Origin of the sequence: Maridesulfovibrio sp. (genome assembly GCF_965230075.1) — a bacterium.
In the GTDB taxonomy this organism is placed as follows: domain Bacteria; phylum Desulfobacterota; class Desulfovibrionia; order Desulfovibrionales; family Desulfovibrionaceae; genus Maridesulfovibrio.
On sequence record NZ_OZ245945.1, the window covers coordinates 3,885,172 to 4,000,514 of the forward strand.

At 48.8% G+C, this 115,343-nt stretch carries 104 protein-coding genes and 1 other RNA gene (1 of these 105 running past the window's edge); 33 read left to right on the forward strand and 72 right to left on the reverse strand.

Annotated elements, in window-relative coordinates; all coding sequences use genetic code 11:
- The 6 genes from ACO05Z_RS17565 to ACO05Z_RS17590 form a co-directional block, all read right to left on the reverse strand.
- Window positions 1–430: the 5' portion of a 30S ribosomal protein S1 gene (locus tag ACO05Z_RS17565; protein ID WP_319777994.1), read on the reverse strand. The gene continues 1,316 nt to the left of window position 1, outside the view; 430 of the gene's 1,746 nt are visible here — the first part of the coding sequence; the start codon lies at window positions 428–430; the stop codon falls past the left edge of the window.
- Window positions 431–790: 360 nt separating this feature from the next.
- Window positions 791–1,456 carry a phosphate signaling complex protein PhoU gene (gene phoU / locus ACO05Z_RS17570; RefSeq protein ID WP_421903481.1) on the reverse strand — a complete coding sequence of 222 codons (666 nt, stop codon included), beginning with the start codon at window positions 1,454–1,456 and terminating at the stop codon, window positions 791–793.
- A gap of 57 nt (window positions 1,457–1,513) precedes the next feature.
- A complete protein-coding gene (gene pstB, locus ACO05Z_RS17575; RefSeq protein ID WP_421903482.1) occupies window positions 1,514–2,275 on the reverse strand; it encodes a phosphate ABC transporter ATP-binding protein PstB in 762 nt (253 codons plus the stop codon).
- A 282-nt stretch (window positions 2,276–2,557) separates the two neighbouring features.
- Window positions 2,558–3,292 (reverse strand): AMIN domain-containing protein, encoded by a 735-nt coding sequence (locus tag ACO05Z_RS17580; RefSeq protein ID WP_421903483.1) that lies wholly within the window; start codon window positions 3,290–3,292, stop codon window positions 2,558–2,560.
- Window positions 3,293–3,422: 130 nt separating this feature from the next.
- A complete protein-coding gene (locus ACO05Z_RS17585; protein WP_421903484.1) occupies window positions 3,423–4,205 on the reverse strand; it encodes a substrate-binding periplasmic protein in 783 nt (260 codons plus the stop codon).
- Between the two features lie 255 nt (window positions 4,206–4,460).
- Window positions 4,461–6,941 carry a glycogen/starch/alpha-glucan phosphorylase gene (locus tag ACO05Z_RS17590; protein WP_421903485.1) on the reverse strand — a complete coding sequence of 827 codons (2,481 nt, stop codon included), beginning with the start codon at window positions 6,939–6,941 and terminating at the stop codon, window positions 4,461–4,463.
- 475 nt (window positions 6,942–7,416) lie between these two features.
- Between ACO05Z_RS17590 and ACO05Z_RS17595 the strand changes: the two genes are divergently transcribed.
- Entirely contained in the window at window positions 7,417–7,812 is a 396-nt protein-coding gene (locus ACO05Z_RS17595; protein WP_421903486.1) for a MucR family transcriptional regulator, read from the forward strand.
- 86 nt (window positions 7,813–7,898) lie between these two features.
- Here ACO05Z_RS17595 and ACO05Z_RS17600 read toward each other — a convergent pair whose 3' ends face one another.
- The 4 genes from ACO05Z_RS17600 to ald all read right to left on the reverse strand — a co-directional run bounded on the left by ACO05Z_RS17600 (window position 7,899) and on the right by ald (window position 12,232).
- The gene (locus ACO05Z_RS17600; RefSeq protein ID WP_421903487.1) at window positions 7,899–8,651 is read right to left on the reverse strand and encodes an OmpA/MotB family protein; all 753 of its coding nucleotides are present in this window, start codon (window positions 8,649–8,651) and stop codon (window positions 7,899–7,901) included.
- 79 nt (window positions 8,652–8,730) lie between these two features.
- Window positions 8,731–9,099, reverse strand: coding sequence for a response regulator (locus ACO05Z_RS17605; RefSeq protein ID WP_421903488.1), 369 nt, complete (start codon window positions 9,097–9,099; stop codon window positions 8,731–8,733).
- A 2-nt stretch (window positions 9,100–9,101) separates the two neighbouring features.
- Window positions 9,102–10,910 (reverse strand): PAS domain S-box protein, encoded by a 1,809-nt coding sequence (locus ACO05Z_RS17610; RefSeq protein WP_421903489.1) that lies wholly within the window; start codon window positions 10,908–10,910, stop codon window positions 9,102–9,104.
- 215 nt (window positions 10,911–11,125) lie between these two features.
- Window positions 11,126–12,232, reverse strand: coding sequence for an alanine dehydrogenase (ald, locus tag ACO05Z_RS17615; RefSeq protein ID WP_421903490.1), 1,107 nt, complete (start codon window positions 12,230–12,232; stop codon window positions 11,126–11,128).
- 197 nt (window positions 12,233–12,429) lie between these two features.
- On the opposite strand from ald, the gene ACO05Z_RS17620 reads away from it, so the two are divergent.
- Entirely contained in the window at window positions 12,430–13,515 is a 1,086-nt protein-coding gene (locus ACO05Z_RS17620) for a response regulator (protein WP_421903491.1), read from the forward strand.
- 102 nt (window positions 13,516–13,617) lie between these two features.
- Here ACO05Z_RS17620 and ACO05Z_RS17625 read toward each other — a convergent pair whose 3' ends face one another.
- Together ACO05Z_RS17625 and ACO05Z_RS17630 are read right to left on the reverse strand one after the other, a co-directional pair.
- Window positions 13,618–14,145 carry a rhodanese-like domain-containing protein gene (locus ACO05Z_RS17625; RefSeq protein WP_421903492.1) on the reverse strand — a complete coding sequence of 176 codons (528 nt, stop codon included), beginning with the start codon at window positions 14,143–14,145 and terminating at the stop codon, window positions 13,618–13,620.
- A gap of 27 nt (window positions 14,146–14,172) precedes the next feature.
- On the reverse strand, window positions 14,173–14,643 hold the full coding sequence (locus ACO05Z_RS17630) for a MauE/DoxX family redox-associated membrane protein (protein WP_421903493.1): 471 nt from the start codon (window positions 14,641–14,643) through the stop codon (window positions 14,173–14,175).
- A gap of 205 nt (window positions 14,644–14,848) precedes the next feature.
- On the opposite strand from ACO05Z_RS17630, the gene ACO05Z_RS17635 reads away from it, so the two are divergent.
- The 4 genes from ACO05Z_RS17635 to ACO05Z_RS17650 all read left to right on the forward strand — a co-directional run bounded on the left by ACO05Z_RS17635 (window position 14,849) and on the right by ACO05Z_RS17650 (window position 18,790).
- Entirely contained in the window at window positions 14,849–16,390 is a 1,542-nt protein-coding gene (locus tag ACO05Z_RS17635; RefSeq protein ID WP_421903494.1) for a DEAD/DEAH box helicase, read from the forward strand.
- Between the two features lie 12 nt (window positions 16,391–16,402).
- Window positions 16,403–17,593: a pyridoxal phosphate-dependent aminotransferase gene (locus ACO05Z_RS17640; protein WP_421903495.1), complete on the forward strand. Its 1,191-nt coding sequence runs from the start codon at window positions 16,403–16,405 to the stop codon at window positions 17,591–17,593.
- 192 nt (window positions 17,594–17,785) lie between these two features.
- Entirely contained in the window at window positions 17,786–18,337 is a 552-nt protein-coding gene (locus tag ACO05Z_RS17645; protein WP_421903496.1) for a TetR/AcrR family transcriptional regulator, read from the forward strand.
- A 12-nt stretch (window positions 18,338–18,349) separates the two neighbouring features.
- A complete protein-coding gene (locus ACO05Z_RS17650; RefSeq protein WP_421903497.1) occupies window positions 18,350–18,790 on the forward strand; it encodes a C-GCAxxG-C-C family protein in 441 nt (146 codons plus the stop codon).
- Between the two features lie 69 nt (window positions 18,791–18,859).
- Here the strand turns inward: ACO05Z_RS17650 and ACO05Z_RS17655 are convergent, their stop codons facing one another.
- On the reverse strand, window positions 18,860–19,741 hold the full coding sequence (locus ACO05Z_RS17655) for a DUF6268 family outer membrane beta-barrel protein (protein ID WP_421903498.1): 882 nt from the start codon (window positions 19,739–19,741) through the stop codon (window positions 18,860–18,862).
- Window positions 19,742–19,876: 135 nt separating this feature from the next.
- Complete coding sequence (locus ACO05Z_RS17660; RefSeq protein WP_421903499.1) at window positions 19,877–21,034, reverse strand: MFS transporter; 1,158 nt, start codon at window positions 21,032–21,034, stop codon at window positions 19,877–19,879.
- A gap of 110 nt (window positions 21,035–21,144) precedes the next feature.
- Between ACO05Z_RS17660 and ACO05Z_RS17665 the strand changes: the two genes are divergently transcribed.
- The gene (locus tag ACO05Z_RS17665; protein ID WP_421903500.1) at window positions 21,145–21,861 is read left to right on the forward strand and encodes a M48 family metallopeptidase; all 717 of its coding nucleotides are present in this window, start codon (window positions 21,145–21,147) and stop codon (window positions 21,859–21,861) included.
- 8 nt (window positions 21,862–21,869) lie between these two features.
- On the opposite strand, the gene ACO05Z_RS17670 is transcribed toward ACO05Z_RS17665, so the two are convergent.
- Window positions 21,870–24,683, reverse strand: a complete 2,814-nt coding sequence (locus ACO05Z_RS17670) for a FecR domain-containing protein (protein ID WP_421903501.1) — start codon at window positions 24,681–24,683, stop codon at window positions 21,870–21,872.
- 307 nt (window positions 24,684–24,990) lie between these two features.
- On the opposite strand from ACO05Z_RS17670, the gene ACO05Z_RS17675 reads away from it, so the two are divergent.
- From ACO05Z_RS17675 to ACO05Z_RS17695, 5 genes are all read left to right on the forward strand, one after another.
- On the forward strand, window positions 24,991–25,326 hold the full coding sequence (locus ACO05Z_RS17675; protein WP_421903502.1) for an STAS domain-containing protein: 336 nt from the start codon (window positions 24,991–24,993) through the stop codon (window positions 25,324–25,326).
- 10 nt (window positions 25,327–25,336) lie between these two features.
- Window positions 25,337–26,113, forward strand: a complete 777-nt coding sequence (locus ACO05Z_RS17680) for a DsbA family protein (protein WP_421903503.1) — start codon at window positions 25,337–25,339, stop codon at window positions 26,111–26,113.
- 141 nt (window positions 26,114–26,254) lie between these two features.
- Window positions 26,255–26,767 carry a chemotaxis protein CheD gene (locus ACO05Z_RS17685; protein WP_421903504.1) on the forward strand — a complete coding sequence of 171 codons (513 nt, stop codon included), beginning with the start codon at window positions 26,255–26,257 and terminating at the stop codon, window positions 26,765–26,767.
- A gap of 34 nt (window positions 26,768–26,801) precedes the next feature.
- On the forward strand, window positions 26,802–27,599 hold the full coding sequence (gene budA, locus ACO05Z_RS17690) for an acetolactate decarboxylase (RefSeq protein WP_421903505.1): 798 nt from the start codon (window positions 26,802–26,804) through the stop codon (window positions 27,597–27,599).
- 61 nt (window positions 27,600–27,660) lie between these two features.
- On the forward strand, window positions 27,661–27,975 hold the full coding sequence (locus ACO05Z_RS17695; protein WP_421903506.1) for an Hpt domain-containing protein: 315 nt from the start codon (window positions 27,661–27,663) through the stop codon (window positions 27,973–27,975).
- A 41-nt stretch (window positions 27,976–28,016) separates the two neighbouring features.
- Here ACO05Z_RS17695 and uvrA read toward each other — a convergent pair whose 3' ends face one another.
- Complete coding sequence (uvrA, locus tag ACO05Z_RS17700; RefSeq protein WP_421903507.1) at window positions 28,017–30,764, reverse strand: excinuclease ABC subunit UvrA; 2,748 nt, start codon at window positions 30,762–30,764, stop codon at window positions 28,017–28,019.
- A gap of 289 nt (window positions 30,765–31,053) precedes the next feature.
- Entirely contained in the window at window positions 31,054–31,884 is an 831-nt protein-coding gene (locus ACO05Z_RS17705) for an HD-GYP domain-containing protein (RefSeq protein ID WP_421903508.1), read from the reverse strand.
- 196 nt (window positions 31,885–32,080) lie between these two features.
- Here ACO05Z_RS17705 and ACO05Z_RS17710 point away from each other — a divergent pair, with 196 nt between their 5' ends.
- Complete coding sequence (locus ACO05Z_RS17710; RefSeq protein ID WP_421903509.1) at window positions 32,081–33,271, forward strand: iron-containing alcohol dehydrogenase; 1,191 nt, start codon at window positions 32,081–32,083, stop codon at window positions 33,269–33,271.
- A 125-nt stretch (window positions 33,272–33,396) separates the two neighbouring features.
- Window positions 33,397–34,026, forward strand: coding sequence for a hypothetical protein (locus ACO05Z_RS17715; protein ID WP_421903510.1), 630 nt, complete (start codon window positions 33,397–33,399; stop codon window positions 34,024–34,026).
- Between the two features lie 72 nt (window positions 34,027–34,098).
- Here the strand turns inward: ACO05Z_RS17715 and folD are convergent, their stop codons facing one another.
- From folD to ACO05Z_RS17730, 3 genes are all read right to left on the reverse strand, one after another.
- On the reverse strand, window positions 34,099–34,959 hold the full coding sequence (folD, locus tag ACO05Z_RS17720) for a bifunctional methylenetetrahydrofolate dehydrogenase/methenyltetrahydrofolate cyclohydrolase FolD (protein ID WP_421903511.1): 861 nt from the start codon (window positions 34,957–34,959) through the stop codon (window positions 34,099–34,101).
- Window positions 34,960–35,138: 179 nt separating this feature from the next.
- Complete coding sequence (gene eno / locus ACO05Z_RS17725) at window positions 35,139–36,431, reverse strand: phosphopyruvate hydratase (RefSeq protein WP_421903512.1); 1,293 nt, start codon at window positions 36,429–36,431, stop codon at window positions 35,139–35,141.
- Between the two features lie 82 nt (window positions 36,432–36,513).
- On the reverse strand, window positions 36,514–37,299 hold the full coding sequence (locus tag ACO05Z_RS17730) for a type III pantothenate kinase (protein ID WP_421903513.1): 786 nt from the start codon (window positions 37,297–37,299) through the stop codon (window positions 36,514–36,516).
- Window positions 37,300–37,669: 370 nt separating this feature from the next.
- On the opposite strand from ACO05Z_RS17730, the gene ACO05Z_RS17735 reads away from it, so the two are divergent.
- From ACO05Z_RS17735 to ACO05Z_RS17750, 4 genes are all read left to right on the forward strand, one after another.
- Entirely contained in the window at window positions 37,670–38,284 is a 615-nt protein-coding gene (locus tag ACO05Z_RS17735; RefSeq protein WP_421903514.1) for a MerR family transcriptional regulator, read from the forward strand.
- Window positions 38,285–38,490: 206 nt separating this feature from the next.
- A complete protein-coding gene (htpG, locus tag ACO05Z_RS17740) occupies window positions 38,491–40,389 on the forward strand; it encodes a molecular chaperone HtpG (protein ID WP_421903515.1) in 1,899 nt (632 codons plus the stop codon).
- A 173-nt stretch (window positions 40,390–40,562) separates the two neighbouring features.
- Window positions 40,563–40,928 carry an Hpt domain-containing protein gene (locus ACO05Z_RS17745; protein WP_421903516.1) on the forward strand — a complete coding sequence of 122 codons (366 nt, stop codon included), beginning with the start codon at window positions 40,563–40,565 and terminating at the stop codon, window positions 40,926–40,928.
- A gap of 96 nt (window positions 40,929–41,024) precedes the next feature.
- Window positions 41,025–41,390 carry a response regulator transcription factor gene (locus ACO05Z_RS17750; protein WP_421903517.1) on the forward strand — a complete coding sequence of 122 codons (366 nt, stop codon included), beginning with the start codon at window positions 41,025–41,027 and terminating at the stop codon, window positions 41,388–41,390.
- Window positions 41,391–41,411: 21 nt separating this feature from the next.
- Here ACO05Z_RS17750 and ACO05Z_RS17755 read toward each other — a convergent pair whose 3' ends face one another.
- The 7 genes from ACO05Z_RS17755 to ACO05Z_RS17785 form a co-directional block, all read right to left on the reverse strand.
- A complete protein-coding gene (locus ACO05Z_RS17755; protein WP_421903518.1) occupies window positions 41,412–42,038 on the reverse strand; it encodes a LysE family translocator in 627 nt (208 codons plus the stop codon).
- Window positions 42,039–42,118: 80 nt separating this feature from the next.
- A complete protein-coding gene (gene purE, locus ACO05Z_RS17760; protein ID WP_421903519.1) occupies window positions 42,119–42,610 on the reverse strand; it encodes a 5-(carboxyamino)imidazole ribonucleotide mutase in 492 nt (163 codons plus the stop codon).
- The gene (gene purD / locus ACO05Z_RS17765; protein ID WP_421903520.1) at window positions 42,607–43,878 is read right to left on the reverse strand and encodes a phosphoribosylamine--glycine ligase; all 1,272 of its coding nucleotides are present in this window, start codon (window positions 43,876–43,878) and stop codon (window positions 42,607–42,609) included. The genes purE and purD overlap by 4 nt, the downstream gene beginning before the upstream one ends.
- Before the next feature lie 133 nt (window positions 43,879–44,011).
- On the reverse strand, window positions 44,012–45,688 hold the full coding sequence (locus ACO05Z_RS17770; RefSeq protein WP_421903521.1) for a methyl-accepting chemotaxis protein: 1,677 nt from the start codon (window positions 45,686–45,688) through the stop codon (window positions 44,012–44,014).
- 56 nt (window positions 45,689–45,744) lie between these two features.
- Window positions 45,745–48,282 carry an ACT domain-containing protein gene (locus tag ACO05Z_RS17775; protein ID WP_421903522.1) on the reverse strand — a complete coding sequence of 846 codons (2,538 nt, stop codon included), beginning with the start codon at window positions 48,280–48,282 and terminating at the stop codon, window positions 45,745–45,747.
- Entirely contained in the window at window positions 48,283–48,621 is a 339-nt protein-coding gene (locus ACO05Z_RS17780) for a P-II family nitrogen regulator (protein ID WP_136675007.1), read from the reverse strand.
- A gap of 27 nt (window positions 48,622–48,648) precedes the next feature.
- The gene (locus ACO05Z_RS17785) at window positions 48,649–49,851 is read right to left on the reverse strand and encodes an ammonium transporter (RefSeq protein ID WP_421903523.1); all 1,203 of its coding nucleotides are present in this window, start codon (window positions 49,849–49,851) and stop codon (window positions 48,649–48,651) included.
- A gap of 106 nt (window positions 49,852–49,957) precedes the next feature.
- Here ACO05Z_RS17785 and ACO05Z_RS17790 point away from each other — a divergent pair, with 106 nt between their 5' ends.
- Window positions 49,958–50,224: a hypothetical protein gene (locus ACO05Z_RS17790; RefSeq protein ID WP_421903524.1), complete on the forward strand. Its 267-nt coding sequence runs from the start codon at window positions 49,958–49,960 to the stop codon at window positions 50,222–50,224.
- Between the two features lie 83 nt (window positions 50,225–50,307).
- The gene (locus ACO05Z_RS17795; RefSeq protein WP_421903525.1) at window positions 50,308–51,243 is read left to right on the forward strand and encodes a metal ABC transporter solute-binding protein, Zn/Mn family; all 936 of its coding nucleotides are present in this window, start codon (window positions 50,308–50,310) and stop codon (window positions 51,241–51,243) included.
- Between the two features lie 78 nt (window positions 51,244–51,321).
- On the opposite strand, the gene ACO05Z_RS17800 is transcribed toward ACO05Z_RS17795, so the two are convergent.
- Window positions 51,322–51,555 carry a hypothetical protein gene (locus tag ACO05Z_RS17800; RefSeq protein WP_421903526.1) on the reverse strand — a complete coding sequence of 78 codons (234 nt, stop codon included), beginning with the start codon at window positions 51,553–51,555 and terminating at the stop codon, window positions 51,322–51,324.
- A gap of 321 nt (window positions 51,556–51,876) precedes the next feature.
- Between ACO05Z_RS17800 and ACO05Z_RS17805 the strand changes: the two genes are divergently transcribed.
- The 3 genes from ACO05Z_RS17805 to ACO05Z_RS17815 all read left to right on the forward strand — a co-directional run bounded on the left by ACO05Z_RS17805 (window position 51,877) and on the right by ACO05Z_RS17815 (window position 56,585).
- Window positions 51,877–53,436, forward strand: coding sequence for a sigma-54-dependent Fis family transcriptional regulator (locus ACO05Z_RS17805; protein WP_421903527.1), 1,560 nt, complete (start codon window positions 51,877–51,879; stop codon window positions 53,434–53,436).
- A gap of 152 nt (window positions 53,437–53,588) precedes the next feature.
- Window positions 53,589–55,253, forward strand: a complete 1,665-nt coding sequence (locus ACO05Z_RS17810) for a hydantoinase/oxoprolinase family protein (RefSeq protein ID WP_421903528.1) — start codon at window positions 53,589–53,591, stop codon at window positions 55,251–55,253.
- A 12-nt stretch (window positions 55,254–55,265) separates the two neighbouring features.
- Entirely contained in the window at window positions 55,266–56,585 is a 1,320-nt protein-coding gene (locus tag ACO05Z_RS17815) for a histone deacetylase (RefSeq protein ID WP_421903529.1), read from the forward strand.
- 207 nt (window positions 56,586–56,792) lie between these two features.
- Here ACO05Z_RS17815 and ACO05Z_RS17820 read toward each other — a convergent pair whose 3' ends face one another.
- The 23 genes from ACO05Z_RS17820 to ACO05Z_RS17930 all read right to left on the reverse strand — a co-directional run bounded on the left by ACO05Z_RS17820 (window position 56,793) and on the right by ACO05Z_RS17930 (window position 78,614).
- Entirely contained in the window at window positions 56,793–58,376 is a 1,584-nt protein-coding gene (locus ACO05Z_RS17820) for a methyl-accepting chemotaxis protein (protein WP_421903530.1), read from the reverse strand.
- A 372-nt stretch (window positions 58,377–58,748) separates the two neighbouring features.
- Entirely contained in the window at window positions 58,749–59,633 is an 885-nt protein-coding gene (locus ACO05Z_RS17825) for a 4-hydroxybenzoate octaprenyltransferase (protein WP_421903531.1), read from the reverse strand.
- Window positions 59,634–59,670: 37 nt separating this feature from the next.
- Window positions 59,671–60,114, reverse strand: coding sequence for a DMT family transporter (locus ACO05Z_RS17830; RefSeq protein ID WP_421903532.1), 444 nt, complete (start codon window positions 60,112–60,114; stop codon window positions 59,671–59,673).
- A 127-nt stretch (window positions 60,115–60,241) separates the two neighbouring features.
- Window positions 60,242–61,510 (reverse strand): tyrosine--tRNA ligase, encoded by a 1,269-nt coding sequence (gene tyrS / locus ACO05Z_RS17835; protein ID WP_421903533.1) that lies wholly within the window; start codon window positions 61,508–61,510, stop codon window positions 60,242–60,244.
- Window positions 61,511–61,684: 174 nt separating this feature from the next.
- Complete coding sequence (locus tag ACO05Z_RS17840; protein WP_421903534.1) at window positions 61,685–62,473, reverse strand: TIGR00282 family metallophosphoesterase; 789 nt, start codon at window positions 62,471–62,473, stop codon at window positions 61,685–61,687.
- A gap of 132 nt (window positions 62,474–62,605) precedes the next feature.
- Window positions 62,606–64,162 (reverse strand): ribonuclease Y, encoded by a 1,557-nt coding sequence (gene rny / locus ACO05Z_RS17845; RefSeq protein WP_421903535.1) that lies wholly within the window; start codon window positions 64,160–64,162, stop codon window positions 62,606–62,608.
- 192 nt (window positions 64,163–64,354) lie between these two features.
- A non-coding RNA gene (gene ssrS / locus ACO05Z_RS17850) (6S RNA) lies at window positions 64,355–64,537 on the reverse strand.
- A 38-nt stretch (window positions 64,538–64,575) separates the two neighbouring features.
- Entirely contained in the window at window positions 64,576–64,824 is a 249-nt protein-coding gene (locus tag ACO05Z_RS17855) for a cell division protein ZapA (RefSeq protein ID WP_421903536.1), read from the reverse strand.
- A gap of 81 nt (window positions 64,825–64,905) precedes the next feature.
- Window positions 64,906–65,082, reverse strand: a complete 177-nt coding sequence (locus ACO05Z_RS17860; RefSeq protein ID WP_169052128.1) for a hypothetical protein — start codon at window positions 65,080–65,082, stop codon at window positions 64,906–64,908.
- A 31-nt stretch (window positions 65,083–65,113) separates the two neighbouring features.
- Window positions 65,114–66,496: a bifunctional UDP-N-acetylglucosamine diphosphorylase/glucosamine-1-phosphate N-acetyltransferase GlmU gene (gene glmU / locus ACO05Z_RS17865; protein WP_421903537.1), complete on the reverse strand. Its 1,383-nt coding sequence runs from the start codon at window positions 66,494–66,496 to the stop codon at window positions 65,114–65,116.
- A 203-nt stretch (window positions 66,497–66,699) separates the two neighbouring features.
- Window positions 66,700–67,128 carry a F0F1 ATP synthase subunit epsilon gene (locus tag ACO05Z_RS17870; RefSeq protein ID WP_421903538.1) on the reverse strand — a complete coding sequence of 143 codons (429 nt, stop codon included), beginning with the start codon at window positions 67,126–67,128 and terminating at the stop codon, window positions 66,700–66,702.
- 14 nt (window positions 67,129–67,142) lie between these two features.
- Window positions 67,143–68,546, reverse strand: coding sequence for a F0F1 ATP synthase subunit beta (gene atpD, locus ACO05Z_RS17875; protein WP_421903539.1), 1,404 nt, complete (start codon window positions 68,544–68,546; stop codon window positions 67,143–67,145).
- A 17-nt stretch (window positions 68,547–68,563) separates the two neighbouring features.
- Entirely contained in the window at window positions 68,564–69,442 is an 879-nt protein-coding gene (locus ACO05Z_RS17880; RefSeq protein ID WP_421903540.1) for a F0F1 ATP synthase subunit gamma, read from the reverse strand.
- A gap of 15 nt (window positions 69,443–69,457) precedes the next feature.
- The gene (gene atpA, locus ACO05Z_RS17885) at window positions 69,458–70,966 is read right to left on the reverse strand and encodes a F0F1 ATP synthase subunit alpha (RefSeq protein WP_015853320.1); all 1,509 of its coding nucleotides are present in this window, start codon (window positions 70,964–70,966) and stop codon (window positions 69,458–69,460) included.
- 4 nt (window positions 70,967–70,970) lie between these two features.
- Window positions 70,971–71,522 carry a F0F1 ATP synthase subunit delta gene (locus tag ACO05Z_RS17890; protein ID WP_421903541.1) on the reverse strand — a complete coding sequence of 184 codons (552 nt, stop codon included), beginning with the start codon at window positions 71,520–71,522 and terminating at the stop codon, window positions 70,971–70,973.
- A complete protein-coding gene (gene atpF / locus ACO05Z_RS17895; protein ID WP_421904196.1) occupies window positions 71,522–72,076 on the reverse strand; it encodes a F0F1 ATP synthase subunit B in 555 nt (184 codons plus the stop codon). The genes ACO05Z_RS17890 and atpF overlap by 1 nt, the downstream gene beginning before the upstream one ends.
- Window positions 72,077–72,121: 45 nt before the next feature.
- A complete protein-coding gene (locus ACO05Z_RS17900) occupies window positions 72,122–72,538 on the reverse strand; it encodes an ATP synthase F0 subunit B (RefSeq protein ID WP_421903542.1) in 417 nt (138 codons plus the stop codon).
- Between the two features lie 142 nt (window positions 72,539–72,680).
- Window positions 72,681–73,049: a bactofilin family protein gene (locus ACO05Z_RS17905; protein WP_421903543.1), complete on the reverse strand. Its 369-nt coding sequence runs from the start codon at window positions 73,047–73,049 to the stop codon at window positions 72,681–72,683.
- 50 nt (window positions 73,050–73,099) lie between these two features.
- A complete protein-coding gene (gene rodA / locus ACO05Z_RS17910) occupies window positions 73,100–74,215 on the reverse strand; it encodes a rod shape-determining protein RodA (protein WP_421903544.1) in 1,116 nt (371 codons plus the stop codon).
- Window positions 74,215–76,011 (reverse strand): penicillin-binding protein 2, encoded by a 1,797-nt coding sequence (gene mrdA, locus ACO05Z_RS17915; protein WP_421903545.1) that lies wholly within the window; start codon window positions 76,009–76,011, stop codon window positions 74,215–74,217. The genes rodA and mrdA overlap by 1 nt, the downstream gene beginning before the upstream one ends.
- Window positions 75,998–76,459, reverse strand: a complete 462-nt coding sequence (locus tag ACO05Z_RS17920) for a hypothetical protein (protein WP_421903546.1) — start codon at window positions 76,457–76,459, stop codon at window positions 75,998–76,000. Before ACO05Z_RS17920 ends, mrdA begins: the two co-directional genes overlap by 14 nt.
- 3 nt (window positions 76,460–76,462) lie before the next feature.
- Window positions 76,463–77,353 carry a rod shape-determining protein MreC gene (mreC, locus tag ACO05Z_RS17925; RefSeq protein ID WP_421903547.1) on the reverse strand — a complete coding sequence of 297 codons (891 nt, stop codon included), beginning with the start codon at window positions 77,351–77,353 and terminating at the stop codon, window positions 76,463–76,465.
- A gap of 220 nt (window positions 77,354–77,573) precedes the next feature.
- Window positions 77,574–78,614 (reverse strand): rod shape-determining protein, encoded by a 1,041-nt coding sequence (locus ACO05Z_RS17930; protein ID WP_015853329.1) that lies wholly within the window; start codon window positions 78,612–78,614, stop codon window positions 77,574–77,576.
- 232 nt (window positions 78,615–78,846) lie between these two features.
- On the opposite strand from ACO05Z_RS17930, the gene ACO05Z_RS17935 reads away from it, so the two are divergent.
- Window positions 78,847–79,830, forward strand: coding sequence for a TIGR01212 family radical SAM protein (locus ACO05Z_RS17935; RefSeq protein WP_421903549.1), 984 nt, complete (start codon window positions 78,847–78,849; stop codon window positions 79,828–79,830).
- Between the two features lie 114 nt (window positions 79,831–79,944).
- Here the strand turns inward: ACO05Z_RS17935 and ACO05Z_RS17940 are convergent, their stop codons facing one another.
- The 6 genes from ACO05Z_RS17940 to ACO05Z_RS17965 all read right to left on the reverse strand — a co-directional run bounded on the left by ACO05Z_RS17940 (window position 79,945) and on the right by ACO05Z_RS17965 (window position 87,926).
- Window positions 79,945–81,132, reverse strand: a complete 1,188-nt coding sequence (locus tag ACO05Z_RS17940; RefSeq protein ID WP_421903550.1) for a glycosyltransferase family 4 protein — start codon at window positions 81,130–81,132, stop codon at window positions 79,945–79,947.
- A 31-nt stretch (window positions 81,133–81,163) separates the two neighbouring features.
- On the reverse strand, window positions 81,164–82,477 hold the full coding sequence (locus ACO05Z_RS17945; protein WP_421903552.1) for a nucleotide sugar dehydrogenase: 1,314 nt from the start codon (window positions 82,475–82,477) through the stop codon (window positions 81,164–81,166).
- A 10-nt stretch (window positions 82,478–82,487) separates the two neighbouring features.
- Window positions 82,488–84,479 (reverse strand): alginate lyase family protein, encoded by a 1,992-nt coding sequence (locus ACO05Z_RS17950; RefSeq protein WP_421903553.1) that lies wholly within the window; start codon window positions 84,477–84,479, stop codon window positions 82,488–82,490.
- Window positions 84,480–84,643: 164 nt separating this feature from the next.
- Window positions 84,644–85,492, reverse strand: coding sequence for a phosphate ABC transporter permease PstA (gene pstA / locus ACO05Z_RS17955; protein WP_421904197.1), 849 nt, complete (start codon window positions 85,490–85,492; stop codon window positions 84,644–84,646).
- A gap of 132 nt (window positions 85,493–85,624) precedes the next feature.
- Complete coding sequence (gene pstC, locus ACO05Z_RS17960) at window positions 85,625–86,491, reverse strand: phosphate ABC transporter permease subunit PstC (protein ID WP_421904198.1); 867 nt, start codon at window positions 86,489–86,491, stop codon at window positions 85,625–85,627.
- Between the two features lie 616 nt (window positions 86,492–87,107).
- Window positions 87,108–87,926 (reverse strand): PstS family phosphate ABC transporter substrate-binding protein, encoded by an 819-nt coding sequence (locus ACO05Z_RS17965; protein ID WP_421903554.1) that lies wholly within the window; start codon window positions 87,924–87,926, stop codon window positions 87,108–87,110.
- A 310-nt stretch (window positions 87,927–88,236) separates the two neighbouring features.
- Between ACO05Z_RS17965 and ACO05Z_RS17970 the strand changes: the two genes are divergently transcribed.
- The 5 genes from ACO05Z_RS17970 to ACO05Z_RS17990 all read left to right on the forward strand — a co-directional run bounded on the left by ACO05Z_RS17970 (window position 88,237) and on the right by ACO05Z_RS17990 (window position 92,432).
- A complete protein-coding gene (locus ACO05Z_RS17970; protein ID WP_421903555.1) occupies window positions 88,237–89,589 on the forward strand; it encodes a protoporphyrinogen/coproporphyrinogen oxidase in 1,353 nt (450 codons plus the stop codon).
- A gap of 4 nt (window positions 89,590–89,593) precedes the next feature.
- On the forward strand, window positions 89,594–90,670 hold the full coding sequence (locus ACO05Z_RS17975) for a M24 family metallopeptidase (RefSeq protein WP_421903556.1): 1,077 nt from the start codon (window positions 89,594–89,596) through the stop codon (window positions 90,668–90,670).
- A gap of 109 nt (window positions 90,671–90,779) precedes the next feature.
- Window positions 90,780–91,061: a DUF4911 domain-containing protein gene (locus ACO05Z_RS17980; RefSeq protein WP_421903557.1), complete on the forward strand. Its 282-nt coding sequence runs from the start codon at window positions 90,780–90,782 to the stop codon at window positions 91,059–91,061.
- A 159-nt stretch (window positions 91,062–91,220) separates the two neighbouring features.
- Window positions 91,221–91,826: a TetR/AcrR family transcriptional regulator gene (locus tag ACO05Z_RS17985; protein ID WP_421903558.1), complete on the forward strand. Its 606-nt coding sequence runs from the start codon at window positions 91,221–91,223 to the stop codon at window positions 91,824–91,826.
- 123 nt (window positions 91,827–91,949) lie between these two features.
- Window positions 91,950–92,432 carry a methyltransferase family protein gene (locus ACO05Z_RS17990; RefSeq protein ID WP_421903559.1) on the forward strand — a complete coding sequence of 161 codons (483 nt, stop codon included), beginning with the start codon at window positions 91,950–91,952 and terminating at the stop codon, window positions 92,430–92,432.
- 93 nt (window positions 92,433–92,525) lie between these two features.
- On the opposite strand, the gene ACO05Z_RS17995 is transcribed toward ACO05Z_RS17990, so the two are convergent.
- Complete coding sequence (locus ACO05Z_RS17995; RefSeq protein WP_421903560.1) at window positions 92,526–93,293, reverse strand: class I SAM-dependent methyltransferase; 768 nt, start codon at window positions 93,291–93,293, stop codon at window positions 92,526–92,528.
- Between the two features lie 133 nt (window positions 93,294–93,426).
- On the reverse strand, window positions 93,427–94,953 hold the full coding sequence (locus ACO05Z_RS18000) for a YifB family Mg chelatase-like AAA ATPase (RefSeq protein WP_421903561.1): 1,527 nt from the start codon (window positions 94,951–94,953) through the stop codon (window positions 93,427–93,429).
- A 206-nt stretch (window positions 94,954–95,159) separates the two neighbouring features.
- Between ACO05Z_RS18000 and ACO05Z_RS18005 the strand changes: the two genes are divergently transcribed.
- Window positions 95,160–97,205: a B12-binding domain-containing radical SAM protein gene (locus ACO05Z_RS18005; RefSeq protein WP_421903562.1), complete on the forward strand. Its 2,046-nt coding sequence runs from the start codon at window positions 95,160–95,162 to the stop codon at window positions 97,203–97,205.
- A gap of 44 nt (window positions 97,206–97,249) precedes the next feature.
- Here the strand turns inward: ACO05Z_RS18005 and ACO05Z_RS18010 are convergent, their stop codons facing one another.
- The 5 genes from ACO05Z_RS18010 to ACO05Z_RS18030 form a co-directional block, all read right to left on the reverse strand.
- A complete protein-coding gene (locus tag ACO05Z_RS18010) occupies window positions 97,250–97,684 on the reverse strand; it encodes a BLUF domain-containing protein (RefSeq protein ID WP_421903563.1) in 435 nt (144 codons plus the stop codon).
- 140 nt (window positions 97,685–97,824) lie between these two features.
- Complete coding sequence (locus tag ACO05Z_RS18015) at window positions 97,825–98,400, reverse strand: flavin reductase family protein (RefSeq protein ID WP_421903564.1); 576 nt, start codon at window positions 98,398–98,400, stop codon at window positions 97,825–97,827.
- Between the two features lie 63 nt (window positions 98,401–98,463).
- A complete protein-coding gene (locus ACO05Z_RS18020; RefSeq protein WP_421903565.1) occupies window positions 98,464–98,904 on the reverse strand; it encodes a MarR family winged helix-turn-helix transcriptional regulator in 441 nt (146 codons plus the stop codon).
- Between the two features lie 47 nt (window positions 98,905–98,951).
- Window positions 98,952–99,383 carry a bacteriohemerythrin gene (locus ACO05Z_RS18025; protein WP_421903566.1) on the reverse strand — a complete coding sequence of 144 codons (432 nt, stop codon included), beginning with the start codon at window positions 99,381–99,383 and terminating at the stop codon, window positions 98,952–98,954.
- Between the two features lie 90 nt (window positions 99,384–99,473).
- A complete protein-coding gene (locus tag ACO05Z_RS18030; RefSeq protein WP_421903567.1) occupies window positions 99,474–102,134 on the reverse strand; it encodes a cobyric acid synthase in 2,661 nt (886 codons plus the stop codon).
- 158 nt (window positions 102,135–102,292) lie between these two features.
- Here ACO05Z_RS18030 and ACO05Z_RS18035 point away from each other — a divergent pair, with 158 nt between their 5' ends.
- A complete protein-coding gene (locus ACO05Z_RS18035) occupies window positions 102,293–102,661 on the forward strand; it encodes a cupin domain-containing protein (RefSeq protein WP_421903568.1) in 369 nt (122 codons plus the stop codon).
- Here ACO05Z_RS18035 and ACO05Z_RS18040 read toward each other — a convergent pair.
- The 7 genes from ACO05Z_RS18040 to ACO05Z_RS18070 form a co-directional block, all read right to left on the reverse strand.
- Window positions 102,633–103,625, reverse strand: a complete 993-nt coding sequence (locus ACO05Z_RS18040; protein ID WP_421903569.1) for a hypothetical protein — start codon at window positions 103,623–103,625, stop codon at window positions 102,633–102,635. The two genes, ACO05Z_RS18035 and ACO05Z_RS18040, sit on opposite strands and share 29 nt — an antisense overlap.
- Before the next feature lie 120 nt (window positions 103,626–103,745).
- Window positions 103,746–104,618 carry a radical SAM/SPASM domain-containing protein gene (locus ACO05Z_RS18045; RefSeq protein ID WP_421903570.1) on the reverse strand — a complete coding sequence of 291 codons (873 nt, stop codon included), beginning with the start codon at window positions 104,616–104,618 and terminating at the stop codon, window positions 103,746–103,748.
- 66 nt (window positions 104,619–104,684) lie between these two features.
- Entirely contained in the window at window positions 104,685–105,779 is a 1,095-nt protein-coding gene (locus ACO05Z_RS18050) for a tetratricopeptide repeat protein (protein ID WP_421903571.1), read from the reverse strand.
- 96 nt (window positions 105,780–105,875) lie between these two features.
- The gene (locus ACO05Z_RS18055; protein ID WP_421903572.1) at window positions 105,876–108,173 is read right to left on the reverse strand and encodes an ATP-binding protein; all 2,298 of its coding nucleotides are present in this window, start codon (window positions 108,171–108,173) and stop codon (window positions 105,876–105,878) included.
- 143 nt (window positions 108,174–108,316) lie between these two features.
- Complete coding sequence (gene lepB / locus ACO05Z_RS18060) at window positions 108,317–108,919, reverse strand: signal peptidase I (protein ID WP_421903573.1); 603 nt, start codon at window positions 108,917–108,919, stop codon at window positions 108,317–108,319.
- A gap of 73 nt (window positions 108,920–108,992) precedes the next feature.
- Window positions 108,993–110,798 carry a translation elongation factor 4 gene (gene lepA / locus ACO05Z_RS18065; RefSeq protein ID WP_421903574.1) on the reverse strand — a complete coding sequence of 602 codons (1,806 nt, stop codon included), beginning with the start codon at window positions 110,796–110,798 and terminating at the stop codon, window positions 108,993–108,995.
- A gap of 413 nt (window positions 110,799–111,211) precedes the next feature.
- Complete coding sequence (locus ACO05Z_RS18070) at window positions 111,212–111,631, reverse strand: hypothetical protein (protein WP_421903575.1); 420 nt, start codon at window positions 111,629–111,631, stop codon at window positions 111,212–111,214.
- Between the two features lie 408 nt (window positions 111,632–112,039).
- Between ACO05Z_RS18070 and ACO05Z_RS18075 the strand changes: the two genes are divergently transcribed.
- Together ACO05Z_RS18075 and gltA are read left to right on the forward strand one after the other, a co-directional pair.
- A complete protein-coding gene (locus ACO05Z_RS18075) occupies window positions 112,040–112,885 on the forward strand; it encodes a sulfide/dihydroorotate dehydrogenase-like FAD/NAD-binding protein (RefSeq protein ID WP_421903576.1) in 846 nt (281 codons plus the stop codon).
- Complete coding sequence (gene gltA / locus ACO05Z_RS18080) at window positions 112,875–114,290, forward strand: NADPH-dependent glutamate synthase (protein ID WP_421903577.1); 1,416 nt, start codon at window positions 112,875–112,877, stop codon at window positions 114,288–114,290. Before ACO05Z_RS18075 ends, gltA begins: the two co-directional genes overlap by 11 nt.
- A gap of 111 nt (window positions 114,291–114,401) precedes the next feature.
- On the opposite strand, the gene ACO05Z_RS18085 is transcribed toward gltA, so the two are convergent.
- Complete coding sequence (locus ACO05Z_RS18085; RefSeq protein ID WP_421903578.1) at window positions 114,402–115,088, reverse strand: methyltransferase domain-containing protein; 687 nt, start codon at window positions 115,086–115,088, stop codon at window positions 114,402–114,404.
- Window positions 115,089–115,343: the final 255 nt, after the last annotated feature.

Consider the following 115,343-nt stretch of genomic DNA (forward strand, 5'->3'; position numbering starts at 1 on the left):
GCAGAAAGGCTTCCACGCCACCGAGATCAACGGTGTAACCACCTTTGATGCGGCGGATGATTCTGCCTTCGACAACGCCTTCTTTTTCCTGCACTTCTTCGAGTTTATCGAAGAGCTGCATGCGCTTGGCTTTGTCGCGGGAAAGGTGAATGGTGCCTTCGTTTTCGTTTTTGTTAGCAACAAAAACGTCTACTTTGTCACCGACTGCAACAGTCATTTCACCATCAGCATCCAGAAATTCAGATACTGCAATCTGGCCTTCAGATTTGAAGTTAACGTCGATAAGAACGAAGTCTTTGTCTACTTTAACTACTTCACCGGAAACGATGCTTCCTTCGTCCAGATTTCCGAAATCGGCATTAAGGTAATCTTCAAGGGCAGCCTCGAAGTCCATTTCCATTTCGGCGTTCATGTTTTCATTGTTTTCCATGGGTTACCTCCAACAACGATGTCCTCGGACAAAATTTTGGCATATATATTATGGGAGAAGCGCATTGGAATCAACCTGCTCACGCGTTCCGAGGCAGCCGATGCCCAGATTGTCCGTTGACCCATGAGGGCCACACTTCATCCCTAATGCCCGTTACGGGATAATTCCCAGCGGGTATAAACCCTTCTGAGATTAAGAGAACTGCTTCTATCCTAAAAAAGGACTTATGTAAACCTAATTCAACAGGCTCCCGGCGCCTGAAATCGTTTGCACTCAAAGCTTAACACAAAAAAAGAGCCGGAATAAATCCGGCTCTTTTCTTGCTTAAAATCTTTTGCCAACCAAAATCGGATTACTCTGCTAACCTTTGCATTGGTGCTTTATATTTACACCTTTGGTGATAAAGATCACAGATTCGGCAATGTTAGTGGCCTGATCCGCTATGCGCTCAAGGTGATTGGCGGCCATAATCAGATGCACGCCTCGCTCGACAATTCTAGTCTCAGAGACCATATTTTCGATGAGTCCTTTAAGAATTCTCACACTGAGGCCGTCTGCTTCATTGTCCATACCGCAGACCTCCGCAGCCAGATCAGCATCCTCATCCGCAAAAGCCTTAACCGCCTTATTGACCATGTCTCCGGCAATGGCACACATCTGGTCCAACTGCTGGTTGAAAGGCAGGGGCGAGCGTGTACTCAGAAAGACAGCACGGTGTGCAAGGTTGACCGCCTGATCGCCGACCCGCTCAAGGTTACTACTGATACGCATGGAACCGACGATAAAACGCAAGTCTCTGGCCATGGGCTGGTCAAGAGCCAGCAGACTCAGGTTGTGCTCATCAAGCTCACACTCAAGTTCGTTGATCTTGATGTCATTCATTATAACATCTTCTGCCAGCTCGGCATTACACTCAGCCAGAGCCTTCATTGAATTGTGCATGGCAGCCTCAGCCATGCTGGACATTCTCAGGACCTGAACTTTCAGGTCATCCATTTTCTTTATAAAGTGAGCACGTTGCTCCATAAAAACACACTCCTCAGTACCCTGAGAACAGGGCCTCAACTACAATTTGAAATCGACTTAACCAAAACGACCGGTGATGTAATCTTCAGTCTGCTTATTCTTGGGTTTAGTGAACATGGTTTCGGTCTTGCCGGTCTCAATAAGGCGGCCCATATAGAAAAAAGCGGTCTGGTCTGAAACACGTGCCGCCTGCTGCATGGAGTGGGTAACAATGATGATGGTGAAGTTCTTCTTGAGTTCGTGGATCAGGTCCTCAATCTTCTGGGTTGCAATGGGGTCCAGAGCAGAAGCAGGTTCATCCATAAGCAGAACCTCAGGCTCAACAGCCAAAGCGCGGGCAATGCAGAGACGCTGCTGCTGACCACCGGAAAGTCCGAGTGCGGAAGAATGGAGACGATCTTTAACCTCATCCCAAAGTGCACCACCCTTGAGACTCTCTTCAACCTTATGGGCAATAAATTCTTTATCCTGAATGCCGTTTACACGCAGTCCGTAAGCAACGTTCTCGAAAATGGACTTGGGAAAAGGGTTGGGTTTCTGAAAAACCATACCGACACGCCTTCTCAGGGTAACGACATCAAGACCCTGAGCATAAATATCTTCCTCATCCAGAGTCAGGTCGCCGTCAACACGGGTTCCGGGAATAAGGTCATTCATTCTGTTCAGGCAGCGCAGAAAAGTACTCTTACCGCAACCGGAAGGCCCGATAAGCGCGGTAACCCTGTTTTCCTCAAAATCCATGGAAATATCTTCAAGAGCCTTGAAGTCACCATAATAAAAGTCCAGATTTTTAGAAGCGATTTTAACAGCTTGCCCCATTACATTGTCTCCATAAAATTATATAAAAATAAAATCGGATCAGGCTCAACCGATCCCTGATCTTACTTGATACGCACCGAATAGTGGTCAGCCTGCATCAGCTGACAACAATTAACTATCCGGCACGGGTTACAGAGCAATGACCCGGCTGTTACGTTTATGTTACGCGAGATCAGACAAGACAAAACCATTAAAATACAAACTCTTAATGTAAAATAAAAACAAAAACGCCTTGCAAAAAATTATTTGCAAGGCGTTAAAAAAAAACAATGTAAACCTAAATCAAAACCCTAGATCAAAAGAGACACCTTTATCATGTTTGCGTACTCCCGGCCTGATTTTGGCGGGGACACCCTTTTCATCAAGGTAAACAACCATTCGGATTTTATCCGGATGTTCACCGAGGACAATTTTCTGAACCGGACAATCCTTCAAACGGTATAGTGATTTGGCCTTATTCTGCCACTTCCCATAAATATCAAGTACCAGCCTGCGCGGTTTTGCAAGATTAAACCAGCGCACTCTTCCTGCTTCTGCAGAAAGGGCAACCTCCACTGAAGCCCTCTCAGATTTGCAGGAGAAACTTACTTTTGTGACAGATCCTTTGGATACGGAAGATTTAGCGACCTTCTTGGCAGCGCTTTTCTGCTCCACCGGTTTAGATTCAGCAGGCTTCGGTTTCACTGCAGGCTTTTCAGCAGCGGGCGCAACATCCTCTTTCTTTTTCTCAAGCTGCACCGTCTGGTTTACAGCATTCTCCTGTCCACTGATATCTGCCTCGTTCAACCCTTCAGCTGCATCAGGTTCTGCTGATTTTGCAGATCCAAGAGGAAGGACCAGCTTACTGACCTCACGACGAACAACAGGGCCTTCACCCTCCTCCTGCGGCTGCTCAATTTCTACTTTTTTAGCAAAAAAAGCATCAAAAAAGCCCGTGTGGAACAGAGCCGTACAAACTCCTACCAACAATAAAAGAACTACCAACAGGGCTGTAAAAGGACGAAATTTCATTTTCATTATCTGCAATCCATTTTTGTATTCATTTCAGGAGCGATAATATAAGAGAATTTCCCACTTAAGGCAAAACTGCCCTCACCCCGCAAACGGCAAGAGCTGAAGGAGCAAAAGCGAATCATCTGTGGAACTTTTACTGTTGCACCAGAGGAGTCTTTGAGTCGAAATGTATTACACGGCGCCAATCAGCACCAAAATACTTACGGGCCAGATCATCCACCTCACCATCATCAATCATTTCCTGTAAAGCATCCCTTAATTTATGCGGAACAGATCCTCGTATGGGCTGGAATGGGAAATTATCCGGGGAGAGCGGTTTGTCCGAGCAGTAGTCAGGATTTACTTCCTCTTGGCAATATTTGGAGTTACGTGAAAAATTGGAAAACAATGGCGAAGAAATTTCAGGGGTACAGATATGCAGGCGTACCCCCACTTCACTCATGGAATCAAGGTGGTTATCACGCATATATTCTTTGACTGCAGTTGTGCTGAGCAAAAAAAAGAACGGACGGCCCATTTTGAGCATCTGCACTGCATTTTCGACGGTAATCTTCTTTACCTCTGTAAAATTAACGTCATATTTTCTCGCCCTTTCAGGCTTGGAACTACCAAGCTCTACAACCCAAAACAAATTATGCCTCTTGATCTCACCCAGTTCTTTAATCGGAGGAATTCCTGCCGAGGTCAAACCATAATGCTGTTTATGGTAATGGAGGCCATTGGGTATATAAAACAAAAATTCCGACCGCTTTTCCCTAAACAAAGCGGAAGCATACAGATCAGCACGCCCTTCCCTCAGCATCCTGTAGAGACGTTTTTTAGGCCTGCGCACAATATTCAGCTTGAAACCGATTTTTTCTGCAGCCCGGGTCATCAAATCATTGTAAAGCCCGGAAGAATCTGGAGCCACCTCCATAAACGGAGGCTTACCGATATCCTTATACACAAGCGTGAGAGTTTGATTCGATTCTGAAAAGGCAGAAACCGGAATCAACATAAGGAATGATAATATCAACACAAGCCTAAACATCAGACAAATCCCGACCAAAAATTTCAACTGAATCACATAATCAAAGAGAGACTACTAAACTACACATACTTGTAACAAAAAAACAACCGCCTATTGACCGAAACAGGCGGTTGTTATTGAACAATCACTAAGGTTGAAATGTTATTCTTTAATCTTCATGGGCCTTACTCCCCAAATGTTACGGGCATAATCCATAATGGACCGGTCGCTGGAAAAATACCCTGATCCGGCCGTATTGAGAATTGAGCTGCGCAGCCAGCCTTTACGGTCCTGCCACAATTCATCAACCCTGTCCTGTGCATCGACATAATCACGGTAATCCGCAAGAACCATGTACTGATCTCCACCGTCAAACAGGGCGTTAAGGATCGGCTGAAATAGCTCCCGGTCCCCTTCAGAGAAAGTGCCGTCGCCAATATAGTGCAGGGCCTCAGCCAGCTCCTGATCAGCAGAAGCTATTTCCGAGGGATTATATCCGCTATGCCTGCGCGCTACCACTTCATCGGCATCCATACCGAAAATAAACATATGCTCGCGGCCGACTTCTTCCATTATCTCAATATTGGCTCCATCAAGGGTACCGATGGTCAGGGCGCCATTCAGGGCGAACTTCATATTCCCTGTTCCTGAAGCCTCGGTTCCTGCAAGGGAAATCTGTTCCGAAAGGTCAGTGGCCGGAATAATCCGCTCAGCCTGTGAGACCCGGTAATTGGGCATAAAAGCTATACGCAACTTATGATTTACTGCAGAGTCGGAGTTAACCACCGCGCCCACGGAATTGATCAACCGAATGATGCGCTTGGCAATAAAATACCCCGGAGCGGCCTTACCGGCAAAAATCTTCAGCCTGGGAACCACAACACTGTTGGGGTCTTTTTTCAAACGGCAGTAAAGAGTAATGGCATGGAGCACATTGAGCAGTTGCCGCTTGTACTCATGGATACGTTTGACATGGACATCATACATCCAGTCCGCAGGCAGATAGAGCCCGTACTCATTGCGCGCATACTCCACCAGACGCTGCTTTTCCTTGAGCTTGCATTCATACCAGCGTTCCTGAAATTCAGGATCATCAGCCAACGGCTCAAGTTTTCGCAACTGTGCAAGATCAGTGACCCACTCTTCACCTATCTTTTCACTGATAAGATCAGACAAGGGTTCGTTGCACTGGCGCAGCCACCTGCGCGGAGTAATTCCGTTGGTGACCGAGGTAAAACGACCCGGAAACATCTCCACAAAATCCTGAAAGATGCTCTTCTTGATCAATTCCCCATGCAGGGCAGAAACACCATTCACAATAAAGCTGCCCACAACCGCCAGCCAGGCCATACGCACCTGCGGGAATTCACCATCTTCAATAATGGACATACGTTTAAGCCTGTCCTCATCACCGGGAAAACGGCTCTTTACGTCCTCCATGAAACGGCGGTTAATCTCGAAAATGATAGATACATGGCGGGGTAAAACCTTGCGCATCATGTCCAGCGGCCACGTTTCAAGAGCCTCCGGCATGACCGTATGGTTGGTGTAGGCGAAAGTCCGGCGACAGATTCGCCACGCCACGTCCCAGTTCAGCATATGTTCATCAATAAGGATACGCATAAGCTCCGGAATAGCGATCGCCGGATGGGTTTCATTAAGCTGGACCACAGCCCGGTTGGGCAGCTCGGAAAAATCAAGCTTAAGCTTCATGAAACGGCGCATCATATCCTGAATAGTGGCCGAGACAAAGAAGTACTGCTGCACAAGACGCAACTCACGCCCTTCACTAAGCCTGTCATTGGGATAAAGGACCTTCGAAATAGTCTGGGACCGGACCGCATCCTCCATGGAACGGATGTAGTCGCCGCTGTTAAACAGATCGAAATTAAAGCGTCTTGCAGGCTGAGCCTCCCAAAGGCGCATGTTTATAACATTTCCATTCCTGTAACCGGGGATCAGCATGTCCACGGGTACGGCCATGACCTTTGCACTGTCCGCCCAGCGATGACGAACAGAACCGTCTTCATGGGTGTACTGCTCTTCACGTCCGTAAAGGCGGACAGTGAACATAAAACCTTTGCGGTTGAATTCCCATGGGTTACCACTGTGCAACCAGTCATCAGGGGCCTCAACCTGCTCCCCGTTTTCAATGGCCTGCTTGAAAATACCGTACTCATATCTGATTCCGTACCCGTAACCGGGGATTCCCAGACTGGCCATGGAATCAAGGAAACATGAAGCAAGCCTGCCAAGCCCTCCGTTACCCAGTCCGGCATCAGCTTCCGCGCTTTCGGCTTCATCAAGGGTTGCGCCAAACTTTTCCAGTACCTCGGCTACTTCCTTTTCCACCCCAAGACTGATGGTATTGCTGGCCAGTGACTTACCGGTCAAAAATTCAAGAGACAGATAGTAAACACTTTTAGCTCTCTGGCTGTAATAGGAACGCTGGGTTTTAATCCAGTTTCCCACCAGCCGATCGCGCAAGGTATAGGCAAGAGCTTGATAAAGTGAAAATAGATCAGTGCGCCCATAATCACGCCCCAAATTTGACAGATGATGCCGGCATACACAGTTCACAAGTGAATCAACATCCATTCCTCCGATTTCTTCCAAGAACTCAGCAATATCCTTTTTAGGCATAAAGACCTCTCTATCTACTCGAAATTGAAAGCTTTAAACACACGCCTATAGAAACTTAACGCCTACGGCACCTCAAAAAAATCAATCCTACACAGTTCTTATACATCAACTACCCAAAAAAAGTAACGCAAACATGTGTTTTAGATTGCAACAAAAAGTTACATCCCGGGACATAGATACCCGCTGTCATTATTTGAACCTTAAACAGCAACATAAATCATACTAAATTCGGCAAGTTACTATACTGCATAGTTCAGCAGTCTAAAAAAGTAGAAAGTTTTTTAACATTCTACTTCACCTTTATATCCATATAGTGCTATTCATAGTTAGTCTTAGTTGATTAAATTTTAAGAATGGGTAGCAGCGTCAACCCAAAGCTTCTACACCAAGCACAACACGCTCCTACATCAACAGACTAAAAAATAATTAATACATAAATTATACGGCAACCGTAAAACATGGAAAGGGAGAGAATATGGAAGACCATCTTAAAGAAGCTCTTGAAATAGTAAAAGCACAGGCCAGCGTGAGAACCATGACTGAAGAAGAAATAACTTCCATGGTACAGAAGCTTGCTGCAGGAATTAAAAAGATTAGCGAAGGCATGCTCGACAACGGCTCTCCTGAACCGACTCCCCCGGTAGACCCCAAAAAGGCCATCAGGGAAAAAAGCATTATCTGCCTTGAATCAGGTAAATCCTTCAAGGTCCTTACCAAAAGGCATCTGGCTAAATACGGTCTCACTCCTGATGAATATCGCGAAAAATGGGGTTACGCCAAGAAGACCCCTCTGGTCTGTAAGTCCCTGCAACGGGAACGGCGCAAGAAAATGAAAGAAATGAAACTCTGGGAAAAGCGCAAGAAGCAATAAAACAACTCAGAATTTTCAGCAGAAAATAAAATGCCCGCTGTCTTTTAATAAAGACAGCGGGCATTTTCGATGCAACAATATAAATTTTACCAATTTTCAGAAGGCGGCTGGTAATAAAACTCAACCCTGCGGTTAATAGCCCTGTTCCGGTTTGAGGTATTTGGAACCAAAGGCTTAGTCCCGGCGTAACCAACTGCTTTGACTCGCTTGGACGAAATTCCGGATCTTTTGAGGATATAACGCAGGCAGGAGGCAGCCCGGGCCGCTGAAAGCTCCCAGTTTGAACTGTAAATATTATTCTTGGTGGCCCGGTCGTCAGTATGGCCGCGCACCACGAGATTGAAATCTTTCTTTTTCATAATGCTGGCCACCTTATCCAGCAATCTGGTGGCCTTGGGATTAATCTGAGCGGTTCCGGGCTTAAAAATAGCGCGGCTGGGAACCCTGACCAGAACTCCCTGCTGGTCAGTATTTACCGCCATCAGCTTCTGCAACTTACCGGCAGAGATAAAAGCCCTGATATCGACCTCAAGGGCCTGCATCTCTTTTTTTGCTTTTGCGCTTACGGAAGATGCAGAGTGAGGACTTTTGGAAAAGGCCATATGCTTTCCGGATTTATCCTGACTCTGCATACCAAAGGCATCGCGCATGGACCCTTTCAAGGTCTCAAAGTTGGCAACATCCTGGTTGGCGAATGAAAGCAGCAAAACAAAAAAGCACAACAAAAGGGTAACCATATCCGCAAATGTGGCCATCCACGGCGGCAAACCTTCTTCCGGCGGCGGTTCCGCCTTAGCTTTCGCTACTACGTATATTATCTCTTCTTTTTTACGGGGCACTAAAATACACTCCGGGCAAAACCGTTCGATTCAAATACCAGATAACGGCTACCCGCCCATATTGCAAATCCAAAGTCAGCTAACCAAGCATACGCCTGATTTCACTAACCATAACCTCGCAAGTCGGCAGCGGCTTAAGAAAAATGGAATTTGAGACACTGGACACCTCAGCCAGATCAACAGGAATGCTGAACTCCGGGGAGCCTGTATAGATGATAAACTTGAGTCCCGACCATTTCTTACGGGCCTCATTAATAAAGTCAGTACCATTCATACCGGGAAGCCGCAAATCAACTACGACAAGGTCAACCTGCTGCTTTTCAAGAAAATTCAAGGCTTCCTCAGAACTGCCGACCTCATAAACATCAAATTCTTCATCTTCAAGGCTTATTGCAAGACTTTCCCTGACATGAACATCATCGTCCAGAACAAGTATTGAATGTGACATACTTATGCCTCCCGCCCTGAAATGGGTATCTTGATTCCAAACCGGGTCCAACTGCCCGGTACTGAATTTACTTTCATAAGACCATTATGCTGGTCGGTTATGATGAAATATGAAACAGACAGTCCCAATCCGGTTCCACGCCCCACCCTTTTGGTAGAATAAAATGGCTCAAACACCCTTTTGCGAACGTCCTCACTCATTCCCGGACCATTGTCTTCAACTTCAATGACGGCCATCTGCCCATCTTTTTTTAATCTTAAAATAAAACGGGGACTATCTTCAACATATTCCTTCTCCATCATCGCCTGCGCTCCATTTTTCAACAGATTAAGAAACACCTGCTGAATCTCATTCTCTTCGCAAACAACATTTGAAAGCTCAGGACTATACTCTTTGATTATTTCAATTTTCCTGAAATCATACTCTTTCTTCAGGTCATAATCATTTGCCGCAAGATCGATAGTGTTATTCATTAATTCTGCTAGATTGCACTCGCCGAACTTCCGTTCACTCTTGCGGCTGAAACGGAGCATGTTGCTGACAATAGTTGCAGCCCGGTTGCATGACTCGGAAATTCCATGCAACATCTTCGGGACGTCCCTTCTGGAAAGGTATTCCCGCAGATTTTCCAGATCCACATCACATTCGCTGGCTGTCTTGCGGTTCTTTTCCAGATCTTTATATATACGGTTAAGAATATTCTGGGAATTACCGACAATGGCGGCAAGAGGATTATTTATTTCATGGGCCATGCCAGCGGCCAGCCCGCCCACGGACATCATCTTTTCGGTCTGGATCATCATCTGTTCCAGATTACAACGCTCAGTGACATCATCTATCTGGATAACCGCACCATCTACACCGTTGGCAATAAGCGGAAAAATAGTAACATCCTCATAGCAAATACCACTTTCACCCTGCCGAGTCTTACGTTCCTCGCTACAAGGCTGGCGCGTCCTGATGGTTTCTCTGATCTTGTCCATCTCCGTTGCCATACGAGGAAACACGGATACAAGGGATTTTCCTTGAGCGTCTCCAGCAGAAATTCCTGTCACCTTTTCCGCTGTCATATTCCACTGGGTAACATGTCCTTCAGCATCTACCCCCACAAGAATGGATGGCATGGAATCAATTATATTGGACAGGTAGTTACGTAACCGACGCAGCTCCTCTCGCTGACGGTAATCTTCTGAGACATCCCTGAACACAAGAACTGTCCCTGCCATTTCCCCCTGTTCATCAAAGACCGGAGCTGCGGAATCTGCAATCTGAACTTCTTCTCCGGAACGAGATATGAGTGCGGTATGGTTTGCCAACCCGACCACGCCTTTTGACTTCAAAACTATTTCAACAGGACTTACACAAGGGTGTCTAGTGACTGCGTTAATTATTTTAAAAACCTCGGCAAGGGGCCGTCCTGCGGCCTCTTCAACACTCCAGCCAGTAAGCTGCTGAGCAACTGGATTCATGCGGGTTACCACTCCATTTCCGTCAGTGGCTATAACCGCATCCCCGATAGAATTGAATATGGTCCTTAGTTTCCTCTCGTTCTCCCGAGTCAGTTGTTCTGAACGTGCAACCCGTCCATACATGAAAGAAACCACAGCACCACTAACCAAAAGCGAACTGACCAACATAGCCCGCATATACATTTCATGAATGTCATCAACGGGTAATAGAAAGTAACCAAACAAACGGCCAGCTTCATTAAACCAAACAAATTCGATAAATGAATCAACTATCCACAACAAAGCCGAGATTAGCCCAAAGGTAAGCAGCATCTTTCTGCCTGCATATATATAACTGCGCATAAACTCACCCCAATTCGGCTTTAGAAAAACAGCTCAATAACGGACCAATTAACCGTTATGGTTTGTTGAACAGAACCCTCTCCGCAGCAGAAGCGGTCAGGCAGCACTAACGATAACCCATACTATTCTTTTTTTCAGCAACAAAAAAGGCGGAAGCAACTGCTTCCGCCTTTTAGAATATGATTCAATAAATCCAACAATTTTAGAGTTCAGACTTAAGAAAGAGCCTCGTCGGGAGTAACTGACTCAATGCCGAAAGCCTCACCCACAGCAGCATAAGTAAGTTTGCCTTTCATGGTATTCAGGCCAAGCTTGAGGGAGTTGTTTTCACGCAAGGCATCAAGCCCTTTGTCAGCAAGCTGCAGGGCATAAGGCAGAGTCTGGTTAACAAGGGCAAAAGTAGAGGTGCGGGGAACAGCGCCGGGCATGTTCGCAACACCATAATGGACCACACCGTCCACAACATAGGTAGGATCAGTATGGGTAGTAGGCTTGATGGTTTCAACACAGCCACCCTGATCAACAGCAACATCGACAATTACAGCACCTTCCTTCATAGTGGAAAGCATGCCTCTGGTAACAAGATTGGGAGCCTTGGCACCGGGAATGAGCACCGCACCGATGACCAGATCAGCCTCGGCAATAGCCGCGCGGATATTGGGTTCGGTGGAAGTCACAGTGGTTATCCGACCATTGAAAACATCATCCAGATATTGCAGACGGGCGTGGTTGACGTCAAAAATAGTTACATTAGCGCCCATGCCGGCGGCAATCTTGGCGGCATTGGTACCGACCACTCCGCCACCGATGACCATGACCTTCGCGGGAGCAACACCGGGAACACCGCCCATGAGTACACCCCGGCCGCCCTTGGTCTTTTCAAGGTGTAAAGCGCCTTCCTGTGCGGCAAGACGTCCGGCAACCTCACTCATGGGAGTAAGCAGAGGCAGGGAACCGTCAGGCAGCTGTACGGTTTCATAAGCAACCCCGGTGGTCCCGGATTCAAGCAGAACTTTGGTCAGCGGTTCATCCGCAGCAAGATGCAGGTAGGTAAACAGCAGGAGGTCTTCGCGAAGATATTTGTATTCGGAAGCAATGGGCTCTTTAACCTTGATAACCATTTCTGTGGCCCAAGCATCATCTACAGAACCCATTTTGGCTCCTGAAGATATGTACTCTTCATCGGAAAGCCCGGAACCGAGACCGGCCCCTTTTTCAACTACAACGGAATGACCGCGACGAACGAGTGTTTCAACCGCACCGGGGGTCATTGAGACCCTGTTCTCCATGGTTTTAACTTCTTTAGGAATACCAATAAGCATGTCATCAACTCCTGCTGCTAAAAGTTGTAGATTTAAAATGATGCAACAATCTAACGCAACAGCAACTTTCTTAGCAACGGATAATTTCGAATAAAGTACATAATATTTTACGACACAAAGACTTTTTTTCTGCTTTAAGTTATCTTAAAGAAACGCAACACTCGATCAACTCGTTGACACGCAAAGGATTCAACCAAATGCCTGTTTGCCCGAACAATATACCAACCATTCTCATAGTGGATGATGAGCCTTTCAACCTGGAATTCCTTGAATTGGTACTGAAACAACAGGGCTACAACATCATTACTGCTACAAACGGACGCAGAGGAAGAGCCATTGCCGAGCAGGAACAACCGGACATGATCCTGCTGGATATCATGATGCCTGAAGAAAACGGCTTTGAATGTGCATCAGTGCTCCGCATCTCGACGGAAACATCTGAAATACCGATCATTTTTCTCAGTGCCCTTGATGATGACAACAACACCTCCAAAGGATTCGACGCCGGAGCAGTGGATTTCATCGTTAAACCATTTGCATACAAAGACGTCATCCAACGCATCAGGCTGCATCTGAAACTCACCGCCTGCGACAGGCAACTTAAAAGCCAATGCCCAGCGTCATCCAGACAAAAAACGGTTGAAACCGACTTCCCTGCAAAAGGCTCAAGATCTTTTTTTCCGAATCATCCCCGAAATTCAGAGGTGTTCATCCATGAAAGCGTGATCCTGACTGATAAAAGTGAGAGCCACCTGCTGCTGAACAGCTCGCAGCAGTGCCCCGGACAACTGCCTGCAACAATCAAGGAACTGCTGGCCGAAAACAGCGGGCCTTTGTTCAAACCTTCCGAAACCCTGCGCAACATAGGACTCAGTCTCAAAAGTCAAATCGTTAACGACAATGAAATTTCAGCTGCTTACATCCATCTTGACCGGGAAGATGAATCACTCACCGTGGTCAATGCCGGCGCACTCCCGGTAGTTCTCCTGCGCCGGGAAAAAGCCCCGCAACTCATCGAAAGGCAAAGCGGCAATCTGGGCAGCCTCGGCATGGGACTGCCGCCCTGCTCCACTTACGACATTAAGAAAGGAGACCGCATATTCATGTTCAGCCGAGAAATGCTAAATTCCTACGCCCGCGAAGGTGACGCCATCAATGAACTGCTGGAAGCCTGCCATCTTTCATCAGGCGTTGATTTAGAAACGGCCTGCCAAGCTGCAGGTGAGATGCTCCAGCGTAACGGTGAACAACCGGATGGCATTTTGGTGGGAATTGAAGGGTAAAAGACAGACGGCTAAGAAAGTGCCCGCTGCAAGGCACAAGAAAGCCCCGGCACACAACGCACCGGGGCTAGGAGAGAGGACTGGGTTATCCCCAGCCTGAAATTATTTTACAGAACCGACAGGGTACTTTGCGCCTTTCCAAGCGAAAATGCCCCCGGGGTATCTTTTTACATTGGTGTAGCCGAGCTTCTTGGCCCATGCTGCACCGTTGTGGCTGCGTGTGCATTTTACGAAACCGCAGTAGATAACGATGAGTTTATCTTTGTCAGGTCCGAGCATCTCAATGTACTGCTCTTTGGTCTTACCATCAGTTTCCTTTACGTCCCACTCAACCATGTCGGGGATGGGGAAGAGGAACTGCTTAGCGCCGGGAACGTGCTCTTTCTTGTAGCTGGCTTCATAGGGCATGGTATCGATGATGATCATGTCCTCTTTCTTATCCATCAGAGCTTTCAGTTCGGGGGTGGTGATAATATCGTAATCACCGCGCTGTACTTCCTTGAGGAGCTTTACTGCGCCTTTTTCTTTTTCCACTTCCTGTGCGAATTTGTCAGAACCGAGGCAGCCGGTCATTGCAAACATGAGCGCGCACAGAGCCGCAATTACAGAAATATTCCTAACCATCTTCATTCCATCATCCTCCAAATTTTAAAAATCTTAACGAGCAACGAGAGTCAGTACAGACCGGGAGCGGTAACCTTTCATCCGGCGCAGCAGGTAAAGATACCCGCAACCCAACAGCAAAAACGCATCACGCAGCAGTGCTTCGCGCAGGGAATGATAAGCTTCCCCTTCCGGATCTCCGGGGGCAAAACAACCGCAATCAACATCGAGTCCCATGTTGATTCCATGGGCCAGCACCGCCATGAACACGAGCAGCAGAACCGAATAAGAGGAAAGCGAACCTTTCACATCCCAGAGCAGTCCAAATGCAATGACTATTTCAGCCAGCGGCAGCACCAGCGCCGCAACATAATTCAATTGATCGGGCAGCAATCCATAACCGCTGATGACCGTGGCGAACCCCTGAACATCCATCAGTTTCCCGGCTCCAGCATACAAAAAAACAGCAGCCAGAATACATCTGAGAATGAAATACACCTGTCTGGACATCATCTTTTCAATCATTGCAACACCCGTTCAAAAAAGTTTGATCTCCTCAGAATTACCTGCAATTTTAATCTTAGATCAAATAGTTAAACCCAATCATACAACAGGCCTTCTATTTGCTTTTTCGATAACAGCCATCATGAGCCAAAATACCCTTTGCAAAATCCAATAGTTATAGCGTAGTGTTTTACGGATATTTCAAGTTTTAATAGGAAAAACATTTATGACCAATTCAAAAGATGACCAAGCTGCACATAAAATGCAGAACGAAAGCGTTCATGATGAGCCGGATAAAGTAGTGGAACCAGAAGAAGCACTCCCGGAAATCACAAAAGAAGAACTCCCCCCATCCATACTGAACGCCCTTGATAAAGCGGGCTGGGAAAAATTAACCCCAGTCCAGTCCAAATCTCTCCCCTACCAATTATCTGATCGAGACCTCATGGTGCAGGCCAAGACCGGCAGCGGCAAGACCGGTGCGTTTGTCCTGCCCCTGCTGGAAAAGCTCGACCCCAATATAAATTACACTCAGGCCCTGATCCTCGTCCCCACCCGCGAACTGGCGCGGCAGGTCGAGCGTGAAGCGGAAAAAATTTTCGAAGGCTCTGGACTGCGGGTTCTTTCTGTCTACGGCGGAGTTGGATACGGACGCCAGCGCGAAGAGCTGGAAAAAGGCGCACACATGGTTGTGGGTACCCCGGGCAGGATTCTCGACCACCTGCTTAAACGCACCTTTGACCTTGAAGATCTCGAAACCCTGATCTTCGACGAAGCTGACCGCATGCTCTCCATCGGTTTCTACCCGGATATGCGCGAGGTAAAGTCCTACCTGCCACGCAGGCCCATTTCCACCTACATGTTCTCGGCAACTTTCCCGGAACACGTCATCCGTCTGTCCAAAGAGTTCATGTACAAGCCGCAGATGCTCAGCCTGAGCAGTAAGCAGGTCCATGTAACCGAAATTGACCACGCCTATTACGAAGTGCCTTCCATGGGCAAGGAACGCCAGCTCATGCGCATCCTTGAAATGGAAAACCCCACTTCGGCCATCATTTTCTGTAATACCAAGGCCAACGTGGAATTCGTTGCCGCTGTGCTCAACAACTTCGGCTTCAATGCTGCAGACCTGACCTCAGACCTTTCGCAGTCCAAGCGTGAACGGGTGCTGGCCCAGCTCCGTGACGGTTCCGTTCGCTTCCTCGTTGCAACCGACATTGCCGCACGCGGCATCGATGTGCCGGACCTTTCCCACGTAATCATGTACGAACCGCCGGAAGATAAGGAATCCTACATCCACCGCGCCGGACGAACCGGACGCGCGGGCTCTTCCGGGGTGGCAATCTCTCTTGTGGACGTGATCCAGAAAATTGAGCTGCAACGCATTGCCACTGCCTACAACATCAATTTCGAAGTGCGTGAATTGCCGGACGACAAGCAGGTATTGGAAACAATTAATGAAAGGCTGACCACTATCCTTGAAGGACAGTTCCGCTCACGGACAATACTTGAAAGGGAGCGCATTGGCCGCTATAAAGATCTGGTCCGCCAACTTGCCGAGGATGACGAACAATGTATCCTCGTGGGCATGCTTCTGGACGAACTCTACCAGAAGTCCCTGCACGCCCGTGCAGAGCAGCCCCCGGCACCCAAGCCCAGACCGCAGAAAAAATCCCGTCCCCGTAAAAAGAACTACCGTGGCAAGCCGAAAGGCGGAAACTCCACAAACAAGGGTCGCGGCGGGAACTACAATCGCAACCGCAGATAACGGAGAATTAAAATGAAACTTCTTTCAACCCAAGTGGAAGGATACATCGAACGTTCATCCTGGATTCGTAAGATGTTCGAAACAGGCATGGAACTGAAGAAAAAATACGGTGAAGACGCAGTCTGCGACTTTTCACTGGGCAACCCCGATGTTCCTGCTCCCGCAGCAGTGGGTAAAGGTCTCAAGGAACTTGCGGAAACCGCAGACAAGCCCTTTGCTTTCGGCTACATGCCCAACTTCGGCTACCCCACCGTACGCGAAAAACTCGCTGCAACTGTTTCCGAAGAACAGGGCGTAAAAGTATCCGGCTCCGACCTGATCATCACCTGCGGTGCTGCCGGGGCTATCAACGCCTTCTACCGCGCTATCCTTGAGCCGGGTGACCAGATTCTATGCCCCGCACCTTTTTTCGTAGAATACGGCTTCTATGCCCAGAACTCCGGCGGCGAACTGGTTACCGTACCCTCCAAACCGCTGACTTTTGAACTGGACCTCGACGCCATCGAAGCGGCTATCAACGAAAAGACCCGCGTACTGCTCATCAACTCTCCCAACAACCCCACTGGGGCTGTATACAGCAAGGAAGAGCTTGAAGGACTGGCTGCCATCCTCAAAAAAGCCAACGAAGGCCGTGAACGTCCCATCTTCCTCGTTGCGGATGAGCCTTACCGTTTCCTCGCATTTGACGATGTCGATGTTCCTTCCATCCTGCCGCTCTACCCCTACAGCGTAGTGGTCAGCTCTTTTTCCAAGAACCTTTCCCTTGCCGGGGAACGCATCGGCTACGCCCTGCTCAACCCGGAAATGCCCGAGAAAGAGAAACTCATGGCCGGGATGGTGCTCACCAACCGTATCCTCGGTTTCGTAAACGCTCCTGCAGTAGGTCAGAAGCTGCTTGAAAAAGCCCTCGGCTCACAGGTAGACAAAAACATCTACCTCGAACGCCGCAACGCCATGGATTCCGTACTCAAGGAAGCAGGCTACTCCTACACCATGCCCAAAGGCGCCTTCTACTTCTTCCCAGAAGCTCCCGGTGGCGACGATGTAAAATTCTGCGCCGCATTGCAGGAAGAAAAGATCCTCGCCGTTCCCGGAACAGGTTTCGGATTCCCCGGCTACTTCCGCCTCGCTTTCTGCGTCGGAACCGAAGTAATCGAACGTTCCAGAGCGGGCTTCAAGAAAGCTATCGAGCCTTTCAAATAGAAATATCAAACAAATCTTAGATCATTCAAGGCACCCTGTTTTTAGACAAAAACAGGGTGCCTTTATTTTTACCATGCCCCCTAACAATTAAATTTGACATGATATAACCCATATGTCACTACTGGTGACATGAAAAACAAAAAAGATAGAGAACAAACCCAGAAGCGTATCATTGAATCCGTGGGAATCGTGTTGGCTCGGGACGGAGCAAAAGGGCTAGGCATCAACAGCATAGCTAAGCAAGCTGGCGTAGATAAGGTTCTTATTTACAGATATTTCGGGAGCCTGACAGAAGTAGTCAAAGCATTCGGTAGCACAGGCGAATATTGGCCCAGCCCTGAAGAGTTGGTGGAAACACCGGAAGAATGGAAAAGACTAGGCACCCAACAATCATTACACCGCTTTTTCAAAAACTACATACGATCTCTCCGGGCTAGACCTCTGACTTTGGCAATTATGGTCTGGGAACAAGTGTCTACATCTGATGAAGTAGCTAGCCTTGAAGATATACGGATACGCACAGCCTTGGAGTGCTTTGAGCGCATGTCGCTGGAAGCAGATGATGATTGCGATCTTACTACCATTGTAGTCATGATATTTTCCGCAATAAATACATTACTGGTCAAATCAATAAAACCGGGTAGCTATGGCGGGTTCGACTTATCAGAAGACACTTCTTGGGAACGAATTGACGCCATAATTGAAGGTATGTTGCGAGGCGTCATACCCACCAAGGAACAGTAAGGATAATTTCAAATGGAAACACATGACCATGCGGTAACAGCTTTGCTTAATGGATCGTCTTGCGCGCAAGCTGTCCTTGAAGCTGTGGGTGAAAGATATGGTCTTGATTCTGAAGCAGCCAGAAAACTGAGCGCCGGTCTTGGCGGAGGCTTCGCTTCCGGATTGACTTGCGGGGCGGTCTCCGGAGGATGCCTGGCGTTAGGTCTTGCACTGGGATCAGGCGATCCCTCAGATACATATTCACGAGACCGAACATACTATGCGGTGCAGGAACTGCTTGCACGGTTCGCAGAAAAAAATCATTCACATCAGTGTTCCGAACTCCTGCGACTGAATGGGCAGGACATAAAAACGCCCGAAGGCAAAAAGCGCCTACGAGAAAGCAGGTTATGCCTCAAGCTCGTCACAGACACCATCGACTGCATTGAAGACATTTTGAGCGAGGAACTCTAGTTCTCTGGCATAAAAGAAAAAGCCGTTGAAATAAATTCAACGGCTCTGTGTAATTAATTCTCTATGTGTTTAAAACTTGTACCTCAAATTAAAGAAGGCTCCGAAGGCTGCCTCCTGATCTTCTGATCCATACTTGTCTCCGCTTTTATCAAAAAACTTTGTTTCCCGGGCAAACACATATTCCGGCCCGATGGATATGGAGCAATTTTTTACGGGTTTGTAATCGTAATAGAGACCGACCTTCATACTGCTCATCTGAACATACCCGGCATCAGATACAGTGCTGTCATCCTTGAGGCGGTAAGTCTTGCCATCAAAGTTGAATGCCGCGCGCAGGGTGGAAGCCTTGTCAAAAGTATATCCTATCTCGGTGGCGGGCATGCCAAGGTTCACGAAATAGCCTGAGCCGTCAGCAGCGTAGTCAGTGTAGTTGATGCCGAAGTAAGGCATTGCTGAAACGCGGATGGAGTTGGCGAAAGCACGCAGACCGATCAACGCCTTCAAATTTTCATTGAAGAAATAACCGATGTGCCCACGCAAGGCTCCACCAAAGGAATCTTCCATCTGTTCTTCAAAAGAGGAAGTCCCGGTAATCCCGGCGCCATAGAACCAGTTTTTATTGATCAAACCATTGTAGGTATAACCAAGGCTAAAACGGTGCAGGGTATTCCACGGGTCATCCCGCCTGTTACCGAAATTAAGCTGATCGACATTGTCCCATGAATAATGCTGTCCTTCATAACTGAACGAAAAACCTCCGGCCCTCAAACGGGCCTGCCCCCCGGCAACACTTGAAGAACCGTCACTGTCCTTGTAGTCGGCATCGGAAAGATATTTCCCGGTGACCCTTATGGATATAGGTTCAAAAAGACTTCTCTCTTCAGCAGCGGCACTGCTTGCGCAGCAGATCATCAACAGTGCGAGAAATATATTTGTAAGCTTGATCGGCAAAACTTTGCTCCTCTCATAATTATCAACAAAATAAAACTAACACCTTCCTAGCAGAAAACAATCCATTCAGAAAGCTAATATAACAATTCTATAAAATCGTAACTTAAGAACTATTAAGTATGATTATAAAGTTATTTAGACCTGCCCCTTCAAACGCAATTCACGGTCCACAAACTGGCTGAGCACAAGGGATATCAATGACATCCCGGCAGCACCGAAGAAGACAATGCGATAATCCTGCATCCAGGCGATGCCGCCCAACGCAGGCACGAAAACAGCTGCAATATGGTTAATGGTGAAGCTGACCGCCATGGACGGGGCAATGTCAGGCTTCTCCGCAATCTTCTGGAAGAAGGTCTTGATAGCCATGGTGAAATTGAAAAAGATATTGTCCAGAATGTAGAGGAAGGCACCCACCAGTGGGCTGTCGGTGTAGGCATAGGCAGTGAAAATAAGGAACAGGCTGGCGTACTCAAGGGTCAGTACCTTACGCTCGCCGAACTTGTTCACCGACTTGGCAATGATCGGGTTGACGAAATAGTTGATCACGTTGTTGACCACAAAGAGTATGGCGATGTGCTGCAATGAAAACCCGAACTTCTTAACCAGCAGGAAGACCGCAAAGGCCACAAAAATCTGCCTGCGCGCCCCGGCGATAAAGGTCAGGGCGTAAAACAGCCAGTATTTGGAACGAAAGATCATCTTCTTGTGCTGCGGCGGAAGGTCCGGGGAAGACGGATCACGTGTCAAACAATAGAGTCCGGCCAAAACCGCGATCAAACCCGCTCCCAGAAAAATTTCTGAATAGCCCATGAACCCGGAAATGGAAATTACCACCACTCCAACGCAGATATTTGTCGCTGCGGCAAGACTGCGCAAACGGCCCATAACAAGCGGTGCCTCGGTGTAACCGAAATATTGCAGAGTCAGGGACTGGTTCAGGGTTTCGTAATAGTGAAAACCGAAAGACATCACCAGAGTAGTAAAAGCCAGACCGGCAAAAGAAGGCATGAATCCGGTCATGCAGATACCAAACCCCATAACAATTACCGAAAGTGCGGCCAGACGGTGCTCCTTGATGAACATGAGCACGTAGATTACAAGCAGGGCAAGGAAGCCCGGAATTTCACGGATGGAACCGATCATACCGAACTGGCCGCCGTCCAGCCCGGCCACCTCAACAGCAAAGTTGTTGAGCAGTGTTCTCCAGCCTTGGAAACCGATAGTGGTGGCGATGGTCAGCACCAGCAGAAATATATACATCTTACGGGAAGTGAAGCTTTTTGTAGGCACGATGTGATCCTTGAAATGGTGAGATTATGATAAACGGATGCATTCAGTAAGGACGGCAAAAGTAATCCCGCACCAGACATAAAACAAGTCTAAAATTCAGCAAGCATAAAATGGCAGATTTTCCTCCCCCGCACACTATACGGGTCAGCCCGAGAGCAAAAAACGTGATCATCAAACTCATCCCGGATAAGGGGATCGAAGTAGTGCTGCCCAAGGGAGTTAACCGTCGGGACGTACCCTATTTTCTGGAGAAAAGGAGGGAATGGATTGAACACAATATCCGCAAGCTGGAGGGAAAGGGATTATCCCTGAACCCGCCGGAACTGGTCCTGCCCGATGAAATATGCTTTGCAGCCAGCGGGAAGGTCTTCACGGTCAGAAGGGTCAAAAACCGCAAAGCGGGCCTGCGCATGCGCCGCAATGTGGATAAGTTGCTCCTGAGCGGTGAAGGCTGGTCCCCGGAAGAAGAGCTGGAAGTGTTGACCCGTTTTGTACGCAGTGAAGCCCGTGAATTCCTTGTGCCGGAACTCAAAAAGATATCAGCAGAACTGAACCTGCCCTTCAGCAAGGTATTCATCCGTGCCCAGCGCAAACGCTGGGGCAGCTGTTCCGCCAAGGGCAACATCAACCTGAACATGAAGCTCATGTTCCTGCCCTACCGTCTGGCCCGCTACGTACTCATCCACGAGCTATGCCATACCGTGCACCTGAACCATTCCGCCAAATACTGGCGGCTGGTCAAAATGGTGGAACCAAATGTGGAACAATTGGAAAAGGAATTATCCGAGGCCGGAAGACTGGTTCCGACGTGGATTAATTTCCAATAAGGACAGGATTACCAACTGAAAGTAATGTCACTTTGCTGAACTGCGTCCCCACTAATATCGGCAATAAGAACCTGCCCTCCCGAACCGTTAGCATCACCATCAGCATCGTAGTACAGCTTATTACTTTCATAAACGAAATACGCCAAATGTGATCCGGATACGGTCCCGTCAGCCTTGAATCCGGCGGTATTGTCAAAATCCATCGGGCTAGTAAACAGGAACTTATCTTCTCCACTATTAAAATTGGTTATGGTATCCGCATTTGCATATAATGACCCATATTTTATGGTTGTCTCAGCATTATCATATAGTGTAAATGTATCTGAGCCATGCCCACAGTCGATGGTCTCTGATCCCGAGGTAGCACCTATAAATGTATCCACAAGACCGCTGGCATAGAAATCTTCTATACTGCTAAAGCCAAATGTAAATGCTCCGCTGGTTGCTGTGCCAGTACTATTGTTGATTGTAATTCCAGAAGAAACACTTGTGCAATGCATGCGGTCAAGCCCCTCCCCGGCATGCATGGTTGCACTTCTGTCCCCGACTTGAAAGCCATCGTCATACTGGGTACCTATGACCACTTCAATTCCGGTAATGGTGTCATTATCTGGAGGCATATCGTACTCGACTGTCACCTTGTTCTGGTCGAAAAGGGCATTGATGAACCCAGTCATACCGGAATAATCCACGGTATCAATCCCGTCCCCGCCATCATAAACATCTGCGGAACGATCACTGTCATAAAAAATATTGTTACCGGTATCACCGGTAATGGTGTCGGCATGCGAAGAACCTGTTACATTTTCAATAGAACTGAGGGTATCGTTACCGTCCGCTCCGGTAGCAGTATTGGTTGCAAGATTCACTGTCACACTAGCGCTGGCGTCTACGTATGAAACGGTATCTGAACCACCGTTACCGTAAAGATTATCATCCCCGCCATTACCACATAATGTGTTGGCCGTATTATCACCCGTAAGGGTATCACCGTAAGGGGAACCGTTTATTCCTTCGACATTGGACAGTGTATCTGCTCCGTGCGCCCCGGTTGAGGTTCCATCCAGCAGGCTCACACTTACGCTGGCTCCGGCCCCGGCATAAGAAACGGAATCAATACCCTCTCCACCATCAAGATGGTCATCACCTTCTCTGCCGATGAGAGTATCGTTACCGTCATTACCGAGCAAAGTATTGGCTGAATTGTCACCGTCAAGGGTGTCGACATGGGCCGAACCTATTATTCCTTCAAAGTTAGAAAGGGTGTCCTCTCCATCCGCCCCGCTGGAAGATCCGCTTGTCAGGCTGACGCTTACGCTGTCTGTTGCCTCTGCATAGGATGCAAAGTCTACATTAGAAGCAGCACCCGTGCCGCCGTCAAGAACATCATTACCTCTTCCGCCAACAATGGTGTCGGAGCCTCCATACCCACTCACGGTGTCAACTCCATCCTTTCCGTATAGAGTATTGGAACCATTGTTCCCATAAATGGAGTCACCACTGGCCGAGCCAAAAACTCCTTCAATACTGGACAGGGAATCATGCCCATCAGCACCGCTGGATGTTTCATCTGTCAGGCAAACGCTCACGCTTCCCGTGGCATCAACATAGTTTACAAAATCTATCCCTGCGCCTCCATCAATGTAGTCATCCCCCAGACCACCATTGAGCTCATCATTTCCACCCAAGCCGTGCAAGGTATCGTTTCCGGCCAGCCCCCTGATGATATCGTTGGAACTGCTTCCGGTAATGGTGTCAGCTTCAGAGGTCCCGGTGATAAGACCGCTCCCGGTGATGTTGTGCGGGTCGGAGGTTGTGCCGCTGGCAGTGGTGCCGGTATCGTTATTGTCAGGACCTTCGATAAGCGCTGTGATCTCACCATTCTTATTTCCGCTTCCACCATTCTGATGTCCAACCGGTATCGGTTCAGGTGTAATTTCTCTACCCAGATCTCGCCCGACATTTCCGGCGTCCTTATCTGCCTTTGGCTCAACAGGCTGTTCAATAGAATTTCCCCCGCCCTCAATTATGCCGCCGGCAAACACACCATCAGGACCAAGCACATCTCCGCCACCCGGATTTACATCACCGGAAAGCTCACCCTGCTGAGGATTTTCACCAGCCTGCTCCCCACTCTGTTCGCCGGCCTGTTCTTCTATATTCTGCTCTTCAGTCTGATCATCGTTTTGCTGTTCATCATCCTGCTGCTCACGGATATCCTGTTCCTGCCTAATGTTTTGAGGAGCAATTTTTCTAAAATCCTGTAATTCGCGGGGAGAGAGGGGACGAACCGAACTGAGCAGACCGGAAGTGCTGACATCGACCATCTGGCCGGAGAAAAGCTGACGCATTTGCCCAGTAGCCTTACTCTGCAGGAGCATGGCCTTTCCGGCATGAATTTCTTCAACACCGTGTTTTTCGCCGTCAGGACCAACTTCACTAAGGATAATGGTCCCGCGGATACCGATTGTTGCCAGAGGGGTGCCGACCTTGAAACGTTCCGGGTTTTGTTCCGCAATTTTCCCGGTTACCAGACGGAAGGTTCCCTGAGTAATATCAACCAGAAAATCTCCAACCCCGGCGGAATCATCATAAAAATAATCGTCTAATGCGACGCGAGAGTCTGCGCCTTGGGAAAGCAAGGTATCATCAATAAACCTGACTTCAACATTACCACCCGCAGCAGTCACCAATTCTTCACCTTTGTACACAGGCGATCCTGAAACAAGAGCTCTTACTCCTGCACCTGATTCGGCGAAAGCTTCACCTTGGATTCCGGTTACAACACCGATTATTTGCGGGTCGATTGTCTGTTCAGGCATTGTGTCTCCAATAAGGTGGAGTCCTGAGTTTTTTAAATTTACTACTCATCACCATATATTATTTATTCAGCCATGTTAATTTATATTTAATTCTACTTGCGTACCTGCACCTGACAATGCAATAGCTCATAAAATCTAACTTTTATCCTTAGCAAGACTAGATAGGTACAATATTTTTCTGAACTTATAACCATACCTACAAAGCGAAGAGTCCTCTTTACAAACTTCCGCAAATGGATGAAGTTTATGCTTTAATAACTACACAGCTACAAGCTCAACCATAGCTATATTTCTTTAAGGATTCACAATGGAAATCAGCAGTAAAAAAGTCGGCGACGTATTAATCATGGGCATAAAAGGCCGCCTTGACGCCCTTACCTCCAGCACGCTGGAAAATGAGATGTGCAAATGCATTGAAGCCGGAGAGGTCAAAATAGTTTTCGATCTCGGTGAACTGGAATATATTTCCAGTGCAGGACTGCGGGCCATACTTTTTTGCGCCAAGAAACTTAAATCAACAGAAGGAACCATTGCCTTTGCCAATATTACCGGTATGATCAGTGAAGTGTTTGAGATTTCCGGATTTGGAACCATGTTTAATATTTACAGCTCCGCACTTGTTGCTGCGGAGAAAATATCCTGAGGTTACTGCTATGCTTCGCCCCGCCCTTATTATTCTGCTGACTGCGGCAATTTTATTCTGTGCACAGATTTGCGGGGCAGAAACCTCCCGGACCGTCAGCAAAGAAGAGATTCGCCAGATCCTGAAAAGCAATCCGGAACTCATCTTTGAAGCTCTGCAGGGGCACGAAGAACAGCTCTATGATCTTTTGCAGGTCGGATTGGAAAAAAAGAATAAATCAAGGATTAGAGAAGCAAGGCTCAAGCAGCTTAAAAATCCGAAAATAGCTGAACTTCACCCGGACCGCCCGGTCTGGGGATCGCCGAATGGTAAGATCAGCATCATTGTTTTTTCCGACTTTCAAAGCGCAACCAGCGCCAAAGCTGACAAAATAATTCATGCACTGCTGAAAAAACATCCTGAAGTCAATTACCGCTTCCGTCATAATCCTCTGGGACTACATAAGATGTCACTTCCAGCTTCACGCTATTACGAAGCGCTGGCCCTTCAGGATCAGGCCAAGGCCATGAAGCTTAACCGGATGATCTTAAAAAACAGGCTGGCAATCAAAAAAAACGGGACAAAAAAACTTGATCAGCTGGCAGAAAAATGCGGCGCGAACATGAAACAACTACATCAGACCCTGAATTCCCCGCAGGTAAAAGCTCGAATTGACGGAGACCGTAAGGAAGCGCGCAAACTCGGGCTTACCGCCTCCCCGGTCTTTCTTGTAAACGGGGTCACAGTCACCGGCGCTGCTCCACTTGAAGAATTTGAAGAAGTACTCATGATGATTCGCAACAATTAAGCCTTTTATAATACCATCTTTCTTTATTATTTTTTAAACCGGGCAAAACAAAACTGTATAATAATACTGGGCAGCAATGCGATAGTGATATATTATCATAAGACTCGTTAAAATTTCCAAATCGCGGATAACATGAACACAATGCCACAAAATCAATCTGATATACGCCGGGTATTCCTGCATACCGGCGATGCATACCTTGGAGTTAAACCGACTATTGTTTCCACAGTACTCGGCTCCTGTGTGGCAATATCCATGTATTCTCCCCGCAAAAGACAGGGAGTTATCTGCCACGCATTCCTGCCTTCCCGCTCGGAAATAAAAGATATAAACGAGCCTTCCATTCAGATTTGCAGATATGTGGACACAGCCGTAGACCATTTGCTAAAGAGTATGAGACGCTTGGGGGTCAGGAAAAACGAGCTTGAGGTCAAACTTTTCGGTGGAGCAACCGGATTGACCTATTCTCAGGTAAGGCCGTCATGCGCGCTGGGTATCGGCAATAGAAATGTTGATGCCGCACTGGAAAACCTGAAAGCAAAAGGACTCAAGCCTCTCAGCATGGATGTAGGTGGAAATGTGGGCAGAAAACTTCTTTTCTGTACCTACACCGGGGATGTCTGGATCAAACGGCTTGAAAAAAATATGTTCTAGCCCTTATAAACGGCCACAATAAGCAAGAATAAAAATGAAGTTTACTAACAAGCTCTATTCCGTTTTTCTACTGTTAACTATTTTTCTTTTCTCCCTGTGCGGAATTTCCTGCGCAGGCGATTCCATTTACCAATATTCGACTATTGATTCCCTGCTGATCGGTAATTATGACGGCGAATTGACCATCGGCGGACTCAAAAAGTACGGGGATACCGGGCTGGGAACATTCAATCAGCTGGATGGGGAAATGGTCTTCCTTGATGGAGAGGTCTACAAAATCAATGCCCGCGGCAAAGCAATTAGAATGGATGATAATGAACGCACCCCATTTGCTGCTGCGGCCTTTTTCAAGACAGGAAAAATAATCAAGCTTGATTCCGTAAAATCCCTTGAGGATTTGAACGACAAGATTTCACAGTCCCTTGACTCTGAAAACCTTTTTTACGTTATCCGCATTGACGGGAAATTCCGCAAAATACGTACCCGCAGTGTCCCGGCCCAGCAAAAACCTTATCCCCCGCTGAAAGAAGTAGTTAAGGACCAAAGCATCTTTGGTTTTAAGGATGTGTCAGGGACCTTGATCGGCATTAAGAGCCCTTCTTATGTCAAAGGAATCGGGGTTCCGGGCTTCCACTGGCACTTCATTACCAAGGAACGGAGCTCCGGCGGACATGTCTTGAATTGTGTTTTCAAAAATCTGGCTGCCAAAGTCGGAACCTATAACGAATTTCAGCTGCAGCTTCCAGAAACCAAAAGCTTTCTCGATGCCAAATTCGGGCAAGATAGACAAAAAGAATTAAAAGAAGTGGAAAAAGATTCTGAGAAGAAGTAACATTAGTCAAAATTCAACAATTCCATTTCATAACTGAATTATTTCGCCCGGGAGAGATGTCATGACCGAACGAATTCTCGTACAAGTAGACGAAGACCTTGAAGCCATCATGGGCCGTTACCTGGAAATCAGACAAAAAGAACTTGTTGAACTTGAAGAAGCTGTTGAACAAAAAAACTTCGAAATCATCAGGTTGCTGGGTCACCGCTTAAAAGGCACCGGCTCTTCATACGGACTTGATGAGTTAACCCGGCTGGGAACACTCATTGAAGATAAAGCCATGGATGAGGATATGTCCGATGTACCGGACTACACTGCCGAGATCAGGCATTTCCTGACTCATCTGGACATAGAATACATCGAAATAGATGAATAAAAACAAGGCCGGAAGGATTATCCCTCCGGCCTTTTACTTTCTTAGATTAAGAACTTTCCAGTCACTGAATCCGGGTTGGCGATAATTTCCTCAGGTGTTCCCTGAGCCACAATTTGACCACCGGACTCCCCGCCTCCGGGACCTAAGTCAAAGACATAGTCAGAAGCACGGATCACATCGGTATTATGCTCGATGACGATTACCGTGGCTCCCTTTTCAACCAGCTGCTGCAAGACCTTGATCAGCTTACCGACCTCATGCATATGCAACCCGGTGGTAGGTTCATCAAGTATGTACAATGTTCCGGGCAGGCTGCGCTTGCCAAGTTCACGGGATATCTTGATGCGCTGCGCTTCCCCGCCGGAAAGGGTGGTAGCGGGCTGACCCAGCTGCAAATATTCAAGTCCGACCTGCTCCAGCACTTCCAGCCTGCGCTTAAGGGTGGGGTGGTTCTCAAAAAATGCCTTGGATTGACGCACGGTCAAATCCAGCACCTCGGCAATATTCTTGCCCTTGTAGTCCACTTCCAAAGTTTGGCTGTTGTAGCGCTTGCCCTTGCAGACATCGCAAGTCACGTAGACATCGGGCAGGAAATGCATCTCCACCCTGATCTGTCCGTCCCCGCGACAAGCTTCGCAACGGCCGCCACGAACGTTGAAGCTGAAACGTCCGGGTTTGTAGCCGCGCTTCTTGGACTCCTTGGTGGCACAGAAAATCTTACGAATTTCATCAAAAATCTTGGTATAGGTCGCCGGGTTGGAACGCGGAGTCCTGCCGATAGGCGACTGATCAATGGAGATAACCTTCTCCACTTTCTCAATCCCTTCAATACCCGCGATACGTCCGGGCTGGTCCACTTTCACCCCGCGTGAAAGAGCAAGATGCTTGTACATGGAATCCACCACCAGCGAACTCTTGCCTGAACCGGAAACACCGGTAAAGCAACAGAGCACTCCCAAAGGGATATCCACATCAAGATTCTTGAGGTTGTTGGTCTTAACACCCTTGAGCTTGATCCAGTCTTTGGGCACACGCCGTTCTTCCGGTTTATCAAGCGCCAGTTCACCACGCAGATATTTAGCGGTCAGAGTCTGGGCCTTATCGAGCAGTTTTTTCACGCTGCCCTGAAAAACAATTTCCCCGCCGAGCATGCCCGAACCGGGACCGATTTCAATAACATGGTCGGCATTGCGAATGGTAGATTCATCATGCTCAACAACCAACACGGTATTGCCCCGGGACTGCAGGGACCGCAGGGTTTTGATCAAGCGCTCATTATCACGAGGGTGCAAGCCGATGGACGGCTCATCAAGCACGTAGGTAACACCTACCAACCCGGAACCGAGCTGACCGGCCAGCCTGATTCGCTGGGCTTCACCACCGGATAGAGTTGCCATGTTTCGGCCAAGGTTCAGGTAATCAAGGCCGACATTGACCATAAATCCCAGACGGTGGGTCAGCTCCTTCAAAAGCGGCTCGGCAATGAGCAGTTCATGGCCGGTAAATTCCAGTTCTTCGAGCCAATCAAGGGCACGCTTAATGGACATGGAGCAAAAATCAAAAATTGATACATTCTCAACCTTAACTGCCAATGACTCCGGACGCAGTCTCGCGCCGTCACAGGCCGGACAGGGCCGTGACTGTCTGAAACGGGAAAGCTCGTCACGCCAGATACGCCCGAGGTTGTGGCCCACTTCAAGAAGATCAACCACGCCTTCCCAGCCCAATTCCTTGTCGCCATAGAACAAGGCCTTGTGCGCAGCTGCAGAAAATTCACACAGCGGGGTATCGACCTTGAAGCCGTGCTTTTTACCCAGCTGCTTGAAATCAAGTTCGTAACGCTCAAACATTTTCGGGGACTTCCACGGAATGACCGCCCCGGTCTTCAGGGAAAGTCCTTTGTTGGGGGCCAGCAATTCCGGCTCGTAATATTCCACGCTGCCGATACCGGAGCAGAGCGTACAGGCTCCCTGCGGACTGTTGAACGAGAACAGCTGCGGAGTTAGCTTGGGCATGCTGATCTTGCATGAAGGGCAGGTGGACATAGTTGAGAGGTAAACATCCTCGCCGCCGATGATAGAAACCACGATGGATTCATCGCCGTAGCGCAAGGCCAGTTCCAATGAATCGCCGAGACGCTTTTTCATGTCACCCTTGATCACAAGGCGGTCCACCACCAGATCAACGTTGTGCTTCTTGTTCTTCTCAAGGTCCGGCACATCATCAATCCCGTAGACCTGCCCGTCCACGCGCACACGCACGAAGCCTTCTTTTTTCAGCTTCTTGAACAGATCCTTATGGGTCCCTTTCTGGTGATCGACCATGGGAGCCAGCAGCATGAATTTGGTGCCTTCCCCCAGCGCCATGATCCGTTCCAGAATCTCATCCGAGGTCTGAGCCGCGATGGGGGTGCCGCATTCAGGGCAATGAAATTTTCCCAGTCTTGCAAAGAACACACGCAGGAAGTCATAAATTTCAGTCACCGTCCCCACTGTAGAACGCGGGTTACGCGAGGTGGATTGCTGTTCCAGCGAAATTGCCGGGGAAAGCCCTTCGATTTTATCGACCTGCGGCTTGTCCAGCTGCGGCAGGAACTGCCTTGCGTATGCGGAAAGAGATTCCACGTAACGGCGCTGGCCCTCGGCATAGACAATGTCGAAAGACAGGGTGGATTTACCGGACCCCGAAGGGCCGCAGACCACCACCAGTTGGTCACGCGGAATATCAAGGTTCAAATTCTTAAGATTGTGCTGACGCGCACCTTCAATATGGATAGATTTTTTATTCATGATAAGAGGCTGATTTGATGCGCTTAGCGCTTTTAGTTTATTAAAATTTACCTTTGGCGGCTTAAACCCTTTCGCAAAGAGGGGTTAAGAATCCCGCAAATCCGTAGAAAAACAGATTAGAGAAATGCCCAAAAGGCAACGTTCCGAAGGGGTGGGCCTCAGAAAGAGGCGAATCAAAACCTTTTATTAGGTCTTCGCTGTGCCATGCGATTGTTAAGATATGCTTAACACGAAGAAAGATAATAAGCACTTCTAAAAAGAAGGCAAGTATATTAGGAATGATTCTTAGTTATTTTTTTGTATCTTTTTCCAGATTCCCTGTTTTTTCCATAGGACAGGTGCTGAAATTTTCTTCCACATCCTCAAGGCCGTTCTCTTTGATATCGGCGATGAAAAGTTCGACCAGTTCCGGATCAAGGGACGGGCCGGCCAGTTTGCGCAGGATGGAAAAAGCTTTTTCAAGGTCCATGGCTTCCTGATAGCTGCGAGTGGTAGTCACTGCGTCAAAAACATCAGCAATGGAGAGGATACGTGACCCGGTCTTAATTTCATCGCCCGCTAAACCGTTAGGATATCCGGTACCGTCCAGCCGTTCATGATGCGAACGCACATATTCCAAGGCTGGACCGAGGAAATCCAGTCCGCGCAACATCTTGAATCCCCATTCCGGGTGCTGCTTGATCTCCGCCAGCATACCAGCATCAACTTTGGTATCCACATTCTGGATCAAGCGGTCACTGAAACCGATCTTGCCGATGTCGTGCAAAGTCCCGGCTACATGTACGGTCCAAATCTCATCTTCGGGAAGCCCCATCCGCTTGGCAAGACGCTCGCAGTAAAGCCCTACCCGCTCCGCATGTCCACGGGTATACGGATCACGAAGACTCAAACCTCTCGCCACGGCCTTTACGGTAGCCACAACATTGCACTTAAGCTCTTCATTGGCCTGCTCAAGTGCAAACTCTCTCGCTTCAATACGAACCATCATCAAGCCCACGGATTCCGCCAGCTCCCGCACATAGGGATCATAATCCTCGGTGGTCAGGTGCATGATGTCATTGGAATAATTTCCGCCGGAAATTTCCTGAATGCAGGTCAGCAGTTCGGTGAGTCCTTTCATGTGGCTATCCAATCTGATAAGTAAGATGTTTGCAGAGCTTTTTAAAACGCCATATAAAATCAGATTCTTTGCAAGATCAGGCAAGTACTATTCAAAAACAGGTATTCCTGTTCCGACCCCGCTCTGCCATATTGCTTTTAACAAAGACGAGCAAAGGTTTTAAACTTTTCAAAATATTTAATTAAGGAGCAGCATAATGAATTCCTCATTCAATTTCTACATTCCCACCAACATTGTTTTCGGCCCCGGCCGCATCAAAGAACTGGCATCCATGGAATTGCCCGGTGAAAAGGCCCTTATCGTAACCACTGCCGGTAAGTCCGTTATCAAGTTCGGTTATCTGGATATGGTTAAGGATGCGCTCAAGGAACACGGCATTGACTCCGTGGTCTATAATAAAATCCTGCCTAACCCCATCCTCGACCACGTAATGGAAGGCGCACAGGTTGCCCGCGACAACAATTGTGATTTCATTATCGGCCTCGGCGGCGGCAGCCCCATTGATTCCGCAAAATCCATTGCTATCATGGTCAATAACCCCGGCAACTACTGGGACTATATCCACGGTGGAACCGGAAAAGGCCAGCCCGTAACCGAACCTGTCCTACCGCTGGTAGCCATCCCCACCACCGCAGGAACCGGAACCGAATCCGACCCGTGGACCGTTATCACCAACATGGAAACTCAGGAAAAAATCGGCTTCGGTTTAGTTCCCCAGACCTTCCCGGTTATTTCCATTGTCGACCCCGAACTCATGGTCAGTATCCCCCCGCACCTGACCGCCTATCAGGGCATGGACGCATTCTTTCACGCCGCAGAAGGCTACCTTGCCAACATCAGCCAGCCCGCCAGCGACCATTTCGCTCTTGGGTCCATTGAACTGATCAACAAATACCTGCCCCGCGCAGTTAAAGACGGTAGCGACATGGAAGCCCGCACCGCACTGGCATGGGCCAGCACCCAGTCCGGTCTGGTAGAATCCACTTCCTCCTGCATTTCCCAGCACTCCATGGAACACGCTCTCTCCGCATTCGATCCGTCCGTAACCCACGGAGCAGGACTGATCATGCTCTCCATCCCCTACTTCACTTTCATGGCAGAAAAAGTCCCCGCACGATTCCCGGCCATGGCAAAAGCAATGGGTGTGGATGTAGACGCACTGCCAGAGAATGAACGCCCCATGGCTTTCATCAGCGCACTCAAAGACCTGATCAAGAACATCGGCTGCGACGACCTGAACATCAACGACTTCAAGCTTGACAAGTCCCAGTGCGAAGCCCTCGCCGAAAACGCCATGACCGCCATGGGGTTCCTGTTCAGCCTTGATCCTTACGAAATGAGCAAGGAAGAGTGTGTTGCTATTTTTGAGAAGGTGTTTGAGGGATAGGGATTGGATTAAACAAATTAATTTAATAATTTTGGGTGCTCTAGTAGAACAAAATAGGACTCCCCCTTTCTCGGTTTGAGGAAGGGGGAGTTATTACACCCAAAAACAAAATAAGAAGATCAAACATGAATATACCGAGTATTCCAGCAACAAATATTTACGCATACCTTACAACAATGGGTCTTGCTCTATTTCTTTTTGGACTATTTGTGCCTGTAGAAAAAAGTATTGATTACAAATCACAACTAAATGCAACCATGAGGGATTATAAAGTTGCCAAATTCAAAATGGCAGACATGAAACGACAGGAAAAAATACAAAAAGAAATTTTTAACATAACGAATAAAAACGAAAGAAATATTTTTATTAACTATAAGAAATACGAAAAAAACAACTCGCCTGAAGAAATAGCAAAATTAGCTAAAGAAAAACTCAAAAAAGCCAAACAAACGATCTTACGTGAAGAGAATAAGTTAGCTCAAATTCGGGAAAAACAGACTATCCTTATGGCCGATGTAGACTATCAGTATGCGATGATTGAAAACCTTAGCGAAGCGACAAAATTCAATCAAATGCTAGGGCACATATGTCTTTTGGTGTCCCCTCTTTTTTGTTGTTTTATTGTTCCATGGTGGAAGCAACAAAAAAGGCAAGAACAAATCCAAAATATTATGTACAAACAGAAACATTTAAAACGAAAAAGATCCCTTCCCCGTTGCAAACCAATGCATATCACGCGTAGAAAAACAAGTTAAAAAAACTCCCTGCCTCAAACAAGACAGGGAGTTTTCTTCAAAACTTCAAAAACACGCATAGCACCAATATTATTAAGCCCCGACATGCTCCTTATAAGCCTGTACGGTGTTGATCAGCAGCTGGGCAATGGTCATGGGCCCAACTCCGCCGGGGACAGGTGTCATGGCGGATGCTACGTCTTCCAGTGCTGCGTAATCACAGTCACCGACAAGACCTTCGTCAGTACGGTTGATACCTACGTCGACCACTACTGCGCCGTCTTTAACCATCTCTTTCTTGATGAACTTGGGAATACCGATGGCAGCGAAAACGAAATCCGCAGCTTTGACTTCCTCAGCGAGGTTGTCGGTGCGGGAGTGGCAGACAGTTACGGTGGCGTTTGCGAAATCACCGTACTGCATGAGCATCATGGCAAGGGGCTTACCTACGATGTTGGAACGACCTACTACAACGGCTTTCTTGCCGGAGGTAGGCAGGTTGTAACGTTCCAGCAGGGTCATGATACCTGCGGGGGTGCAGGAACGGAAACCGGGCAGGCCGAGCATGAGCTTGCCTACGTTCATGGGGTGGAAACCGTCCACGTCCTTGCCGGGATCGATGAGTTCGAGGCAGCGCTGGCTGTCCAGTCCCTTGGGCAGGGGCAGCTGCAGGAGGATACCATCGATGGTATCGTCTGCGTTGAGCTTCTGGATCAGGGCTTCGAGTTCTTCCTGAGAAACGGACGCATCAATACGGTGTGCAGTGGAAACAATACCCGCTTTTTCGCAGGCGATTTCCTTGTTACGCACGTAAACCTGAGATGCAGGGTCCTCGCCGACCAGAATAACGGCCAGACCGGGCGCTCTACCGTGTTTTTCTTTAAGTCCGTCTATCTCTACTTTCAGCTCTTCACGAATAGTAAGAGCTGTTTCTTTACCATTCAAAATCTGCATTGAAATTTCTCCGCTGTTTATGGCCTGTGGGTGAAAAATGCATATTGTAATTTTCTCCCACTGGCAAGAAGACAATACCCTATTCCCCCACCAACATGTAAACTACCATACCATATATACAAAAAGGGCTGCGGAAATAACCCCGCAGCCCTGTAATAAACTAAACAGTCAGGCTATTCTTAGTCTTCGCCGAAGAAAGCTTCTTTCAGAGCGGGACCGTAGTAGATGCCATCATCTTCGAGATCTTCCTCGATGCGCAGCAGCTGGTTGTACTTGGCAAGACGGTCGGAACGGCAGAGGGAGCCGGTCTTGATCTGGCCAGCGTTCAGACCTACTGCGAGGTCAGCGATGAAATGGTCGCTGGTTTCACCGGAACGGTGGGATACAACGTTGGTGTAACCTGCGGTTTTAGCCAGTTCCATGGTGTCGAGGGTTTCGGTCAGGGTACCGATCTGGTTCAGCTTGATCAGGATAGAGTTACAAGCGCCCTGCTCGATACCTTCAGCGAGGATTTCGGGGTTGGTTACGAAGAGGTCGTCACCAACGAGCTGGATTTTTTCACCGAGATCGTCAGTCATCTTCTTCCAGCCTTCCCAGTCGCCTTCTGCAAGGCCGTCTTCGATGGAGATAAGCGGGAAGCGCTCTACGAAGTCAGCGTAGAAGTCGATCATACCCTGAGCGTCGAATTCCTTGTTTTCGCCGGCCAGTACGTACTTGCCGTCTTTGTAGAATTCGGAAGCAGCAGCATCGATAGCGAGAGCTACGTCAGCACCGGGGCGGTAGCCTGCGGCTTCGATAGCTTTCATGATGTATTCGAAAGCCTGAGCGTGGGACTCAAGGTTAGGCGCGAAGCCACCTTCGTCACCAACTGCGGTGTTGTGACCGTCAGCAGCCAGCAGACCTTTCAGGGTGTGGAAAATTTCAGCACCCATGCGCAGAGCTTCAGCGAAGGTCTCAGCGCCGATGGGCATGATCATGAATTCCTGAATATCGAGGTTGTTGGGTGCGTGCTCGCCACCGTTGATGATGTTCATCAGGGGAACGGGCAGGAGCTTGCCGTTTACACCACCGAGGTACTGGTAAAGGGGAATACCGAGCAGATTTGCACCAGCGCGGGCAACAGCCATGGAAACACCGAGCATTGCGTTAGCACCAAGACGTTCTTTGTTTTCAGTACCGTCGAGTTCGATGAGGATGTTATCGATGTTGACCTGACGCAGGGCATCCTGACCAACCAGAGCTTCAGCGATCTCTTCACGAACGTTGGCAACAGCAACCTGTACGCCTTTGCCTTTGTAACGGTCTTTGTCGCCGTCACGCAGTTCGAGGGCTTCACGGGTACCGGTGGATGCTCCGGAGGGAACAGCGGCACGGCCGGTTGCGCCGGATTCAAGTACTACTTCTACTTCTACGGTGGGGTTACCTCTGGAGTCGAGAATTTCTCTCGCCCATACTGCGGTAATAGTGCTCATAACAATACTCCTTAAAAATAAATCAACACTTTCCGGTTACTTGAACTACCGGGTACGTCCCCGGCAAAAAACCTACACTAAACTATTTTTCACTGCCAAACCAAGCCATGCGCAACCCGTCCAGCAGGAGGGTCGGTTCCACATGGTCAATGGCCCGGCAGACTTCAGCGATCTTGGAGGCAAAACCTCCGGTGGCGATGAGCTCAACCTCCCCGCCGAGAGTCTTGCCCAAACGTTCGCTCAAGCCTTCAACCATGGCTGCGAACCCGAAGATAAGCCCCTGATTGAGGCTGTCTGCGGTGCTCTTGCCCGGCCTGATGGTATCGGACTCGATCTCCAAAGAAATATGCGGCAGCTTCGCTGTCCCGGATGCCAACGCCTTGGTGGATGAAAGCACACCGGGGCAGATCAGACCGCCCATGTAATCCATACCCACCACACAGTCGAAGGTGGTGGCTGTGCCGAAATCAACCACAATGAGATTCTCACTGTCGCTGATCTGACGGCCCGCAAAGGCGGTAACCAGTCTGTCTGCGCCAACTTCCCACGGCCTTTCGTACTTATTGTTCAGGCTCAGCGGTATGGAATCCGGTGCAAAACGGAGCTCGCAGGGGAAAAACCTTTCCACGGCCCGCTTCAGGATCGGGTTCATGGGCGGTACAACCGATGATACAGCCCCGCCGATGATGTCCTCATTGGAGAATCCGGCCACCCGGCAGATTTCAACGAGCTTCAAGCCCCATGAATCAGCAGTGCCCCCGGGATCGGTGGGCAGGGTGAATGAGGGTCCGATTTTATCACGGGTGGAAAAACCGATTTTGGTATTGGTGTTTCCCACATCAAAAAGTAAAATTGTTTCCGAAATCAAAGGTGAACTCCGCTGCTTGCTGGATTCTTGCTCCAAAGTCTAATACCATATTCCGCAAAAACTAAAAACATGATTGCGATACAATTGTGGTACAACCCGAGGCCAGTTTTCAATGACCGTCCGAAAAACGAAAATCACAGTTGATTTCTCTTTCCGCCCAGCCTTTTAAGACCTGTCAGGATGACCGCGTACTCCATTCTTGGAAAGGAATCAATATGGTTTTCTGATCGAAAGTGAACACAAAAATGTTCGAAATGCAACATTTTTGTAATAATTTGATAGTTTATTGACTTGGCTTGCATTAAAAATTAAAAAAAAATAATAATAAAAAAAGTTTGAATTTTCCAAGAACCCCAATGCGGAGCATGCCGTGCCAGACAAAAAACTTCTTTCCATTGCGGAAATTTCGCGCTTGCTGGAGGTCCCTGAGTCAACCCTCCACTACTGGAAAAATCGGTTCGCCCAATACCTGCCCAGTACCGGGCGCAACAGGCAGAAAAGATTCAAATCCGAAGCAGTTGAAATTTTTAAAATTATCGCCTCCATGCTCAAACAGGGCCATACAGCCGAAGACGTTATGGCCGAACTTTCCCGCAAATATCCGGTCAATGTAGCCATCGATGCGCAAGGCCCGGAAATAACGACACCTGCAGCTCCCGCCCAGATGCAACAGGCCAACCTGGAACCCGCCATTCAACTGGCGGCAGCCATGGGCACGGAAATCGCCAAATCCATCAATGAAGGGCTGAAGGGAATGCTCTCCTGCATGCCGCAGGGAGCAATATCCGAAGATGTAAAAGCCTGCATGGACAAGGCCACCGCCGACCTGAATGCCCAGAATGAAAGCATTGAAGGATTAAAAGATGAAAACACCCAGCTCAAGGAAAAGCTTTCCATCATGGAAGCAGAGTTGGTCCGGCTGCGCAAAGACCGCCGGGAAATGGAAAAGTTCCTCCTTGACAAGCTCAAAGCAGTAACTAAGTAATCCAAACGACTGAAAAGCAGCGATCTGCGGCGTTGCTGCAGAAAGCTCAAACCCTCACGTATTAAGTATACGCTTCGGTCTTGAGCTTTTCTTGCGCCTTGCATTTCACTACTTTTGAGCCGTTTGATAGTACATTAAAATTTCAATTACCTTCCGGGCGTACATTAGTAAGGCCGGAAGGAATTTTATGTTTATGGAGGAACTAAATGACTGCCCAGACAGAAAAATTCGAATTCAAGGCTGAAGTTAACCAGCTGCTGGACATCCTGGTCCACTCTCTCTACACCAACCGCGAAATTTTCCTGCGCGAACTGGTTTCCAACGCATCCGATGCCCTCGATAAAATGCGTTTCGCCATCAACAGCAATCCCGAGCTGGAAGATGAAGTGGAACCTGAAATCCTCATCGCCTACGACGAAGAGAAAAAGACCGTAACTGTGACCGATACCGGTATCGGCATGACCCGCGATGAAGTCATGACCAACATCGGTACTATCGCTCATTCCGGTTCCGCTGAGTTCGTCAAGCAGGCTGCTGAATCCAAGGAAAGCCTTGACTCCCTCATTGGCCGCTTCGGTGTCGGCTTCTACTCCATCTTCATGGTTTCCGACCACGTTGTTGTACGCACCAAGTCTTACAAAAAAGACGAACCTGCGATCCAGTGGGTATCCGATGGCAAGAACGCTTACGAACTCACCGAGGTTGCAGCTGAAATGGATCACGGAACCATCATCGAGATCCAGCTCAACGACGAAAATGCCGAGCGTTTCGGTTCCGATGACAAGCTCAAAGACATCGTCAAGCGCCACTCCAACTTCGTATCCTTCCCGATCATGATCGGCGGCGAACGCGTTAACACCGTATCCGCCCTCTGGCGTGAACCCAAGTTCCAGATCAAGCAGGAACAGTACGACGAGTTCTACAAATTCCTGACCTACGATGTGCAGCCTCCCATTGATACCCTGCACTTTTCCGTAGACGCGCCGGTACAGTTCAACTCCCTGCTCTTCATCCCCGAAAACGATCTCGACATCTTCGGCATGGACCGCGACAACTGGGGCCTCGACCTCTACGTACGCCGCGTGCTCATTGAAAAGCAGAACAAGAACCTGCTCCCCGAATACCTGAGCTTCATCAAGGGTGTGGTCGATACTGAAGACCTGCCCCTGAACATCTCCCGCGAAACCCTGCAGGACAACCTGCTCATCGGCAAGATCAGCGCCACCCTGACCAAGCAGGTTCTGGGACAGCTTGAAAAACTCGCCAAGGACGACACCGAGAAATACGCCAAATTCTGGAAAGCCCATTCCAAAATTTTCAAAGCCGGACACATGGACTTTGTCAACCGTGACAAGTTTGCCAAGCTGCTCCGCTTTGATTCCTCCAAGGCCGAAGACGATGCCCTTGTATCCTTTGCCGATTACATCGAACGAGCCAAGGAAGATCAGAAAGAAGTCTACTATTCAGTAGTTGCCAGCCGTGAGGCCGCAAACCTCAACCCGCACCTCGAAATCTTCCGCAACAAGGACATCGAAGTACTCTACCTCTACGAACCCATTGATGAATTCGTCATGGAATCCATCCGTGAACACGAAGGTTTCAACTTCGTAGCCGCTGAATACGCCGACCTTGAAAAGCTGGACAAATTCGAATCTGCCAAGAAAGAAGACGAGCCGGAACCGCTTTCCGAAGAGCAGGAAAAAGACATGGACGCACTCATCGCCAAGATGAAGGAAGTCCTCGGCGAACAGGTTGCGGAAGTGAAAGTTTCCGAACGTCTTTCCGACTCCCCCTGCCGTCTGGTCAACCCCGACGGCGCCATGACCTCTTCCATGGAAAAGCTCATGAAAGCCATGAACAAAGACAGCTCCATCCCCACCAAGACCATGGAAGTGAACGCCGACCATCCGCTGCTGCGTTCCATGCTGGAAATCTTCAAGGTTAATCCTGAAGATGAGTTCATCGCTCTTTCTTCCAACCAGCTGCTTGAATCCGCCCTGCTGCTGGAAGGTTACCTGAACGATCCCCACGCTCTCGTGGGCCGCATCCAGAGCCTGCTGACCAAGGCTGGTGGCTGGTATGCCGAACTGGAAAAGAAAGACTAGTTATAGAGCTTAAAAAAGTGCACCAAATCCCCGGTAACAACTGTTGCCGGGGATTTTTTAATTTATTTCAAATCAATGTTGCTGATAGCCCCTGCTTAAGATAAAATATCAAAGACTGACTCGGCTCTGGGCTGAAGGAGAGATACTTTCAGCCTTGCAAATTGGAGAGAAAAATGAACGTAACTGATGCCCCGCAACGCTTTGACCTGCAAAGTGCACTCAAAAGATTTTCTGGCGATCACGAATTATTGGAAGAGGCCATTGAGATATTCACAGAAGAAGCAGTGAAACACATTGCTGCAATTAAAACAAATATTGAACAGGGCAATCTGAAAGAAGCCTCCGCAAGCTCCCATACCCTGAAAAGCGAATGTGGTGCAGTAGGTGCAGTTCAGGCTCATTCATTGAGTTATGCCTTGGAAAAAGGAGCGGGAAAGGGCGACTTAAAAGAGTCCTTGGAGATATTCCCCCAATTGGAAAAGGAAATTGCACTGGCTATCAGACTTCTTCCGGAAGCAAGCAGCCAGCTTAACTTATAACGAAAACTGGATTATTAAACACTTAACAAACACACTGCTTCCTTTTTAAATCTGCTTGAGGTAGGCATAATAAATTTCTCTAAGCACCTAATTATTATGAAGACTATTTTGATCGTCGACGACGACCCTAAGATGCTTGAACTGCTCAAGCACTACCTCAAAAAAGAAGAGGTCACCGCCCTCTCCGCGTCAGACGGAGAGAAAGGTCTATCTTTGTTTGAATCCAATCCGGTCGATCTGGTCATCATTGATATTTTCATGCCCAACATGGACGGCATCCAGACCATCATGGAGCTGAAGCAGAAAAAACCGGAATGCAGCATTCTGGTAATTTCCGGCGGCGGAGAATTCACCGGCCTTGAATACTTGAAGCAGGCCAAAGCTCTCGGCGCGAAAGAAGCACTGGTCAAACCGTTCACCCAGAACGATTTCCTGACCACCGTGCGTTCTATGCTGAACTAATCTCTAAGCTTGCCAAAGCCCCTATCTTCTGGAGCAGGCCAAGCTGACACCAAGCCCCACAAAAGCAGTTCCCAGAACTTTATTTATATATCTGCAAACAGCTGTTCCCTTAATAATTTCCTTTATCTTTTCGCCGCCGCAGGCATAAATCATCATACATCCAAACGCGATAACGGTCAGCAGTCCGAGCAGAATGGCAAAATGCTGTATGGACGCCTGCCCGCTGCTGATAAACTGCGGGAACAGAGCACTGAAAAACACAATCGCCTTGGGGTTTCCGGCTGCAACCCAGAATCCCTGCAGAAACAACTTTCCGTTTGAAGTGCTATTAGCTGCATCAACCTTGTCTTCTTCAAAATTAAAGTCGCCGGACATTAGTACCCCGATACCAAGCCAGATCAGATACGCTGCTCCGGCATACTTAACCAGCATAAAAGCTGTTTCGGAGGCTGCCAGCAAAGCGCCAAGTCCGGCAATGGAGACCACTGCCTGTAAGAATGAGGCTACGGAATTACCTAAGGCCGTGGCAATCGCCCGCTTAGCTCCATATTTCACTCCGTGACTCAAAGCCAGAATCATACTCGGCCCCGGGATTATGGAGGCCAGAAAGACCGTCATTACGTAAACACCCCAAAATTCGATGGACATGGATTCCACTCCCTTAAAAAAACAAGGCCGTGCTCGAAGAAATCGAACACGGCCTTTTAATTCTATCTACATTGAAACTATTAGCCTTCCAGCTCAGCTGCGGCCTTTTCTACAGAATCAATAAAACCCTGACGGGCTTCCCTGATCTTTCCGGCCAGACCTTCGTCATGGAGAGCCAGAATCTGAGCGGCCATCCATGCAGAGTTCTTTGCGCCGACCTTATCAAGGGCAACGGTACCTACGGGGAATCCCGGAGGCATCTGGACAGTTGCCAGCAGAGCATCCATACCGCCGAGAGCAGAACCGCAGATGGGCACACCCAGAACAGGACGAATGGTTTTAGCTGCCACTGCACCTGCGAGATGCGCGGCAAGGCCTGCAGCACAGATAAAGATTTCACAACCGTTATCTTCCAGTTCCTTGACCAGTTTCGCAGTCCTTTCCGGAGTACGGTGGGCAGAGGAAACAGTGAAAACGTGGGGGATACCAAGCTTGGTCAGCAGATCAGAACAAGGCTGCATTGTGTCCTTATCTGAAATGGACCCCATGAAAATAGCTACTTTTGCACTCATTTTTTAAGACCCTTGTCACCTATGTCGCGACGAAAGTAAGCTTTGTCGAAGCTGAGTTTTTCAACTGCTTCGTAAGCCTTTTTCTGGGCTGCTCCGAGATCCGCCCCCAGAGCGGTAACACCCAGCACACGTCCGCCGCTGGTTAATGTTTTACCCTCTTCATACTTTGTCCCGGCCTGAAAGACCTTGACACCTTCAATCTTCTCAGCTTCCTCGAAACCGGTAATCTCAGCTCCCTTTTCGTAGGAACCGGGATAGCCGCCGGCCGCCATGACCACACAAAGGGTGGTCTCATCCTTGAGCTTTACTTCCACTTCCGGGAGGCGGTTCTCAACGCAGGCCAGCATGATTTCGACCAGATCGCAATCCAGACGCATCAGGAGCGGCTGGCATTCGGGGTCGCCGAAACGAACATTGTATTCAAGAACGGAAGGACCGTCTTCAGTGTACATGAGTCCGGCATAAAGGATGCCGGTGAAAGGCTCGCCGCGTTCGGCAAGCAGTTTAAGAATGGGCTTGATGACCAGTTCAGCGGTCTCAGCATATTTATCGCGAGGGAGAATAGGAGCAGGACTGTACGCGCCCATGCCTCCGGTATTGGGTCCGGTATCACCTTCACCAACAGCTTTGTGGTCCTGTGCAGAAGGCAGCAGAGCGTAATCTTCACCAGCACAGAAAGCGAGAAAGGAAGCTTCTTCACCCTTGAGGGCTTCTTCCACAACTACGCGCTCTCCGGCAGTACCGAAAACATTTTTGACCATCATGTCGTCGAGGGCTTCAAGAGCCTCTTCAACAGTTGAGGCCACGACAACACCTTTACCTGCAGCAAGGCCGTCAGCCTTAACCACGATGGGTGCGCCTTTTTCTTCTACGAACTTTTTAGCCTGTTCATATTCATCGAAAACCTGAAAAGGAGCGGTGGGAACACCGGAATCACGCATTGTGATCTTGGAAAAAGCTTTGCTGCCTTCAAGATTGGCTGCGTACGCTCCGGGACCGAAACAGGGGATACCTTCTTTGGCAAGGGCTTCTTTGATGCCCAGCACCAGAGGCAGTTCGGGGCCTGCCACAACAAGGTCGATTTTATTCTCTTTGGCAAATTTAACCAATCCGGGCAGGTCGTCATCTTTGATAGGTACGTTGGTACCATGCAGACGAGTTCCGCCGTTACCGGGTGCGATAAAAATCTCAGAGACCTTGGGACTCTGGCTTATTTTCCAAGCCAGAGCGTGTTCTCTTCCGCCTGAACCTACAACAAGTATTTTCATGAAATAAATTCCTCTTCGGATTGAGCTGAAGTGACTTGTGGGTGGTAACTGCCCCCAAACTGTTAGTTTGGCAGCAAGCATCACTTAGATAAATATTGCAGATTTGGCAAGAAAATGCGTACGCCTGAAATAATTATCCGTTAACTTTCACATCAGCGGCAATAACACCCAGTACCCTGCCCTTGGAATCAAAGAACGGGCCGGAAACCGTAATACAGTTCTCTCCGGTAGCAGAACTTTCATAAACATCGGACACATACATAGTCTGGTCTTCCACAGCTCCACTGAACCATTCCCGGCTGGACCAATCCTTTCCGCAGGCTGAACCGTCTTCGGCAAAGCTCTGCCACTGGCCGCTGATATTGCTGACCGTCTGAATTCCGTTGTGATCGGTGATGTAGAGAAGTTCGAGAAAACGGTTCTCCCTCAAGGCTCTGTGCATGGCCCGTTCCTGCAATTCCCTGTTTAGGGAAAGCACATCTGAAGATTTGGCCAGAGAATCAATCACTTCCTGCACCTTACCATTACCGACCAGCTTAAACACACCGATCATATCATCAAGATCAGCTACGCGTCCACCAAGAACGGAAACAGCTTCCCCCGCCCCGGACATAGCTTCACCAGTCTCATCTGAAATAGAATGTACTTCATTGACCGCTTCGCGCACATTGTTGCTGGCTTTAGCCTGCTGCACAGCCTCCTCAGCAATAAGGCGCACGCCATGAGAACTCTTCTCGGCAAGACCGACAATTTCTCCAAGCGCTTCTCCGGAACTGGAGGCCAGACTTGAAGCATTACCGGCCAGATCATTAATGTGATTCACCCCGGCCACGGTCATTTCCACATGTTCCTGAATCCGGCCTATCTCGGTACCCACATCACGGGTGGCTTCCATGGTCTTTTCCGCAAGGTTACGGACTTCATCGGCAACCACGGCAAATCCGCGTCCGGCATCACCGGCCCGGGCGGCCTCGATGGCAGCGTTAAGTGCCAACAGGTTGGTCTGGTCGGCAATATCGGAAATAACGGACATGATGCTGCCGATCCCCTCAGCCTGCTTACCAAGAGCCTCCACCCGGCCATTGAGTTCATTGGTGTTGCTCATGACCGTATTGATGGATTCAATAGTCTCTTCAAGGACACCTTCGCCAGCCCGTGCCCGTTCAGCAGCAGACTCGGCATCCACCGCCGCGGAATCTGCCCGCTCTACTGAATGTTGGATGGAAACATCAATCTGTTCCATGGAAGCAACCACTGAAGACAGGTACTCCAGCTGCTTCTCAGCACCATCGCTGGCCCGTGCGGATGATTCCCCCAGCATGGTGGAACTGGAACGGATTCCCTCAACAGCATTCTCTAGGGTCCCGGCAGCAGAAAGCAGCCCTTTACTACGCGCCTGTTCACCGCGCACTCTCGCATCCTCGGCCATTTTGTAGGCCTCAAGCTGACGGGAAATTTCAATTTTACACTGCTTGTCCGCCTCTTCCAGTTTTGCGCGAAGACTCTTCACATACTCTTCAAGATCAAGGGCTGAAGGCATCAACTCAGAAGTGAACTCTGTGTCACTTTTAGATTCACTTTCAGAAACAAGAGCCCCCATCCAACGGCTGACAGCAGTCCAACTATCACTAATTTTAACACTAAGCATGAATCCGGAAATACCGACCACAGCAGCCGCGCCTGCAAAAAGTCCACACAAAGGAATTACACTCTTACCCACAAATGTTTCAGGAGTAAAAATAAACGCAAGACAAAGCCCCAGCAGGACCAGCACATCAATAACAATATGAACAACAATCCTGCCAGACATAAACAACTCCTTTTAAGTAAATATTATCGGGACTACGGCTGTAAAACCGCAAAGAATCAACTGCTTCCGGTAAGGGTATATTCAAGGGCGCTGATCAGCTCCCGCAAATGGATATGATCTTCAATCCTGCCACCCTCCGGGCCTTCCACATGAAAGACATCAAAGACGGACTGTCCGGTTGTCGAAATGCGGGCCATGCGCAGGTTGATATTCATGCGCGAGAAGAAGGCGGCCATATCATAGAGGATGCCGGAACGGTCCTGGGTAATAACTTCAATGAGAGTGCATTCCCCGCTTGATTCATTATCAACACTGATCCGGGTGGGCACCCTGCTGGGTACAGATTTGGCGAGAAGGGAATTGCGTTTTTTATGCAGGCGGTAATCAAGGGCCAACCGCCCGGTGAGCGCATACATGATGGAACGCTCCACCCTACCCCAGATATCAGAAGGACAATTTACCGATGGAGCTTCTACAATAAATATATTTACTGCGGTTCCATCCGACCATGAAAATATTTCAGCGGACAGGATGTTCACCGAATGCAAGGCCAGCACCCCGCTCTGGGCAGCAAAAAGAAAATCCTGATCCTTGGCGGTGATGACCAGCTTGATACGTTTCTCGTTTTCGGTTTCAAAAACCCGGACCAGACTCAGGCCAAGCCCGCCCTTGCCGGAAGGCTTGCGCACCATATCCCGCTCATAAGTACGGCTGAATTCCAGAACCTGCTGCATGTGCAGCACAATCTCATCCGGGTCCTCGACCAGAAGATATCGTTCAGGCATGCAGCCGATCAGAGACTCAACCAATCCGGAATCAATCACACCTTCAGCTCGCTCACGAATGCGGTTCACGGTTTCGCCAAGCTGCTCACCGGAATCAATTTCTGTAAAAGAATCGTCAGTCAGCACCAGTTCCAACCCGGCATAGATCTCACGCAGCAAGGATTCACTCCATGAATTCCAAACCCGAGGCCCTGTGGCCATGGAGTCAGCCATGGAAAGAATGAAAAGCATGCGCAAACGACGCAGGGAGCCAACCTTTCCAGCTATCTTCCGCAAAGCATCTACAGAGCTTAAATCAATTGAGCGTGAGGAACGGATCAGGAGTAAATGTTCGCGAACCAGAAAGACGACATCTTCCTTAAATCGGGCGGGGAAGTCTGTACGGGAGAGGATTTCTCCGGCAATTTCAGCTCCGCGCTCACTGTGGTTACGCTTGCCCTTACCGATATCGTGAAAGAACGCGCCTAGCAGCAGAGCATCAAAGTCTGAAGCGGAAATACATTTTCCACCTTCGGAAAATTCATTACGGAAAATATCGCAGCACTTATGAACCGTAAGCAATGAATGCCGACCCGGAGGATACTGATGGTAGCCGTCATAGGGAACCAACTCGGAAACCTTGGAAAACTCCGGAAGGAAAGAGCTAAAGATACCACTGTCCAGCATCTCCACGGATGCCCGCCAACCGAATTCGCCTTTAAAGATATCAATGAGCATCTTCAGGGAACGGGTCAGACTGATACCACTTGCGGAATCAATAGCTGTTACAGTCCGTCGGGCCTCACGGGTCAGAGGAGCCCCGGTACGGGACTTAATGCCAAAAACTTCCAGCCCGGCTTCAAGTCCGGCTATACCGCGATGATCAATAAATGAACGGGATTCAGCATCAAAAGACTCACGGTAGAGGGCGTCACCCATGGAACGCACCCGGACCATGGCCTGATGAATCGAAGTAAGCAATTCATTACCACGCTTTGCCGGATCATAGCCTTTAACTCCACAGAGCGCGGCAACGTCCGGCAAAATCTCAATGATCAACTTATCCTGCTTGCGCTTACGCAAATAATGCACAGCAGAGCGGGCCTGCATAAGCAATGCCTCGTCCCTGCAGAGATCAATCAAATCCGTTTTGTTCAGGGGAAAATAGTCCCCCTTTATATCCGCACACCAGCGAATGAACTGCACATCGCGCAGGGTCCCCCAGCCGTTTTTCAAATCCGGTTCAAGGACAACAGAGTCCATTCCCTTTCCGGTCTTGGAACGGTTCTCCCACAAAATATGGCAGAACTCATCTCCAGCAACAGGAAGGACCTTTGCCCTGAATTCTTCCGATAGCCGCCGGAACAATTCGTCACGCCCGGCAATAAACCGTAAATCAAGCAATGAAGCCAGCACCTTGAAGTCGGACATTGCCAATTCAAGATTCTGTTCCACGCTGCGCACGCCGTGCCCCACATCGAACTTGAGATCCCAGAGAGGATGAAAAAGAAAGGAAGCCAGATCTTCGAGATCATTCTGTACTGATAGGTCAGTGAGAATCAAAACATCAATATCTGAAAATGGAGCCAGTTGACCGCGCCCGTAGCCGCCGACAGCAACAATGGACAGGTCATCATAAGAGGAGAGGATTCCCTCGGAAACAGCTTCCCGGACCCTTGCCCTGAAATACTCATCCACCAGATCACAGAGTTGCTGCGGAAAATCCCGCGGCATGCTCTTGGAGCATGCCGCGAGGAGTATTTCACGTCCCGCCAATAACCTGTCTACAGACGAATCAAGGGACGATCCGGGGGGATTTTCAGCATTCATCTAGATTGCGTCCGGACCGGTCTCACCAGTACGTATACGCACCACTTCTTCAACCGGAATTACGAATATTTTGCCGTCGCCGACCTTTCCGGTCTTGGCGGCTTCGCTGACTGCGTCAATTACTTCGGGAACCCGTTCAGCATCGACTACAATCTCGATCTTGGTCTTGGCAATGAAGTCCACCTGATACTCGGCACCACGGTAGACTTCCTTGTGTCCACCCTGACGCCCAAAACCTTTGACATCAGTAACGGTCATACCTTTGAGGCCGAGAGCGGCAATAGCATCCTTTACATCATCGACCTTAAAAGGCCGCACAATTATTTCAATCTTTCTCATGTTTGTATGTCCTGTAAGTGTGGTGGGTTAAATCTGGTAACCAGTCTCGCTGTGATCGGAAACATCCATACCGGCCACTTCCTCTTCTTCGGAAGGACGCAGACCGTAGAACTTGTCGATCAACTTAAACAGAATCCAGCTCACCGCAAAGCAGTAAACCCAAGTAGCAATGCAGGATTCAATCTGAATCCAAAGCTGGGAGGCATTACCGTAGAAAAGGCCTTCCGCACCGATACTGGCAAAGAGTCCGGTAGCGATAGCCCCGTAAGTTCCGCCAAGCCCGTGAATACCAACAACGTCAAGAGAATCATCATAACCGAACTTAGATTTCATGAGCACACCGCCGTAGCAGACGATACCGCCACCAAAACCGATAACGATAGAAGCCATGGGAGTTACAAAACCGGCCGCCGGGGTGATGGCGACCAATCCGGCTACAGCACCGGAAGCAGCACCGAGAGTTGTGGGTTTGCCGCCATGCATGGCTTCAACCAGCAACCAGCCGAGAACCGCGGCAGCCGCAGCAAGGTGAGTGGTAACAAAAGCGTTGGCAGCAAGGCCGTCTGCAGCAAGAGCAGAGCCTGCGTTGAAACCGAACCAGCCGAACCAGAGCATGCCTGCACCAAGCAGGGTCATGGGCAGGTTGTGCGGAATAAAAGGTTCTTTACCATATCCCTTACGCTTACCCACAATCAAACAACCGGCCAAAGCTGCTGCTGCGGAACTCATATGCACAACCGCACCGCCCGCAAAGTCGAGAGCACCATGGTCGCCCATCCAGCCTCCGCCCCAAACCCAGTGACACATGGGAGCGTAAACAAGGACAACCCAGAAGGCGCTGAAAAGCAGCAAGGCACCAAACTTCATGCGCTCGGCAAATGCTCCAGTGATCAGTGCGGGGGTGATAACCGCAAACATGCACTGGAAGACCATGAAAAGAAGATGAGGCAGGTTATCGGCAGGACTGTTGACCGTATCCATGCCCACACCGTTCAGGGCAAAGAAATCCATACCGCCGATGATGCCGCCGATGTCGGTTCCAAAGGACAGGGAATATCCAATTACCGCCCAGACAATGGAAACAAGTCCGAGCATGATAAAACTCTGCATGATAGTAGCCAGTACGTTTTTGCTGCGTACCATGCCGCCGTAGAAAAGAGCCAGCCCCGGAGTCATGAACATGACCAGAGCTGCACAAATAAGTATAAATGAAGTATCCGCCGAATTCATTTTTAATCAACCCCCGTTGATTCTAGGTCTTGTTTTTACAATTTCGTCTCTAAAATCGTTTCTAATGCTTCTTTTTTTACAATTTTAGAAAAACCAGCCTTCAAAAATGCATTTTAGATACAATCAAAGCACACTTTGTGCCAAAACAGAAAACTTCATACTCTCAAAAACAAGAAATAGACATCAAAAAAACATATTTGGAAATTTACAAAGAAAATTAAACCTATCTTTCCATCATTTAAACAATAAGATAAACAAATACAAAGAAACCATTATCCCGAAATTCGGAAATGAAGAACAAATTAACATTATTATTTTTCAAGCTGAGATAAAAACAGGCGCAAAAGAAGGGATGATTCAAAAGAATATATGATGGCAACTAGGATTGACATCATATATGATATGATTCAGTCTCGACCAAATGAAAATGAATCTCAAACACAGAGGGTAACAACAATGAAATCAAGAACAATAATTCTGGGAACCATAACAGCCATGCTGATCAGCTGCTCTGCAGCCCTTGCAGGACAGATTCAGACAACAGTATCCATCGCACCGGTTAAATATTTTGTGGAAAGAATCGGAGGCGAGAACGTAAAAGCAAACATAATGGTCAAGGCAGGCAGCAGTCCGGCCACCTATGAACCCCAACCAAAACAAATGGCCGAACTTAGCAAGTCAGAAATATACTTTGCTATTGGCGTTCCCTTTGAAAAAGCATGGCTCCCGAGATTCAAATCAGCCAACAAAAACCTTGAAATCATCAGTCTCGGACAAGAGGTGGTTCACCGCTCCATGAAAGCGCACGTCCACAAACACGAAGGACACGAGCATAAACATGAGCACCATACAGAAAACGGACACCATAAGGACCATGACCACGACGCTCTCCACAACGAACCACACATCAAAGACCCTCATGTATGGCTTTCACCGTCATTAGTCAGAATCATGAGCCAAAAGATCAGAGACACTTTGATTGAGCACGATCCTGCAAACACCGACACCTACATTCGCAATTACCTGAACTTTGCATCCGAAATTAACAGCGTTGACGCTGACCTGCTGAAAATCTTCACCCATAAAGGGCAGGAATTCAGCTTTATGGTCTACCATCCTTCATGGGGATACTTTGCTGACACTTATGGACTGACCCAGATCCCCATTGAATTGGAAGGAAAGGATCCCAGCCCCAAAGAGCTGGCTCAACTAATTGAGTTCGCCAAAGACAATTCAGTTAAAGCAATTTTCGTTCAGCCCCAGTTTTCTCAGAAAAGCGCACAGACAATAGCAAAGGCAATAGGAGCGCAAGTTCTGGTTGCCAACCCTCTCGCAGAGGACTGGCCGGGCAACCTGCGCCGCACAGCCAAGGCATTTGCAAAACAAAACTAAACAAAAAGCCCGTTCATCATAAGATGAACGGGCTTTTTATAGGCGATCATCCCACCGCAAAGGCAGGACACAAAACTACTAAAAACTGATTACTCCCATCAGGGTAGCCATAAAAGCGATAGGAGCACGGAGCTTAAAAGAAAAAGAGCTTGTTACCGGCATTTCAGCGGAAAGTTTGCTGCGCAGATCTTTAAATGCCTGATCCATTTCACGACAACTATCTAAACGCTCTCTTTTAGCCTGTTTGGCTTCAGTTCTTAAGAGAGCCATATCTTCACGATGCATGGACATTAAAGTTTCAACACTACTCATCAGATCATCTCCGTATATTCGAGGAATTGCGTCGAATTTGCTTTTAAAAAGGTTATGGACCGGAGAGCCCGGAGGGGTCGGGGAGGTGGAGTGGGCTCTCCGGTCCATACTTGACTAACAAGCTATTTTTCTTAGAGCACCATCCGTGCCAAACTTTATCAAGAGCTGCTGACAGCGCAGTTTTAAAGGCATGACTCAACGCCATCAGCTCTTCTCTCAATTATTCAATGTGTAATCCGTGTTGACCAAGCACAACTTTAACTATATATCATGATTATTCTTAAATAACACAATCAAACAATCCGATCAAAACTCATTATTATGACTATATCTGTAAATGATTACAAGGCCCTTTCTAAAGAATTAGACCCGGAAAAATTGCAGCAGCAAATCCTGACCCTGCTGCTTAAGCTGCAAAATGTTGAGCGCGGTTCACTTTGGCTGGAACGCGACGGCATGTATGAATGTGTCGAAGCCCTAGGCGATAAGAGTGAAAATGTTAAGGGGATCAGAATTTCCCCAAAGGAAAAAAGCATCGTGGGCTGGGTCATTCAAAATGGTAAGATGACCATTGCCGAAGCTGGCGACTCACGCCACTACAGCTTATTGGAAAAAAATTTCAAAATTAAAAGTCGCTTGATCCTCTGCTTTCCACTTAAACTTGAAGGACAGGAAGTATACGGAGCAGTGCAGGTCATTGACACCAGCGCAGCAGGGGAACAGCTCAACCTTGACCCGGCTTACCTGACCATGCTGCAGGACATGGTGGACATCGGCTCCATTTCCTTGCGCAACTCCATTGAATTTCAAAAACAGCGTATTGAATTCGCCCAGCTCAGCCGGACCTTAAGCAGCATCCGCAACAACAAAACAATTGTGGGTAAAAGCCAATCCGTAAACAAGGCCCTCAAGCTGGTCAAAAATTACGGAGCCACCAACTATCCGGTACTGCTCTACGGTGAATCCGGGACCGGTAAGGAACTCTTTGCCGAAGAAATACACGCCCAGAGCTCACGAGCCCAGAAGCCGTTCTTAACCCAGAACTGCAGCGCCATCCCCGAAAACCTGCTGGAAAGTGAACTTTTCGGTTATGTGAAAGGTGCATTTACCGGAGCCACCAGCAATAAATCCGGCCTATTTGAAGCTGCAGACGGCGGCACGGTCTTCCTTGATGAAATCGGGGACATGGATATCAACCTGCAAGCCAAGCTGCTGCGCGTGTTGCAGGAAAGCGAAATCAAACCCCTTGGCGGAACCCAGACCAAGAAAATTGACATCCGCATCATTTCGGCCACCAACCGCAACCTCGAAGAGGACGTGCGTTCCGGCAGATTCAGGGAAGACTTATACTACAGGCTCAACGTCCTCCCCCTCAAACTACCTGCCCTGCGCGAACGCAAAGAAGACATCCACATGTTGACCGGGCATTTCCTAAGCCGTGAAGCCTCCCATAGTCATATGCTGCCCAAAAATATGTCCAGTGAAGCCATGTCCGCCATGGAAAACTACAATTGGCCGGGCAACATCCGTGAGCTGGAAAACATGGTCAAACAATTTCAGGCCATGGTTCCCGGTGACACCATCTCCATAAAAGATCTGCCCTTGCACATCGTCCACCCCGGCACCAAACCGCCTGTGGAGAGACTTCAACATAAGCGAGGGGAAGCAAAACAGACAAAAGAAGAACCACGCGAAGACCTCAGTTCATTGACTTGGAAAGAAATGGAATACGAATACATAATGAAACTGCTGGAAAAATACCGCTGGAATATCAGCCGAGCAGCAAGGGCAGCAGAAGTAAACCGTTCCACCTTTGATTCGCGTATGAAAAAACTTGGCATAAACAAGAACAATTACCCCATCCGTAAACTAGAAGCATAAAACCGCTCACGGACACATCAGGCCGCTGACGGTAAAAGCTCTGGACGTCAACATTGGCCGGGTGCTAGAGAAATGAATGGATCTATTCATTAATATAATAATGCTCACCAGCCTCCCGCATGATGCGGGGGAAGAATTCAAGGATATATCAGATGCTCCTTCTCGGAATTGATGTCGGCGGAACCCATACAGACGCCGTTGCCATAGGTCCTGACGGACTGGAAGCGCAGGTCAAGGTTGCCACTGAGCATGACAACCTGCTCTCCTCCATCAGGAACAGCCTTGGAGAGATTCTCCGCCACACCGACCCGTCGCGCATACGCCAGCTGAACCTGTCCACCACCCTGTCCACCAACTCCATTGTGGAAGGAAACTACGAAGATGTGGGCGTCATTGTCTCCGCAGGACCGGGACTCGATCCCCATTCTTTCATGACCTGCAAGGATTTCCACGTCATCCCCGGATCGCTGGATCACCGTGGATCTGAAACCAAACGGCTGGACAACCTGTCCCTTGAAGAAGCCATTGTCTCCTGCCGCAACGCCGGAATCAAGGTCTATGCTGCGGTCACCAAATTTTCCCCCCGCAATCCGGCTCACGAAAAATCCATTGAGCTGGCCATCGGCGACAATGCAGACTTCATCACTCTCGGCCACCAACTCACCGGGAGGTTGAACTTCCCGCGCCGCATTTCCACTGCTTTCTATAATTGTGCCGTCTGGCGGGTCTTCAACAAATTCGCTGACGCCATTTCCGACACCCTTGATGAAATGGGACTCGGACAGATCAAGGTAAACATCCTCAAGGCCGACGGCGGGACCATGCCATTGGACCTGTCGCGCAAGGTTCCGGTGCAATCAATTTTTTCCGGTCCGGCAGCAAGTGTCATGGGCATCATCGCCCTGTGCAATATCACCCATGACTCCATCATCTACGACATCGGCGGAACCACCACTGATATAGCAATTTTCGCCGGAGGCAGCCCGCTTATCGAGCAGGAAGGCATCCACATAGGTTCCCATCCCACCCTTGTGCGGGCCTTGAAAGTCCATTCCATTGGCATCGGCGGAGACTCTGCCATATCAATCCTTGACGGCAGCGTCCGGGTCGGTCCCAACCGTCTCGGTCCATCCATCGCTTTCGGTGGCGAAATACCCACCCTGACCGATGCACTTATCTGGAAAGATTCCTGCGACTGCGGCAATACCGAACTCTCTAAATCCGGTTTCACTGCTTTCGCCGCCAAACACGGTCTGGAAGCAGATGAACTTGCCGATCAGGCTATCGGATACGCTGTAGACAAAATCCATGATTCCACCCGTTCCCTTGTGGATGAGATCAACCAGCAACCGGTCTATACTATCCACGAACTGCTGGAGAACAGGAAGATCATTCCCCGCAAGATCTACATTATGGGCGGTCCGGCACAGGCCATGAAAATGGACGTTTTCCGCAAGTTCCGTCTTTCCACCGAAGTGCCCCGGAACTACGATGTAGCCAACGCCATCGGTGCTGCCCTGACCCGAACAACCACCGAACTGGAACTTTTCGCCGACACCGAACGCGGCCTCATGTTCATCCCCTCTCTGGGACACCGCGAGAACATCCCCCGCAACTACAGGATCGAAGACGCGGAAAAAGACGCCATGAACCACCTGCTGGCCCATCTGGGCGAAATGCACGTGGCCTCGGACGGGTCCAATGCCCAAATCACCAGTTCCTCATCATTTAATATGGTCAACGGAGCAAGCACAGTCGGGCGCAATATCAGGGTAAAATGTCAGATTAAACCCGGCGTGGACCGGACATATTCATAAACGGAGTTAAGAATGCTCAAGGCTGAAAACAGTCTGGGAATCATATTTTTCCCTGCCTTTGACTGGGCAATTTCCCCCACCCACCCCGAGCGTGAGGAAAGACTGCTCTACACGCAGGACCAACTGCGCGAGGAAGGACTCTTCGACATCGAAGGCATCCGCGAATACAAGCCTGAAGTGGCTTCAAGCGAAGATATTGAGCGGGTCCATTTCTGCTTCCCCGAAGCCGAGGCCGTTGCCACCCGCTCACACTGCATTTCCGCAGGTGGAGCCATCAAAGCGGCTCAGCTGGTTATGGAAGGAGAACGGGACCGGGCCTTTGCACTCGTGCGTCCACCGGGTCATCACGCCATGAAGACAGTACAAGGTTCACGCGGATTCTGCGCCATTAATATTGAAGCCATCATGTGTGAATACATCCGCGAAAATTACGGCCCCAAACGCATCGCCATCGTGGATACCGACTGCCATCACGGGGACGGTACACAGGATGTTTACTGGCACGATCCGGACACCCTGTTCATCTCCCTGCATCAGGACGGGCGCACCCTCTATCCCGGAACCGGATTTCCCAAGGAATCCGGCGGTCCCAAGGGACTCGGTCGCACGGTGAACATTCCCCTGCCTCCCGGCACCTCCGATGCCGGATTCATGATGGTCATGGAAAATGCGGTCATGCCCATTCTTGAAGATTTCAAGCCGGACCTGATTATCAACTCCGCCGGGCAGGACAACCATTTCACCGACCCGATCACCAACATGAATTTCTCGGCGCAGGGCTATGCCGCCCTCAACTCCATGCTCAAACCGGACATTGCCGTTCTTGAAGGTGGCTATGCAATCCAAGGAGCCCTACCCTACGTGAACCTCGGTATCAGTCTGGCCATGGCCGGAGTGGATTATTCCCATGTACGCGAACCGGGATTCAACCCGGAAACGCTCAAGGAATCCGAAGAAATCATGGATTACATTGCGACCATCTGTGAAGGGGTTAAAGATATCTACTTCAATCCGCCCACAGAAAGCAGTGAAGGAGTAATCAGCGGAGGCTGGTCCGTGCGGCATCGCAATATTTTTTACGATACCGAAGGGTTCACTGAATCCCAAACCGAATCCCTGCTGCTCTGCGAGAACTGCCGTGGCCTGCTCAAGGTGGAAACCCAGCGTGAAGGCGGACCCATGGGTTTCGGGCTGGAAATACCGACTGCGGCCTGCGACTCCTGCCGTAATCAGGGCTATTCACTGCTAGAAGAGGCACAGGTAAAAAGCCGTTACCGCTACATTCAGCTCATCAATCGCAAGGACAAGGATTACCTGCGTTACGGATTTTGACAAAAGAAACGAAAACTCCTCAGGTTGTGAGGGGAATGCCTCCCGGCGGGGCCTCCGGGGGCTTAAACCCTTTTTGTAAAAAGGGTTTAAGAATCCCAAAAACTTTTATTAGGCTTCGCCGTTTTTAATTGTTTTTAGTCAATTAAATAAAAAAGCGGGCAAATCCAATTGGATTTGCCCGCTTTAATTTTATCTACCGAAACTTTCTTATTTGTTCTGCATACCATGAATAATGTCGGAAAGGTTGTCCGCCAGTTGAGCCAGCTTTTCAATGGCTTCTGAGGACTCAACCATGGCCTGTTCGGTCTCGTTTGATATGCGGTTGACCGTTTCAGTGGAGCGGTTGATCTGCTCACTGGCAGCGGCCTGCTGCTCGGCAGCAGTGGCAATGGACCTGATCCGGTCGGAAGTCTCTTCAGACATGGAGACAATACGGGCCAGAGCCTCGCCGGACTCCCCTGCCAACGCAGTACTACGGGTTACGGACTCAACCGCAGCCTCGGTAGCCTGCACATTAGTCTTGGCTCCCTGCTGAATATTTGAGACTGCCTGATGAACCTCAGTCGTGGCCTGAACAGTCTTTTCCGCAAGCTTACGGACTTCGTCAGCAACAACGGCAAATCCACGTCCGGCTTCACCGGCACGTGCAGCTTCAATTGCAGCGTTCAAGGCCAGCAGGTTGGTCTGGTCCGCAATATCTTCAATAACGCCCAAGACATTACCGATGGCTTCAGCCTTGACGTCCAAATCTTCCATGGAAGCCTTCAAGGAGTTGGCCTGACCGGAAACTTCATCAATAGCACTGACAACCCCGGCCACAGTATCTTCGCCTTTCTCAGCATCAGCTCGAGCCTTATCAGCATCACTTGCGGCTTCCTGCGCATGGCGGGCAACCTCAAGCACAGTGGCGTTCATTTCTTCCATGGCAGTAGCAGCCTGTCCGGCTTCCTCACTCTGAACCATGGCACCCTTACGGGCCTCGCCAACCAGTCCGCGCAATTGTTCTGCAGCGCTGCTCAACTCATAAACCACAGAATCAGCCTGATCAGCAGCCTTGGCGATCAACTCATTCTGTTCGAGGATATGAGCTTCACGCTGTTTCAATTCCGTGGTGTTTATGTACAAGCAGCAACCGCCAATAACATTACCTACCACATCGTGCAGGGGAAACAGGTTGGCCAGTACGTTGATATCACTGCCATCCACATGCTTGAAGATAACCTCCCGGTTCATGGCCCGGGTGTCATCATCCATACAGTGCCCGATAAGGGACTTACGATCATCGTGGTAAAAAATCTGTGAGATCATGCGCCCGTAATATGATTTCGGCTGCTCGGTAGAGCCGATCATTTCAAGGCATTCCTTGTTCAGGAAAGTGATATGCTCCTTAAGGTCAACAATGCAGCAGCCCAACGGCAGACCTTCAAGGATGCTGTTGCTGAAACCAAGCCGCTCCTTGTAGGAGTCACTCAACTCACTCATTGCAGCACGCAGACCATCAAGACCGGGACTGGTGCATTTATCCGCTTCCGAGTACTGACCTTTGATCACAAGGCTGGCAAAATTTGTAAGGCATTCCACAGGTCGGGCGACCTGTTTTTTGAGAAGGGTAAAAATGCAGATTCCCAGCAGAACCAGAAGTACAATCATACCGGAAGCCAATCCGGTCATTGCCCATGGTTCAGTGCTGAAAACAGTTAAAATTACACCGCAAAAAACTGCTGCGGTAACAAACACCCCTAAGTAAACCCCTGCAATAGTACGCAGGAATTTTCCATTTCCATTATCCATGTCAGCTTCTCCCAGCTAAAGACGAATAATTCATAAATTATTCGATCATCCCTTCCGCCGATTCCCACACAAATATTGTTTCCAAGAACGGACGCCCGTCGTCCTCACAACCCAATTTAGAAATTGTGTCTGGAGCAACATTGCTTCGGCAGAATTAATAATATTTATAGCCTTCCAAAACCGAACCTTCTAAACCTCGCAAAATCGCTTCTAAACCCTTTATAAGAGCTTGTCTAGCCCGTTTTAGAGTGTTTAAAAAAACAAACGGGTTCAGCGCATTACACTGAACCCGTAACATATTCTTAACAAAAGACTTTTCTATTTAGGTGCTTATAAACAGGTATTTAGGAGTAAAAGAATAATCACCGACACCTAAATCATCAGGTCAGCGAGAGTACCGAGGAACAAGAGTACTGAGATCACTCCGTTCAGGGTAAAAAAGGCCATATTCACCCTGCTCATATCTTCCGCAGAAATTACCTGATGCTCAAAAATGAGGATTCCGCCCACAACCGCAAGGGTGGAAAAATATATCCAGCCCAGTCCGGCAGCCAGTCCGGCCAGCGTGAAAAAGATAACCGTATTAATATGACTGAATGTGGAGATGGTCAGGGCTCTATGGATACCGAGGTTGGCAGGAATAGAATTCAAGCCGCGATTACGGTCGAACCTACGGTCCTGTGTGGCATAGAGAATATCAAATCCGGCTACCCAGAAAGTTACCCCGAAGAAAAACAAAATCGCAGGCAGGGAAAAGTTCGGATCAACGCAAAGCCAGCCTGCTACAGGAGCAAGGCCCAGCACCGAGCCGAGCACAAAATGGCAAAGCATGGTGAAACGCTTGGTCAGGGAGTAGAAGGCCGACCACCCCAGCGCAAAATATGAAAGCTTGTAGCAAAGTTCGTTCATGCCCTTACAAGCAAAAACAAAAACCACCGCACAAACCACAATAAAACAGAAGGTAAAGAACGGGGTCAGCTCTCCGGTAACCAATGGGCGGGTCCGGGTGCGCGGGTTCTCGCTATCAATGTTAATATCAAAAAGTCTGTTCACAGCCATGGCAAAGGAACGCACAGCCACCATAGCCACGGTCAGCAGGGCAAAGGGTTTAAATTCCGGCCATGTACCGCTGGCCAGAAAAATACCCATATAAGCGAACGGCAGGGCAAAAATGGAGTGCTCAATCTTGACCATCCGGCAGACAAGAACGGTATTTTCCCACAATTTCTTCAAATACTTGCAAATAATTTCCTTCAAAACCCACTCCTTTATTCTTTTACCCGATGCTATCACGCTAAAATTTTTCAATCAGCACTGCGCCGATAATAACCAACAAAGCCCCGAGAATACGGCCCGGAGTTGCCTCCCGCACGGCATACCCTATGATCCCGTAGTGGTCCAGCACAAGGGAAGCAGCCATCTGTCCGGCCACCATCCAGCACATCATAGTCCCGGCTCCCAGTACCGGAGCCACAACAATTGCCGCAGCCACAAAAAATGCGCCCATCAAACCGCCTGTCCACATCCACCATGGCCCTTTAAGCACAGCAGAACCTTCCGGAAGCGGAACCTTGGTTAAGTATGCATAAGCAATAAGGCTGAGTGTCCCTACGGTAAACGAAACAATGGCCGCCAGAACAGGATCACCCACAAAGCCGCGAAGTTTCAGGTTAACCCCGGCCTGCGTAGGAGCTAACGCCCCAAAGATGAAAGACATAATTATGAAAAATAGACGCATAAACTACCCTCTACTCAAATTGCTCGCACACGATACATTGCTTAATCATAATTGCAAAGCAGTATGCATAATAAAGCCCGCTGAAAGAATCTTCCAGCGGGCCAGATCAACTTAATATTGATTTATTTTATTTGAGGGTAACTAAGCCGTAGTTCTTTTTACCCTTGCGGATGAGCATGCATTCGCCGCCGATAAAATCATCATCACCGGGAACGTAGTCGAAATCAGCAACGCGCTCGTTGTTGATGTACAGACCGCCGCCCTTAATATCCTTACGGGCCTGACCCTTGGATTTAACCATGCCCAGATCAAGCAGGATCTGGGGCAGATCGGGCAGCTCGGCTTTAGCGTATTCTACGCCGGGAGCAGCTTCCATGGCGCCACGCAGGGTTGCGGCATCAACGGACTTGATGTCGCCCTTGCCGAACAGTGCCGCTGTTGCAGCCTGAACCTTTTCAAGCTCTTCCTTACCGTGGATCATGATGGTGGTCTCTTCGGCAAGACGCTTGTGAGCGGCGCGAAGATGCGGAGTTTCCTCGTGCTCCTTGGCGATCTCAGCAATTTCTTCCTCAGTAAGGAAAGTGAAGTACTTGAGGAAGCTGATTACGTCACGGTCATCAGTGTTGATCCAGAACTGATAGAAAGTATACGGGGAAGTCAGTTCAGGGTTCAGGAAAACAGCGTTACCTTCACTTTTACCGAACTTCTGGCCGGATGCGGTGGTGATCAGCGGGAAGGTTACAGCGAAGCCTTCGCCCTGTGCCTTACGGCGGATCAGTTCACAACCTGCGGTGATATTACCCCACTGGTCGCCGCCACCGATCTGGAGCTGGCAGCCTTTTTCCTTGAAAAGATGGTAGTAATCATAGCCCTGCAGAAGCATGTAGCTGAATTCGGTGTAGGAAATACCCACATCATCACGACCGAAACGGCCTTTGACGGATTCCTTGGCCATCATCCAGTTGATGGTGAAATGCTTACCAACGTCGCGCAGCATATCAAGAAAGGAAATCTCTTTCATCCAGTCATAATTGTTTACAACTTCAGCTTTCTCACCGGTGTTGCGCTCAACAAAAGCTTCAATCTGGGCACGAATATTTGCAGCCTGGGATTCAACCTTATCGATGGAAGTAAATTCCCTTTCCTTGTCCTTACCGCTGGGGTCACCGATACGTCCGGTTGCGCCACCGAGCAGGAACAAAGGATTGTGACCTGCACGTTTCATACGAACAAGGCTGAGCAGAGGAACAAGGTTACCGATATGCAGGCTGTCGGCAGTGGGGTCGAAGCCGCAATACATGTACTGACCCGGAGTATCCAGATACTCGCGTACCTTCTCTTCGTCAGACACCTGATTGATCAGCCCTCGCCACTTAAGTTCATCGTAAATGTTCATTTGGTTAAACCTCTTTAGAATGTATTTATGCCTGCATTAGGCTTATTTATGCCTTCGGCGACCCTGCCGGGAGCCTTAAACCCATTTTGTAAAAAGGGTTTAAGAATCCCAAAAACTCTTATTAAGCTTCGCTGGCGTGAATCGACGATAGGCAATATTTTTATAGAATTTTTATTATACGGTCATCCGGCCTGAATTGTATGTCTCAATTGAGACAGTCCGTCCTGTTTCTTCGTCTATTTCGAGCAGCACGCCCTGAAGTTCAATGGGACCGCCTGCCACTTTCCATTTCTGGGGCAATCCGGTCACGAATCTTTTAATGACAGGATTGGGACTTAAACCCAAGCAGGACTCAACCGGACCGCACATACCGGCATCGGTGATGTAGCCGGAGCCGTTTTCAAAAATACGGGCATCATTGGTCTGCACATGGGTATGGGTGCCCAGCATGGCACTGACCCGCCCGTCAAGGTAACGCCCAAGACTCTGCTTCTCCGAAGTTGCCTCGGCATGGAAATCGACCAGTATGATTTTAATCTCCGGATCGAGTTCCTCTAAAATTTTGTCTGCGCACTTGAACGGGCATTCCACCGGGTCCATGAAAACCCGGCCCTGCAAGTTGATAACCGCAACGGGCACTTCATCACGGACTTTAAAAGATGTCCAGCCTCTTCCCCTTGTTCCTTCCGGCAGATTCGCCGGACGCACGATCTTATCGCTGGTCTTGAGGAACGAATAAATATTGCTGAATTTCCAGATATGGTTGCCGGAAGTAAGCAGGTCTATGCCGTAATCAAGAAGCTGCTGGGCATTCTTGATGGAAAGCCCGATCCCCTGTGACGCATTCTCGCCATTGGCAATGATCAGATCAAGGTCCAGCTCCTCACGAAGCACCTTAACCTTAGCGGCAATCCCCTTCCGACCGGGCCTACCGAAAATGTCACCGAGAAAAAGTATACGCATAGAAACTATTAGGGATTCCAAAGGGACTTGTTCCTTTGGCCGCCGGAGGCGAAATCAGTTCGACAAAAGCGCGCAGCGCATCAAATAAATATAAAGAAAAGGCCCGGTGAACCGGGCCTTTAAGGATGTTATTTACTTTGCATAGCCCACCGAGCGCCGTTCGCGGATAACGGTCACGCGAATCTGACCCGGATAAGTCATGTTGTTTTCAATCTTGGTGGCGATGTCCTTACAGAGCATATGGGTGTTATCATCAGATACTTTTTCAGCATCAACCATAACCCTGATCTCACGGCCTGCCTGAATGGCGTAGGCTTTGGATACGCCGTCAAAACCGGTAGCCACGTTTTCAAGCTCTTCAAGACGCTTAACGTAGTTTTCCAGCAGTTCCTTACGCGCACCGGGACGGGCACCGGACAGGGAGTCCGCAGCCTGTACGAGGGTAGCGAGAACGGATTTGGGCGGAATATCTTCGTGGTGAGCCTGAATAGCGTGGATGATCTCTTTGGATTCACCATGCTTCTTGGCCAGATCAGCACCGATGACAGCGTGGGGACCTTCAATTTCGTGGTCCACGGCCTTACCGATATCGTGCAGCAGACCTGCGCGCTTGGCGATCTTCTCATCCATGCCCAGCTCGGCTGCCATAATTCCACAGAGGAAAGCCACTTCAAGGGAGTGCTGAAGCACGTTCTGGGAGAAACTGGTGCGGTACTGAAGCTGACCGATGAGTTTGACGATTTCGGGATGGATACCGTGTACGCCTACATCAAAGGTTGCCTGCTCACCGATTTCGCGCAGCTTAACGTCCATTTCCTGCTCGACCTTGTTGACGATGTCTTCAATGCGTGCGGGATGGATACGTCCGTCGTGAATCAGACGCTCAAGAGCCTGCTTGGCCACTTCGCGGCGCAGCGGGCTGTAAGCTGACAGAACAACTGTTTCCGGGGTATCATCAATGATCAGGTCAACACCGGTAGCTGCTTCAAGAGCGCGGATGTTGCGGCCTTCACGTCCGATGATGCGGCCCTTCATATCTTCGGAAGGAAGGGTCACAGCGGTAACGGTCTGTTCGTTGACGTAATCGCCGGAGTAACGCTGAATAGCAAGGGCGAGGATTTTGCGAGCCTTGCGGGTTCCCTCTTCCTTGGCTTCCATTTCAATGGCGCGAACCATTTTGGCAGCCTCGTGGCGGGTCCTGCTTTCAATTTCAGTCATGAGCTTTTCGCGCGCTTCCTCCACAGTCAGTCCGGAGACTTCCTGCAATTTGCGTTCATGCTCATCCTTTCTTTTTTCCAGATCTTCGCGAAGACCTTCGAGCTTCTTTTCCTGCTTGATCATACGCTTTTCAAGAGTCACGACTTCGGACTCTTTGCTGGCTACTTTCTCAAGCTTGTTTTCAAGACGCTCTTCTTTTTCCTGGAGGCGCTCCTCCTGCCTTTTCAGGCCGCGCTCCATTTCTTTGTACTCATTTTCCTGCTCTTTTTTCAGAGCGTAAACTTCATCCTGACCCTGAAGCTTAATTTCCTTTTTCATGGCTTCAGCTTCTTTACGGGCTTCCTGGACGATACGGTCTGCCAATCCTTGCGAATCAGCCAGACGTTTGGAATTCACGTACCTATGCAGAGCGTAACCGCCTGCGGCACCTAGGGCGATTCCAAATAAAATCAGAAAAAAATCCCCAAACATGCCTTTCTCCTTTGTATGTTGACAGGTCTCAAGGGACCTGATTCGTCATTACCGATTAATACAATCGGAAAGATTATAACAATCTGCAACGGAAAGAAGAGAATTAAAGGCTGAATGAGGTGTATTTAAGTGGACCGGTAGAAAATTTAATAAATTAAACCTATAGATTCATACCAAGGTCGAAATCCCCAAAGGGGCCCCGGAGATGCCGTGTTGCCGTATACGTTAGAACCTAGTCTAACAGGTGGGCGCTGCCCCCGGAATTTCAGGCTTCCCGGTAAAACCGGGCCTGCACACCACTCCGGTGATGCTTGCTCCCTTACTTTTTATATTGGTTCAAAAGCCATAGGGCAATCACGCACTCCCCAGGGAAATTTCTTTATATCTTAAAAAGCAGTGCTGTGCACAGCTTATCACTTCTCTAACAGCGCGTTTATTTTCTCTTCCATTGTTTCGAGCTTGCGGCTGTGTTCAAGGTAGTCATCGGCCAGACTTAGCGCCAGACAGGTAAGCAATTTCTCCCTGCTGACATCTGTCCCGCCCCGTGAAAGCGCACCGAACCTTTCTTCGAGTACATCTTTTGCGGCTTCTATTCTTTCTTTATCCGCATCGGTCTTGAATGAGATCTCAAGGCCGAGGACGGGCATAGTATAACGGGGCATATTAATCCGGCGACAGTATTCCTGTAGAATTTATATAAATCCGACCTGCTGCTTTTACAGCAGGACCGGATCTGAAAACCCTTATTCGATGGTACCTTCAACTTTGTTCAGGAGAACTTCAATGCGGCTACGGACATCGTCCTTACGCTGTTTCTCCTGTTCAAGTTCCTCAAGAAGAAAAGCATTTTCTTCTTCGAGTTGTTTGATTTTTTGCAGCATCTTATCGAAACGTTCTTCCAAATGAGCGATTATTTCCATAGTCCTAACCTAATACCTTATCTTTACAAAATCAAGACTTCTTAGAAGTCCGGGAAATGTTGACCTGCTTGCCTCTCGCGACGCCGAGGTCTCCATCTTTTACATTCTTAGTTATCGTGGAACCGGCACCGATCAAGGCACCTTTGCCGATAGTGACCGGAGCCACCAAGGCAGTGTTGCTGCCGATGAACGCACCTTCGCCGATAACGGTTTTATGCTTGTTCACGCCATCATAGTTGCAGGTGATGGTACCCGCTCCGATGTTTGTTCCAGCACCGATTTCGCTGTCACCCAGATAGGTCAGGTGGCTGGCCTTGGCTCCCTTGCCAAGCACAGCCTTCTTCACTTCCACAAAATTACCGACCTTGGATTCTTCTTCTAGAACTGCACCGGGACGCAGACGTCCGTAGGGACCGACCTGACAGCCGGAGCCAACCTGAGCTTCCTCAAGGTGGCTGTATGCCTTGATCAGCGCACCGGACTCAACAACGCTGTCCACAATGCGAACATGGGACTGAAGCACCGCCCCCCGGCAGATTCTTGAAGAACCGTAAATCTCGCAGGGACCGGTAATTTCAGCACCGGGCTCAATTTCAACTCCGGGACCGACCACAACTGACTCCCAATTGTGTAGGGTTACCCCGCTCTTGAGCAGCTTTTCAGCTGTCCGCAAACGCAGGGCTGATTCTGCCTGTGCAAGCTCAAAGGGACTGTTGATCCCCATGAGATCAATGGAGTTTCCGGCATTCACTGCGGTGACGTTCATGCCACATTCCACAGCAAGGTCAACAAGATCAGTAATATAATACTCCCCACTCTTATTATTGTTGGTCAGTTTGCTAAGCAAGCTTTCCACAGCGGAGATTTTGAGGCAATAGATCCCGGCATTAACTTCGCCGCTAACCGGACCGTACACGGCTTCGTCATAATCCTTGGCTTCTACGATAGCGGTAACCTGACCGTCTTTATCACGTGTGACGCGGCCGAAAGCAGCAGGTTCATCCGGGGTGATACTCATAAAAGAAAGATCGGCCCCATCCTGTTTAACTGCTTCAATAAAATCAGTGATGACCTGTTCCTGAATCAACGGAGTATCACCGTTAATTACCAGACAATATTCAACTCCGGCTCCTTTGATGCGATCCCAGCCCATCTGCAGGGCATGTCCGGTTCCAAGCTGTTCAGCCTGAAGTACAAAACGGTCTTTCATATCCGGGAATGCTTTTTCCACCTGTCCGGCTTCAAATCCGACAATGGTAAAAATATCATCCCCAAGGGCGGGTTTCAGGGCCTTATATACATAGTAGAGCATGGACTCGCCCAATAAAGTCTTAAGCACCTTGGGGCTGTCCGAATGCATGCGGGTACCCTTTCCTCCAGCGAGGACAAGGGCGCAGGCAAATGAATTATCCATAATAAATTACTCTCCATTATTAATTGCTAGGCACTTGTTAGCAGGTTGCAGGGCTTGAGTAAATGCGTAATAAAATTTTGCTGAATTTAATTATACCGAAATTTCAATGTGATAACTGAATGATTAACCAAAAAGAAAGGAGCAGACTGAATAAACAGTCTGCTCCCTGATAGCCATATGGGCTTTGAGGCTGAAACTAAGCTCTAGTGAGTGGTAGTCCCGGCCTTCTGGGCCGCATCTTTGCAGCTTAAGCGTGCAAGTGCTCTCTGGAGAGCGGCCTGCGCGCGAGCGGATTCGATACGATCCTGTGCTTTAGCCAAACGAGCCTTCGCTTTTTCCTGAGCTTTTTGAGCCCGAGCGATGTCGATCTCAACGGCCTTTTCAGCAACTTCGGCGAGAATGGTCACTTTATTGTTTCCTACTTCGGCAAAGCCGCCGGAAACAAAGATGTAGTGAGTTTTGGAACCTTCTTTAAAATAGAGGTTACCAACGCCGAGAGCCGAAAGAAAGGGTATGTGATTGGCCATAATACCAAACTCACCCTCAATTCCCGGTGCGCCGACATAGTCGACTTCCTGGGAAAGGACCTTGCGATCAGGAGTAACGATTTCCAAAAGGAGCTTACTAGCCATAATCGCGTCCTATGCTATTTGTTTTTCTCTTTCTCAATGGCTTCTTCGATTGCGCCAACCATGTAGAAGGAGTTTTCAGCCATGTCATCGTATTCGCCGTCGAGGATGCCTCTGAAAGCCTTAACTGTGTCTTCCAGCTTTACGTATACGCCGGGGGTACCGGTGAATACTTCAGCAACGTGGAAGGGCTGGGAGAGGAAACGCTGGATGCGGCGTGCACGTGCAACAGTCTGCTTATCTTCGTCGGACAGTTCGTCCATACCGAGAATGGCGATGATGTCCTGAAGGTCTTTGTATTTCTGCAGAACCATCTGAACTTCACGAGCAGTGCTGTAGTGCTCGGCACCAAGGATGTTGGGGTCGAGAATACGGGAAGTGGAGTCAAGAGGGTCAACCGCAGGGTAAATACCAAGCTCTGCAATCTGACGGGAAAGAACGAGAGTACCGTCAAGGTGAGAGAAGGTGGTTGCCGGTGCGGGGTCAGTCAAGTCATCCGCAGGGACGTAAACAGCCTGAACAGAGGTAATGGAACCTTTGTTGGTGGAGGTAATACGCTCCTGAAGTCCACCAAGGTCAGTACCGAGAGTCGGCTGGTAACCAACTGCGGAAGGCATACGACCAAGAAGTGCGGATACCTCGGAACCTGCCTGGGTGAAACGGAAGATGTTATCAATAAAGAGAAGAACGTCTTCACCTTCTACATCACGGAAGTACTCAGCGATGGTCAGAGCGGTCAGTGCAACACGAGCACGTGCTCCCGGAGGTTCGTTCATCTGGCCGTATACGAGAGCAGACTTCTCAAGAACGCCTGCGTCTTTCATTTCGTGGTAGAGGTCGTTACCTTCACGGGTACGCTCACCAACACCTGCGAAGCAAGATTTACCACCGTGCTGTTTCGCAATGTTGTTGATCATTTCCATCAGAATAACGGTTTTACCAACACCTGCGCCGCCGAAGAGGCCCATCTTACCACCCTTGGGGAAGGGGACGAGAAGGTCAACGACCTTGATGCCGGTTTCAAGCAGTTCTACCTTGGTGGACTGCTCGGTGAATTCCGGTGCTGAGCGGTGAATAGGCAGGGAATCTTTAGCGTCAATGGGACCCATTTCATCAACAGGACGACCAACAACGTTGAGGATACGACCCAGTACGCCTTCGCCGACAGGTACGGAGATGGATTTACCGGTTGCTACAACTTCCATGCCGCGAACGAGACCTTCGGTAGCGTCCATAGCGATGGTACGAACAACGTTATCACCGAGGTGCTGTGCAACCTCACACACCAGATCAGGTGCGTCAGTGTTGTTCGGGTTATCAATCTCGACCGCAGTCAGAATGTTGGGCAATTGCCCTTCAGGAAATTCGACGTCAACAACCGCGCCGATAACCTGAACAATTTTACCTGAAACTTTACTCATCAGAGTAACCCCCTATATTATCCTTTCAGCGCTTCTGCGCCGCCGACAATGTCCATAAGATCCGCGGTAATCGCAGCCTGCCTGGTTTTGTTGTAAAGCAGTGTCAGAGTTTCGGTCATATCATCGCATGCTCTGGATGCGTTATCCATGGCAGCCATACGTGCAGCGTGTTCACTGCAGGATGTGTCGAGCAGACCGCGGTAAACCTGAACTTTAACAAAACGGGGCAGCAGCTCCGCGAGAAGGCCTTCAACGGAAGGTTCGTAAATGTATTCGCTGCTAGCTCCGGATTCTGCTTCTTCACCTGCTGCCTCGGAAGACATGGGCAGGATCTGCAGGGTATGCGGAGGCTGACTTGCTACGTTTACGAATTCACCGAAGACGAGGAAAACCTCATCAAGCTCTTCGGCAAGGTAGGCGTCGATAACTTTGTTACCGATGGATGCGGCCAGATTGAAGTCGAAATGAGTCATATCGTCAGTGTATGCTTCAACGATCTCGTATTCGGTCTTCTTGATGGCGGCAGCGCCTTTTTTACCAACGCAGTAAAACTTAACAGTTTTACCTTCAGCCTTCTTTTCTGCAGCCTTTTTGAGGGCCGCATTTATCATATTCGCATTAAAACTACCGCAAAGTCCGCGATCAGAGGTGGTAAGTACGATACCTACGGTCTTGATCTCTTCGTGGACTTCGAGCAGCGGGTGAACGGAGGAATCCGCGCCTGCTGCCAGATCACCGAGCATTTCGTAGAACTTGTCTGCGTAGGGGCGGAAGCGCTCAATTCTATCCTGAGCACCACGCAGCTTAGCCGACGCAACCATGTTCATGGCTTTGGTAATCTGCTTAGTCTTTTTAATACTGACGATTTGGTTTTGGACATCCTTAAGAGAAGCCATCAGTACCTCCCAGGATTAAGCTGTGAAACCTTTATTGAACTCTTCCAGAGCGGCCTTCAGCTTGCCTTCGATTTCGTCGTCAATAGCGCCTTTAGTCTTGATGCCTTCCAGAATTTCGGGCTTCGCGTTAGCGATGAATTCCTGGAGTTCGTCTTCGTATTTACGTACTGCGCTAACAGGGAACTCATCCATGTAGCCGCGGGTACCGGCGTACAGGGATACTACCTGTTCCATAACGTTCATGGGCTTGTACTGAGGCTGCTTGAGAAGCTCAACCATGCGGGCACCGCGGTTCAGCTTCTGCTGGGTGGCCTTATCGAGGTCGGAACCGAAAGCTGCGAAAGCTGCCAGTTCACGATACTGTGCGAGGTCAAGACGCAGAGTACCTGCAACCTGCTTCATAGCTTTAATCTGAGCAGCACCACCAACTCGGGATACGGACAGACCTACGTTTACTGCAGGACGGATACCGGAGTTGAAGAGGTTGGGCTCGAGGTAAACCTGACCGTCGGTAATGGAGATAACGTTGGTCGGGATGTATGCGGATACGTCACCAGCCTGAGTTTCAATGATGGGCAGTGCGGTCAGAGAACCAGCGCCGAGGTCATCATTTACTTTACAAGAACGCTCGAGGAGCCTTGAGTGCAGGTAGAAAACGTCACCGGGGTATGCTTCACGTCCCGGAGGGCGACGAAGCAGGAGAGACATCTGTCTGTATGCAACAGCCTGCTTGGAGAGGTCATCGTAAGCGATGAGGGCGTGCTTACCGCCATCACGATAGTACTCAGCCATGGTTGCACCGGTGTATGCAGAAATAAACTGCAGAGGTGCAGGCTCAGATGCTGTTGCAGAAATGATTGTGGTGTATTCCATTGCACCGTGCTTGCGCAGAATGTCAGCAACAAGAGCAACTGCTGCTTTTTTCTGACCGATAGCTACGTAAAAGCAGTGGATACCGGAATCTTTCTGAGCGAGAATAGCGTCAACGCAGATAGCGGTCTTACCAACCTGACGGTCACCAATAACCAACTCACGCTGACCACGTCCGATAGGAGTCATTGCGTCAATAGACTTAAGACCGGTGTACATGGGTTCATGTACGGACTTACGTGCAATGATACCGGGAGCTTTAAGCTCAACGGGACGTTCTTCTTTAGCTTCAATGGGTCCGAGACCATCGATGGGCTGACCGAGGGGGTTAACAACACGCCCCATAACAGCGTCACCAACAGGTACGGAGAAGAGCTTGCCGGTACGTTTAACCGGGTCACCTTCTTTAATACCGGTATCGTCACCGAGAAGTGCAACACCGACGTTATCTTCTTCGAGGTTGAGAACCATGCCCATCAGGCCGCCGGGGAACTCGAGGAGTTCCATAGCCATTGCGTTCTCAACACCATGAACACGAGCAATACCGTCACCAACGTAGAGAACGGTACCGGTTTCGCTCATCTCGACCTTAGACTCATAATTCTGAATCTGATCTTCAATGATTTTGCTGATTTCTTCCGCTTTAATTTGCATGGCCCTACACACCCCTTTTAATCTGTTCTTTCATCATTTGCAGCTGTGCGCGAATGCTTGCATCAAGAACTTTATCACCAACCTGAAGAACAACACCTCCGAGGATGTCTTTATCCATAGCAAAATCAAGTTCGAGTTTGCTTTTAAGCTGTTCTTCAAGACGTGTTTTAATTTCTTTCTGACGCTTAACAGTCAGCTTGATTGCAGTCACCAGTTTGCCACGGACGACACCCTGAACGTTGTCCAGCATTCCTGCGTAGTCGCTTGCGATCTCAGGAATAACCGGCAGACGTCCTTTGTCGGCCAGAAGGCTGCAAAAGTTTTTAACCACAGGTCCTGCCGAGGTCTTCTCAAGCAGTTTTTCGAGTACGGCTTTCTTTTCATCCGCACTGAAAACAGGATTCTGGAAGAGCCTCAGGGCCTCCGGGGAATCTTCCAGTATCTGGGACAACTCGGTCAGTGCCTTACCATACGCCGCAAGGTCTTTTTCTCCCTGCTTCTGGCCAACGGAGAACAGCGCCTTGGCGTATCTGCGTGAGACTATGTTCCCGGTCATTAGAGCACCACCTTTGTTAAGTATTCATCCACCAGAGTCTCGTGCTGAGCTTTAGTAAGCTTGCTCTTGACGATTTTCTCAGCTGCTTCGATGACCTGATCAGCCATCTCTGCACGCATTTCGTCGAGTGCTACATTTACTTCCTGCTCTGCGGAGACTTTGGCCTGAGCTTTGATCTGCTCGGCAGTCTGCTCGGCTTTCTGGATGATCGCCGCCTTCATGGCCTCGCCCTGAGATCTGGCTTCGGAAAGGATGGAATCCTTTTCCTGTTCCAGATTAGCAATACTTGATTCGACGTCGCGGAGCTTTTTCTCTGCAGCTTCCTTGCGGGACTGCAGATCGCTGAGCTCCTGCTTGATGCCTGCCTGGCGTCCTTTGAAGAGTCCGGCGATTTTTTCGCCAGCAAACTTGTAAAGGATCCCGAGGACGAGGATCAAGTTAAGTACACGCCAACCGAAGTTTGCCCAGGGAATTTCGTGAGCCCCTTCACCACCGCTTGCATAGGCTGCGCCTGCTGCCAGCAGTAAGGAAAGAGCGGTTGTTGCCATGATCATGTTTTTCCGCTTCAAGGCTAAACCCCCCTTCGATATTGATTAGGCCTAGCCAAGAACCTTGGCTGTAACCTTCTGAGCAAAAGCTTCAACTTCGCCACCAAGAACCTTCATTGCTGCACCTTTATCAGCTGCAACCTCCGCGCGAGCTTCCTTCATAGTCGCGGCTGCGACTTTTCCGGCCTCGGCGAGCAATGTCTGTTCCTGATCGGCTCCCTGTTCTTTGAAGTCGTTCCGGATTTCCATTCCCTCTTTACGGGCAGAGTCCAGAGCAGCTTCGTAATCCTTAACCTTGGTTTCAGCCTGTCCGTTGAAATCTTCAACTTTGGAGAGTTGATCGCTCATGAGCTCTGCGCGTCTCCTGATGATTTCACGAATAGGACGAAACATGAGAAGGTTGAGAACAAGAAGGGTGATGATGAAGTTCGCTAACTGGATAAAAAAGCTAATATCTAAATCAATCATGCCTGCTCCCGAAAAGGTTGTGAATTTTTGTCCAAAGTCAGTTGCGGTGTAGCTAAATTTAGAGCTTGTGTCAAAGGGTTTTTGAAAATGAATCGGTTACTTTTCGCCTAGCAACCCCCGTCAACACTGGCTTGTTCTTTTTTTAACTAATTTCTTCTGTTTCTGTTTCAGTCGCAGAAGGCGAGCTTGAACTCATGGTTACACGCCCTTCCAGAACCGCTCCCTCCTCCACTACCAAGGTAGGGGTGACCAAGTTGCCCTGAAGATTTGCAGTTTTATGCAGAACTGCTTTCTCACTGGCATAAACTTCTCCGGTCACGCGCCCGCTGAGAACAAGCTGCCCCACACGCAGAACGCCTTCCACTTTGGCTTCGCGGCCAACAACTAGAGTTCCCTCGGATTCAACTTCACCGTTGAAATTACCGTCAATACGTACTGCACCCTGAAAATTCAGCTTTCCCTGATAATCAGTTCCGCTGCCTAAGAATGCATTTATTTCATCTCTTGCCATTTTAATCTCCTTTTCCCCAGAGCCGGTTTTTGAAAACCCAAACATGCGGCTTACCCCTGTTTGAATACGTAACGTCTCATGGAAACGTTTAAAACGAGTCCCACGAGACAAAGATTGACGACTGTACCACTGCCGCCGTAACTGATGAATGGTAAAGGGATGCCTACTACCGGCATTAGTCCGAGGACCATACCCATATTAATAAGGATTTGCCAGAAGAAATAAAAGAATACGCCTGCCGCAAGATAGCTTCCGAACAGGTCTTTTGCTTCTCTGGCTGTCACGACCATTTGATATAAAAACACACAAAAAAGACTAAGCAGAGCCATGGCTCCGGCAAAGCCCCATTCCTCACCGAAAACAGCGATGGCGAAGTCAGTATGCTTCTCGGGCAGAAACCGCAACTGCGACTGCGTTCCACCCAGAAAACCTTTACCCCAGACCCTTCCGGACCCGATAGCAATTTCCGACTGGATGATATGATACCCCGCACCAAGCGGATCGCTGGCCGGGTTCATGAATGAAATAACCCTGCGCTTTTGGTAATCGTGCATGAAAAGCCAGCCCAACGGAATCAAGCAGGGGCCGACTACGGCGAGAGTTTTGAAGAGTTTTGGAGTCAGCCCACGGTAGAGGATCATACCACCGAGAATGAGCAGGATATTAAGTCCCGAGCCAAGGTCCGGCTGGGCAATTACCATCCCGGCAGGAATCAGCCCTACCCCGACTACATAGGCCAGATTCTTGATATTGAGCGGGTCACTGCTGCGGGACAGGATCTTGGCTCCGATAACCAGAATGGTAATCTTGGCCATTTCACTGGGCTGGAAATTGAAGAACCCCAGATCAAGCCATCGTCGGGCACCGTAAATGGTCTTACCGATAACCGGCACACAAGCCAGTAGAATAACCGTAACCCAGAACAGAGGCCAGGCAATGGTCCTTAAATGCCGGTAATCAAAAAGCATGAAAGTGATCATCCCGGCAAAACCCATCAGTCCCCAGATAAGCTGCTTCTGATAAAAAGAGCTGACACTCATTCCCTGCTCCAGCCTGAAACCGCTGGCGGAATAGAGATTAAGGACTCCCACAAAGAAAAGCATAGCCGCCAGTCCCAGCAGGAACCAGTTCATATGAATAAGTAATCTGCGGTCAATGGGAGACATTATTTCTTACCCTTCTTGCCTTTGAAAATATAATCGTAGATAGCTTTAACTATCGGACCGGCCCCGGAACCACCGTGTAAACCGTGCTCCACCATGCAGACCACCACGTAACGCTGGGTTCCTTTTTCCGCAAAACTGGCCATCCAAGCGTGATCCCTATATTTATAAGGGATATCTTCATCTTTCATTTTCTTGAGTTCATCAGTGAGCTTAACAACCTGGGCGGTCCCGGTCTTACCGCCGACAACCACGCCTTTCATACGCAACCTGCGGGCGGTTCCACGCGGCTTATCTACGGTGGCAATCATGGCCTTGCGGATTAATTCGCGTTGATTATCTGTAAGCGGAAGTACGCCTTGTTCTTCGGCAGGTTCACCGGCCAGAAGCTGCGGCCTGAGCAACCTGCCGCCATTAATCAGTGATGAAATGGAACGGGCCACCTGCAAGGGAGTTACGAGGACATAACCCTGCCCGATGGAAAAGTTCAGGTTCTCACCGGGATGCCAGATTTCTCCAAATCTCCTTTTTTTCCACTTACGGGTCGGAATCAGGCCACCTTTTTCATGTGGAAGCGATATTCCGGTGGGTTTGCCATATCCTGCGGCAAAGGCATATTCACTCATCCGGTCTATGCCGAGTTTTTTGCCCAATTTGTAATAGTAAACGTCACAGGATTCCACCAGTGACTTTTCAAGATCAGTCTCACCGTGTCCGCCTTTTTTCCAGCAACGAAACACATATTTACCCAGCTTCATATGACCGGGACAATAAACCGTATCTTCGGGGGTAACGACTCCGTAATGGAGCCCGGCCCCGGCAACAGTCATCTTAAAGACCGATCCCGGAGGGTACACCGACTGGATAACCCTGTTCTGCAAAGGAGTTCTGGGATCATCACGTAAAGCGACCCACTGCTTCTGACTCAGTCCGTCAGTAAAGGCATTGTTGTCGTAGGAAGGGGCACTGACGAAAGCCAGAATCTGACCGTTATCAGGATTCATGACCACGACAGCCCCGGCCTTGCCTTCAAGCAGCTTTCCGCCGAGTTCCTGAAGGCCGAGATCTATTGAAAGATCAATATCCTCTCCGGCAATGGGAGGATTAAGAATACGCTGTTTAAGCCTGCGCCCGGTAGCATCAACCTCACTCTGCCTGCGGCCTTTGATGCCCCGGAACCTTTTTTCCAAGACATATTCAAGGCCCTGCTTCCCAACATAGTCACCTACTGCGAGATCGGAATCATCTTCCAGCTCGGCTTCATCTACTTCGGAAACATAACCCAGAACATGGGAAAGAAGCGGCCCCTGTAAATACTTGCGCCGGGGACGGACCACAACCTCAAGGCCGGGCCAGTGCAATGAATTGGCCTCAATAACTGCAACCTGCTCAAAGGTGAGGTTGGGGACAAGAATAAGGGGCTCAAACGGCTTGACCCTGCGCCGAGATTTCTTGAAGACTTTCTTAAGCTTGGCAAGGTCCACTCCGGTCCACTCTGACACTGTCTTCAAAGTGGCATCAAGATCCTTGCAGTCCTCACGGACAATACCCAGCGCATAGGCAGGCTCGTTGACAGCCAAAAGCTCTCCGTTACGGTCCCTGATCAGACCGCGCGGGGCATAGAGATTGTCCTGACGCAGCTGGTTGTTACGGGCCTGTTCGGAAAAATACTCGCCCTTATGGATCTGTAGATACCAGAAACGTAGAGCAAAAATACAAAATAAAAGCAGAATAAGCCCCTGCAAGAGCAGCAGGCCGTTCTTGGGAGGTTGCTGAGTCTTGGATTCATACAGGCTCATGTCTAAACCTTTGCGGATAAATATATTTCAACAGAAGCCATTCGACGGGGAAAATCACGGCCTGCAGGATTCCTTCAAAAATATAGCGGTCCGGAACCCAGACCATATCAGCGAGCATGGACATCATTGCGGTCAAAGCAGGATGTAAGGTGCCGAGCACTACTCCGCAAAGCAGGGCGAACATCATGGACTGCACATCAAAAAACATTGCGCCGCAACGATAAAGGACGATAATTGAGGAATACCACAGAACGGAATAACCAAAGGGGAGACCGCCGATACCATCCTGAATAAGAGACCAGATCAAAATCAGCCAAACTATATGGTACTTCTTTTCCAGCTGGATGCAGAGCAGCAATCCCGGAGCGAGAAAATCAACTCCCGGCACAATCTTTTGTGCCCAGATTGCTACAAAACTGAAGCAGGCCCACCAAAAAGCGGAGTACATGGCCTACCTCCCTTCAGCAGTGGTGGAATTATCGGACTGGACCGTGGAATTAACATTCCCGGCAGTGGAATTGGAATCCGGCACCACCCTATGCAGCAGGAGAACCTCTTCGGTATTCTCCATATCCACCAGAGGGATAGCCTCAACATTGAGAAAAAGCGAAATATCGGAACGCTCCACAGAAGTGATCTTAGCCACCGGCAACCCGGGAGGAAATAACCCGGCCAGCCCGGAGGTAACCAGAATCTCACCTTCTGTGACAGGAGCATTGAGCTTCATATACTTTACGCTCAAAGGCTCGCCCTCACCGTTTCCGACCAGAAGTCCGGTAGAACGGTGAATCTGACCGCGAACAGATATTCTGCTGTTCAGGTCAGTAAGCAGCAAAGCCTTTGATGCACTGAGCCCCGGCTCAACAACCCGGCCCACAACCCCAAGGGGAGTAATTACCGGGGTATCAGGGCCAACCCCAGAGACCACGCCCTTATTGATGATAATTGAATCAAGGGCTGCGGAAGGCCCCATACGCTGGGCAATAATCCGGGCTCCGTCTGTTTTCCAGTTCCGGACCGGCTTGATCTCAAGCAGACTTTGATAACGCTCGGCCTCGGCTGCTTTTTCACGCAGCTTCATGATCTCGAGGCGCATCAGATCATTCTGGGAACTCAGCTGGTCATTGAGCTGTTTCAAGCCCACGAGATAAACATACTTATCCCAGAACTCAACCGACTGGTCATGCACATATTCACAGGGCCACAAAACCCATTTGACGATTTCAAGACCGGTAAACCCGGCGAGACGGTCCAGCTGTCCGGACCTCAGGTTCCATGAATACAGGCTGAGGTAGACAAACAGGCCAATAATGACGGCTATAGCGGCACGCTTAAGCTTCACACTTAATCCTCTGTAACTTAAGGCAGAGATTAAAAAACAATTAGAAAAAAAGCTATAACCAGAAAGACGAAAGTCCGGACTGAGAAAATCGGAATCAATTTCAAGCCCGGGCACGGTCAATTTCTGAGGACATAGCTTTTTGCAGACTAAATCCGCAAAAAACTATGCCCTCAGCCGTAACTGGTGCACTCGATCCCATCCGCGGCAAAAGAAGCGGATTTTAATCAATAGTTACGTCTTTATAGATGTTTATTTCATCTAAAGCTCTACCGGAACCGACAACAACGGCATCAAGCGGCATATCAACCACAGTGATGGGCAGGTGGGTTTCCTGACTCAGGAGCTGATCCAGCCCCTTGAGCAGTGCTCCACCGCCGGTAAGCACAATACCCCGGTCAACGATGTCGGCTGCAAGTTCAGGCGGAGTCTGTTCGAGGGCCACACGAACGCCCTGAACAATGGAATCCACCTGTTCGGAAATTGCTTTCCTGATCTCTTCGGAAGTGATCAGAATATTCTGGGGGATACCGGTCACGAGGTCACGACCCTTAACTTCCATCTCCAGTTCCTCTTCCAGAGGAAAAGCGGAACCGATCTTGATCTTGATGGATTCGGCAGTTGATTCACCGATGAGCATTGAGTACTTGCGTTTTACATGCTGCATGATGGCTTCATCCATTTTGTCACCGCCCACGCGTACGGATCGGGCGTAAACAATACCGGAAAGGGAGATAACCGCGATTTCAGAAGTACCACCGCCGATATCTACAACCATGTTGGAGGTAGGTTCGGTGATCGGCAGGTTGGCGCCGATAGCCGCTGCCATGGGTTCCTCAATGAGGTAAACCTCACGGGCACCGGCGGACTGGGCACTTTCCTTGACCGCCCTTTTTTCCACCTGGGTAATCCCGGTGGGAACGCAGATCATGATCCGGGGACGGACCAGCCTGCGGCTGTTATGGACTTTTGAAATGAAATGGCGCAACATGGCTTCAGTGACCTCAAAGTCAGCAATAACGCCGTCTTTCATAGGTCTGATAGCCACGATATTACCGGGAGTTCGACCAAGCATCCTCTTGGCTTCCAACCCAACGGCGAGAACCTTGCTACCGCCGTTAACGTCTCTCTTCACAGCGACCACAGAAGGTTCGCTGAGCATAACGCCTTTACCTTTTACATAAACCAGTGTGTTAGCTGTACCGAGGTCGATTGCAAGGTCACTGGAAAACGAACCGAGTATCTTGTCGAAAATCGATGCCATATTAAACTGGAAACTCCAAAAAAAATGTGATTCTAAAACACCCCACCGGGGGCGGACTTAACGTCTATCAAAAGAAAATCCTAGGAGTTAACTAGCAGAAGAAAGTGTGGCAGGCAACACATTACAGCACTTCGGCCAGCTACTGCCCTTAGCACCTAATCGTTCGTAAAAACAGACTTTTTGTTCTAAACAGCGAATAAACAGCTTTAAAAGCTTCAAATAAGGAGATTTCATGCACCGTTTTTACGGTTTAGCTGCCCGCCTGAGACAAAGTTTCGGAGAGCGGGTCCAGAAAATTCCACTTGATTTCGGATTCACCTGCCCCAACCGAGACGGCTCCATTTCCCGCAAGGGATGTATCTTCTGCAGCCCGAAGGGATCAGGTTCAGGGCTACACTCTCTCTCCATGTCCATACCCGAACAATGGGCCCACTGGCAGGAGAAACTTTCCAAGCTCTACACCGCCAAGCTTTACCTCGCCTACCTGCAATCCTACTCCAACACCTATTGCAGTTATGATGAACTTAAATGCGCCCTTGATCAGCTGGACGGACTGCCCGGACTGGCCGGACTCTGCATCGGCACCCGCCCGGACTGCCTTGATGACGACAAGCTTGCCCTGATTAAAAATCTGGGACTCAAGGAGACATGGCTCGACCTCGGTCTGCAAAGCTCCAACAACGCAACCTTGGAACGCATCAATCGCGGCCATACTGCCGAGCAATTTGCCGAAGCCGTAGAAATGGCCCATGCACACGGGCTGGACGTATGCGCCCACCTCATAGCCGGACTGCCCGGCGAAACTGCTGAGGATTTCCTTGAATCATTACATTTCCTGAACGATCTGCCCATTGCCGGGATCAAGTTCCACAATCTTTTCGTGGGCAAGGGAACCCCGCTGACCAAACTACATGAAGCAGGCGAATATACTCCCATTGAACAGGATGAATACATCTCCATGCTGGTGGAGGCCATTTCCATCCTGCGCACCGACATTGTCATCCATCGCCTCAAGGCAGATGCGGTGCCCGGAGAACTGGTCGCCCCGGAATGGGTGCGTATGAAACGCACTGTGCTCAATGAGATCGAAAAGACCATGAAAGAAAAAGGGATCTGGCAAGGCTGCGCGCGGGACGATGCACCAGACGAACCTCCGCTCTGGTATGGCCCTGAAGGCAAGCCTCCGGCGCTACCGCGAGTCCCTCCGGGGGCTTAAACCCTTTGAAAAGGTTTTAATAATCCCAAACTTTTTTAATAAGGCTTCGCCGCTTTGTATGAAAAAGACGATTAAAAAAGAAAGCCTCCCATTTTAGCGGGAGGCTTTCTTTTTTTAATCTTTGAAAACGGCTTCATAAGCCTTTAACAGCTTGGGCTCTTCGTACTTCCACTCCAGTTCATTTCTTACCCGGCGGTATCCCAGTGCTCCCATTTTATCTCTTAGGTCGGGGCATTCCAATAGTTGAACTATTTTATCACCCATGTCTTTGTAATCATTGGGAGCAGCATAAAGAGATGCTCCCTGTGCGGAAAAACGCCCTTCAGTTAAATCAAATTGGACAATAGGTTTTCCAAGGGCCATGTATTCCATAATTTTATTCATGGTCGACTTGTCGTTCATTTCATTGGCCCGATCAGGATTCACGCAAATATCAGCGGTATTGAGCATCTCCAGCAAATCCTGATCCGGGACCCTGCCGGTGAAAGTAACGTAATCTGAGACTTTGAGTTCCTCTGCCAGCACCTTCATTTCCGCAAGAGAAGTTCCGCCGCCAACCAGACCGAAATGGATATCCTGCCGCCCTAAATCATGAACGATGTAATCAACCGAGCGCAGCAACAAATCGAGACCTTCCTGCTTGCCCATTACCCCCACATAGCCAACTAGATAGGTACGCCCATTTTTGAGCGCTTCCACCGGGGGAATAAATTTCAAGCGATCCAGCTTCGGACCGCTGCGCACCACGTATACTTTTTCAGGGTCCATTTTGCCCCGTTCAATGGCAATACGCTTATAGGATTCATTGGTGGCAATTGAAACATCAGCCGCCATGAAGGTGGCCCTCTCAAGCCAGACCATCAGCTTCCAGAAAAAGTCACGTTTATTGAACTTGGCTTCGTAAAGCTCAGGGTTGATATCATGATGGTCAAAAATAAACTTTGTTTTGCAGAACAGCTTAAAAACCAAACCGATCAGAAAAAACAGATCCGGCGGATTGCAGGCATGAATCACATCAAATCCCTGCTCCCGGCGGACCTTCCATGCCAACCTGAATGTGTGCCATAAGGCCGCGCTGTACTCAACAGCATACCCCTTTGCCCCTTCTCCTTCCAAGGGCAAGTCATAGCGGTAGATGTGAATCCCTTCGATTTCTTCATAATACCCTTCATACCCCTTGCCTGTGGGGCAAATAATGGACACATGGTACCCGGCAGCACGCAAGGATGTGGCTTCCTGCCAGACCCGTCGGTCAAAGGGGGAAGGTAGATTTTCAACCAGAATCAAGACTTTTCGAGACATGAAACGCTCCAAACTGTTTAGAAAATCCTCTTTACCAGCAAATCCCGTCAATCACCTCATCATCCGAGGGGGAATCAACAACCCTGACCAAATCCACAACAACCTGACCGGGCCGCAACCTTGTTTGAATATCTTTAAACTCAGGAGAACTGTTGCCAACAACAATCGTCTCAGCATACTCCAATACACTTTCAATATCAGAAACCATGAGTTTTGAAATGTGCGGGATACGGTTCATGATATAGTCACGGTTGGCGCCCAGCAATCTTGCGGCATTAACGTTGCTGTCATACAATCTGAGTTCGAATCCCTTACCGATAAGTCGTTCAATCACCTCTACCAGAGGACTTTCACGCAAATCGTCAGTCCCGGCTTTAAAACTGAATCCAAGAAAGCCAACCTTCCGATTGCCTTTACCTATGATCATGGACAACCCTCTTTCGATATGATGCCTATTGCTTCGCAATACATTATTTAAAAGAGGTAAATCCAAGCCCAACTGGTTTGCCTTGTAGGTCAGAGCCCGCACATCTTTAGGCAAGCAGGAGCCGCCAAAAGCAAAGCCCGGTTTCATGTAATAGCTGGAAATATTAAGCTTGGTATCTGCGCAAAAAATATCCATCACTTTATGACTGTCTATCCCTACCTCTTTACAAATCGAACCAATTTCATTTGCAAAAGCTACCTTGACGGCATGCCAGTTGTTGTCGGCATACTTGACCATTTCGGACACTTCCATCTCGGTTCGGATCAGCGGGGCATCAATACCGGTATAAAGCGAAGCGAGAATGTCACCACTTTTTGAGTCACTTTCCCCGATAACAGTTTTCGGGGGATGATAAAAATCATGGACGGATGTTCCTTCACGCAGAAATTCCGGATTATTGCACACACCGAAATCGCGACCTGCCACCTTACCTGAAGAGTTTTCCAAGGCAGGGATCACCAATGAACGCATCGACCCCGGCAGTATAGTACTGCGGATTACCACCACATGAAATTCATCTTTATCCTTGAGCACTGCGCCAATGTCTTCGCAAACACGCCGGACATAACTTAAATCCAAGCTACCGTTAAATTGGCTCGGTGTTCCCACACAAACAAGGGAAATTTCGGATGAAAAGATTGCTTCTTCGGCAGAAGTGCTTGCCTTCAGAGCCCCCCTCTGAACAGCCTGCTGGATAATATCACCGATCTGATCTTCAATGATGGGGGTTTGTCCACTGTTGATCATGTCGACTTTTACCTGATTCGGGTCGACACCGATAACCTCATGCCCACCCTTAGCCAAACACCCGGCAGAGACTGACCCAACATATCCTAATCCAAATATGCTAACCTTCATATCCGTCCCTTTACTTAAAAATATATTTAAACACAGTTAAAAAATTACTTTTACCTTCAAAACTCCCTGCCCAGACTATCGTTGGAGAAGGGACTTTCAGATCAAATTTCCGTGAGATCCAGCCCAGCGGAAGCTCCTCGTTCCCTTGAACCACTTTCGGTTCCATACCGCTATCAGGCATCGACATTTCAAGTAATACTTTCGGGGAGCTTATGAATACACTTCCTTTTCTTATTTCGACAGAGCAGGACTCTGCCACATGCCACAACAATTCGATCACATGCTCTTGTGCACAATCAAGATTATCATAAACTTCAATTACACCTAAATCTTTCTTAAATTTAATACTGCGGGAATGAACAACAGGATCGGCGAGACGAGTATAGCCATCATGAGTGCCCCTAAAACAATCCTGCTCAATTGAAATTTCAAAAGATTCACACCAGGCCTTGGCGTGTTTAGTCCATAAAAAATTACCGCCGGACACAGACTGATCCTGCCCATCAATACGTGCAGTATTGTGCGCTGAAGTTCCCTTGAAATAATCCCGCCATTTCTGTTCGGTATGATAAGCATATGTGCCCGGATCAATGAACAATTCATCGCCACCAATAGATAAAACCATGGCAAGAGCATCAGCATGACCATGCGCAGCGATCGAAGTAAAACCCAATGGCCCGGCATCAACGATTAGCTTCACTTCCTTATCTGTTTCAAAATCCTTCCCAAGGATATAGTACCCACCTTCAGGATATTCCCGACGAAACCCGAAAAAATCTTTGGGTGCTAAGCTAAGCAACTCATCAAAATCGACTTCCCCTTCTTCGCCCAAAAGCCAGCGACTTTTGTCATCAAACAAACCCGCCTTTTGCGCAAAGTCGGACCTCTTGAAAATCACTGCCCCGGTTGCAAGCAGCGATTGGTATACTGAAAAACCTTCCTGCGGCACAAAACGAACCATTACCGCATCATCGGAATCACCAATCATGGGTACTGACATATTCGTATTTGCCATTGCCCCGATAAACTCGATCATGGACTCCAAGCGGTTCCAATACTCTTCGGAAAAATCACCCCCGTTCGTGCGTCCCACAAGACCGCAAAGCAGGAGCATGTCTGTAACCTCGTGGTGATACCAGATCCCCTGCTCCCGGTTACAACCGTCTGTAAAATTCTGCTTCAGGGCCTCAACTTCAAGGCCGGCCTTGGCCCTTTCCTGCCAACGCGGACTTTCTTTCCAGCACGGCCAGACCGTGGAAGCTATAAAAAGCCCCATATACTCACCGAGAAGATGATTGTTGGCTGAGGAGTAACGGGAAAAATAGCCGTTGATAAAATGGCAGTGCTGAAAAACTGACTCCAGCCAACGCTTACGAAATTCATCCCCTTCTTTTCCGGCAAAAAGGAGAGACTCATCTCCTCCCAAAAGATGCCATGCAAAAGCCCAGTTAACCAACCGGACGGCGAGTTCAAGTGAACTTGTCCAATTGGGGCCATATAAATAGGGGCACTCGTCAAGCCACGATTCCAGCAGGGACTTACAACCGTAGGCATATTTTATATCCCCGGACAGAGAATAAGCCTGCGCAAGGGTTACCAACTCCAGATGGCGGTTGGGTTCCCAAAGATATTTAATATTACCAACAATGGATTCATCGCGGTAATTCAACTTTTTCCCGAAAACAAAGGGGGCGGAAATCCCGGTCAAAGGATCAGTATTCCAATTCGGAGGAAAACCAAGCTCGCAATTACTGAGGGCAAAAATGTTGAAATATCCATCCAGTATTTTGTCTGCGGCCAGAAGATAAGATTCAACTTCAGGCAGGACATGATCTATATCAAGAACATGGTTACTCCCACCGGAAGCAGCTTCCGGTTCAGCAATTAAATATCCCCGTGCCTGAGCCTCTGCTTCGCAGGCCATGTGCAGCCGATAAAGCACTTCAGGCAGGCTCATCCGCTTCAAGCGCGCAATCAGCCAACTTATATTCTTGCCCCTCACGATCATAACCACCCGTTACAAAAGTAATTTAGTCAGAATAAAAATAGCATATTTTTTTCCCGACCACTATCTCGGATTAAGGGAAGCATCACAAAACGAGAAACGGCCCGCACGTATACACGCACGGGCCGTTCCAAGCACGGTCAAGAGGGTGAGGATGAAAATTACTTGTTACCCTTTCTCTGCATCTTTGCCCTGATGTAGATAGCCAGCATGTTCATGCTCAACACGAGGGTGATCAGAACGAGGGAAGTCCCGTACTGGATGTGCCTTGTCTTCTCAATCTCAGTACCGGCAGTAGCCAGAACGTAGATATGATAAGGAAGTGCCATCACATCATCAAAAAGTGATTCCGGCATTTCAGGGGTGAAGAACACAGCTGCGGTGAACATGATTGCTGCGGTTTCCCCAGCTGCCCTTGAGAGGGTCAGGATTGCACCGGTGAGCATTCCGGGCAAAGCGGCAGGCAGTACTACTTTATAAATAGTCTGCCACTTGGTGGCGCCAAGACCTAGGGATGCTTCACGGTAGGTCTGGGGAACGGACCTGAGTGCTTCTTCGGATGCTCCGATTACGAGCGGAAGAGCCAATGCACCGAGGGTACAGACCCCGGCCATAATACTTACGCCCATACCCATAACGGTAACGAACAAAGAAAGCCCGAAAAGACCGAAAACAACGGACGGAACTCCAGCGAGGTTATTGATCCCCAGACGGATAATACGCACAAGTCTGGGTGAGGTAGCATATTCATTAAGATAGATGGCAGTGGCGATCCCCCAGGGGAGAGCAATCATCAACGCGCCGTAGCTGAGTACGATGGTTCCCACAATACAGGGGAAGATACCACCGGCAGTCATGGACTCACGCGGTGCTTCGGTCAGGAACTCCCAGCTCATAGCCGGCAGGCCGTAGTAAAGCACAAAGCCGACGATGATCAGCAGAGCAATACCGTTAATGGCAGCAGCGCCTTTAAAAAGCAGGAAGACCACTTTCTGGATCTTCTCCCTCATTGAATAATTATCATTACCCGGTTCCATCATGGTCTCGGCTACTTCAATATTACTTTCCATCATGGAATCCACTTGTTCAATTGTTTCAGCGTTGTTCATTTCTTTCACCAATTATTATCCCGTGCGTTTCAGTTACAGGGTAGCGGAACCGACCTGTTTGTATTTATGGGCCACGTAATCCGCAATAAGGTTGAAAGCCATGGTAAACAGGAAGAGCACCATGCCAATTGCGAAAAGCGCGTAGTAATGGTCACTGTGGAAGGGAGCTTCACCCATTTCAGCAGCAATTGACGCGGGCATGGGGCGGACCGGATCAAAAATCGATGTCGGCAGCAAACCTGCACCACCGGCAACCATGAGAACAACCATAGTTTCACCGATAGACCGGGCCATACCGAGGATAACCCCGGTGGAGATACCTGACAGGGAAGCGGGAACAATCACCTTGTAAATTGACTGCCAATGGGTGGCACCCAAAGCAAGGGAAGCCTCTTTAAGTTCAGGTGGAACGGAATAAATTGCATCCTCGGAAATACTGGTGATGGTCGGCACAGCCATAAAGGCCAGCATGACCGAAGCATTAAAGAGGTTAAGACCGACTGCGATATCAAAAGTATCCTGCAGGAAGGGAGCAACCACGACCATACCGAAGAAACCGATAACAACCGAAGGCAGTGCAGCCAGCATTTCAACTGCGGGCTTAACAATATTACGTATTTTAAGCGGTGCAATCTCAGCCAGATAAATAGCTGTCATAACCCCGAGAGGAATAGCGATAAGAGAAGAAAGAAGAGTAACCGATCCCGAACCGACAATCAGGGGCCAGATGCCGAAGGCAGGATCATCTTCATCTGTCGGATACCATTCATGCCCGAAAAGAAAATCGCCCACGGAGACATGTTTGAATATGGGCAGTCCCTCAACAAAGAGAAATATCATGATCAGGAAAAGGACCATAATGGATGTGAACGCGGTAACGAGAAATACTGAATGAATTATGCGCTCAGTTGTGCGCCTGCCGAGTGAAAGTCTGGAAAGAGAAAAGATTACAACACTCAGAAAAGCAAGAATTCCACAGAGCACATACCAGCCTGTGGATCTGGAAGAGATCATCTTTTCTGTGCTGGTTTTAATAAGGGTCAGTGCTTCAGCATCTGCTTTACTCTTACCCATAACTGCAGGATCAGTGCGGACATAGGTGTAAACCCTGTTCAGCTCAGCGTTGAGCTCTTTCATCCTGAGTTCTTTTTCTGCCCTGCTCAGACCTGTTTCTTCTGTGGACTCAGCAACTTCATGGGTGGAAAGCATCATGACTTTCTTGAGCGCACCGGTAGCACTCATGGAATAGTCTCCCCTCTGCGCCACCTTTTCCGCTGAGGTAATGAAAATCTGTTCAGCTTCAGTGCGCACACCCAGCTTATAGGCATATACTCCGGTCACAACTGTGAGGGTTATGAGCAGTAAACAGATATTGCGGGACGTTATCACGACTTTTCCCCTGATATAAAATTTGTTATTACGTTTGCTTAAGAGACTTGAAATTCCGGGGGGACTTTGAAGTCCCCCCGGACCTTGTTTTTATTCTATCGGACCCGGCTTTTCCGGAAAGCCTGTACTATTTTACGGGAATGAAACCGGTGTCAGCAGCAAGCTTCTGACCTGCGGGGCTCATCATGAAGTCAAGAAGAGCTTTAGTTTCGCCGGTGGGTGCACCGGGGGTGTAGAGGTTCAGGCCACGGGAGATGGGGTAGGAACCGTCTTTAGCAGTAGCAACGGAAGCTCCAACACCATTTACAACAACACCCTTGAGCTCTTTGTTCAGGTAAGCAAGACCAACGTAACCGATGGCTTTTTTGTTCTTGGATACAGCCTGAGCAACAGCACCGTTGGAAGCCTGAAGCAGAGCGCCGGGGAATACACGGTGCTTCTTACCGTCTTTCTTCATTACTTTGCTTTTCCAGCAGTCGTAGGTACCGGAGGAGGTGTCACGGGAGATAACAACGATCTTTGCATCATCGCCGCCAACTTCTTTCCAGTTGGTAATTTTACCGGTGTAAATGCCCCAGAGCTGATCTTTGGAAAGCTTGGAAACGGGGTTGCCGGGGTTTACAACGGGAACGATGCAGTCAAGAGCAACGATGAACTGGGTAGGCTTGCGGCCGTTGTCGGTAGCTTTCTGAATTTCGCCGCCTTTCATATCGCGGGACATCATAGCGATATCGGTGGTGCCGTCGATCAGTGCTTTAGCACCGTTGGAGGAACCGCCACCGGAGATGGAGATGGAAACATTGGGGTTGGCCTTCATGAAAGCTTCAGCAGCTTTCTGCATGAGAGGCAGAACAGTGGTGGAACCTTTAACCTGAATGGAACCTGCAAATGCGGAACCTGTAAAAGCCATTACCATTACAGCAACGAGAGCAATAATTCTTTTCATTTCTTCTTTTCCTCCAAAGAATGGAATTTTGATTTCAGACTCAGTTTCTTTTTACCGCGTCCGTTTTCTAGCGTTGAGCAATGGTCTATCTGAACTTAGTTACAAACCTGTTACGCGTAAAAGAAAGATCAGTTACAGTGTAACTTCTGCACACCACACTCAAAATAAATCAAATAAAAACAAACTATTACACACATTGCCTTTTGCATATTCTTTGAAACAAAAACGCTGAAAGCTGTTTAATGACGTGCTGGCATAGGGATTGCTTCTGTTACGTAAGACTCAAATCCAATATTGCGGAGTAAGCACAATGAAATGCAGATATGTCATAATCGGCGCGGGTCCCACGGGCCTTGGCGCGGCTCGTCGACTTTCTGAACTCGGTGAAAAATCATTCCTGGTACTGGAAAAAAATTCCTGGCCCGGAGGGCTGGCTTCCAGTTTTACCGATTCAAAAGGATTTACATGGGACATTGGCGGGCATGTGATGTTTTCCCATTACGACTATTACGACAATCTCATTGAAGAGCTTCTAAAGAGCGAATACATCGAGCATCTGCGTGAATCTTGGGTCCGTATTCTTCAAAGCTGGGTTCCATATCCATTCCAGAACAACATCCGTTACCTGCCCAATCAGGAAAAATGGGAATGTGTGCGCGGACTCCTGCCCGGGGAACGTTCCGAAGAACAACCGAATAACTTCCTTGAATGGATTCATTCTATTTTCGGCAAAGGTATCGCCAAACATTTTATGGAACCTTACAATTATAAGGTATGGGCCACCCGTCCTGAAAACATGTCCTTCTCATGGATCGGCGAAAGGGTCAGCGTAGTCGACCTGCGTTCCGTGATCAAAAATATCTTACTTGAACAGGATCAGCTCTCATGGGGACCGAACAACAAATTTAAGTTTCCCCTTAAAGGCGGGACCGGAACCATTTTTAAAAGATTAGCTGAAACTGTTTCCGATCATATTAAATATGATACCCACGTCGCTGCCATTGATCCGCAGGCTAAGACCGTTACAGACACAAAAGGGAACATTTATGAATTCGAACACCTGCTTAACACCGGTCCCATAGACATTCTTGCTTCCCGCTGGCTGTCTGACCCTACAGACCAGCTTGTTAACGCTGCCCATGCGCTCAAACACAATAGTGTGATTGTTGCCGGTATCGGACTCTCCAGTTCCAAACCGGATTCTCGCTGCTGGATGTATTTCCCAGAGAATGACAACCCGTTTTACAGGGTTACCAATTTTCATAACTACTCGCCCAACAACACTCCGGACCCCGGTAAAGGGCGGGCACTTATGTGTGAAGTTTCCTACTCTGATGAGAAGGTTATCGATAAGAACAACATAATCAGAGAAATTGAAAACGGACTGGTCAATACATCCATGCTTAAAGAGGAAGACCGCAAAAATATTATTTCCCGCTGGTCAATTAATGTGGATTACGGCTATCCCGTCCCTTGCCTGCAACGCGATGAAGCGTTAAAAGTTCTACAGCCTGCCCTTGAATCCATGGACATCTATTCCCGCGGCCGCTTCGGTGGCTGGAAGTACGAAGTTTCCAACATGGATCATTCTGTGATGCAGGGTGTTGAATGGGCTGAACGGATGATTAACGGACAGCCGGAAACCACATACAGGATCAGTTAAGCACATGACAATTTCCACCGCCACTTATGAACATCGGCGGGAGAATGTCCGCAAACGCCTTAAGGATCGCGGACATCCCCCTCTTCTGGTCAGCTTCGCAGCCAACCGCTACTATCTCAGCGGCTTTGAACTTCACGATCCTCAGTGCAATGAAACAGCAGGTTGGCTGATCATTGATCCTGCAGGCCGTGACTTCCTGCTCACCGACCCTCGTTACCACGATGCGGCCCGCAAAGTCTGGAATGAAGATGACATCTTCATTTATTCCGGGCGTAAATTTGATGCTCTGCGCGAATTCTTCAAGTCCAACGGATTCAAAAAGATTTCCTACGATCCGAAGTCCATTAATATTTTCGAGCATGAAAAGCTCAATGAATTCTGTGAGCTCAAGCCTGTTTCCGGGCTGGTTGAAGATCTGCGTCTGATCAAGGATGAGAATGAAATCAAGCTCATGGAAGAATCCTGCGCTTTGAACCACAAGGTTTACGAGCTGCTTGAATCAAAGCTGGTTCCCGGGCGTACCGAAGCTGAAATCGCATGGGATGTGGAACAGCTTTTCCGCAATAACGGAGCTTCTGAGCTCGCTTTCCCCTCCATTGTCGGCATCGGCCCCAATGCGGCCCTGCCCCATGCCATCCCCGGCAGTGACAAGTTGGAGGAAGGCTCACTGGTGCTCATCGATATGGGTGGTCGCATGGGCGATTACTGCTCTGACCAGACCCGTACTTTCTGGGTCGGCGACAAGCCTTCCGACCGTTTTCTCACCGTGCGCGATCAGGTACAGGAAGCCCAGATGGAAGCCATCAAGGTGCTGCGTCCCGGACTGCCCATCCAGCATGCCTACCACACAGCTAAGGCTGTTTTTGAGAAATACGGGGTCGAAAAGTACTTTACCCATTCGCTGGGACACGGTATCGGCCTTGAAACACATGAGCCGCCCAGTGTCAGTCCCATTGCTTCCGGTGAACTGAAACCGGGTATGGTCATCACTGTGGAACCCGGACTCTACTACCCTGATTGGGGCGGTATCCGCTGGGAATACATGGTGCTCATCACTGAAGACGGATATAAAATTTTATAGAAGATGCCTCCGGCGTCCAGAGAAACTTTTGGAAAAAGTTTCTCTGGACTCTTCAAAAACTTTTAATAAGGCTTCGCCTCTTCGTAGGGGGCGAAGCACTAAATTATATATGGCCCGTAGAAAAAGAAAACCTCGCCCGCGTCCTTTGCCCCCGCCGCCGGATAATTCCTGCCGCATGTATATCCAGATTGCACCTTCTGATATTGCAATCTTTCGTTTCCTTATGGAGGCCGTGGACAACCTCGCCCTTTTCACCATTGCCGACCGATTCAAAGGGATTCTCCTGCTGCGCTTCAGTCCGCATCAGGAACGGGAATTCCGTGAATTCATGAATGGACTCAAGCAGGAAATCGACATCAAATTCCTGCCCAACCCTTCTGAGCCGGCATAGTTTTATTATTATCTGTATTTTTCAGCCCGACACTATTAAGTGTCGGGCTTTCTTATTTTCAGGGTCCATACTTTAAAATATGAATCTAGTTTCATATTTATTGACAATATGAATATGAATTTATATTCATAAAACATATTTATAGACTTCGGAGTAATAATGAGCAGAGCACCAGTCCAGAAAAGAAGTAAAGAAAAGAAGCGACGGATCATTGTCGCCGGGATGAAGCTACTCTCAGAAAAAGGATTTCACGGGACAGGAGTTACTGAGATAGCAGAAGAAGCCAAGGTTTCAGTGGGGTCATTCTACAGTTACTTCAAGGATAAAAAAGACCTTCTGGATCAAGTCAGCGAAGCATATGCAGCCAGCATAACCAAAGGAGTTTACGGTGATTTTGCGAGCAATGCCCCATATGCGAAAGGGCCACGAAAAATAACCGCTTATATAGTTGAAACAGCAAAGCAGGCCCACACCCTTTCAACAGAACTCCACCGGGAAATGCTGGCCCTAAAAAACAGGGAACCCCATATGGCAAAACTGGATCGCAGCATCGTTAAAGCCCTAGAATCCGGGATAGTAGAAATTTTACGAAACTGCGAAGATGCTGTTCGAATCATAGACTTGGATGTTGGCGCAAGACTTGTCAGCGGAGCAATTGAAGAGACAATGCATCGGTGCTTTCTTGAGGCCGGAGAACCGGATACAGAAATTTTTTTTACTGAGCTGGCAGAAATGTGCCACCTATATCTTTTCAAAAAAGAATAACGCTCAACAAACGGTTTTTGTTGCACTTTCTTTTAAACTGTTGGATTATGATTCTGTCTGGAATTCTATTCATATGCAATTGCAACGGTGCTGATATCAACCGGAAAAATAGTGGAGCAGATTATGGAAGAGCGCAACAGAAGTGTATTCGGAGTCGGACTGAAGATCTTCAAACCAACAATTATCTACGGCCTAGCTGCCTTGATCATTACTCTGATCTTTCCCAAAATTTTCTTAATGACTTTCCTGCCCAGTGCGGCGTTCAATATTCTGGGCGGCATGCTGCTGGGAATCGGAATAGCCTTCCTCTTTATCTCCGGGGTGACAGTAAAAAAAGCAGTGGAAGAAGAACGGCTTGAAACCACAGGAACTTTCGCCATAGTGCGCAACCCGCTCTACTTTGCGTGGATAGCGTTCATCTTCACCGGAAGTGCCATTGCCACTCAGGCTTGGCTGCTCTTTGGCATGTGCTTTGTGGCTTATTACAAATTCCTGCACCACATTCCCGAAGAAGAAGCTGTTCTGGAAGAACTTTTCGGTAAGGAATACTTGGACTACAAAAAGCAAGTCCCATCAATTGTTCCCAACCTGAAAGAACTGCTCTAAAATTTAGCTAGAGATAGTATAAAAAAAGTCTGGTCATTTCTGGCCAGACTTTTTTGTTTTTAAAGCGCTTCAACTGAAACGCAGCAGATGCTATCATGTCCCGCCCGGACAATGATAGTGAGCCCGGTTCCGGGCAAAGGGAACATTCTCGGACGGACGTTTTCCCCCGGAACAGGATTCAAAGGTCGGTGCATAGCGGGTGGAGGATTTCTCCATCACAATACAAAAAAGATCTCTGGGAAGCGCACCCTCTTCGATCCGTTCAATGGACTTAATCTTGAAGCCACTGGCCAGCCCGCGAAGTTTATCTTCACTGAAAAAATGGACCGCAAATTTCCCAACCTCATACAGGTTCTCCCCCAGATGTTCCCCGGCACGGTAATGGCGGTCAAAAATGGATCGCACCGAATAAATTGCCAGACCGCCGGGCTTGAGCACCCGGTGCAATTCACTCAAAGCACAGGAGATCTCAGCCATGGTAAGTTCCATGCACAGCAGCATGTGAGAATAACAGGCATCAAAGGATTCAGATTCAAAAGGAAGCGGTTTGCGAATATCGAAAAAACAGGAATCTATATAGGAAGAAAGAGAGGAAGCAATGGCTTTGGAAGAAATTTCATCAACGGCCCGGGTGGAATAATCAAGGGCTGTAACCTTGATACCGTCCCCAGCAAACAAAAAAGTATCACGCCCCTGCCCGCAACCAGTCTCCAGCACGGAACAGACGTCATTTTCCCGGAACAACTCTAACGACTTCTGAGCTAGCGCACTGGGTTGTTCCCCGAAGTAGCTTTCGGACTCTGTAAAAATTTGATCCCAAAGCTCTTGTTGCTTAGTAAAAGCATTCATTACCGGCTTCATTACCCCTCCCTGAAATAACCAGTACGGTAGGTAATATTACAGCCAGCCTGACTTGGCAACTACTGAAATGCAGCAATTACCCCTTAAATTCGACATTCCCAGTCTCATAAGAACACACTGATTACGTCAGAAATCAGCCCTGCCTATCCATACTCCGGTAATTGATAGCTTCAGCCAAATGCTGGACCTGAATCATTTCAGCTCCAGCCAGATCGGCAATGGTCCGCGAAATACGCAGGATGCGGGTATATGCACGGGCTGAAAGTCCAAGACTGCGCACAGCCTGCTCCAGAAAAGCGTGCTCAGCTTCACTGAGCTTGCAGAATTTCTCCAGCGATGAACCGGACAACTCGCTATTGGTCAGAATATCCATATCCTTGTAACGCTCGGCCTGAATATCCCGCACCCGCTCAATATTAGCACGCATGGATGCAGAGTCCAGACCGGAGGGATCGCGCAAATCCTTATACTCCACTGCCGGGACCTCAATCTGCAAATCAATACGATCCAACAACGGCCCGGAAAGCTTGGAACGGTAACGGCCAACAGCCTGCGCAGAACAAGTACAGGCATGCCGTTCATCAGTAAAATATCCACATGGACAAGGGTTCATGGCCGCCACAAGCATGAAATCTGCCGGATAAGAAAGAGACATGGCCGCACGCGAAATAGTCACTTCGCCCCCCTCTAAAGGCTGGCGCAAAACCTCGAGCACATTCTTTTTAAACTCGGGGAGCTCATCAAGAAAAAGTACGCCGCGATGGGCCAAAGAAACTTCACCCGGCTTAGGGTAGGCTCCGCCGCCGATAAGTCCGGCATCGGAAATAGTATGGTGCGGCGCCCGGAAAGGACGGGTGACCATAAGCGACTTATCGCGCTCCAACTGACCGGAGACACTGTAAATCTTGGTTACTTCCAATGCTTCTTCAAAGACCAGCGGGGGAAGCACCGTGGGGATGCGTCGGGCCAACATGGTCTTACCACTGCCCGGAGGACCGATAAAGAGCAGGTTGTGATTCCCCGCAGCTCCAATCTCAATGGCTCGCTTGGCATGTTCCTGCCCTTTGACCTCTGAGAAATCCATACCGAATGCCTGCCGCCCGGACCAAAGCAAGTCCGTATCTACCTTTGCAGGCTCAAGACTCTCCTCACCGATCAGGAAATTAGCCAGTTGTGACAGGGTTGCCACCCCGTATACGGAAAGCCCCTCTACCACCGCAGCTTCATTGACGTTCTCAGGGCTGACAATAAGCCCCTTTGCTCCTTTACGTCTGGCTTCAATGGCCAGCGGAAGTACTCCATGAACAGGTTTAACCCCACCGCTCAAAGAAAGTTCCCCGGCCAAAAACCAACCCTCCAGGGCCGACTGGTCAATTACCCCTGCTGCACCGAGCAAAGATGCTGCCAAAGGCAGGTCATACGCTGATCCGGCCTTGCGGATGTCTGCCGGAGCAAGGTTCACAGTAATACGTGATGGAGGAATACGATATCCGGAGTTCTTAAGGGCAGAGAACACGCGCTCCTTACTTTCCTTGACCGCCCCCTCGGCCAGACCGACCATGGTAAATGCGGGCATACCCTGCCGGGTCAAATCAACTTCCAAATCAACTTTAAAGGCATCAATGCCCATAAGGGCGGCACAGGAAACTTTAGCAATCATTGAACTTCCAGCGGTAAAAATTGGTATTTAAATTTATAATCGGCTTTTTGATATATGTTTTGCACGCCCAAAGCAAGGAAGAGGCGAAAACGCCTGACCTTTTTCAGCATGATTAATCCCGGCGATGATAATTTTTGCCATTCACCTTGCCTGCGTTTATATTATGAATGGAAACAGACAGCTTAATCATTCAAAGGATCATTAAAGTGAAAGTTTACCTCATCAAAGCATCGGCCCCCGGTCTATTCAAGGAATACAAAAAATACATGGGTGCGCCTCCGCAGAATATTTTCTCCCTTGCCGCCGCTACCCCACGCAGAGTGATAGTGGATATGTGCGATGAAACGCAGGACATGAAGCCGAAAATGAATACTGACGCGGATATCGTGGTTATCTGTTTCCATACCCCGGATGCGGTGCATGCTTATAAAATGGCAGATAAATACCGCTCCAAAGGAAAAACCGTGGTCCTCGGCGGTCTGCATCCCAGCTTCATGCCTGACGAAGCGGAACAACATGCCGATGCCTTGCTCGTCGGTGAAGTGGAAGGAATCTGGACCCAACTTCTCAAGGATTACAAAGACGGGACCCTCAAAACAAGGTACCAGCGCAGCACTCCGGTAGATATGGCTAAACTGCGCCCTTATCCTACGGGAATCATTCCTGCTTCCCGATACAAAGGGATCTGGTCAGTGCTGGTTTCGCGCGGGTGTGTACACCGCTGCGAATTCTGCGTTATCCCGCCATTCTTCAAAGGCAAGTACCGTTTGCGGCCCATTGAAAATATTGTCGCGGAGATCAAAGCCGCTCCGGCCAAATGGTTTGAGCTGCACTCCGACAACCTGACCGCGGACCGCGACTATACCATAGAACTTTTCAAGGCGCTCATACCCCTGAACATCAAATGGGTTGGGGAGTCGACCATCAAAATGGCACAGGATGAAGAGCTCTTGCGCCTTGCTGCGGAAAGTGGCTGCGAATTACTGCTGGTCGGTATTGAGACTCCCTCACAGGCGGCCTTGAGCAGTTCCGGCAAAAAATTTGTTTCCCCTGCGGAAGTCCGTGCGGCAATTGATAAATTTCATGAATACGGAATCAAGATCAGCTCTTCCATGATCTTCGGCTTCGATTCCCACACCAAAGATATTTTTCAGGAGAGCCTCGACTTTGTTAATGAAATCGGCATCGACGAGGTTGAGTCGGTTATCCTCTGCCCCTTTGCCGGAACGCCCCTCTATAAGAGACTAGAAGCTGAAGGCAGGCTACTGACCAAGGACTGGTCCAAATATGATTGCAGTCAGGCTGTGTTCAAGCCCAAACACATGACCCAGAAAGAGCTAGAAGAAGGGGCAACATGGTTCTGGAAGCAGATAAAAAAAAAGTCACCGCTTTCCGGTGGCGGAGTTACCTCAGCTACTGGTGGCCGTTCTAATCACAAAAAAACAGGAAGCAAAACGGGCAAGACCATGCGCAGCGGAAACCTGAAATGGAAATCCATACTAGCGCTGGCCCTGATCGGAACAGCTGTGCTTATGGACATGCCATGGCTCTGGGGAATCCTATTCCTGCTCTGGGTAATCATGGACCTGAAAAACAGGCAGACCTATCTGCTGGAAGAAATTCCCCGGGACAGCAACCCCATCCTCTATTGGATAATCGTAACCATGTGGTTCTGCTTTACCATGGCCGCACTTAGCTGGCATCCGGCAGTGTATGGATATATATACAGGGAGTTACCAGAAGAAAGTTATCTCAGTAGCTCCATACCTAAAACATATATTCCGAAAGTCACCACTGTTTATGCAGCACCAAAATATAAAGCAGTCAATTTCGGCATGACCTTAAGCATTCCTGAACAATGGACTGTGGCTAAGGTCAAAACTGAAGACGGTCCGGAAATCAATGCTGAAGCTCCCCGGCAAAGAGCGGAAATCACGGCCCTACGTATCAACATGGGGCAAAAACTTTCCATTCCGGCCATCACAGAAATCATGGAAGGGGAAATAAGTAAGGGAATTCCCTTTATCAGCTCCGGTGCGGGAACAGAATTAGCGAAGATAAAGCCGGACTACAAAAATTTTGAAATAAGCTTCAGGGAATATAAAGGGACACTCCATAATGAAAAGCTGGATGTAATTGTCGGTTATGGCAGGCAGCAAGAGAATGCTTACATAATCATCGGCATCTGCGGCTCGGATGATCCGAGCATGCAGAAGGAAGTGATCACTGTGCTGAAGTCTTTCAAGCCATAAAAAACAAAAGCCCCTGCTGTCAGTTCACAGCAGGGGCTTTTTGCTTAGCTGATGTTTTTGCGCCAGCGCCCTTTGATGAACCCATCCAGAACAGACTTGATCCGCCCATGATCACCCTTCAAGGCTGCGAACGGTTTGTCCCGCAACAAATCAAACAAGCCTTCAAAACTAGCGGAATCCCTTGTTACATTCACGTAGCCCATGGTCCAATCACCAAATCCACGTTCTTCGACTTCACGCCGAAGTAAAAGTACAACCGCACCATGTCTTCGGTCATAAGATATTTGTTCATATAATGAATCCACATTTTCCGCGGGTCCTTCCAAAACCTGAAGGAAAGAACCGTCCACGCAAAGCAGAATTCCGGTTATCCCCAATGCGCCATTATTTTTCCGCGAAACATCAAGCAATTCGTGCAGAAAACTCTCCTCAACAGGCTGCGTAGCGCTACTGGCATAGACAATCTGCAAATATCCCATATATCCACCTGCCTCCGATAAATTCAAAATTTAAGACCGAGTAATTTAAAATTACCCCGACTATATTTTTCCTGCAATACCCAAAAAATGGCAGCCACCAAATGACTGCCATTCGTAATCCAACGCCAAACCTACTTAACTTATTTTTTAAGCTGATCCTTGAGTTCTTTACCATCATGCCATGCCTTACCGATCTTGCGACCAAGTCCCCAATAATGGTTGTCGGGCATGGAAAGGGTCATTGGCTTAACTTTTTCAATATCAATATAACCGTCAGTCATGTATTTATCTTCGGTCCAGGTGCCCACCAGCTCGCCAATGAAAATCATATTAGTATCCAGTTCTACAGTCTTGACCAACTTGCACTCCATGGCAATGGGGCAATCCTTGATCAGGGGAGCTTTTTTCAATTCACCGTAGTGGAGATCAAAAAACTGTGATTTATCCACCCGCTTACCGGAAAGCAGCCCCATAAGGTCGGTTTCCTTATGCATGCCTTCGTGGGGGATGTTGATCGAGAACTCGCCGCTTTCGACAATACCGAGGCCAGTGGCGTGGTTCTTGTTTACCGTAACCGCAAAAAGGCAGGGCTGATAATTAACCCGGGTCAGCCATGCAAGAGCCATAAAGTTTGCCCTACCTTCGTAATGGGTGCCCACGATGGACTGCGGTTCCGGCAAAATAAATGCGTTGTTTCCAATGTTGATCCTGCTCATTTTCTTCTCCTTTTTATTTGTATATACATGTGTATATGCAAATGAAACTATAAAAAAATATACCTATGCGTCTTCCAATTTGCGTCCGGCCTCAAAAACAGAGGAGGTCAGCAGCTTACCTTCTTCTTCGCCCAAAATTTCGCTGTACCGCAGATAAAGATTCTTCCATCCTTCAGCAATGGATTCGCGCAATGCCTCACCAGCCTCGGTGGGATACACTCTTGAAAGCTTTCCTTCAGTCTTACGTTCCACAAAGCCCTTCTTCTGCAAACTGTCCACAAAACGGGTCACTGTTGAGGGAGCAAGATGCAGAGCTGCGGTAAGATCCTTCTGAATAATTCCGGGCTGTTCATTGACCAGCATCATCAAAAAAGCATGTGCCGGGGAAATTCCTGTCTCTGCAAATGCTTCATCCGCAAGCCTGCCAACAACACGGGACAAGGTGTTAACCGTGAAGAACAAGCAGTTGCTGAGGTAGTCTGATATTTGTGGCTGGTCAGTCATTTGCACATACAACTATCAACCATGCCCGTGCCAGTCAAGCAACAAAATCATTCTTTTATGTTTTCGGACCAGTCTTTGGTACCGCCCTGCTTGACAAATTGAACAATCTTATAATCTTCCCGCAAAATGTGCTCAAGCAACCAACTGGATATCAATTCTTTTATGGTTTCAGGGGTAACCTCCTCATAGTGAAATCTGGCTGCCCGTAATGATTTCACACTCCCTTTAAGCTTTGCATGAAGCTGGCGATGCTCCTGAATATGGGGATATTCAATCTTCTCCATATACTTTTCTTCAGCATTAAAGTGCAGGACAGTATATTCATGCAGCTGGCCCAGCATCCGGTCTACAGCAGTATCCTTCTCGCCCTTTTCAAAAGCCTCAAGAACATCGTTAACCATGCCTATCAATGATCTATGCTGTTCATCAATCTCTTCAATCCCCAGATTCAAACCGTCATGCCACTCAATTCTGGTCATGCTTCCCCCTCAACTACAGATATATGCTCAATTATCGAGACCATACACCATTTAGTTAAGCTGTGCCAATAATGCACAGCAAAGAAACATCTATTTTTTCAAACCAAGAGCAGCATACACTGCATTCATATCCACACTCTCACGCACAACTGCAGCAAGACGGTCAAGCCCTTCTTCCATATTGAAAATCGACTGCACCTTGCCCAGCTTTGCTAACCCCTTGCGCACACGCAGGGAATCCACAAACCAACGCCGGAATTCATCGGCATCAAAAATGCCATGCAGATAAGTCCCCCAGATCAGACCGGACTTGGAACCGAACCCCAAAGCCTTGGAAACCGGAACGCCCCCGCTGATCCCCTGCGGCACAATAGCCGCCCGCACTGTGGGCAATAAAGGCTCGGTCTTACCGTGATGAATCTCATACCCCACAACTTCCAGCTTACTCTGGGAATGCATGCCTGTTGTGCGGGTCAGGGTCTTTTCCGGTGCAAGAGTGGTCTGCAAAGGCAGCAGGCCCAGCCCTTCGGCAGAACCGCCGGATTCAATTTCATCCGGGTCGCTGATGAACTGTCCCAGCATCTGGAACCCTCCACAGATGCCCACAATTAGCGCTTTATCGCGCAACCCTTTTACTGCATCAGCCAGACCTGACTCACGCAGATGGGCAAGATCGGATAGGGTGGATTTGCTGCCCGGTAAAATAATGGCATCGGGAGTACCGAGGTCTTCAACCCGGTCCACCACCCGCAGGTTCACATCCGGCTCACCCTTTAGGGAATCAAGGTCAGTGAAGTTGGAAATACGAGGAAGGTCAATGCAGACCACATCTACTGAGTCCTTGCGCTTTCCTTCTGAACCTGACTTTTTCAAATCTTCTTTAAAGGAGACAGAATCCTCATCCGGCAACCCGAGATTACCGATATAGGGAATGGTTCCCAGCACGGGCTTTCCGGTATGACTAAGGGTAAAATCAAGGGCCGGGGTCAGAAGTGAGGCATCCCCGCGAAATTTATTGAGCAGGAATCCGCAGACCAATTCCCGTTCTTTCGGCTCCAGCAAATCCATGGTCCCGGCAAGGGAAGCGAAAACCCCGCCCCGGTCAATATCCCCGGTGATAAGCACCTTGGCCTCGGCATAATCAGCCATGGCCATGTTCACGATATCGTGCTGCTTAAGGTTGATCTCCGCAGGACTGCCTGCACCCTCGATAACCATGACATCCACATCCCCGCTCAGAGAGTCGTAGGCATTCTTGACCGCTTCAAAGGCCGTAGGTTTGTACTCCACGTACTTCTTGACCTTCATATTGCCCACAGGCTTACCCATAACAATCACCTGCGAACCAATGTCACTACCCGGTTTAAGCAGCACCGGATTCATGCGCACATCCGGGGCCAGCTTGCAGGCCGCGGCCTGAGTAACCTGCGCCCGCCCCATTTCCAGACCGTCATCAGTAACAAAGGAATTGAGTGACATGTTCTGGGCCTTGAAAGGAGCAACGCTGAAACCATCTTGCAAAAATATACGGCAGAAGGCTGCGGCAAGGATTGATTTCCCGGCATTGGAACAAGTTCCCTGAATCATCAGGGCCGGAGTCTTCTTGGGCTTGGGTGCGGAAACGTCCATGCCGGAGAAGGACCGCAATCCATCAAGCAGGACCCGGTTTTCTTCTTCTGTACGCACCGCAATGCGGAAATAGGTGGAATCCAGACCGTCGAAGTTGTCGCAATGGCGTACCGCCACCCGGTTCTTAATCAAATGCTCAATCACCCCGGAAGCATCCATGCCCACCCGCTGCACCTGACAAAGCATGAAATTGGCCTGCGAAGGCAAAGCCCTGATACCGGGAACCTCCAGAATTCCCTGCGCTAATTCCTCACGCAAACGGACCGTGGTCTCAATGGTATTGCGTTCATATTCGTCATCCCGCAGACAACGCAGCCCCACCTTCTGGGCCAGAATATTCACCGACCAGCAGGGCAACACATTCTTGATCTCCATGATAATATCAGGCGAGGCAAAGGCCAAACCCAAGCGCAAACCGGGGATGGCGTAAAATTTGGTCATGGAAACAACGGTGATCACGTTGGGTGGACGCTGCCCAGCCAGACGTTCCAGCCCCGGCACAAAGTCGGCAAATGATTCATCAACCACAAAACGGGAATCAGGATGCTTACGAGCCAGAGCTTTCAAGTCCACAGGATCAAAGGCCGTCCCGGTAGGGTTGTTGGGCTGGGCCAGAAAGACCAACGCCGGAGCTGCGGAGAGAAAAGATGAAAGGGTATCAAAATCCGGGGCAAATCCGCGCTGTGGATCAAGGGGGATATGTTCAGTCTTCAGTCCGGCAAGCTTGCAGGAACGTTCGTAATCCACGTAACAGGGAACCGGGATCACCGCCCGCTTGAATCCGCCCACCCGGGCAATGGCCGCAATCAGCTCCGAGGCCCCGTTACCGGCCACACACTCAGTAGGCCAGACCGAAAATTTCTCACAGGCGGCAAGGGTAAGCTCAGAACATTCCGGGTCGGGATAGCGGTCCACTTCTGCAAGTGCCCGACTAACTTCCTGCTGCAACCATGCGGGCGGCCCCAGCGGGTTGATGTTGGCAGAAAAATCCACAATTTCCGAAGAAGGACACCCGGCCCGGTCCGCCAGCTGGCTCAGATTACCACCGTGGGTATATTTCCTTTTTTCAGCTTCAATTTCAGTAAGTTGTTCTTTTAAGGACTGCTCGTTAAAAGACTTCATACGCTCTCTCCGTTGGATGAAGGAAATTTATATTCAATGTATAACTGGAAATGGAACCGGGTTCAAATGAGACTTTAAATTTCATACTGGCGAAACAAACTGAAGCCGTATACCATCAGGAAAATTCAAAAATATCGATCTAAATCGGGAGAGACACCATGAAGTATCAGGCTATCAATTTCAAGGACAAACTTTCGAAATTCCACGAACATTGGTCCCCGCGAGTAATTGCGGAAATGAACGACTACCAATTCAAGCTGGCTAAGTTGAAAGGTGAGTTCGTCTGGCACGACCACAAAGACACCGACGAAACCTTCATGGTCATAGAAGGAGAGCTGGACATCCTCTTCCAGGATGGAAAAATTACCCTTAAAGCAGGAGAAATGTACGTTATCCCCAAAGAAGTTGAGCACAAACCCGTTGCTGCAGAAGAATGCAAGGTCATGCTTATTGAACCACGCGGTGTTGTAAATACCGGGGAAGCTGAAGGCGGAGAGCTTACTGCTGAGAATGATGTTTGGGTTTAAAAGCTCTGTGTACATGAGCCAAAAGCTGCCGACCCTCAACCTTCGGCAGTGAAGCAGGAGCACAATCTCTCTGCATTGCCCGCATCAATAATTTCGGAATTTCCTTCATATCCTGATATTCATATACCCCGTCAAACGCCACATAGCTTCTGGCTGCGTGTTGACTGGCAACTACGGGGATGCCAGCCCGCAACAATTCGGGAATCTTCGTTAATGCTCCTGCACCGACATCTTGATGCAATATACAGGCATTGCACTCTGTCAAAAGCTCACTCAGTCCAGCATCACTTACTCCACCTAAAACATTTACTATCTCAGGCACGTTCTTACAGTCAAAAAACCGGTCCACACCGTATCCGGCCATAACAAGAGGTATATTTCCTCCTGTGATCTCAGGCCAGTTATTAATTAACTTCTTCATTCCGAATAGCGTCGGCGGATTGTAAGCTGTCCCCATACAAAGACAAAATTTTTTCTTTGACTTGCGGCGGGCAATACGAACTTTTGCCAACATGGCTTCGCTATCCTCAGAGGGGAAATATGGATAATTATAACATTCAACGCCATTATTTCGAAGAAACCAAGCATCTTCGTGGGATATGGTCAGGCATAAGGAAGATTTTGATACAACATCCACTTCTTCCTGCAACAACTCCCATTGCGGTTTTATCTGCATTGTACGGGGTAAAAATGATTCGATATTATGAATGACTGATATGACTGGGATATTCCTATCTGCAAGAACCTGCATTGTTTTCGGGAAAAAAACAGGATCATCGACAACAGCACCTTTGATACTGGCCTCTATAACGGCTTCAGATAGGTTCTGATCCAAATCTAACTGCGAAACAATATGTTGATTGAAGCCATAAAGCGAATCAAAATCCTGATCCGGAGAGAGCAGCGCCGATGTCAACGGACTCTTCATCGCTCTTTTATAAAGAGAAAGGTCGGCAAGCTCCACTCCGACCCCAGCCAAGAGTTCAGCTATCTGCCTTGTCCGCCTATTCCCGCCGTGTCCGCCTGATATTGCAGCGAATCTCGTTATATAAGGATACTCAGGTAACATTATTTTGCTCTAGGTTTAGGGGGCATAAAACCCGGTACACCCCTTACACAACTCCAGCTCATCCTTACGCCCTTCCTTAAAGGCCCGGATCATTTCCAGACGAGTGGGATGGGCCGCGAGTTCTTCAAGGGAGTTTTCCAAAACAGAACCAAACACACCGCGTTCGTTCAGATCATTGCAGCAGACCGTGACCTTGCCTTCGGGCAGGATGACCAGATTCTTTTGCAGCAAAAAGCAAACCTCGCCTACCCGCTGCTCGGCAATTACCCGGTAGCCGCTGTCATCAACACCTAAGTCGACACTACCGTCCCAATTATGTGGATTACGCACGCTGACCTTATCTGCCAATTGCAGAAGTGCAGCGAATTCCGGGTCTATTTCACCCCCGGGAAGCCCTTCGGCCGGGATCATGCAAATTATCTCAGTCTGCACTGGTTCCTTGGCCCGACTGTTAATATCTATGAAGGTTTGCACATTACGCCGGACCACATCCCACTTTGCGCCCTTACGGATGGATTCAAATGCAGCAGGAGAACCCCCGTCAATGCTGAAACGGACCTGTGTAACCGCCCTGCTGCGGCAGATTTGTTCGGAAACTTTGGGAGTCAGGAGCATACCATTGGTCAAAAGACCGATAGTTACTGAGGAAGGAATGGACGGACGATGGCGGCGAATTACGGAAAGCATCCCCGGCAGATCGGGGTGCAGCAGGGTTTCACCGCCATTATGCAGGTCAATACGCCGCAGATTCTTGAACACCCCGTTGCCCAGTTCCTGCATGACCTTTTCAAGCACCTCACGGGACATGACCTTGCGTTCCTTACCATGGTCCAAAGAACACCACTGACAACGCAGGTTACAGGAGGAGTTAAGCTCTAAATTAAACAAAGTTATCAATTCTGCATATAACATACCCAGATGTATTATACTAACATGCGTAACTTTAGAAGTTTTTTATTCAATCTTGCAACGCTTACGGGCAGCAATAAACTTTGGATGGGCATCAGGCAGCAGCTTGGAATAAATATCAAAAGCCCTGCGACATAGCTCGGCAGCTTCATCATGGTCACCGTGCTTCCTCTTACATTGGGCAACACGGGTACAACCATCAGCCACGGGAACAGACTCCTCGCCGTAAATAGCGACCGCCGCTGACAGAGCAGATTCATAAAGTGGAAGGGCTTCATTAAATTTGTCCGAATGCATAAAAACATCACCCAGCCCGGTCTGACATTTACTGATAATATTCCGGGTACATTCGTCAGTATCACAGGCCATGCCCAGCCCCTGCTTGAACAGGGCTTCCGCCTGCCAGTAGTCTTCAATGATCAGGGCCAGCTTCCCGGCCTCATAGATATGGACCACCCCGGCCTTGCCTGTTTCAATGCCCTTAACCAGAGCATCCATGGCTCCATCGTAATCAAGATCATTTTTTGCCAGCAGCCCCAGATGGAAATATGCATCTGCCTCACGCCGGGCATAAGCATCCCTCTTCACCTCGGACTCTTCCGCAATTCTGGTCCAGATAGCACGGGCCTCACCACTATCACCGGAGACAAGCATGGATTCTGCGGACTCTATCTCGGTTTCAGAAACCCACCCGCGCAGGATTTCCAGTTGCTCGGCAAGCCCGGAAATAGCTTTCACGGTATCTGAATACCCGGACTCAATAAAAAGTAACCGCTGTTCTGCCTCTTTTAAGGCCGCAGAGACCTTGTGGGACTCAGGGGAATCAACATCACGCAGCAACTGCAGGTCAACCTTCAGTTCCGCCACCCTATCGCGCAGGTCGTCCTCGTACTTCTCCAAAGTAAAATCCCCGCGACCGGGCATCTTCGGCTTGAGAACAGAAAAAAATACGATCAACACGGCAATGCCCGCAACAGCAAAAGCCATGATTATGAGCTTGCCTTCGGGAGTAATCGCCTCCCACCATTTGCTGGACCCCGTTGATGCAGCAGCAAATACATCCACCCCTCCGGCAAAGAGCACTCCCATTACTGTAAGGCACAGCGTAAGGATCAATCTCCTGTCAATGAATAATTTCATATTGCCACCCTCCTGCAAAACGGGATTATTAATCACTTCAGATAATAGCAGAGCAGGAAGGGGAGTCAATGGAAGTTGGAGAAAAGCCGCTTACCCCTATCTTGAATATTTGATCAAAATCTTTTCAACATCCCCAATCTGTGTGGGTTTGGGCAGATAGTCGTTCATACCCGCAGCCAAAAATTCTTCTTTGTCTCCCGCCATGGCATATGCGGTACACGCAATGATCGGAATATCTTTAGCACCCTCTCCGCCCTCTCCATCGCGAATCCGGTGGGTAGCTTCAAGTCCGCCCATTTTCGGCATCTGGATATCCATAAAAATCAAATCAAAGGCCATTTGCCCGGAATTAAGAATCTCCATCACCTCGCAACCATCACCGGCAACAGAAACATTACAGCCATACTGCTCCAGAAAACTCTTAAGCGTGATCAGGTTTACCCTTTCATCTTCAGCAACAAGGACCTCAAATTCCTTAATAGAATTCTTATCCGGAATGCCGACTGCTTCATCTACGATCAAAGGCTGGTCAACAGCCTCGAATTCCAAACAAAAATTAATAGATGTCCCGACATTAATCTCGCTGATTATTGAAAGATTCCCACCCATCAGCTCTATAAGCTTCTTTACAATGGCAAGCCCTAAGCCCGCTCCTTCATAATTTCGGGTTCTGCTCGCATCTGCCTGGGTAAAGGAATTAAAAATAGACTCTAATTTACTATCTTCAATACCGATCCCGGAATCGGAAACAGAGAACAATATTTGATGCTTGCCGAAATGCTTGCGATTTAAAAGATATGCTTCAACTAAAACAGTCCCGGAATCGGTAAACTTCAAAGCATTGCCAATCAGGTTATTAAAAATCTGATGCAACCTATTACTGTCACCAATCATTCTTGCAGGGACATTCCCCGAGATATCAACCCGCAGATCAATATCCTTCTGCACAGCAACAGGCTTGAAAAGTGCATGGACGGAATTCATAACATTAAAAAGATCAAATTCAGCATTAACTATCTGCAGATGCCCGGATTCAATCATTGTAATATCAAGTATATCACCCAAAAGGGTGGTCAGCCGCTTGCATGACTCCATTGCAAACTCGCAATGTGTTTCCTGCTTCTGGTCCATTCCGCTCATATGCATCAATTGCAACATGCCCATGATCCCGTTCAAAGGAGTCCTGATTTCATGAGACATATTTGCCAGAAATTCCGACTTCGCAATATTGGCAGTTTCGGCCTCCAACTTTGCAGCAATAAGCTTTTCTTCAACCTTTTTGCGTTCCAGAACCAAGGTAATATTTTTACTAAATAAGGACAGGATATCTATATCTTCCTCAGACCATTGCCGATGCTCTAAAACTGAATCAAAGCCGACAAATCCAACAAGACGGTCATTAAAATACATCGGCTCTATGAGCACAGACCAAATCTTCTGAGCCTGAAGGACTTGCTTATCCGGCAGACCGTCAGGCAGGGCAGCCACATCCGGGATATAGTAGGGCTCCCTTTTACAAAGAGTTCTCCAGAGCAATGATTCCGGCTCTTTTAAATCAATATTCTGCAATTCATGAATTTGCGGCTCTATGTTTTCCGCACACCATTCATGAGTGTTATCGCATACGGAAGAGTTCCCACGCATAAGAAAAATGTAAGCCCGCCCCACCCCAGTAAACCGGCAAACATCTTTCAAAGCCTTATTCAGCCCTTCATCAATCCGGTCCACGGAAAGATTGAGAAAATCCGAGGCCACTTTACTGACCAGATTTTCAAAGACGATACGTCTGGAAAGTAAGTTTTCAGCTTCTTTCCTCTTGGTAATATTCAGCGCGGTAAAGGATACACCTTTTGACCAGTCATTATCATCCAATGGTTTTGAACTCAAAATGACATGTATAATCCTACCGTCCTTACGCTTAAATCTCGTTTCAACTGATCCGGTGCCTTTTTCTTTAATCTGGGCATATTTATATTTAGTTACGTATTTAAAATCATCATCACCGGGATAAACAATACGTGAGGACTTCCCAACCAATTCCTCTCTGGAGTACCCTGTCATCTCACAAAAGAAATCATTCACCTCTTGAAAAACACGATCAACAACCAACCCGATTCCTATAGGAGCGGCCGACAACACTGTTTTCAACTGTGCTTCACGTACTTCTAAAAGTTCCTCTGTCTTTCTCTGTTTACGGCTAAACAAGGTATATGAATAGAAAACAGCACCCGTCATCATTCCGAATATACATGGAACAATAAATACTTGAGGAACTAAAGGCCTGCCCATTAAATACTTCTGGACAGCGGACAGCAGACATAAAACAAACGCCCCGCAGATGGCCGAGAATATGAAGCGAAGTACAGAATACATAAATCCTCCAGAGTAAAACATATCACCTGCCCACCGGCTATATCAACTATAATATATCCTTATTTCTTCTTCCGTAGCCCGCTAACATACACCCGCCCAAAAAACTAAAGCCCCGGTACGTTTGTACCGGGGCTTTCATGTATCCAGATTTCAACTGTGTGCGCTTAGTGCAGGATGTCACCTATGCGATCCCAGCGAACGGTCTTGGGACCGCCCCAAGACCAGTAGATAATCCACGCCTTTCCTAAGATGTTCTCTCTGGGAACATTGCCCCAGAATCTGGAATCGTTGGATCCATCGCGGTTGTCGCCCATTACGAAATATTCGTTTTCGGGAATTACCCGGGGCGGCATGTTGTCGCGCAGTGTTGAAACGTGGGTGGTATCGGTGTACTGCACGTAAGGCTCAACAAGCTCCTTACCGTTTACGAAGACCTTCTTGTTCTTGATCTCCACAGTATCACCGGGTACGCCGATAACCCTTTTAATGTAATCCTTGCTGGGGTCTCCGGGGTATTTGAAGACAATGATGTCCTGATACTCGGGGTCGCCCACCGGCACGATAACCTTCCCGGTAAAGGGAACTTTCACGCCGTAGGAAAATTTGCTTACCAGCAGATGGTCTCCGATCTGGAGGGTCTGCAACATGGAACCGGACGGAATCTTGAAGGCCTGCACAATAAAGGTTCGGATAAAGAGAGCCAATATGAGTGCGATAAAAAGAGCTTCAACATATTCCTTCACAGTGCTCTGCCATCTGGGATTCATAATTAATATCCTTATAGTTTCCTGCGCTTAACACAGGGCGGGTCGTTTTTTAAAACGTTAAGACGCTTAGTGATTAATCCTCACCAGCTTTGAGAACCGCCATAAAAGCTTCCTGCGGAATCTCGACATTACCCATTTTTTTCATGCGCTTCTTACCTTCCTTCTGTTTTTCCAGAAGCTTGCGCTTACGGGTAATATCCCCGCCGTAACACTTGGCGGTAACGTTTTTCCTGAACGGGGCCACTCGTTCCTTGGCGATGATCTTACGACCGATCGCGGCCTGAATAACAATTTCGAACATCTGGCGCGGGATCGCTCTTTTCAGCTTAAGGGCAAGTGAGCGTCCAAAAGGATATGCAGAATCCTTATGGACAATAGCTGAGAAGGCATCCACCGGATCAGTGTTGATCAGGATGTCGAGCTTTACCAGATTCGATTCACGGTAATCAATAATTTCGTAATCAAGGGAAGCATAGCCCTTGGTGTGCGACTTGAGCTTGTCAAAGAAGTCGTACATGATTTCCGCAAAGGGAACTTCATAAGTAATGATAACCCTTGAAGATGTCAGGTAACGCATATCCTGCTGGATTCCGCGTTTCTCCTCACAGAGCTTAAGAACCGCGCCAACATAATCGTTAGGCACGTGGATTTCAAGACGGCAGAAAGGTTCGGCCAGAGATTCGAGATCTCCGCCGTCCGGCATCTTGCTGGGGTTGTCGATTTCAAGCACCTCGCCATTGTTCAACCTTGCCTGATAGACAACTGAAGGTGCGGTGGCGATGAGCTTGGCCTGAAACTCACGTTCCAGACGTTCCTGAATAATTTCCATATGCAGCAGGCCGAGGAAACCGCAGCGGAAACCGAATCCAAGAGCTGTGGATGTCTCCGGCTCAAAGGAGAACGCGGTATCGTTGAGCTGCAATTTTTCCAGCGCGGCCTTGAGCGGCTCGTATTCGGCGGGTTCCACCGGATAGAGTCCGCAGAAAACCATGGGCTTAACTTCCTGAAAACCGGGAAAAGGATCTTCAACAGGATCAGCGGCGAGGGTAATGGTATCGCCCACGGGCGCATCGTTGAGTTCCTTCATGCTCGCGCAGAGGAAACCAACCTCACCGGCAGCCAGCTCTTTGGCCTTCTGCGGTTCAGGGGTGTAAACACCGAGAGTGGTTACATCAAAAGTACGTCCGGTGGAGTGGATCTGAATCTTGTCACCCTTCTTGAGAGTACCGTCCAGAATCCTGAACAGAACAACAACTCCCTGATAGGAATCGTACCAGGAGTCGAAGATCAGGGCCTTGAGCGGAGCATCTGGGTCACCTTCCGGCGCGGGAAGATCTTTGACGATTGCTTCAAGCACATCCTCAACGTTCAGCCCGGTCTTGGCGCTGATCATGATCGGGTCGGAGCAATCAAGCCCGATAACTTCCTCGATTTCCTGTCCTACACGTTCGCAATCAGAACTGGGCAGGTCCACCTTGTTGAGCACGGGCACGATTTCAAGGTCGTGGTCCAATGCCAGAAATACGTTTGCAAGGGTCTGCGCTTCCACACCCTGAGTGGAGTCGACCACCAGCAGCGCGCCTTCGGACGCAGCAAGACTACGGGAGACCTCATAACTGAAGTCCACGTGACCGGGAGTATCGATCAGGTTGAGGATATACTCCTCGCCGTCCTTGGCCTTGTACGGAATACGTACTGTCTGAGCCTTAATGGTGATTCCGCGTTCCTGCTCCAGCTCCATTTTATCAAGGTACTGGTCCTTTTTCTCACGTTCGGAAACCATTCCGGTGATTTCAAGGATACGGTCCGCAAGAGTGGACTTGCCATGGTCAATATGCGCGATAATACTGAAATTTCTTATTTTATCTAATTTAGCCATATGAAAAAAGTCGGCGGCCTCCAAGGGTCGTCGCCTTATGTTATCTTCTTTTGTCTTCCCGGTCCCGGCTTGGAACAGGGGTAAAGGGGATTCCTTATTACGGTATTTGTGAGCCGCTGTCTAATATGTAATTGAGGTCGCGGCAAGCAATAACTGGGCACTTCGAACAGAAATCAAAGCTAAGTCAATATCTTTTATTACATTCAGAAAGAAATGTTGAGATTTTATTACGAAAGCGATTGATTGACCCATCAATTTATATTAAAGAAAAAATCAGGTCTATAAAAATTGATACTGCTACTGCATTGCATTCCATGGTCAGGTGTTAATGATTTCTTTGGGTTATTGGGAAGGAGAAATCACACCGTGCAGAAAAAAATGCTTCAGACTGTGGATTATCGATACTACTGGAATCAGACTTTGCCGAGAGCGCTGCCCGGAAGCGTATATTCAAGAGCGCCGGACTGTCGGGAATAGGCATTGATTGCCCTGGTCCTCATGTAACCGGTGCTCCCGGGATTGAACATGGCGGAATCCTCGGAAAAAGCCGTTTGGGTAAGAGCGAGCTGCTGATACACATTTTGTACGTGCCGCTCTTCGCTCTGAGTACGGGGATAGGTTTTTGATCGGAACTCGTGCGAAGCCTTTGCTGCTTCGTCCGGTTCAAATTCGAGGTCCTTTGCAGTGAAGTTAATACCGAGCTTGCCGATATTGAAGCCGAATTTACGCGTGACCACGCGTGCCTTCACCTTTTCTACTTCAGCTGCAGTGTCTCTGGACCACTTCTTCGCATTATCAGCATATTGGCTGATGCCCTGCGCTGCTATTCTCACTACTTACTCCACCAGAAAAAACCGTTCCGCGTACACAAAAAAAGGCCGACTGCCACTAATGGCAATCCGCCGTATCTGCGAATATTCGCAATCATCCTTGAAGGATACGCGGTATTTCCGGCTTCCGTCCGTGGAAGCTGATGAAAATAAACTTCTGCTAAGTTGTATTAATATATAATACGTCAGTGCAGAATTGGCAAGAGGGCGAGCCACGTAATCAAACTGAGGATAAGGCTTAAACCGGCACACACAGAAAAATTTAAAAAACTGAAAAAAACATAGCGAGGGAAGCGCATATTTCAGTTTTGCACCAAAAGGGAAAAGCCTAGGCCTTATAATCAGTCTGAAACTTGCAATCCGGTGGGGAAAGCCTTAACTTCCCCTGAAACTTAAGCAGTGTAGGAGATTATGAGCAACAAAATTCTGACTAAAAAAGCACTTATCCCCGGCCAGACATCCATGCTGGTCATTGACTGTCCTCAAATTGCCAAAAAGGCTAAACCGGGAAATTTCGTAATTCTACGCATCCATGAAAAAGGTGAGCGTATTCCGCTGACCATTGCTGACACTGACAAAGAAGCCGGCACCATCACTATCGTATATCTCGTAGTCGGCAAAAGTTCAGCCCTGCTTGAAACATTAAATGAAGGGGACACCATCCTTGATGTCTGCGGTCCCTTGGGCAAACCCACCCATATCGAAAAATCCGGAACTGTTATTTGTGTTGGCGGTGGAACCGGAATCGCGGCCATGCACCATATTGCCAAAGGCCACCATCTGGCCGGAAACCACGTTGTCGCCATTGTCGGCGCACGCAGCGAAAACATGCTCCTTTTCTGTACCGAACTGGGCTACTTCTGCCCCGAACTGCTCATCGCCACTGATGACGGCAGTACCGGACACAAAGGTTTTGTCACCGACCTCCTGCGTGAACGCCTTGAACAGGATAAGGACGTTTCCGAAGTCGTTGCCATCGGCCCCGTGCCCATGATGGAAGCTGTCGCCAAGGTAACCGAACCTTTCGGCGTTAAAACCACAGTCAGCCTGAACGCCATAATGGTTGACGGCGTGGGTATGTGTGGAGCCTGCCGTTGCAGCGTTGGCGGAGAAACCAAATTCGCATGCGTGGACGGCCCTGAATTCGACGGTCATGAAGTTGATTTCAATGAACTGAGAATGCGCCTTACCCAGTATAAGGAGCAGGAAGACCTTTCAATGCAAATGTTCAGGAGTTGTACTTGCCATGGTGAATAAACAGAATTTTACGCCGACCCGTACCCCCATGCCGGAACAGCCGGCTGACGTCCGCAACAAAAACTTCAGCGAAGTAGCCCTCGGTTACTCTAAAGAAGAAGCCATGGCTGAAGCTGCCCGCTGCCTGCAGTGTAAAAAGCCGCTCTGCCAGAAAGGCTGTCCTGTTGAAATCGACATCAAGGGCTTCATCAAACATCTGGCCGACGGCGACATCCCTTCCGCTTACCGGGTTATCAAGGAAACCAACGCCCTGCCCGCAGTCTGTGGACGTGTCTGTCCACAGGAATCCCAGTGTGAAGGAGCCTGTATCCTCGGCAAGAAGTACGAACCTGTCGCCATCGGACGTCTTGAGCGTTTCGTGGCTGACACCTTTGACAGTGATTCCGCCTGTGAAATGATCACCGGTCACACAGCCTGTTCCCTGCCTAACGATCAGTTCAAGGTCGCCTGCATCGGTTCCGGGCCTTCCAGCCTGACCGTAGCCGGATACCTTGCTGCACGCGGCGTACCCGTAACCGTTTACGAAGCCCTGCACGAAGTAGGCGGCGTACTGGTTTACGGTATTCCTGAATTTCGTCTGCCCAAATCCATCGTTGCCCGTGAAGTGGGTGCGCTCTGGTCCAAGGGTGTGACCTTCCAGCCCAACTACGTTGGCGGTAAGACCGTAACCGTGGAAGACCTCTTCGAGGATGGATATGATGCCGTATTCATCGGCGTTGGTGCAGGACTCCCGTGGTTCCTGAACATCCCCGGCGAAAACCTCGTCGGTGTATATTCCGCCAACGAATACCTGACCCGCATCAACCTCGGCCGGGCCTACGATTTCCCCAACCACGACACCCCCGCACCGAAAGCCCGCAACGTGGCAGTAATCGGCGGCGGTAACGTGGCCATGGATGCCGCCCGCACCGCCCTGCGTCTCGGTGCTGAGAATGTCTACATCACCTATCGCCGTACGCAGGAAGAAATGCCCGCCCGCCTCGAAGAACTGCATCATGCCATCGAGGAAGGCGTACAGCTTGAGCTGCTCACCTCCCCCATTGCCATCAACGGTGATGAGAACTCACACGTTAAGTCCATGACCCTGCAGGTAATGGAACTTGGTGAGCCTGATGATTCCGGCCGCCGCCGTCCTGTTGCAGTGGAAGGCAAGACCAGAGAACTCGAAGTCGATATGGTTGTCCTCGCAGTAGGAACCGGAGCAAACCCGATTCTACTCGAAGCCACCCCCGGCCTTGATCTCAACAAATGGGGTTACATCGTAACCGATGCCGAAACAGGCGAGACTTCCATCACTAATGTATACGCAGGCGGTGATATCGCAGGCGGTTCCGCAACCGTAATCTCAGCCATGGGCGCAGGTCGCCGCGCGGCTAAGACTATTGCGGAAAAGCTGGGAGTTTAAGAATCCCAAAAACTTTTAGCAGGGCTTCGCCGCTCTGTTTAATAAGGTATTAAAAATTAAAAAGACGAAGTTAGTGATTCTAACTTCGTCTTTTTTATTGCTTGCAAATTTCTATTCGGGCGGGGTTCTGTAAAGAGCTTCCAGAAAGTAATCCGGATGAACAAGAGCCTGCCCGTTCAGATTGGGCAGGCTTTTAATTTTCGCGATGTTAAGGTCATCGATCCGCTCGTTATTTACATAAAGCATGATGTTCTGCTTATACCACGCAGGAATCTTCATGTCGTTCCACATGCTTCCCCGGATGCAATCTATGTATTGGTATCCCATGGAACTAAATAGATTTATCCAATAGTTAGGCCATTGTTCGTTCACGTGCTCCGGCCCCGGCTTCTGGTGGGGAATTGCTGCGGAAAAAAGCACGAAATCAGAAGAACGGGTCAGCCGCTCAACAAAAAGACGTGCATATTGCTCCTCGATATGTTCGGCAACTTCAAGGGATATAGCCAGATCAAATTTATCTTCTATAGCGAAATCCTTGCTCAGATCGGCATGCCTGAATTCATCTTCCTTGATGACCAGCATCTTTTTATCCAGCCAATCGCCCTCAAAACCCAATATCCTTTTTGCTCCCAGATTCTGCAGAACCTGCAACCATGTGCCCACCCCGCAACCGAAATCCACAGCCGAGCCAATGTTCGGGACAATCTTTGAAACCAAAGTCAGAATATTTACCGCCGCATAAAGCGAACGGGCATGGCGGTCGGCATAAAAACTTTCGCCGTAAAGACCTCCTGACATATACACTCTCCATGTAGATATACCATTATCATTAAAGGGAATGATGACGCGCTAGTATTTACCAGCTCATAGTACAAACACATTCACTCAGCAATGCACCTTTCAAGGTTTTAAACAAAAATAACTAAGTTTGTTTATTTCAACATCATATCTTTTATGCAAAAAATTTAACGTTCCCCCTAGCTGGAAGGGGTTTGCCCTGTTTTAATTTTCTTATAAACGCAGACAATAGGAATGGATCAGAAGAAATTGCCC

Bases quoted from the DNA above. Each gene is read 5' to 3' on its own strand.
- ACO05Z_RS17830 (WP_421903532.1), bottom strand. From the start codon at position 60,114: ATGCGTCTATTTTTCATAATTATGTCTTTCATCTTTGGGGCGTTAGCT.
- uvrA (WP_421903507.1), bottom strand. From the start codon at position 30,764: ATGAATAAAAAATCTATCCATATTGAAGGTGCGCGTCAGCACAATCTT.
- atpF (WP_421904196.1), bottom strand. From the start codon at position 72,076: ATGATCATGGCAACAACCGCTCTTTCCTTACTGCTGGCAGCAGGCGCA.
- ACO05Z_RS18055 (WP_421903572.1), bottom strand. From the start codon at position 108,173: ATGTTTTACTCTGGAGGATTTATGTATTCTGTACTTCGCTTCATATTC.
- ACO05Z_RS17795 (WP_421903525.1), top strand. From the start codon at position 50,308: ATGAAATCAAGAACAATAATTCTGGGAACCATAACAGCCATGCTGATC.
- ACO05Z_RS17780 (WP_136675007.1), bottom strand. From the start codon at position 48,621: ATGAGAAAGATTGAAATAATTGTGCGGCCTTTTAAGGTCGATGATGTA.
- ACO05Z_RS17805 (WP_421903527.1), top strand. From the start codon at position 51,877: ATGACTATATCTGTAAATGATTACAAGGCCCTTTCTAAAGAATTAGAC.
- ACO05Z_RS17935 (WP_421903549.1), top strand. From the start codon at position 78,847: ATGCACCGTTTTTACGGTTTAGCTGCCCGCCTGAGACAAAGTTTCGGA.
- eno (WP_421903512.1), bottom strand. From the start codon at position 36,431: ATGAGCACTATTACCGCAGTATGGGCGAGAGAAATTCTCGACTCCAGA.
- ACO05Z_RS18015 (WP_421903564.1), bottom strand. From the start codon at position 98,400: ATGAGCAGGATCAACATTGGAAACAACGCATTTATTTTGCCGGAACCG.
- ACO05Z_RS17755 (WP_421903518.1), bottom strand. From the start codon at position 42,038: ATGTCCATCGAATTTTGGGGTGTTTACGTAATGACGGTCTTTCTGGCC.
- ACO05Z_RS17665 (WP_421903500.1), top strand. From the start codon at position 21,145: ATGGCAGATTTTCCTCCCCCGCACACTATACGGGTCAGCCCGAGAGCA.
- ACO05Z_RS17985 (WP_421903558.1), top strand. From the start codon at position 91,221: ATGAGCAGAGCACCAGTCCAGAAAAGAAGTAAAGAAAAGAAGCGACGG.
- ACO05Z_RS18020 (WP_421903565.1), bottom strand. From the start codon at position 98,904: ATGACTGACCAGCCACAAATATCAGACTACCTCAGCAACTGCTTGTTC.
- ACO05Z_RS17675 (WP_421903502.1), top strand. From the start codon at position 24,991: ATGGAAATCAGCAGTAAAAAAGTCGGCGACGTATTAATCATGGGCATA.
- lepB (WP_421903573.1), bottom strand. From the start codon at position 108,919: ATGAATCCCAGATGGCAGAGCACTGTGAAGGAATATGTTGAAGCTCTT.
- ACO05Z_RS17800 (WP_421903526.1), bottom strand. From the start codon at position 51,555: ATGAGTAGTGTTGAAACTTTAATGTCCATGCATCGTGAAGATATGGCT.
- mrdA (WP_421903545.1), bottom strand. From the start codon at position 76,011: ATGAGCCTGTATGAATCCAAGACTCAGCAACCTCCCAAGAACGGCCTG.
- atpD (WP_421903539.1), bottom strand. From the start codon at position 68,546: ATGAGTAAAGTTTCAGGTAAAATTGTTCAGGTTATCGGCGCGGTTGTT.
- ACO05Z_RS18085 (WP_421903578.1), bottom strand. From the start codon at position 115,088: ATGTCAGGAGGTCTTTACGGCGAAAGTTTTTATGCCGACCGCCATGCC.
- ACO05Z_RS17880 (WP_421903540.1), bottom strand. From the start codon at position 69,442: ATGGCTTCTCTTAAGGATGTCCAAAACCAAATCGTCAGTATTAAAAAG.
- purD (WP_421903520.1), bottom strand. From the start codon at position 43,878: ATGAAAATACTTGTTGTAGGTTCAGGCGGAAGAGAACACGCTCTGGCT.
- ACO05Z_RS17630 (WP_421903493.1), bottom strand. From the start codon at position 14,643: ATGATTGAAAAGATGATGTCCAGACAGGTGTATTTCATTCTCAGATGT.
- ACO05Z_RS17840 (WP_421903534.1), bottom strand. From the start codon at position 62,473: ATGCGTATACTTTTTCTCGGTGACATTTTCGGTAGGCCCGGTCGGAAG.
- lepA (WP_421903574.1), bottom strand. From the start codon at position 110,798: ATGGCTAAATTAGATAAAATAAGAAATTTCAGTATTATCGCGCATATT.
- ACO05Z_RS17650 (WP_421903497.1), top strand. From the start codon at position 18,350: ATGGAAACACATGACCATGCGGTAACAGCTTTGCTTAATGGATCGTCT.
- ACO05Z_RS17695 (WP_421903506.1), top strand. From the start codon at position 27,661: ATGACCGAACGAATTCTCGTACAAGTAGACGAAGACCTTGAAGCCATC.
- folD (WP_421903511.1), bottom strand. From the start codon at position 34,959: ATGCAGATTTTGAATGGTAAAGAAACAGCTCTTACTATTCGTGAAGAG.
- ACO05Z_RS17680 (WP_421903503.1), top strand. From the start codon at position 25,337: ATGCTTCGCCCCGCCCTTATTATTCTGCTGACTGCGGCAATTTTATTC.
- ACO05Z_RS17870 (WP_421903538.1), bottom strand. From the start codon at position 67,128: ATGGCTAGTAAGCTCCTTTTGGAAATCGTTACTCCTGATCGCAAGGTC.
- ACO05Z_RS17900 (WP_421903542.1), bottom strand. From the start codon at position 72,538: ATGATTGATTTAGATATTAGCTTTTTTATCCAGTTAGCGAACTTCATC.
- ACO05Z_RS17940 (WP_421903550.1), bottom strand. From the start codon at position 81,132: ATGTCTCGAAAAGTCTTGATTCTGGTTGAAAATCTACCTTCCCCCTTT.
- ACO05Z_RS18030 (WP_421903567.1), bottom strand. From the start codon at position 102,134: ATGAAGTCTTTTAACGAGCAGTCCTTAAAAGAACAACTTACTGAAATT.
- purE (WP_421903519.1), bottom strand. From the start codon at position 42,610: ATGAGTGCAAAAGTAGCTATTTTCATGGGGTCCATTTCAGATAAGGAC.
- ACO05Z_RS17770 (WP_421903521.1), bottom strand. From the start codon at position 45,688: ATGTCTGGCAGGATTGTTGTTCATATTGTTATTGATGTGCTGGTCCTG.
- ACO05Z_RS17820 (WP_421903530.1), bottom strand. From the start codon at position 58,376: ATGGATAATGGAAATGGAAAATTCCTGCGTACTATTGCAGGGGTTTAC.
- ACO05Z_RS18035 (WP_421903568.1), top strand. From the start codon at position 102,293: ATGAAGTATCAGGCTATCAATTTCAAGGACAAACTTTCGAAATTCCAC.
- ACO05Z_RS17640 (WP_421903495.1), top strand. From the start codon at position 16,403: ATGAAACTTCTTTCAACCCAAGTGGAAGGATACATCGAACGTTCATCC.
- ACO05Z_RS17990 (WP_421903559.1), top strand. From the start codon at position 91,950: ATGGAAGAGCGCAACAGAAGTGTATTCGGAGTCGGACTGAAGATCTTC.
- rny (WP_421903535.1), bottom strand. From the start codon at position 64,162: ATGTTTGGGGATTTTTTTCTGATTTTATTTGGAATCGCCCTAGGTGCC.
- ACO05Z_RS17685 (WP_421903504.1), top strand. From the start codon at position 26,255: ATGCCACAAAATCAATCTGATATACGCCGGGTATTCCTGCATACCGGC.
- ACO05Z_RS17750 (WP_421903517.1), top strand. From the start codon at position 41,025: ATGAAGACTATTTTGATCGTCGACGACGACCCTAAGATGCTTGAACTG.
- ACO05Z_RS17790 (WP_421903524.1), top strand. From the start codon at position 49,958: ATGCATTTTAGATACAATCAAAGCACACTTTGTGCCAAAACAGAAAAC.
- tyrS (WP_421903533.1), bottom strand. From the start codon at position 61,510: ATGAACATTTACGATGAACTTAAGTGGCGAGGGCTGATCAATCAGGTG.
- ACO05Z_RS18000 (WP_421903561.1), bottom strand. From the start codon at position 94,953: ATGATTGCTAAAGTTTCCTGTGCCGCCCTTATGGGCATTGATGCCTTT.
- glmU (WP_421903537.1), bottom strand. From the start codon at position 66,496: ATGGATAATTCATTTGCCTGCGCCCTTGTCCTCGCTGGAGGAAAGGGT.
- ACO05Z_RS17715 (WP_421903510.1), top strand. From the start codon at position 33,397: ATGAATATACCGAGTATTCCAGCAACAAATATTTACGCATACCTTACA.
- ACO05Z_RS18010 (WP_421903563.1), bottom strand. From the start codon at position 97,684: ATGGGATATTTGCAGATTGTCTATGCCAGTAGCGCTACGCAGCCTGTT.
- budA (WP_421903505.1), top strand. From the start codon at position 26,802: ATGAAGTTTACTAACAAGCTCTATTCCGTTTTTCTACTGTTAACTATT.
- pstA (WP_421904197.1), bottom strand. From the start codon at position 85,492: ATGAGGGAGAAGATCCAGAAAGTGGTCTTCCTGCTTTTTAAAGGCGCT.
- ACO05Z_RS17670 (WP_421903501.1), bottom strand. From the start codon at position 24,683: ATGCCTGAACAGACAATCGACCCGCAAATAATCGGTGTTGTAACCGGA.
- gltA (WP_421903577.1), top strand. From the start codon at position 112,875: ATGGTGAATAAACAGAATTTTACGCCGACCCGTACCCCCATGCCGGAA.
- ACO05Z_RS17590 (WP_421903485.1), bottom strand. From the start codon at position 6,941: ATGCCTAAAAAGGATATTGCTGAGTTCTTGGAAGAAATCGGAGGAATG.
- ACO05Z_RS17620 (WP_421903491.1), top strand. From the start codon at position 12,430: ATGCCTGTTTGCCCGAACAATATACCAACCATTCTCATAGTGGATGAT.
- ACO05Z_RS17635 (WP_421903494.1), top strand. From the start codon at position 14,849: ATGACCAATTCAAAAGATGACCAAGCTGCACATAAAATGCAGAACGAA.
- ACO05Z_RS17945 (WP_421903552.1), bottom strand. From the start codon at position 82,477: ATGAAGGTTAGCATATTTGGATTAGGATATGTTGGGTCAGTCTCTGCC.
- ACO05Z_RS17705 (WP_421903508.1), bottom strand. From the start codon at position 31,884: ATGAAAGGACTCACCGAACTGCTGACCTGCATTCAGGAAATTTCCGGC.
- atpA (WP_015853320.1), bottom strand. From the start codon at position 70,966: ATGCAAATTAAAGCGGAAGAAATCAGCAAAATCATTGAAGATCAGATT.
- ACO05Z_RS17965 (WP_421903554.1), bottom strand. From the start codon at position 87,926: ATGAAAAGAATTATTGCTCTCGTTGCTGTAATGGTAATGGCTTTTACA.
- ald (WP_421903490.1), bottom strand. From the start codon at position 12,232: ATGCTTATTGGTATTCCTAAAGAAGTTAAAACCATGGAGAACAGGGTC.
- rodA (WP_421903544.1), bottom strand. From the start codon at position 74,215: ATGTCTCCCATTGACCGCAGATTACTTATTCATATGAACTGGTTCCTG.
- ACO05Z_RS17815 (WP_421903529.1), top strand. From the start codon at position 55,266: ATGCTCAAGGCTGAAAACAGTCTGGGAATCATATTTTTCCCTGCCTTT.
- htpG (WP_421903515.1), top strand. From the start codon at position 38,491: ATGACTGCCCAGACAGAAAAATTCGAATTCAAGGCTGAAGTTAACCAG.
- ACO05Z_RS17595 (WP_421903486.1), top strand. From the start codon at position 7,417: ATGGAAGACCATCTTAAAGAAGCTCTTGAAATAGTAAAAGCACAGGCC.
- ACO05Z_RS17610 (WP_421903489.1), bottom strand. From the start codon at position 10,910: ATGCGCAGTTATATATATGCAGGCAGAAAGATGCTGCTTACCTTTGGG.
- ACO05Z_RS17860 (WP_169052128.1), bottom strand. From the start codon at position 65,082: ATGGAAATAATCGCTCATTTGGAAGAACGTTTCGATAAGATGCTGCAA.
- ACO05Z_RS17970 (WP_421903555.1), top strand. From the start codon at position 88,237: ATGAAATGCAGATATGTCATAATCGGCGCGGGTCCCACGGGCCTTGGC.
- ACO05Z_RS18025 (WP_421903566.1), bottom strand. From the start codon at position 99,383: ATGACCAGAATTGAGTGGCATGACGGTTTGAATCTGGGGATTGAAGAG.
- ACO05Z_RS17580 (WP_421903483.1), bottom strand. From the start codon at position 3,292: ATGAAAATGAAATTTCGTCCTTTTACAGCCCTGTTGGTAGTTCTTTTA.
- ACO05Z_RS17625 (WP_421903492.1), bottom strand. From the start codon at position 14,145: ATGAAGATGGTTAGGAATATTTCTGTAATTGCGGCTCTGTGCGCGCTC.
- ACO05Z_RS17905 (WP_421903543.1), bottom strand. From the start codon at position 73,049: ATGGCAAGAGATGAAATAAATGCATTCTTAGGCAGCGGAACTGATTAT.
- phoU (WP_421903481.1), bottom strand. From the start codon at position 1,456: ATGGAGCAACGTGCTCACTTTATAAAGAAAATGGATGACCTGAAAGTT.
- ACO05Z_RS17810 (WP_421903528.1), top strand. From the start codon at position 53,589: ATGCTCCTTCTCGGAATTGATGTCGGCGGAACCCATACAGACGCCGTT.
- ACO05Z_RS17605 (WP_421903488.1), bottom strand. From the start codon at position 9,099: ATGTCACATTCAATACTTGTTCTGGACGATGATGTTCATGTCAGGGAA.
- ACO05Z_RS17980 (WP_421903557.1), top strand. From the start codon at position 90,780: ATGGCCCGTAGAAAAAGAAAACCTCGCCCGCGTCCTTTGCCCCCGCCG.
- ACO05Z_RS17975 (WP_421903556.1), top strand. From the start codon at position 89,594: ATGACAATTTCCACCGCCACTTATGAACATCGGCGGGAGAATGTCCGC.
- ACO05Z_RS17585 (WP_421903484.1), bottom strand. From the start codon at position 4,205: ATGGAGGTGGCTCCAGATTCTTCCGGGCTTTACAATGATTTGATGACC.
- ACO05Z_RS17930 (WP_015853329.1), bottom strand. From the start codon at position 78,614: ATGGCATCGATTTTCGACAAGATACTCGGTTCGTTTTCCAGTGACCTT.
- ACO05Z_RS17995 (WP_421903560.1), bottom strand. From the start codon at position 93,293: ATGAAGCCGGTAATGAATGCTTTTACTAAGCAACAAGAGCTTTGGGAT.
- pstB (WP_421903482.1), bottom strand. From the start codon at position 2,275: ATGGGGCAAGCTGTTAAAATCGCTTCTAAAAATCTGGACTTTTATTAT.
- ACO05Z_RS17745 (WP_421903516.1), top strand. From the start codon at position 40,563: ATGAACGTAACTGATGCCCCGCAACGCTTTGACCTGCAAAGTGCACTC.
- ACO05Z_RS17920 (WP_421903546.1), bottom strand. From the start codon at position 76,459: ATGTACTCCGCTTTTTGGTGGGCCTGCTTCAGTTTTGTAGCAATCTGG.
- ACO05Z_RS17855 (WP_421903536.1), bottom strand. From the start codon at position 64,824: ATGCCCCGTTATACTATGCCCGTCCTCGGCCTTGAGATCTCATTCAAG.
- ACO05Z_RS17890 (WP_421903541.1), bottom strand. From the start codon at position 71,522: ATGACCGGGAACATAGTCTCACGCAGATACGCCAAGGCGCTGTTCTCC.
- ACO05Z_RS18075 (WP_421903576.1), top strand. From the start codon at position 112,040: ATGAGCAACAAAATTCTGACTAAAAAAGCACTTATCCCCGGCCAGACA.
- ACO05Z_RS17785 (WP_421903523.1), bottom strand. From the start codon at position 49,851: ATGAATTCGGCGGATACTTCATTTATACTTATTTGTGCAGCTCTGGTC.
- ACO05Z_RS17775 (WP_421903522.1), bottom strand. From the start codon at position 48,282: ATGAATGCTGAAAATCCCCCCGGATCGTCCCTTGATTCGTCTGTAGAC.
- ACO05Z_RS17710 (WP_421903509.1), top strand. From the start codon at position 32,081: ATGAATTCCTCATTCAATTTCTACATTCCCACCAACATTGTTTTCGGC.
- ACO05Z_RS18050 (WP_421903571.1), bottom strand. From the start codon at position 105,779: ATGAAATTATTCATTGACAGGAGATTGATCCTTACGCTGTGCCTTACA.